This is a genomic window from Azospirillum soli, assembly GCF_017876165.1.
Taxonomy (GTDB): domain Bacteria; phylum Pseudomonadota; class Alphaproteobacteria; order Azospirillales; family Azospirillaceae; genus Azospirillum; species Azospirillum soli.
Window position 1 is genome coordinate 110234 of record NZ_JAGINQ010000009.1, and the last position, 111750, is coordinate 221983.

108 protein-coding genes (2 of these 108 only partly in view) are annotated in these 111750 nt (G+C 68.6%); 42 read left to right on the forward strand and 66 right to left on the reverse strand.

Annotated features, from left to right (window positions below; genetic code table 11):
- From J2852_RS15960 to J2852_RS15970, 3 genes are all read left to right on the forward strand, one after another.
- A protein-coding gene (locus J2852_RS15960; protein WP_209877214.1) for a hypothetical protein crosses the window boundary here: on the forward strand, positions 1 to 27 show its 3' end. 1134 nt of this gene lie to the left of the window's left edge; only the last 27 of its 1161 coding nucleotides appear in the window; the start codon falls outside the window, past its left edge; it ends in the stop codon at positions 25 to 27.
- A gap of 76 nt (positions 28 to 103) precedes the next feature.
- Entirely contained in the window at positions 104 to 1180 is a 1077-nt protein-coding gene (gene aroC / locus J2852_RS15965) for a chorismate synthase (protein ID WP_209877216.1), read from the forward strand.
- A 35-nt stretch (positions 1181 to 1215) separates the two neighbouring features.
- Positions 1216 to 1788, forward strand: coding sequence for an invasion associated locus B family protein (locus J2852_RS15970; protein ID WP_209877218.1), 573 nt, complete (start codon positions 1216 to 1218; stop codon positions 1786 to 1788).
- A gap of 37 nt (positions 1789 to 1825) precedes the next feature.
- Here J2852_RS15970 and J2852_RS15975 read toward each other — a convergent pair whose 3' ends face one another.
- Together J2852_RS15975 and J2852_RS15980 are read right to left on the reverse strand one after the other, a co-directional pair.
- Positions 1826 to 2224 carry a hypothetical protein gene (locus tag J2852_RS15975; protein ID WP_209877220.1) on the reverse strand — a complete coding sequence of 133 codons (399 nt, stop codon included), beginning with the start codon at positions 2222 to 2224 and terminating at the stop codon, positions 1826 to 1828.
- A 120-nt stretch (positions 2225 to 2344) separates the two neighbouring features.
- On the reverse strand, positions 2345 to 3454 hold the full coding sequence (locus J2852_RS15980; protein WP_209877222.1) for a response regulator: 1110 nt from the start codon (positions 3452 to 3454) through the stop codon (positions 2345 to 2347).
- A 167-nt stretch (positions 3455 to 3621) separates the two neighbouring features.
- Between J2852_RS15980 and J2852_RS15985 the strand changes: the two genes are divergently transcribed.
- The 4 genes from J2852_RS15985 to J2852_RS16000 are packed head-to-tail and all read left to right on the forward strand — an operon-like array spanning position 3622 to position 6910.
- Positions 3622 to 4194, forward strand: coding sequence for a peroxidase-related enzyme (locus J2852_RS15985; protein WP_209877224.1), 573 nt, complete (start codon positions 3622 to 3624; stop codon positions 4192 to 4194).
- A 19-nt stretch (positions 4195 to 4213) separates the two neighbouring features.
- Positions 4214 to 5959 carry a signal peptide peptidase SppA gene (gene sppA, locus J2852_RS15990; protein WP_209877225.1) on the forward strand — a complete coding sequence of 582 codons (1746 nt, stop codon included), beginning with the start codon at positions 4214 to 4216 and terminating at the stop codon, positions 5957 to 5959.
- 3 nt (positions 5960 to 5962) lie between these two features.
- Positions 5963 to 6445: a hypothetical protein gene (locus tag J2852_RS15995; protein WP_209877227.1), complete on the forward strand. Its 483-nt coding sequence runs from the start codon at positions 5963 to 5965 to the stop codon at positions 6443 to 6445.
- A gap of 33 nt (positions 6446 to 6478) precedes the next feature.
- Positions 6479 to 6910: an SPOR domain-containing protein gene (locus J2852_RS16000; RefSeq protein WP_209877230.1), complete on the forward strand. Its 432-nt coding sequence runs from the start codon at positions 6479 to 6481 to the stop codon at positions 6908 to 6910.
- A 44-nt stretch (positions 6911 to 6954) separates the two neighbouring features.
- On the opposite strand, the gene J2852_RS16005 is transcribed toward J2852_RS16000, so the two are convergent.
- Together J2852_RS16005 and J2852_RS16010 are read right to left on the reverse strand one after the other, a co-directional pair.
- Positions 6955 to 7614 carry a calcium-binding protein gene (locus J2852_RS16005; protein ID WP_209877232.1) on the reverse strand — a complete coding sequence of 220 codons (660 nt, stop codon included), beginning with the start codon at positions 7612 to 7614 and terminating at the stop codon, positions 6955 to 6957.
- A gap of 63 nt (positions 7615 to 7677) precedes the next feature.
- Complete coding sequence (locus J2852_RS16010; protein ID WP_209877234.1) at positions 7678 to 7923, reverse strand: hypothetical protein; 246 nt, start codon at positions 7921 to 7923, stop codon at positions 7678 to 7680.
- A 700-nt stretch (positions 7924 to 8623) separates the two neighbouring features.
- On the opposite strand from J2852_RS16010, the gene J2852_RS32240 reads away from it, so the two are divergent.
- On the forward strand, positions 8624 to 11659 hold the full coding sequence (locus J2852_RS32240; RefSeq protein ID WP_209877236.1) for a chemotaxis protein CheB: 3036 nt from the start codon (positions 8624 to 8626) through the stop codon (positions 11657 to 11659).
- Positions 11656 to 14184 (forward strand): hybrid sensor histidine kinase/response regulator, encoded by a 2529-nt coding sequence (locus J2852_RS16020; RefSeq protein WP_209877238.1) that lies wholly within the window; start codon positions 11656 to 11658, stop codon positions 14182 to 14184. The genes J2852_RS32240 and J2852_RS16020 overlap by 4 nt, the downstream gene beginning before the upstream one ends.
- 94 nt (positions 14185 to 14278) lie before the next feature.
- On the opposite strand, the gene J2852_RS16025 is transcribed toward J2852_RS16020, so the two are convergent.
- The 9 genes from J2852_RS16025 to J2852_RS16065 all read right to left on the reverse strand — a co-directional run bounded on the left by J2852_RS16025 (position 14279) and on the right by J2852_RS16065 (position 20713).
- On the reverse strand, positions 14279 to 14491 hold the full coding sequence (locus tag J2852_RS16025; RefSeq protein WP_209877240.1) for a hypothetical protein: 213 nt from the start codon (positions 14489 to 14491) through the stop codon (positions 14279 to 14281).
- Positions 14492 to 14503: 12 nt separating this feature from the next.
- Positions 14504 to 15124, reverse strand: a complete 621-nt coding sequence (locus J2852_RS16030; protein ID WP_209877241.1) for a NapC/NirT family cytochrome c — start codon at positions 15122 to 15124, stop codon at positions 14504 to 14506.
- Positions 15125 to 15127: 3 nt separating this feature from the next.
- On the reverse strand, positions 15128 to 15589 hold the full coding sequence (locus J2852_RS16035; protein ID WP_343206759.1) for a nitrate reductase cytochrome c-type subunit: 462 nt from the start codon (positions 15587 to 15589) through the stop codon (positions 15128 to 15130).
- A 2-nt stretch (positions 15590 to 15591) separates the two neighbouring features.
- A complete protein-coding gene (gene napA / locus J2852_RS16040; protein ID WP_209877245.1) occupies positions 15592 to 18111 on the reverse strand; it encodes a periplasmic nitrate reductase subunit alpha in 2520 nt (839 codons plus the stop codon).
- The gene (locus J2852_RS16045) at positions 18092 to 18376 is read right to left on the reverse strand and encodes a chaperone NapD (protein WP_209877247.1); all 285 of its coding nucleotides are present in this window, start codon (positions 18374 to 18376) and stop codon (positions 18092 to 18094) included. The genes napA and J2852_RS16045 overlap by 20 nt, the downstream gene beginning before the upstream one ends.
- Positions 18369 to 18875, reverse strand: a complete 507-nt coding sequence (gene napF / locus J2852_RS16050) for a ferredoxin-type protein NapF (RefSeq protein ID WP_209877249.1) — start codon at positions 18873 to 18875, stop codon at positions 18369 to 18371. The genes J2852_RS16045 and napF overlap by 8 nt, the downstream gene beginning before the upstream one ends.
- 6 nt (positions 18876 to 18881) lie before the next feature.
- Entirely contained in the window at positions 18882 to 19055 is a 174-nt protein-coding gene (locus J2852_RS16055) for a periplasmic nitrate reductase, NapE protein (RefSeq protein WP_209877251.1), read from the reverse strand.
- A gap of 64 nt (positions 19056 to 19119) precedes the next feature.
- A complete protein-coding gene (locus tag J2852_RS16060; protein WP_209877253.1) occupies positions 19120 to 19920 on the reverse strand; it encodes an ABC transporter permease in 801 nt (266 codons plus the stop codon).
- A 202-nt stretch (positions 19921 to 20122) separates the two neighbouring features.
- Entirely contained in the window at positions 20123 to 20713 is a 591-nt protein-coding gene (locus tag J2852_RS16065; protein ID WP_209877255.1) for an ABC transporter ATP-binding protein, read from the reverse strand.
- Between the two features lie 159 nt (positions 20714 to 20872).
- Here J2852_RS16065 and J2852_RS16070 point away from each other — a divergent pair, with 159 nt between their 5' ends.
- Positions 20873 to 22405 carry an MDR family MFS transporter gene (locus J2852_RS16070; protein ID WP_209877257.1) on the forward strand — a complete coding sequence of 511 codons (1533 nt, stop codon included), beginning with the start codon at positions 20873 to 20875 and terminating at the stop codon, positions 22403 to 22405.
- A gap of 1 nt (position 22406) precedes the next feature.
- Here the strand turns inward: J2852_RS16070 and J2852_RS16075 are convergent, their stop codons facing one another.
- The 4 genes from J2852_RS16075 to J2852_RS16090 all read right to left on the reverse strand — a co-directional run bounded on the left by J2852_RS16075 (position 22407) and on the right by J2852_RS16090 (position 28274).
- On the reverse strand, positions 22407 to 23141 hold the full coding sequence (locus J2852_RS16075; RefSeq protein ID WP_209877259.1) for a DUF6065 family protein: 735 nt from the start codon (positions 23139 to 23141) through the stop codon (positions 22407 to 22409).
- 88 nt (positions 23142 to 23229) lie between these two features.
- Positions 23230 to 24330: an NnrS family protein gene (locus J2852_RS16080; RefSeq protein WP_209877261.1), complete on the reverse strand. Its 1101-nt coding sequence runs from the start codon at positions 24328 to 24330 to the stop codon at positions 23230 to 23232.
- A 51-nt stretch (positions 24331 to 24381) separates the two neighbouring features.
- Entirely contained in the window at positions 24382 to 25986 is a 1605-nt protein-coding gene (locus J2852_RS16085) for an AMP-binding protein (RefSeq protein ID WP_343206760.1), read from the reverse strand.
- Complete coding sequence (locus J2852_RS16090) at positions 25983 to 28274, reverse strand: bifunctional acetate--CoA ligase family protein/GNAT family N-acetyltransferase (RefSeq protein ID WP_209877263.1); 2292 nt, start codon at positions 28272 to 28274, stop codon at positions 25983 to 25985. Before J2852_RS16090 ends, J2852_RS16085 begins: the two co-directional genes overlap by 4 nt.
- A 123-nt stretch (positions 28275 to 28397) precedes the next feature.
- Between J2852_RS16090 and J2852_RS16095 the strand changes: the two genes are divergently transcribed.
- Both J2852_RS16095 and J2852_RS16100 read left to right on the forward strand, forming a co-directional pair.
- Positions 28398 to 28637: an acyl carrier protein gene (locus J2852_RS16095; protein WP_209877265.1), complete on the forward strand. Its 240-nt coding sequence runs from the start codon at positions 28398 to 28400 to the stop codon at positions 28635 to 28637.
- Positions 28634 to 29056: a winged helix-turn-helix domain-containing protein gene (locus J2852_RS16100; RefSeq protein ID WP_209877267.1), complete on the forward strand. Its 423-nt coding sequence runs from the start codon at positions 28634 to 28636 to the stop codon at positions 29054 to 29056. Before J2852_RS16095 ends, J2852_RS16100 begins: the two co-directional genes overlap by 4 nt.
- Before the next feature lie 185 nt (positions 29057 to 29241).
- Here the strand turns inward: J2852_RS16100 and modC are convergent, their stop codons facing one another.
- The 3 genes from modC to modA are packed head-to-tail and all read right to left on the reverse strand — an operon-like array spanning position 29242 to position 31863.
- Positions 29242 to 30357: a molybdenum ABC transporter ATP-binding protein gene (gene modC / locus J2852_RS16105; protein WP_209877269.1), complete on the reverse strand. Its 1116-nt coding sequence runs from the start codon at positions 30355 to 30357 to the stop codon at positions 29242 to 29244.
- Positions 30358 to 30360: 3 nt separating this feature from the next.
- The gene (gene modB / locus J2852_RS16110) at positions 30361 to 31056 is read right to left on the reverse strand and encodes a molybdate ABC transporter permease subunit (RefSeq protein WP_209877271.1); all 696 of its coding nucleotides are present in this window, start codon (positions 31054 to 31056) and stop codon (positions 30361 to 30363) included.
- 9 nt (positions 31057 to 31065) lie between these two features.
- The gene (gene modA / locus J2852_RS16115) at positions 31066 to 31863 is read right to left on the reverse strand and encodes a molybdate ABC transporter substrate-binding protein (protein ID WP_343206761.1); all 798 of its coding nucleotides are present in this window, start codon (positions 31861 to 31863) and stop codon (positions 31066 to 31068) included.
- 190 nt (positions 31864 to 32053) lie between these two features.
- Here modA and rpe point away from each other — a divergent pair, with 190 nt between their 5' ends.
- Positions 32054 to 32710: a ribulose-phosphate 3-epimerase gene (gene rpe / locus J2852_RS16120; protein WP_209877273.1), complete on the forward strand. Its 657-nt coding sequence runs from the start codon at positions 32054 to 32056 to the stop codon at positions 32708 to 32710.
- A 4-nt stretch (positions 32711 to 32714) separates the two neighbouring features.
- On the opposite strand, the gene J2852_RS16125 is transcribed toward rpe, so the two are convergent.
- Positions 32715 to 33398 (reverse strand): methyltransferase domain-containing protein, encoded by a 684-nt coding sequence (locus J2852_RS16125; protein WP_209877275.1) that lies wholly within the window; start codon positions 33396 to 33398, stop codon positions 32715 to 32717.
- Positions 33399 to 33505: 107 nt separating this feature from the next.
- Positions 33506 to 34135 carry a DUF4142 domain-containing protein gene (locus tag J2852_RS16130; protein ID WP_209877277.1) on the reverse strand — a complete coding sequence of 210 codons (630 nt, stop codon included), beginning with the start codon at positions 34133 to 34135 and terminating at the stop codon, positions 33506 to 33508.
- A gap of 163 nt (positions 34136 to 34298) precedes the next feature.
- On the opposite strand from J2852_RS16130, the gene J2852_RS16135 reads away from it, so the two are divergent.
- Entirely contained in the window at positions 34299 to 34556 is a 258-nt protein-coding gene (locus J2852_RS16135) for a GlsB/YeaQ/YmgE family stress response membrane protein (protein WP_209877279.1), read from the forward strand.
- 80 nt (positions 34557 to 34636) lie between these two features.
- Here J2852_RS16135 and J2852_RS16140 read toward each other — a convergent pair whose 3' ends face one another.
- The 3 genes from J2852_RS16140 to J2852_RS16150 form a co-directional block, all read right to left on the reverse strand.
- Positions 34637 to 35434, reverse strand: a complete 798-nt coding sequence (locus tag J2852_RS16140; RefSeq protein WP_209877281.1) for a response regulator — start codon at positions 35432 to 35434, stop codon at positions 34637 to 34639.
- A gap of 166 nt (positions 35435 to 35600) precedes the next feature.
- The gene (locus tag J2852_RS31560) at positions 35601 to 36002 is read right to left on the reverse strand and encodes a thermonuclease family protein (RefSeq protein WP_343206762.1); all 402 of its coding nucleotides are present in this window, start codon (positions 36000 to 36002) and stop codon (positions 35601 to 35603) included.
- 127 nt (positions 36003 to 36129) lie between these two features.
- On the reverse strand, positions 36130 to 36813 hold the full coding sequence (locus J2852_RS16150) for an SOS response-associated peptidase (protein ID WP_209877284.1): 684 nt from the start codon (positions 36811 to 36813) through the stop codon (positions 36130 to 36132).
- Positions 36814 to 36981: 168 nt separating this feature from the next.
- On the opposite strand from J2852_RS16150, the gene J2852_RS16155 reads away from it, so the two are divergent.
- Both J2852_RS16155 and J2852_RS16160 read left to right on the forward strand, forming a co-directional pair.
- A complete protein-coding gene (locus J2852_RS16155) occupies positions 36982 to 39306 on the forward strand; it encodes a xanthine dehydrogenase family protein molybdopterin-binding subunit (RefSeq protein WP_209877286.1) in 2325 nt (774 codons plus the stop codon).
- 124 nt (positions 39307 to 39430) lie between these two features.
- Complete coding sequence (locus J2852_RS16160; RefSeq protein ID WP_246499711.1) at positions 39431 to 40207, forward strand: EAL domain-containing protein; 777 nt, start codon at positions 39431 to 39433, stop codon at positions 40205 to 40207.
- A 4-nt stretch (positions 40208 to 40211) separates the two neighbouring features.
- Here the strand turns inward: J2852_RS16160 and J2852_RS16165 are convergent, their stop codons facing one another.
- Entirely contained in the window at positions 40212 to 40910 is a 699-nt protein-coding gene (locus tag J2852_RS16165; protein WP_209877287.1) for a VIT1/CCC1 transporter family protein, read from the reverse strand.
- A 78-nt stretch (positions 40911 to 40988) separates the two neighbouring features.
- Positions 40989 to 41495, reverse strand: a complete 507-nt coding sequence (locus J2852_RS16170) for a GNAT family N-acetyltransferase (protein ID WP_209877288.1) — start codon at positions 41493 to 41495, stop codon at positions 40989 to 40991.
- Positions 41496 to 41592: 97 nt separating this feature from the next.
- Here J2852_RS16170 and cysQ point away from each other — a divergent pair, with 97 nt between their 5' ends.
- Entirely contained in the window at positions 41593 to 42369 is a 777-nt protein-coding gene (gene cysQ / locus J2852_RS16175; RefSeq protein ID WP_209877289.1) for a 3'(2'),5'-bisphosphate nucleotidase CysQ, read from the forward strand.
- A 7-nt stretch (positions 42370 to 42376) separates the two neighbouring features.
- Complete coding sequence (locus J2852_RS16180) at positions 42377 to 43174, forward strand: ferritin-like domain-containing protein (RefSeq protein WP_209877290.1); 798 nt, start codon at positions 42377 to 42379, stop codon at positions 43172 to 43174.
- Between the two features lie 133 nt (positions 43175 to 43307).
- Here the strand turns inward: J2852_RS16180 and J2852_RS16185 are convergent, their stop codons facing one another.
- The 8 genes from J2852_RS16185 to J2852_RS16220 form a co-directional block, all read right to left on the reverse strand.
- Positions 43308 to 43979 (reverse strand): hypothetical protein, encoded by a 672-nt coding sequence (locus J2852_RS16185; RefSeq protein WP_209877291.1) that lies wholly within the window; start codon positions 43977 to 43979, stop codon positions 43308 to 43310.
- Between the two features lie 172 nt (positions 43980 to 44151).
- Positions 44152 to 44865 carry a histidine phosphatase family protein gene (locus tag J2852_RS16190; RefSeq protein WP_343206763.1) on the reverse strand — a complete coding sequence of 238 codons (714 nt, stop codon included), beginning with the start codon at positions 44863 to 44865 and terminating at the stop codon, positions 44152 to 44154.
- Complete coding sequence (locus tag J2852_RS16195) at positions 44862 to 45251, reverse strand: DUF6285 domain-containing protein (protein ID WP_209877292.1); 390 nt, start codon at positions 45249 to 45251, stop codon at positions 44862 to 44864. The genes J2852_RS16190 and J2852_RS16195 overlap by 4 nt, the downstream gene beginning before the upstream one ends.
- A complete protein-coding gene (locus J2852_RS16200) occupies positions 45251 to 46309 on the reverse strand; it encodes a phosphotransferase family protein (protein ID WP_209877293.1) in 1059 nt (352 codons plus the stop codon). Before J2852_RS16200 ends, J2852_RS16195 begins: the two co-directional genes overlap by 1 nt.
- A complete protein-coding gene (locus tag J2852_RS16205; protein WP_209877294.1) occupies positions 46300 to 47496 on the reverse strand; it encodes an acyl-CoA dehydrogenase family protein in 1197 nt (398 codons plus the stop codon). The genes J2852_RS16200 and J2852_RS16205 overlap by 10 nt, the downstream gene beginning before the upstream one ends.
- 14 nt (positions 47497 to 47510) lie before the next feature.
- Positions 47511 to 48272, reverse strand: coding sequence for an SDR family NAD(P)-dependent oxidoreductase (locus J2852_RS16210; protein ID WP_209877295.1), 762 nt, complete (start codon positions 48270 to 48272; stop codon positions 47511 to 47513).
- Positions 48273 to 48404: 132 nt separating this feature from the next.
- Complete coding sequence (locus tag J2852_RS16215; protein ID WP_246499745.1) at positions 48405 to 50012, reverse strand: acyl-CoA synthetase; 1608 nt, start codon at positions 50010 to 50012, stop codon at positions 48405 to 48407.
- Between the two features lie 172 nt (positions 50013 to 50184).
- Positions 50185 to 50838 carry an ATP-dependent Clp protease proteolytic subunit gene (locus J2852_RS16220; protein ID WP_209877297.1) on the reverse strand — a complete coding sequence of 218 codons (654 nt, stop codon included), beginning with the start codon at positions 50836 to 50838 and terminating at the stop codon, positions 50185 to 50187.
- Positions 50839 to 51043: 205 nt separating this feature from the next.
- On the opposite strand from J2852_RS16220, the gene J2852_RS16225 reads away from it, so the two are divergent.
- Positions 51044 to 51754, forward strand: coding sequence for a Crp/Fnr family transcriptional regulator (locus J2852_RS16225; RefSeq protein WP_209877299.1), 711 nt, complete (start codon positions 51044 to 51046; stop codon positions 51752 to 51754).
- Positions 51755 to 51757: 3 nt separating this feature from the next.
- Here the strand turns inward: J2852_RS16225 and J2852_RS16230 are convergent, their stop codons facing one another.
- Positions 51758 to 52660: a LysR substrate-binding domain-containing protein gene (locus J2852_RS16230; protein WP_209877301.1), complete on the reverse strand. Its 903-nt coding sequence runs from the start codon at positions 52658 to 52660 to the stop codon at positions 51758 to 51760.
- Between the two features lie 111 nt (positions 52661 to 52771).
- On the opposite strand from J2852_RS16230, the gene J2852_RS16235 reads away from it, so the two are divergent.
- Positions 52772 to 53851, forward strand: a complete 1080-nt coding sequence (locus tag J2852_RS16235; protein WP_209877303.1) for a tartrate dehydrogenase — start codon at positions 52772 to 52774, stop codon at positions 53849 to 53851.
- Between the two features lie 26 nt (positions 53852 to 53877).
- Here the strand turns inward: J2852_RS16235 and J2852_RS16240 are convergent, their stop codons facing one another.
- The 3 genes from J2852_RS16240 to J2852_RS16250 form a co-directional block, all read right to left on the reverse strand.
- Positions 53878 to 56685 carry an SUMF1/EgtB/PvdO family nonheme iron enzyme gene (locus J2852_RS16240; protein ID WP_209877311.1) on the reverse strand — a complete coding sequence of 936 codons (2808 nt, stop codon included), beginning with the start codon at positions 56683 to 56685 and terminating at the stop codon, positions 53878 to 53880.
- Positions 56686 to 56896: 211 nt separating this feature from the next.
- Positions 56897 to 58711, reverse strand: coding sequence for an adenylate/guanylate cyclase domain-containing protein (locus J2852_RS16245; RefSeq protein ID WP_209877314.1), 1815 nt, complete (start codon positions 58709 to 58711; stop codon positions 56897 to 56899).
- Between the two features lie 24 nt (positions 58712 to 58735).
- Positions 58736 to 59872: a DUF4384 domain-containing protein gene (locus tag J2852_RS16250; RefSeq protein WP_209877316.1), complete on the reverse strand. Its 1137-nt coding sequence runs from the start codon at positions 59870 to 59872 to the stop codon at positions 58736 to 58738.
- 332 nt (positions 59873 to 60204) lie between these two features.
- On the opposite strand from J2852_RS16250, the gene J2852_RS16255 reads away from it, so the two are divergent.
- Complete coding sequence (locus tag J2852_RS16255) at positions 60205 to 60420, forward strand: DUF1150 family protein (protein ID WP_209877318.1); 216 nt, start codon at positions 60205 to 60207, stop codon at positions 60418 to 60420.
- A 49-nt stretch (positions 60421 to 60469) separates the two neighbouring features.
- Here the strand turns inward: J2852_RS16255 and J2852_RS16260 are convergent, their stop codons facing one another.
- The 5 genes from J2852_RS16260 to J2852_RS16280 form a co-directional block, all read right to left on the reverse strand.
- Complete coding sequence (locus J2852_RS16260) at positions 60470 to 60796, reverse strand: hypothetical protein (protein ID WP_209877321.1); 327 nt, start codon at positions 60794 to 60796, stop codon at positions 60470 to 60472.
- A 23-nt stretch (positions 60797 to 60819) separates the two neighbouring features.
- Positions 60820 to 61731: an OmpA family protein gene (locus J2852_RS16265; RefSeq protein ID WP_209877322.1), complete on the reverse strand. Its 912-nt coding sequence runs from the start codon at positions 61729 to 61731 to the stop codon at positions 60820 to 60822.
- A gap of 102 nt (positions 61732 to 61833) precedes the next feature.
- A complete protein-coding gene (locus J2852_RS16270) occupies positions 61834 to 63405 on the reverse strand; it encodes a DUF4384 domain-containing protein (RefSeq protein ID WP_209877324.1) in 1572 nt (523 codons plus the stop codon).
- A gap of 200 nt (positions 63406 to 63605) precedes the next feature.
- A complete protein-coding gene (locus J2852_RS16275; protein ID WP_209877326.1) occupies positions 63606 to 64190 on the reverse strand; it encodes a DUF4399 domain-containing protein in 585 nt (194 codons plus the stop codon).
- A gap of 37 nt (positions 64191 to 64227) precedes the next feature.
- Positions 64228 to 64650, reverse strand: coding sequence for a DUF4399 domain-containing protein (locus J2852_RS16280; RefSeq protein ID WP_209877328.1), 423 nt, complete (start codon positions 64648 to 64650; stop codon positions 64228 to 64230).
- A 232-nt stretch (positions 64651 to 64882) separates the two neighbouring features.
- Between J2852_RS16280 and J2852_RS16285 the strand changes: the two genes are divergently transcribed.
- Positions 64883 to 66379, forward strand: a complete 1497-nt coding sequence (locus J2852_RS16285; RefSeq protein ID WP_246499713.1) for a mechanosensitive ion channel family protein — start codon at positions 64883 to 64885, stop codon at positions 66377 to 66379.
- Between the two features lie 48 nt (positions 66380 to 66427).
- Here J2852_RS16285 and J2852_RS16290 read toward each other — a convergent pair whose 3' ends face one another.
- Together J2852_RS16290 and J2852_RS16295 are read right to left on the reverse strand one after the other, a co-directional pair.
- The gene (locus tag J2852_RS16290) at positions 66428 to 67597 is read right to left on the reverse strand and encodes a DUF2336 domain-containing protein (protein WP_209877330.1); all 1170 of its coding nucleotides are present in this window, start codon (positions 67595 to 67597) and stop codon (positions 66428 to 66430) included.
- 19 nt (positions 67598 to 67616) lie between these two features.
- On the reverse strand, positions 67617 to 68135 hold the full coding sequence (locus J2852_RS16295; RefSeq protein ID WP_209877332.1) for a MarR family transcriptional regulator: 519 nt from the start codon (positions 68133 to 68135) through the stop codon (positions 67617 to 67619).
- 264 nt (positions 68136 to 68399) lie between these two features.
- Here J2852_RS16295 and J2852_RS16300 point away from each other — a divergent pair, with 264 nt between their 5' ends.
- From J2852_RS16300 to J2852_RS16315, 4 genes are all read left to right on the forward strand, one after another.
- Entirely contained in the window at positions 68400 to 69371 is a 972-nt protein-coding gene (locus tag J2852_RS16300; RefSeq protein ID WP_209877334.1) for an alpha/beta fold hydrolase, read from the forward strand.
- Positions 69372 to 69518: 147 nt separating this feature from the next.
- The gene (locus tag J2852_RS16305) at positions 69519 to 69854 is read left to right on the forward strand and encodes a hypothetical protein (protein ID WP_209877336.1); all 336 of its coding nucleotides are present in this window, start codon (positions 69519 to 69521) and stop codon (positions 69852 to 69854) included.
- Between the two features lie 131 nt (positions 69855 to 69985).
- Complete coding sequence (locus J2852_RS16310) at positions 69986 to 70297, forward strand: hypothetical protein (RefSeq protein ID WP_209877337.1); 312 nt, start codon at positions 69986 to 69988, stop codon at positions 70295 to 70297.
- Positions 70294 to 71118 (forward strand): class I SAM-dependent methyltransferase, encoded by an 825-nt coding sequence (locus tag J2852_RS16315; RefSeq protein ID WP_246499714.1) that lies wholly within the window; start codon positions 70294 to 70296, stop codon positions 71116 to 71118. Before J2852_RS16310 ends, J2852_RS16315 begins: the two co-directional genes overlap by 4 nt.
- A gap of 55 nt (positions 71119 to 71173) precedes the next feature.
- Here J2852_RS16315 and J2852_RS16320 read toward each other — a convergent pair whose 3' ends face one another.
- A complete protein-coding gene (locus J2852_RS16320) occupies positions 71174 to 75583 on the reverse strand; it encodes a translocation/assembly module TamB domain-containing protein (protein WP_209877339.1) in 4410 nt (1469 codons plus the stop codon).
- Positions 75584 to 75665: 82 nt separating this feature from the next.
- Positions 75666 to 77582, reverse strand: coding sequence for an autotransporter assembly complex protein TamA (locus J2852_RS16325; RefSeq protein WP_209877341.1), 1917 nt, complete (start codon positions 77580 to 77582; stop codon positions 75666 to 75668).
- 260 nt (positions 77583 to 77842) lie between these two features.
- On the opposite strand from J2852_RS16325, the gene typA reads away from it, so the two are divergent.
- Together typA and J2852_RS16335 are read left to right on the forward strand one after the other, a co-directional pair.
- Complete coding sequence (gene typA, locus J2852_RS16330; RefSeq protein ID WP_209877343.1) at positions 77843 to 79669, forward strand: translational GTPase TypA; 1827 nt, start codon at positions 77843 to 77845, stop codon at positions 79667 to 79669.
- A gap of 110 nt (positions 79670 to 79779) precedes the next feature.
- Positions 79780 to 80256 carry an OsmC family protein gene (locus J2852_RS16335; RefSeq protein ID WP_209877351.1) on the forward strand — a complete coding sequence of 159 codons (477 nt, stop codon included), beginning with the start codon at positions 79780 to 79782 and terminating at the stop codon, positions 80254 to 80256.
- Between the two features lie 35 nt (positions 80257 to 80291).
- Here J2852_RS16335 and J2852_RS16340 read toward each other — a convergent pair whose 3' ends face one another.
- From J2852_RS16340 to J2852_RS16350, 3 genes are all read right to left on the reverse strand, one after another.
- Complete coding sequence (locus tag J2852_RS16340) at positions 80292 to 80474, reverse strand: hypothetical protein (RefSeq protein WP_209877353.1); 183 nt, start codon at positions 80472 to 80474, stop codon at positions 80292 to 80294.
- Positions 80471 to 80650: a CsbD family protein gene (locus J2852_RS16345; protein ID WP_209877354.1), complete on the reverse strand. Its 180-nt coding sequence runs from the start codon at positions 80648 to 80650 to the stop codon at positions 80471 to 80473. Before J2852_RS16345 ends, J2852_RS16340 begins: the two co-directional genes overlap by 4 nt.
- A gap of 90 nt (positions 80651 to 80740) precedes the next feature.
- The gene (locus J2852_RS16350) at positions 80741 to 81148 is read right to left on the reverse strand and encodes an HIT domain-containing protein (RefSeq protein WP_209877356.1); all 408 of its coding nucleotides are present in this window, start codon (positions 81146 to 81148) and stop codon (positions 80741 to 80743) included.
- Positions 81149 to 81530: 382 nt separating this feature from the next.
- Here J2852_RS16350 and J2852_RS16355 point away from each other — a divergent pair, with 382 nt between their 5' ends.
- The 4 genes from J2852_RS16355 (at position 81531) to J2852_RS16370 (ending at position 86719) form a co-directional block, all read left to right on the forward strand.
- Positions 81531 to 84143: a glycosyltransferase family 2 protein gene (locus J2852_RS16355; RefSeq protein ID WP_209877358.1), complete on the forward strand. Its 2613-nt coding sequence runs from the start codon at positions 81531 to 81533 to the stop codon at positions 84141 to 84143.
- 143 nt (positions 84144 to 84286) lie between these two features.
- Positions 84287 to 84835 carry a hypothetical protein gene (locus J2852_RS16360; protein WP_209877360.1) on the forward strand — a complete coding sequence of 183 codons (549 nt, stop codon included), beginning with the start codon at positions 84287 to 84289 and terminating at the stop codon, positions 84833 to 84835.
- A gap of 163 nt (positions 84836 to 84998) precedes the next feature.
- On the forward strand, positions 84999 to 86297 hold the full coding sequence (gene egtB, locus J2852_RS16365; RefSeq protein ID WP_209877362.1) for an ergothioneine biosynthesis protein EgtB: 1299 nt from the start codon (positions 84999 to 85001) through the stop codon (positions 86295 to 86297).
- Positions 86298 to 86386: 89 nt separating this feature from the next.
- Entirely contained in the window at positions 86387 to 86719 is a 333-nt protein-coding gene (locus J2852_RS16370) for a (2Fe-2S) ferredoxin domain-containing protein (protein WP_209877364.1), read from the forward strand.
- A gap of 193 nt (positions 86720 to 86912) precedes the next feature.
- On the opposite strand, the gene J2852_RS16375 is transcribed toward J2852_RS16370, so the two are convergent.
- Complete coding sequence (locus J2852_RS16375; protein ID WP_209877366.1) at positions 86913 to 87713, reverse strand: DUF2076 domain-containing protein; 801 nt, start codon at positions 87711 to 87713, stop codon at positions 86913 to 86915.
- A 255-nt stretch (positions 87714 to 87968) separates the two neighbouring features.
- On the opposite strand from J2852_RS16375, the gene J2852_RS16380 reads away from it, so the two are divergent.
- Positions 87969 to 88304 carry a hypothetical protein gene (locus tag J2852_RS16380; RefSeq protein ID WP_246499716.1) on the forward strand — a complete coding sequence of 112 codons (336 nt, stop codon included), beginning with the start codon at positions 87969 to 87971 and terminating at the stop codon, positions 88302 to 88304.
- Between the two features lie 252 nt (positions 88305 to 88556).
- On the opposite strand, the gene lon is transcribed toward J2852_RS16380, so the two are convergent.
- The 10 genes from lon to J2852_RS16430 form a co-directional block, all read right to left on the reverse strand.
- Complete coding sequence (lon, locus tag J2852_RS16385; protein ID WP_246499718.1) at positions 88557 to 90941, reverse strand: endopeptidase La; 2385 nt, start codon at positions 90939 to 90941, stop codon at positions 88557 to 88559.
- Positions 90942 to 90952: 11 nt separating this feature from the next.
- Positions 90953 to 91360, reverse strand: coding sequence for an Hsp20/alpha crystallin family protein (locus tag J2852_RS16390; RefSeq protein WP_209877368.1), 408 nt, complete (start codon positions 91358 to 91360; stop codon positions 90953 to 90955).
- Between the two features lie 41 nt (positions 91361 to 91401).
- Entirely contained in the window at positions 91402 to 91719 is a 318-nt protein-coding gene (locus J2852_RS31565) for a DUF2934 domain-containing protein (protein ID WP_246499720.1), read from the reverse strand.
- A 176-nt stretch (positions 91720 to 91895) separates the two neighbouring features.
- Positions 91896 to 92141 carry a hypothetical protein gene (locus tag J2852_RS16400; protein WP_209877370.1) on the reverse strand — a complete coding sequence of 82 codons (246 nt, stop codon included), beginning with the start codon at positions 92139 to 92141 and terminating at the stop codon, positions 91896 to 91898.
- Between the two features lie 13 nt (positions 92142 to 92154).
- Positions 92155 to 92523 carry a hypothetical protein gene (locus J2852_RS16405; RefSeq protein WP_209877372.1) on the reverse strand — a complete coding sequence of 123 codons (369 nt, stop codon included), beginning with the start codon at positions 92521 to 92523 and terminating at the stop codon, positions 92155 to 92157.
- 17 nt (positions 92524 to 92540) lie between these two features.
- Positions 92541 to 93719: a type II secretion system F family protein gene (locus J2852_RS16410; RefSeq protein WP_209877375.1), complete on the reverse strand. Its 1179-nt coding sequence runs from the start codon at positions 93717 to 93719 to the stop codon at positions 92541 to 92543.
- A gap of 21 nt (positions 93720 to 93740) precedes the next feature.
- Positions 93741 to 95225, reverse strand: coding sequence for a type II secretion system protein GspD (locus J2852_RS16415; protein WP_246499722.1), 1485 nt, complete (start codon positions 95223 to 95225; stop codon positions 93741 to 93743).
- A complete protein-coding gene (locus tag J2852_RS16420; RefSeq protein ID WP_209877510.1) occupies positions 95213 to 95746 on the reverse strand; it encodes a hypothetical protein in 534 nt (177 codons plus the stop codon). The genes J2852_RS16415 and J2852_RS16420 overlap by 13 nt, the downstream gene beginning before the upstream one ends.
- 130 nt (positions 95747 to 95876) lie before the next feature.
- Entirely contained in the window at positions 95877 to 96701 is an 825-nt protein-coding gene (locus J2852_RS16425) for a universal stress protein (RefSeq protein ID WP_209877377.1), read from the reverse strand.
- A 619-nt stretch (positions 96702 to 97320) separates the two neighbouring features.
- Positions 97321 to 98544 (reverse strand): ABC transporter substrate-binding protein, encoded by a 1224-nt coding sequence (locus J2852_RS16430; RefSeq protein ID WP_209877383.1) that lies wholly within the window; start codon positions 98542 to 98544, stop codon positions 97321 to 97323.
- 559 nt (positions 98545 to 99103) lie between these two features.
- Here J2852_RS16430 and J2852_RS16435 point away from each other — a divergent pair.
- From J2852_RS16435 to J2852_RS16450, 4 genes are all read left to right on the forward strand, one after another.
- Positions 99104 to 99754, forward strand: a complete 651-nt coding sequence (locus tag J2852_RS16435) for a hypothetical protein (protein ID WP_209877385.1) — start codon at positions 99104 to 99106, stop codon at positions 99752 to 99754.
- A 165-nt stretch (positions 99755 to 99919) separates the two neighbouring features.
- Complete coding sequence (locus J2852_RS16440; RefSeq protein ID WP_209877387.1) at positions 99920 to 101416, forward strand: hypothetical protein; 1497 nt, start codon at positions 99920 to 99922, stop codon at positions 101414 to 101416.
- Between the two features lie 17 nt (positions 101417 to 101433).
- Positions 101434 to 102957, forward strand: coding sequence for a GspE/PulE family protein (locus J2852_RS16445; protein WP_209877389.1), 1524 nt, complete (start codon positions 101434 to 101436; stop codon positions 102955 to 102957).
- Positions 102954 to 103406 (forward strand): hypothetical protein, encoded by a 453-nt coding sequence (locus tag J2852_RS16450; RefSeq protein ID WP_209877391.1) that lies wholly within the window; start codon positions 102954 to 102956, stop codon positions 103404 to 103406. The genes J2852_RS16445 and J2852_RS16450 overlap by 4 nt, the downstream gene beginning before the upstream one ends.
- Here J2852_RS16450 and J2852_RS16455 read toward each other — a convergent pair.
- On the reverse strand, positions 103403 to 104365 hold the full coding sequence (locus J2852_RS16455; protein ID WP_209877393.1) for a small ribosomal subunit Rsm22 family protein: 963 nt from the start codon (positions 104363 to 104365) through the stop codon (positions 103403 to 103405). The two genes, J2852_RS16450 and J2852_RS16455, sit on opposite strands and share 4 nt — an antisense overlap.
- Positions 104366 to 104451: 86 nt before the next feature.
- On the opposite strand from J2852_RS16455, the gene J2852_RS16460 reads away from it, so the two are divergent.
- The 5 genes from J2852_RS16460 (at position 104452) to J2852_RS16480 (ending at position 108341) form a co-directional block, all read left to right on the forward strand.
- Positions 104452 to 105036 (forward strand): TetR/AcrR family transcriptional regulator, encoded by a 585-nt coding sequence (locus J2852_RS16460; protein ID WP_246499724.1) that lies wholly within the window; start codon positions 104452 to 104454, stop codon positions 105034 to 105036.
- 85 nt (positions 105037 to 105121) lie between these two features.
- On the forward strand, positions 105122 to 106027 hold the full coding sequence (locus J2852_RS16465) for a DMT family transporter (RefSeq protein ID WP_209877396.1): 906 nt from the start codon (positions 105122 to 105124) through the stop codon (positions 106025 to 106027).
- Between the two features lie 13 nt (positions 106028 to 106040).
- Positions 106041 to 106703, forward strand: coding sequence for a DsbA family protein (locus J2852_RS16470; protein WP_209877398.1), 663 nt, complete (start codon positions 106041 to 106043; stop codon positions 106701 to 106703).
- Between the two features lie 117 nt (positions 106704 to 106820).
- Positions 106821 to 107417: an NADPH-dependent FMN reductase gene (locus J2852_RS16475; protein ID WP_246499726.1), complete on the forward strand. Its 597-nt coding sequence runs from the start codon at positions 106821 to 106823 to the stop codon at positions 107415 to 107417.
- A 12-nt stretch (positions 107418 to 107429) separates the two neighbouring features.
- On the forward strand, positions 107430 to 108341 hold the full coding sequence (locus tag J2852_RS16480) for a cation diffusion facilitator family transporter (protein ID WP_209877400.1): 912 nt from the start codon (positions 107430 to 107432) through the stop codon (positions 108339 to 108341).
- Between the two features lie 17 nt (positions 108342 to 108358).
- Here J2852_RS16480 and J2852_RS16485 read toward each other — a convergent pair whose 3' ends face one another.
- The 3 genes from J2852_RS16485 to J2852_RS16495 all read right to left on the reverse strand — a co-directional run.
- Complete coding sequence (locus J2852_RS16485) at positions 108359 to 108766, reverse strand: PIN domain-containing protein (protein WP_209877402.1); 408 nt, start codon at positions 108764 to 108766, stop codon at positions 108359 to 108361.
- A 9-nt stretch (positions 108767 to 108775) separates the two neighbouring features.
- The gene (locus J2852_RS16490) at positions 108776 to 109597 is read right to left on the reverse strand and encodes a YoaK family protein (RefSeq protein WP_209877404.1); all 822 of its coding nucleotides are present in this window, start codon (positions 109595 to 109597) and stop codon (positions 108776 to 108778) included.
- A 125-nt stretch (positions 109598 to 109722) separates the two neighbouring features.
- Positions 109723 to 111750 carry the 3' portion of a xanthine dehydrogenase family protein molybdopterin-binding subunit gene (locus J2852_RS16495; RefSeq protein ID WP_209877406.1) on the reverse strand. The gene runs 165 nt beyond the window's last position, so only the last 2028 of its 2193 coding nucleotides appear in the window; its start codon lies off the right edge, out of view; it ends in the stop codon at positions 109723 to 109725.

The following is a 111750-nucleotide window of genomic DNA, read 5'->3' on the forward strand; positions in this document are numbered from 1 at the left end:
CGCCGCGAACAGAAGGGCGCGTTCTGACCTTTCCCACTCGGCGCGCTTGACGCGCCGCCGGAAAGGCCGCAAGAAACCGGCTCTGTCTTTTGGCGAGGAAACCATGGCCGGCAACAGCTTCGGAACGCTCTTCCGCTTCACCACCTGGGGCGAGAGCCATGGGCCGGCCATCGGCGTGGTGGTGGACGGCTGCCCGTCGCTGCTGCCGCTGACCGAGGCCGACATCCAGCCCTGGCTGGACAAGCGCCGTCCCGGCCAGTCGAAATACACGACGCAGCGGCAGGAACCGGATCAGGTCAAGATCCTCTCCGGCGTGTTCGAGGGCAAGACCACCGGCACGCCGATCTCGCTGATGATCGAGAACACCGACCAGCGGTCCAAGGACTATGGCGACATCGCCGCCAAGTTCCGGCCGGGTCACGCTGACTACACCTATTGGAAGAAGTACGGCATCCGCGACTATCGCGGCGGCGGCCGGTCCTCCGCGCGCGAGACGGCCTGCCGCGTGGCGGCCGGCGCGGTGGCTCGCAGGATCCTGGGCGACAGCATCACCGTGCGCGGCGCGCTGGTGCAGATGGGACCGCACAAGATTGACCGCAGCCGCTGGGACTGGGCAGAGGTGGACAACAATCCCTTCTTCTGCCCGGACACGGAGACGGCGGCGCAATGGGCCGACTATCTCGACGGCATCCGCAAGAGCGGCTCCTCCATCGGTGCGGTGGTCGAGCTGGTGGCGTCCGGCGTCCCGGTAGGCCTGGGCGATCCGCTTTACGACAAGCTGGACAGCGATTTGGCCTGCGCGATGATGACCATCAACGCGGTCAAGGGCGTGGAGATAGGCAACGGCTTCGAGGCCGCATCGCTGACCGGCGAGGCCAACGCCGACGAGATGCGCGCCGGTCCAAATGGTGAGCCGCTGTTCCTGTCCAATCACGCGGGCGGCATCCTGGGCGGCATCTCCACCGGGCAGGACGTCGTCGTGCGCTTCGCGGTGAAGCCGACCAGTTCCATCCTCACCCCGCGCAAGACCGTGGACATCGAAGGGCACGACGCCGACATCCTGACCAAGGGCCGTCACGACCCCTGCGTCGGTATCCGCGCGGTGCCGGTGGGCGAGGCGATGATGGCCTGCGTCCTGGCCGACCATCTGTTGCGCCATCGGGCCTACACGCGCGGCTGAACATCCTGTAGCTTGCCGACCCGCAGGGGAAACTGATGCGGGGGCGGATTGCGATGTCGCGGGGGTGGCGCGTTGGGCTGTTTCTGGTCGGTGCGGTGATTTTGGCGGGTCCTGTCCAGGCGCAGGCCGGGACAAGGCCGTTCCAGGAATATGCGGAGACGCACAAGGACTGGAAACTCTACTGCCAAATCTGGACCGCGAATCCGCGCGTGGAATGCGAGCTGGCGTCGCGCAACGGCAGTGACAAAAGCTCCCGCGTCGTCTGGCTGCGGTCCAGCGAGCGCTGGCTGGACGGGCTGCGCTTCCGCTTGGACGAGGCTGGAACGGATTCGGCCAAACCCATCCGCGTCTGGGTGGACGGCGCCCTGTTCCGTCCGGAATTCCCCTGCAAGCCCTTCAGCTTCGAACCGAACACCTGCGCGGTGTCCGATCCCGACACGAATCGGAAGTTGGTGGAAAAGATGATGGCCGGCAAACGGGAGGTGTCCGCCGTCGGCTCGTCCCCAACCGGGGCCAAGTCGGAAGTCCGCTTCTCGCTGAACGGCTTCAAGGCGGCGGTGGAACGCATGGAACAGCTGCGCGCCGAGGCCGGCGCGCCCTGGATGTAAGAAGGTTGGGCCGCGCCGGCGCGCGGCCCAACACAGCTTACTCCGTGCCCGCGCTGTTCGGCAGCGAACGGCGGGTCTGCGAACGGCCGAGACCCGGCTCGTCCGGCGACATGGTCTGGTTATTAATCTGCCCCTGGGTCGAGCGCGGGTAGGGCGAGGTGCTGGCGCCGGAGCCGGCCCGGTTTGGGTTGGTCAGGGAATCGCGCGTCGGCGAGGTGCCAAGTCCCGGCTCGTCCGGCGACATGTTCTTATAGTCGCGCCCGCCCTCCTGCAGGGTCGTCCCGCCGCTGGTCCCCGAGACGGGCGGGCTGGTCAGGGTGTGGGTGCCGCTGGAGCTGGTGCCGCTCCATCCGCTGGCTCCGGTGTCGTTTCCCGTGCCGGTGCAGCCCGCGAGCAACAGCATCGCCGCGGACGCCGCGAAAATCATGTGACGCATCGTTTCGCTCCGCTCCCCAATCTTGAGTCTTGAGGTTCGCGACCATGGTCATGGCCGTCTGGAATGTCCTGCTTAACGCAGTCCTTCCCGGAGAGTTCCAATAGGATTGTTCAGCTCTGGTTACGCGGTTTCCGCTTCGCTTTCGCTCTTGGCGTATTTTTTCTTCGCAAGCTCCAGTGACGCCAGCAATTGCTTGCCGGTCACACCGCCGTCACCGCTGATGCGGGCGTTCATCACCGCCTTGATCGCGTCCACATGCGCCTTGAACAGCAACTGCTCGTTGGCGGTCACGGTGGTGAAGCTGCCGCGCGTCGCCTCGTACAGCGACTTGGCGATGTGGGTGATGAGCGGATAGCCGAAGATGCCGCCCTGCCCGCGCATCTCATGCGCGGCGCGGCTGACCTGGGCGATCAGCGCCGGGACGGCCGAGGGCTCCGACCGCAGGCGGTCCACGCGGCGGGCCATCTCTTCGACCTCCGCCGCGATCCAGGTGGCGTAATCGCCGGCGCGGCTCTGGATTTCCTCGTCGGCGGCGGCCAGCAGCTCGGGCGGCAGATTCGGCACGGGGTCCTTCGGCGCGATGCCCATCTTGGCGCCCAGCCGGTTGGGCAGCTCGAAATAGACGACGGGGAAGCGGTCGATGCCCGTCGCCTTGGACTTGCTGTGCACGACCAGGATTTCGCTGGGCGCGGTCATGCGGCAGTCCATCGCCACCGGCCGCTCGGTCCGCCGCCGGTCCGGCCCGAAATAGCCCTTCGCCAGCACGAAGCGGCGGGGCCGCGCGATGGCGAACAGCAGGCGGGCGGCGATGGTCCCGGCCGAGAAGGGCTTGGCGATGAAGTCGGTGGCGCCGAGGTCACGCGCCTGCTCCACATACTGCCGGTCAGCGGCGCCGGACAGCATCAGCACGGGCAGGAAGCGGTCGGGCGACTTCGGGCTGTAGCGCACCCAGCGCAGCAGCATCAGCCCGTCCACCTCCGGCATCACGAGATCGGAGATGATCAGGTCCACCGGCGCCGTGCCGGGCGGCAGCGACGCGCGCCGCTCCTCCAGAAAGCGTATGGCGTCCCCGCCGTTGGATACGCCGTGCACCGTGCCGACCCCGATGGTCCGCAGGGTGGCAGTGAGCACGGTGCGGATGAACGCGCTGTCCTCGACCACCAGAACGGACAACAGGTCGAGCTTCGGCCCGCTCTTCGCCCCGTTCCTGTTGCCGCCCGCATCGCTCATAAGGGAACCATGATATTGAATCGTCTCAAATTATTCGCATGCCCACAAGGGAGTTGGCGAGCGCGATCTTGCACCACGGCGCAACGTGGGGCTTTGCGCGCGGTCAAGGCGCCGCTACCTTTGCTCACAAATCACAACGGACCAAATCAACAGGGAGATCGCCACCAATGCCGCAGCCCGATCACGTCATGGCCCTGCCCGTGCCCGAGAATCCGGACCTCGACGCGGACATGCAGGCGCTGTTCGACAAGTGCGTGGAGAAGCTGGGCTTCGTGCCCAACGTGCTGCGCGCCTACAGCCTGCGCCCGAAGAAGCTGCGCAATTTCGCCATGCTCTACAACGAGCTGATGCTGGGCGAGAGCGGCCTGTCCAAGCTGGAGCGCGAGATGATCGCGGTCGTCGTGTCGTCGGCGAACCACTGCTACTACTGCCTCGTCGCGCATGGGCAGGCGGTGCGCAAGCTGTCCGGCGATCCGGAGCTGGGCGAGATGCTGGTGGCGAACTACCGCGCGGCGAAGCTGGAACCGCGCCAGCGCGCCATGCTTGATTTCGCTTGGAAGCTGACCAAGGAGCCCTGGACGGTGGGCGAGGACGACCGGCAGGCTCTGCGCGACGTGGGCTTCGGCGAGGAGGAGATCTTCGACATCGCCGACACGGCGGGATTCTACAACATGTCGAACCGCGTCGCTTCGGCCGTGGACATGATGCCCAACCGGGAATACCACAAGCTTGACCGCTAACTAGGCCGGAGTTGCCCGGATGCTGAGGTTCATCGTCCGCCTGTTCGCCTTCATCGGCTTTCTCGTCATCGCCGCCGTCGTGGCGGGGGTGGTGCTGGTGACGCGGCACGAGCCGGCCCTGCCCGACGCCATCGTCCTGGAACTCGACCTGAAGCAGCCGCTGGCCGAGGCCAACACCGACAAGCTGGCCCGCTTCTTCGGGCGCGAGACGACGATGCGCGACGTGCTGGACACGCTGGAGCGCGGCCGGCGCGATCCGCGCGTGAAGGGTGTGCTGGCGCATCTGGGCGGCGACAGCATTGGCTTCGCCCAGGCGCAGGAACTGCGCACGGCGATGGACCGCTTCCGGGCCTCCGGCCGCTTCGCCATCGCCTTCGCCGAATCCTACGGCGAGGGCGGGGCGGGCAACCGCTCCTATCTGCTGGCCAGCGCCTTCGACGAGGTGTGGATGCAGCCGCTGGGGATGCTGAGCTTCACCGGCTTGGCCGCGCAGATCCCCTTCGCCCGCGCGGCGCTCGACAAGCTGGACATCCAGCCGCAGATCCTCCAGCGCGAGGAGTACAAGAGCCTCGCCGACACCTTCACCCGGACCGACTTCACCCCCGCCCACCGCGAGATGATGGAATCGCTGCTGGGCGACCTGACGAACCAGCTGGTGGACGGCGTGGCGAAGTCCCGCCGCCTGCCCCCCGCCGCCGTGCGCACGGCCATGGATAAGGCGCCGCTGCTCGACAAGGAGGCGCTGGACGCCAAGCTGATCGACCGGCTGGGCTACGCCGACGAGGCCGAGGACGCGGCCCGCCAGCGCGCCGGGGGCCGGGTCGAACTGGTCGAGGCGCAGGACTATCTGGACGTGGCCGGCCCGGCTCACCGCAGCGGCCCGACCGTCGCGCTGATCCACGCGGTCGGCACCATCACCAGCGGCAAGAGCGAGAAGCCCGGCCTGGGCGAGGTCACCGCCGGGTCAGAAACCATCGCCAAGGCTATCGAGGACGCGGCCGAGGATCCCGACGTGAAGGCCATCCTGTTCCGCATCGACAGCGGCGGCGGCGGCGTTTCGGCGTCGGAGACCATCCGCCGCGCGCTGACCAAGGCGCGCGAGTCGGGCAAACCGGTGGTCGCCAGCATGGGTGACACGGCGGCGTCCGGCGGCTATTGGATCGCGCTAGCCGCCGACAAGATCGTGGCGTCGCCGGCCACGCTCACCGGCTCCATCGGCGTGGTCGCCGGCAAGATGTCGGCCGCCGCCCTGTCGGAGCGGCTGGGCGTCCATTGGGGCACCATCGAGACCGGGCCGAACGCCGGCATGTGGTCGCCGCTGCGCCCCTTCTCCCCCAGCGCGGAGGAGCGGCTGAACGCGATCATCGACAGCAGCTACAACACCTTCCTGACCCGCGTCGCCGAGGCCCGGCGCCTGACGCCCGAACAGGCCCGCGCCGCCGCCAAGGGTCGCGTCTGGTCCGGCGCGCAGGCCCGCGAGCTTGGCCTGGTCGACGAGTTGGGCGGGCAGGAAACCGCGCTGGTCCTGGCAAAGCAGGCCGCCGGGCTGGACGCCGAGGCACCGGTGACGCTGACCCCCTTCCCCCGGCCGAAATCGACGACCGAGGAGATCCTGGACCTCGTATCCGGCAAGGGCGATCTGGTGGAGGCGGCACACGCATTGGCCGCGTTGCGCCCGCTTCTGGCGGAGGTCGGCCCCATCGTCCAGGCGGTCCGGTCGGGCGAGTTGCAGGCCCGCATGCCGCCGGTCGGGCTGGGGCGCTGAGCGGTGCCGGGTCCTCGTCCTTTCGCCGCAGCGCTGCTGGCCGCCCTTATGACGGTGGGCTCAGCCCTGGCCGAGGAGGAGGCAAGCCCGACTCTGATGGCGATCGAACGGTCGGCCCGCTGCCTCGCCACGCTGGACGCCGACCCGACCTTCGCCACGCTGCGCGAGCGCATCCCCACAGGTCCGCTCATGGGAGCGTCGCACATCGGCAATCCCGGCCGTCCGGACGGCGCGGAGCGCGCGGTGCTGCGCCGCTACCGGGACAGCGCGATGCTCTGCGCGCCGGTGTTCGACGGAAAGGCGACCGGCAAGGCGGCGACCCTCATTCGGCTGATCCGTGACGGCTGGATGGAACAGACCCGCGCGCTGAATCAACTGGCCGAGGGCGCCATCGGCTGGAGCGACTACAACCGGATCACGCTGCTGCTCGACCGCCGGGTTTATCTGGCCGTCGACGACCTGATGCAGCAGCCGCAGGATTTCTGATTCAGGCGATTTTTGACCCGGGCGATTCTGACGATGTCCTACAGCTTCCTCTACACGGCGGCGACCCTGCTTGGGCTGTCCAGCCAGCCGCTGCCCACCCCGCCGGTCCTGGCGCCGCCCTCCCCGACTCCGCCCGCTGTTGCCACGGCCAGACCCGCCGAGCGCGGCGGCGTGATGCCGGTCGTCGCCCCCTTGCCCGCGCAGACGCCCAGCGGCGGATTCACCGCGCACGTCGCCTCCTACAAGACTGAAGCCGCCGCGCACACGGGTTGGGCGCAGATACGCGGCCAGGCGCCGGACCTCGGGTCGCTGGACCCGCATTTCCTCCCCGTCGAGGTTCCCGATAAAGGCACCTGGGTCCGCCTGACCGCCGGGCGTTTCGCCACCCGCGCCGATGCCGTCGGATTCTGCGCCTCGCTGAAGGCGGTGGTGCCGTATTGCCGCCCCCTGGAGGTCAAGGAGTGAAAGCACTTCCTCGCTCTGCCCCGCCATGGGAGAGGGCGTTCGGTTCAGCTTAGGTGGATGCCCCAGGCGTCCAGGCCACCGGCGGTCTGCTGCTGCTTGAAGGCGTCGCAGCCGACGCCGGCCAGTTCCACCATCAAAGTGTCCTGGCCGTTGGTGAAGCCGAAGCCCGTGCCGGTGCCGTTCTCGATGGCCCAGGAACGGGTGTAGGACCAGACCTGCGACGTGTTGTAGAGCGAAAAGGTGTCCTTCCCGATCTCGAAATCCTGAATGCGGCCGACTCGGGTTTCCCACACGCCGTCGGCGTTGTTCGCCCAGTGCCCGACGAAGGTGTCGTTGCCGGCTCCGCCGACCAGCAGGTCCCGGCCTTCGTCGATCCGCAGAGTGTCGTTGCCGTCGCCACCGTACAGCGCATCGTTGCCGAGCCCGCCGAACAGCGTGTCGTTGCCGTAGGCGCCGAGCAGCGTGTCTTTGCCGTAGGCGCCGAGCAGCGTGTCGTTGCCCCGGTCACCGTAAATCGAGTTGCTGTAGCTGTTGCCCGTGATGCTGTTGTCCAGATCGTTGCCGGCGCTTGAGGTGGTGCTGTAGCGCTCGTTGAAGGGCATGTCCTGGAGGATCATTGCCTCAACGTTGGCCGGCATGGTGTAGGAACCCTTGACGCGGATAAGGTCATAGCCCTCGCCCGCATAGATACTGTGAAACGGCATCAGACGTGGGCCAAAGCCGCACGCCTGATGCCGGATATCGAGAAGGGCGCCTTTTTCGTCTGGTCAGTGCCGCGTGGAAAGGCTGGCCGAGTAAAGGAAGACCAGAGAATTGCCGCTCAATTTGTTTTCGCTCTCAAGGTAGCTCTGAAATCCGGGAGAGCAAATCAATCGGGCGATCTCGTCCTTGGTAAAAACCGGCAAAAACGGATTGTTCGACAGCTCCTCGAATGCTGCCCTCGCCACCAGCCGCAGATTGGGCGGAAGCGCCGCAATATAGCGGTCGAGAGCACACTCTTCCTCACGCTCCATTTGGCGCACTCCTTCTCCACAATGTCTGAAGCTTAGTGGCTACAGAATAAAGATTGCGCAAACGGTCAAACGCGTAAAGAGACATCAACTGACGAAGTAGCAAATCCCGCACTCTGTTGTTCCTGCGTCACATTATACTTTGTAGGTAAGCGGGTCGATGCACGCCTATGCCTCCAACCGCCCGTCAACGTCTCTGTTCGCGCCCTCCCGTCAGGTGCGCAGCGGCAAAGGGCTTGCCACGCCACCGTGACGGCTAACGCCAACCTCCCGCGCAATATTCCGATGATGGCAAATTTTGGCGGCAGGCGCCCGCGCCTGACCGCCCCGGCTCGGCCAAGTGTCGCATCACCAAAGTTTCTTGCTTCCCGATGCTCCCGCCCCAATATCACCCGAAGCGCCCGCCCCTTATGCAAATCGGATAGCAACATGGCCATTAGTAATAGCTAAGCTTATCAGGCTTCCGTTTTAAGAATACTTGCATAATCAAGGCCCTCTCATTTCCAGATTGCTTCAATAAAACAGCGTTTCAACCACATTGACCATTATGACTTAATCGTATATATGCAAACGACCCTTTTCGGCGCGGGCAAGCCCCGAACGGCGGTGGGGAACCACTCGCCCAAGCGGAATGTTTGATTCCCTCTTGGAAGAGCAATGACCCGCCTAATGAATATTCGACACCACACTTATAGAACGTGCCGTGCAGCCTGAAGATTCCGATACCACAGCACCGACTCACAGTCCGGCGGGTGACCATCCGGACCACGACTCGCCCCCCTCGTCCCACCACAGCGGCGAGGAAGCCGGCTGCTGTATCGTCGGCATAGGGGCGTCGGCCGGCGGGCTGGAGGCACTTCAGCGCTTCTTCGACAACGTGCCGGGCAACAGCAACCTCGCCTACGTGGTCGTTCAGCATCTCTCGCCGGTGCACAAGAGCTTGATGGTCGATCTGCTGTCCAAGCACACCGAGATGGCGGTGGTGCAGGCGGCGGACGGCATGCTGGTGGAGCGCAACACCGTCTATCTGCTGCCCCCCGCCAAGCATATGGCGATCGAGGATGGGCGCCTGCGCCTGACCGCCAAGGATGCCGGCAGCGGGATGAGCCTGCCCATCGACATCTTCTTCACGGCGCTCGCCCAGGACCAGGGATCCTACGCCATGGGCGTGGTGCTGTCGGGCACGGGGTCGGACGGCACGCGCGGCATCCTGGCCATCAAGTCGGCCGGCGGCTTCACCGCCGTGCAGGAGCCGGAAACCGCGCAATTCGACGGCATGCCGCGCAGCGCCATCGCCACCGGGCAGGTGGACGCCACCCTGCCACCGGACGCCCTGCCCGCCCGCCTGATCGAACACGCGCGCAAGGCGCTGAGCCGCGCCCGCCCCGCTCCAAGCCAGCGCAACCGCGACAAGGAAAGCGACCCGCTGGCGCAGATCGTCGCCTCCATCCGGTCGGTCACGGGCGTGGATTTCTCCCACTACAAGCTCGCCACGCTGCTGCGCCGGATCGAACGGCGGATGAACGGGGCCGGGCTGGAGTCCATGGAGGACTACGCGGCCCTGCTGCGCCGGAACAACGCCGAGGCGGTCAGCCTCTACAAGGAGATGCTGATCGGCGTCACCCGCTTCTTCCGGGACGAGGCGGCTTTCAAGGCGCTGGCGGACAAGGTCGTCCCGGCCCTGCTGGGGAACCGGAACCCGCGCGACGCAATCCGCGTCTGGGTGTGCGGCTGCGCGACCGGCGAGGAGGCCTACTCCATCGCCATCCTGTTCGCCGAAGCGCAGGAGCGGCTGGGCCGCACCCTGGACGTCAAGATCTTCGCCACCGACATCGACCAGGACAGCATCGAAACCGCCAGCCTGGGCGAGTATCCGCGCTCCATCGCCGAGGACGTGTCGCAGGAACGGCTGGCCCGCTTCTTCACCGCGCGCGGCGACCGGTATGTGGTGTCCCGCGACATCCGCCGCATGGTGGTGTTCGCCGTCCACAACATCATGCGCGACCCGCCCTTCACGAAGATCGATCTGGTCAGCTGCCGCAACCTGCTGATCTACATGGACACGCCGCTGCAGCGGAAGGTGCTGAGCCTGTTCCAGTACGCGCTGCGCCAGGGCGGTTTCCTGTTCCTCGGCACCAGCGAGACGCTGGGTGAGCTGTCGGCGGAGTTCCATGTCCTCGACGGCCGGAACAAGGTGTTCCAATCCCTGCGCGCCGGCTCCTACCGGCTTTCGCGGCTGCTGGTTCCGACGGTGGCCGCCCCGCTGGTCCGCCACGGCGACGACAGCACCGGCCACGCGCAGGAGGAAGGTGCGGCCATCGACGAGGCCATCGGCGCGTTGATGAAGGCCTATGTGCCGCCGTGCCTGCTGGTCAACGACCAGATGAACATCCTGCATGTGTTCGGGGACGCCTCGACCATCCTGAAGGTGCCGGCGGGCGAAGCGACGCTGAGCGCCCTGAAGCTGCTGCCGTCCTCCGTCGCCATGGTGGCGGGCACGGCGCTGACGCGCGCCTTCCGCTCCGGCGATGAATTCACGCTGTCCAACATCCCGGTGAAGGACCGCGACGGCATTTCGGCAGTCAGCCTGCGCGTGAAGCCCTTCACCGTGCGCAAGACCGGGCGCCGCTTCGCGCTGGTCCTGGTGGATCCGGCGGCGACCAGCTTCCTGCCGGTGCCGGACAGCGACTTCGACCTGAACGCCGACGCCGCCGAGCGCATCCGCGGGCTGGAACAGGAGTTGATGTCGCGCGGCGAGAACCTCCAGGCCACCATCGAGGAGCTGGAGACCGCCAACGAGGAACTCCAGGCGACCAACGAGGAATTGCTGGCCTCCAACGAGGAGCTGCAAAGCACCAACGAGGAGCTTCAGTCGGTCAACGAGGAACTCTACTCCGTCAACGCCGAGTATCAGGCGAAGGTGGAGGAACTGACCGAGATCACCAACGACCTCGACAACCTGCTGCGCTCGACCGAGATCGGCACGGTCTTCCTCGACGGCGACATGGTGATCCGGCGCTTCACCCCGGCGGCGGCGGGCTTCATCAACATCATTCCGCGGGACGTCGGGCGGTCGATCACGCATCTCTCGACCAACATCGACTACCCGGACTTCATCGGCGACATCCGCGGGGTCTTCGCCACGCACCGGCCCATCGAACGGCATGTCCGCGTGGGCGGGGAACGGTGGGTGCTGACCCGCATCCTGCCCTACCTGACCGACAAGAACATGGTCGCGGGCGTGGTCGTCACCTTCGTGGACGTCACCGCCGCCAAGGAGGCGGAGCACCGCCTGCAAACCGTGCTGAACAGCCTGCCGGAACACATCGCGGTCATCGACCGCGATGGCGCCATCACCATGGTCAACGCCGCGTGGCGCAACTTCGGAGAAGGCAACGGAGCGCCCGCGCTGGACCGTTGCGGTCCGGGCACCAATTACATGGAGGTGTGCCGGATCGACGATGAAATCGAGGGCGCCGAGATCGGCCGCGCGGTGCATGAGGGGCTGCGCAAGATCCTGGCCGGGGAAATCGGCCATTTCACCATCGAGTACCCGTGCCATTCGAACACGGAGCAGCGCTGGTTCCTGATGCACGCGTGCCGCTTGAACGACGTGACCGGAGGCGTGGTGGTCAGCCACATCAACATCACCAACCGCAAGCTGATGGAACTGCGACTGAACACCAGCGCCATCACCACCACGGGCATTGCCACGGGCGCTACCGAGGGGGCTGCGTGAGCGAGTCCCTCAACGAGCGCCTGCGCCGCCGGGCCGAACAGGCCCTCACCAATGGCTTCGAGGGCGCCGAGCCTTCGGCCCAGACTCTGAAGGAGGTCGTGCACGAGCTGTACGTCCATCAGGCCGAGCTGGAAATCCAGAACGAGGAGCTTCGCAACGCCCAGCAGGCGCTGGAGGCGTCGCGCATCCAGTATGTCCAGCTGTTCCAGTCGCTGCCGCTGGCCTGCTTCACGGTCAACGCGGCGGGCATCGTCGGGGAGGCCAACGCCGCCGCCGAGCGGCAGTTCGGCCTGCCGAGCCGCCGGCTGAAGGGTCGCCCGCTGACGCTGCTGGTGGAATCGGTCGATCACGGCCGCCTGTTCACCGCGCTGGCGCGGCTGCGCGGGAGCGGCCAGTGGACGCGCCAGGAGTACGTCTACGTCGGTGCCCAAGGCCCCATCGACGGCCTGACCGATGCGCGGGCGGTGTTCCTGGACGACGCCGACAAGGGCGACGTTCTCATCACCGTGACCGACGTGACCGAGCGCAACGCCTGGGTCAGCGAGCTTCAGGTCGCCCGCGACGAGGCCGAACGCGCCCGCGCCGCCTACCACCACATCCTGCAATCGGTCGCCGACGGCATCTTCGGGCTGGACGAGGACGGCACCGTCACCTTCGTGAACGCGGCGGCCCTTTCCATGACCGGCTTCACCTCCGCCGATCTGGTGGGGCGCGGCTTCGCCGACCTTCTCGACGGCGCTTCGGAGGGCCGGCGCGCGGTGACGGAGGCGCTGGGCGACGGGCAGGTCCGCACCATCGCCGGGGAACGGCTGCGCCGCAACGAAGGGGGCGGTGGCGGCGGGGATTTCCTGGCGGAATTGACCATCTCTCCCATCGTCGAGCAGCGACGGATCACCGGCGCCGTCGTCGCCGTTCGCGACGTGACCGCGCGCCGCTCTGCCGAAGAGGCGCTGACCGTCAGCGAGCGGCGGCACCGTACACTGGTGCAGTCCCTGCACGAAGGGCTGGTCATGCGCTCAATCGATGGGACGGTGCAGGTCGCCAACAGCATGGCCGAGCGGCTGATGGCCGGCCCGGCCGCCGTGCTGCTCGACCCGCGCGCCAAGCCGTTCAACACGCGCACGCTGGGCGACCGCGCGACCACGGCCGGGCGGCGCTTCATCGGCGCCGACGGCGCCCGCCTGGCAGGGCTGCCGCCCGCCGCCCAGGCCGCCGAAAGCGGCAAACCGGTCATCGAGCAGATCGTCGGCATCGCCCAGGGCGACGGCGCCGACGCGCCGACGCGCTGGCTGCGCGTGTCCAGCCACCCGGTGCCGCGGGCCGACGGCTCGGTCGAAGCGGTGGTGACCAGCGTCACCGACATTTCCGCCATCAAGTCGATGGAGCGCGAGTTGAACGTCGCGCTGGACGCCAAGGAACGCTTCATGGCGGCGGCCAGCCACGACCTGCGCCAGCCCGTGCAGGCGCTGATGCTGCTGTCCGGCTTGCTGGCCAAGGAAGCCATCCCGGACGAGGCGCGGCGCATCGCCAACCAGCTGCGGGATTCAGTCGGCTCGCTTGGCGGGCTGCTCGACTGCCTGCTGGACATTTCCAAGCTGGAAGCGGGGCTCATCTCCCCCGACCTCGGCACGGTGGACCTGGGCGCGATCATGGAGCGCCTGCATGGAGAATTCTCCACGCTCGCCGCAAACTCCGGCCTGCAGCTGCACACGGTTCCGGCCCGCCTGACCTTGCGGAGCGATGGCGCATTGCTGGAGCGGGTTCTGCGCAACCTGCTCGCCAACGCGGTCCGCTACACCAAGCAGGGGCGCGTCCTTTTCGGCGTGCGGCGGCGCTCCGGCACCCTGCGCATCGAGGTGTGGGACACCGGCATCGGCATCGCCGACAGCCAGCTCGACCGCATCTTCCAGGACTTCTACCAAGTCGGCAACGCCGCCCGCGACCGGCGCGAGGGGCTGGGCATGGGCCTCAGCATCGCCAAGCGGCTCGTCCAGATGCTGGGCGGGACCATCGACGTGACGTCGCGCCTCGGTCGCGGCTCCTGCTTCGCCATTACTCTGCCGAACGCGTTGACCGACGGGGCCACCGGCCGGGCCGACGCCGCGGCCGGGGGTGACGGCGGCGAACTTATGGACGGCAACGATGCACTGATTTTGCTGGTGGAGGACGACGCGGTCATCCGCATGGCCCTCGCCCTGATGCTGGAAGGCTGGGGCTACCGCGTGGTCGAGGCCGGCTCGGTGTCCGAGGCGTTCGAACTGCTCGACGGGGAGCTGGTCCCCGACCTCGTCCTGACCGACTATCGCCTGCCTGACGGCGGAACCGGCCTGATGGTGATGGATACGGTGCGCCGCCGCCTGGGCCGCGACCTGCCGGGCGTTCTGCTGACCGGCGACACCTCCTCCGACCGCCTGCGCGAGGCGGCCGGCGCCCAGTGCGCCCTGCTGCACAAGCCGATCCAGCCGCACGACCTCTTCGGCATCGTGCGCCAGACGTTGCGAAAGGGCGAAGTCGGCACCGCGTAAGTCCGGCGGAAGAGCCCCCACCCTAACCGTTCCCCGTGCGCGGCATGGGGGAAGGCTGGGATGGGGGCCCTTCTCAACCGCTTCTCAGAAAAACCTACGGCCTTTCCAGATCCATCCTGGTCGCCTTCTTCAGGTGGTTCAGCCGTTCCTCCGCCTCGTCGCGCCCGTAGGGACCCTCCACATCCATGCCGAAGCTGACATAGTGCCCGTCCGGGCGGTCGATGTGGGTGCCGATGGGTATGTATTCGTCGGCGGGATCGTCGTTGCCGACGATCGCGCCATTCCGGATCTCCACGATGTGCGCCATGGCGAACGTCCTCTATTGCTGACCGGACGCCTCCGTCGGCTGCCAGTGGGCCACCCCGGTCATGTCGGGAAGGCGGTGCGCAATGCCCTTGTGGCAGTCGATGCAGGTCATCTGACCAGAGAAGAGATAGCGCTCGTGAGCCTGCGCGGCACGGGCACCCTGTTTGGTTATGTCCATGCTCTCCGCGCTGTGGCAGTTGCGGCATTCCAGGGAGTTGTTGGCCTTCAGCCGCGCCCATTCATGCTCCGCCAAGGTCCGGCGCATCTCGACGAACTTCTCGCGCGTGTCGATGGATCCGAAGATGTGCCCCCAGACCTCCTTGGACGCCTGCATCTTGCGGGCGATCTTGTCGGTCCAGTTGTGCGGCACATGGCAGTCCGGGCAGGTCGCCCGCACGCCGGAGCGGTTGGTGAAGTGGATGGTCTGCTTCATCTCCTCATAGGGGTTCGACTGCATCTCGTGGCAGCTGATGCAGAAGGCCTCCTTGTTGGTGGCCTCCAGGATGGTGTTGAAGCCGCCCCAGAACATCACGCCCGCAAGGAAGCCGCCCAGCGTCAGGAAGCCCAGGCTGAAATAGGCCGCCGGGCGCGAGAAGGTCTGCCACGCCGTCCGCAGCGAGTCTTTCAGCGCCATGGCTCACCGCCCCCCGCCGGGCGGCGTGGTGATCGCGTCAAGGTCGCGGAAGGTGTTCTCCACCAGCGGGTTGGCGGTCGTCTGCGGCACATGGCAGGCCGTGCAGAAGTAACGGCGCGGCGCCAGCCCGCCCAGCATGTTGCCGTCGCGGTCCTGGTAGTGGGAAATGCTGATCATGGGCGCCTGCGACTGCTCGGTGTATTTGCGGCTGTGGCAGGACAGGCAGCGATTGAAGTTCTTGTCGATCTGGTAGTCCCGGATGTTGTGCGGGATCACCGGCGGCTGTTCCGGGTAGTTGCGCGTCTTGCGCCGGTCGTCGGTCAAATCGGGCGCGATGGGCGGGGCCGGCGCCTCGGTGTTGAAGGGGTCCGGCCCGACCAGACGCGGGGCGTCCACGGCGAGCGCCCCGGTGACGCCCATGACCACGGCCGGTAAAGCCGCCAGCGCGGCCAGGATCACACGCATTCTCATTTCCCCTCCCCCGCTTGCGCGACCTGGACCGGCACCACCTTGACCGCGCATTTCTTGAAGTCGGTCTGCTTGGAGATCGGGTCGGTGGCGTCCAGCGTGACCTTGTTGATGAGTTGGCTGGCGTCGAAGAACGGCACGAAGACGACGCCGCGCGGCGGCCGGTTGCGCCCGCGCGTCTCCACGCGGGAGCGGATCTCGCCGCGCCGCGACTGGATGCGCACCTCCTGCCCGCGCCGAATGTTCCGCTCCTTGGCGTCGTCCGGGTGCATGAAGGTGACGGCGCCGGGGAAGGCCTTGTAAAGCTCCGGCACGCGCAGGGTCATGGAGCCGGAGTGCCAGTGCTCCAGCACGCGGCCGGTGACCAGCCACAGGTCGTAGTCCTGGTCGGGGCTCTCCGCCGGCGGCTCGTAAGGGGCGCCCATGATGTTCGCCCGCTTGTCCGGGTTGCCGTAGAACTGCAACCCCGCGCCCTTCTCCACATAGGGGTCGAAGCCCTCGCGGTAGCGCCACTTGGTCTCGTTGCCGTCAACCACCGGCCAGCGCAGGCCGCGCACCTTGTGGTAGGTGTCGAACGACGCGTAGTCGTGGCCGTGCCCGTTGCCGAAGCTGGCGAATTCCTCGAACAGGCCCTTCTGGATGTAGAAGCCAAAGTGCTTGGCGTCGTCGTTGTCGTAGTCCGGGTCGATCTGGTCGAGCCCGAACTTGTTCACCTGCCCATTGGTGTACAAAACCTCGTACAGCGTCTTGCCGCGCAGCTCCGGCGCCTTGGCGAGCTGTGCTTCGGGCCAGACCTCCTCGACCTTGAACCGCTTGGAGAATTCCACGAGCTGCCACAGGTCGGACCGCGCGTCCCCCGGCGCCTTGACCAGCTGGTGCCAGAACTGCGTGCGGCGTTCGGCGTTGCCGTAGGCGCCTTCCTTCTCCACCCACATGGCGGCGGGCAGAATCAGGTCGGCGGCCATGGCCGTGACAGTCGGGTAGGCGTCCGACACGACGATGAAGTTGTTTGGGTTCCGGTAGCCCGGATAGGTCTCGTTGTTGGTGTTCGGCGCCGTCTGGAGGTTGTTGTTCACCATGATCCAGTAGCAGTTCAGCTTCCCGTCCTTCAGCATGCGGTCCTGCTGAACGGCGTGGAAACCGACCTTCTCCGGGATGGTGCCCTGCGGAATCTTCCAGGCCGTCTCCACAATCTTGCGGTGCTCGGGGTTGGTCACCTGCATGTCGGCCGGCAGACGGTGGGCAAAGGTGCCGACCTCGCGCGCCGTGCCGCAGGCCGACGGCTGCCCGGTCAGCGAGAAGGGGCTGTTCCCCGGCTCCGAGATCTTGCCGGTCAGCAGGTGCAGGTTGTAGACCATGTGGTTGGCCCAGACGCCGCGCACATGCTGGTTGAAGCCCATGGTCCACAGCGACATGACCTTGACCTTTGGGTCGGCGTACAGCTTAGCCAGCGCCTCCAACCGGTCCTTCGGCACGCCGCTCAGCTCCGACGCCTTTTCGGCGGTGTATTCGCTGACGAGCTTGGCGTATTCCTCGAAGTTGCTGGGCTTGGACACGGCGGCGTCCTGCGCGTGCTGGGCGCGCTGCTCCAGCGTGTGGTCGGGCCGCAGGCCGTAGCCGATGTCGGTGTTCGCCATCCGGAAGTTGGTGTATTTCTCCACGAACTCCCGGTTCACCGCGCCGTTCTGGATGATGTAGTTGGCGATGTAGTTGAGGATCGCCAGATCCGACCCCGGCTTGAAGATGATGTTCAGGTCGGCGAGGTCGGTGGACCGATGCTCGAAGGTGGACAGCACCGCGACCTTGCAGTTCGGGTGCGACAGGCGCCGGTCGGTCAGGCGGGTCCACAGGACGGGGTGCATCTCCGCCATGTTGGAGCCCCACAGGACAAAAGCGTCCGCGTGCTCGAAATCGTCGTAGCAGCCCATCGGCTCGTCGCTGCCGAAGGTGCGGATGAAGGTCACGGCGGCCGAGGCCATGCAGTGCCGCGCGTTCGGGTCCAGGTTGTTCGAGCGGAAACCGGCGCGCATCAGCTTGGTGGCGGCGTAGCCCTCGAACATCGTCCATTGGCCGGAGCCGAACATGCCCACGGCCTCCGGCCCCTTCTCCTTGATGACGCGCTTCCACTGCTTGGCCATCTCGTCGAAGGCCTGATCCCAGGTCACGGGCTGGAACTGCCCGTCCTTGTGGTAGGCGCCGTCGCGCATGCGCATCATGGGCTGGGTCAGCCGATCCTGCCCGTACATGATCTTGGACAGGAAATAGCCCTTCACGCAGTTGATGCCGCGGTTCACCTCCGCCTGCATGTCGCCGTGGGTGGCTACGACGCGGCCCTCCTTCACGCCCACCATCACGCCGCAGCCGGTGCCGCAGAAACGGCAGGGCGCCTTGGACCACGTCATTTCGATGTCTTCGCGCGGGGCGAGGTTGGCGGCCCCGGCCGGCAGGGACATGTTGGCGGCGGCGGCGGCGGTCGCGGCGGCCTGCGCCTTCAGAACGTCACGTCGTGAGAGCTTCATGGGGCGCCTCTTCGGAGTCGGTAAGGTCTTCGACGGAATGGAAGACCAGCGTCGCGGCGTACACGCCGTCGAGCAGGCTGATGGTGTTCAGGTTGGTGACGATGTCGGCCTCGCTCTCGGTCTCCAGCGTGACGATCATCTTGCCGAGCGGGCTGACGGCGTGGACCTCCATCCCCGGCAGGCTCTCGATGGTCGCGCGGATGCCCCCGGCCGCCTCGGGCCGGGCGTGGACGACGATGCTGGAGATGTGTGTTTCCTTAGCCATGGCCCTCCCCGATGCTTGTGGCCCCGATGCTGATGGCGCCGGCCGGGCAGGAGGCGACGCAGCCCCCGCAGCCGGTGCAGGCGGCCGTATCGACGCGCGGGCGCGGCACCGACCGCAGCGCAAGCTCGAACTGGATGGCGCGCGGCGCGCAGCTGTCCCGGCAGGATTCGCAGTAGACACCGGCGCGGGTGAGGCAGCCGTCACCGATCCGCGCCTGGATCGTCCAGGGCGTCCGTTGCGGCGGGGCGAACAGCCCTTCGACCGGACAGACCTCCGCGCAAGCGTGGCAGAAGCTGCACTCACCCAGGCGGAAATCCACCTCCGGGAAGCCGCCGTCGCCGCGCGCGACGATGCCCTCGGGGCAGGCCTCGCGGCACTTGTCGCAGCGGGTGCAGAGTTCGGTGAAACGCGCCAGTCGCGCCCAGGGAGGGCGCACGGGATCGCGCGCGCGGCGCGTGAAGAGACGCCGCCGCGACGGGTTGAAGTCTCCGTCGGCCATGGCCGGTCAGCCCGTCGGCGGCCCGGCGATCAGCTGGTAGATCCACACCACCAGCCCCCAGCCGCCGACGAACGCGATGGCCAGGACCGGCCAGAACACGACGGTTAAAAACAGGAACGCCCAAAGCTCTCGGGACCGGCTTCGCTTCGCCGACGTCCCGTAAACGACGTTGTCCGCCATACCCCCTCCCCCCGGATGGGTCCCATTTGGGGAGAAGTAACAGCAATGCTTAGGTATGGTTCCATCAATCCTTACGGGCCAGGCGGTCAAGCCTCAGCCGGTGCCGCCCGTCGCTGAGCCGCCGCACCGCCCCCAGCGTCGCGATCAGCACGCCAAGGCCCGTCGCCCCGGCGATTAAAAACATGATGAGGATCTGGTACTTGACCGCCTCGGTCGGATCGACACCGGACAAGATTTGCCCCGTCATCATGCCGGGCAGAGCCACCACGCCGGTCGCCGCCATGCCGTTGACGGTCGGCATCAGGCCGGTGCGCAGCGCGTGGCGCAACACCGGCCGCAGCGCCACCCAGCGCGTGCAGCCCAACGCCAGTTGCGCCTCGATCGCCGCCCGCTCGCGCACCGCCGCCGAGGTCAGCGTGTTCAGCGCGAGGCTGACCCCGCTCATCGCGTTGCCCAGCACCATGCCGAGCAGCGGTATGGCGTAGCGTGCATCCCACCACGGGTCCGGCCGGATCGCCGTGGTCAAGGCCAGCAGCATCACAACCGTCGCCGCGAAACCCATCGCCCCGGTGCCCAGCCCATAGGCCCACCAGCCGGTCAACCGCCGCTCCTGCCGGGCCAGCGCCTCCTGTCCGGCGAACAGCAGCATGACCATGACAACGGCCAGCGTCAGCCACGGCGATTGCAAAGCGAACAACTGCTTCAGCACCAGCCCGACCAGCGACAGCTGCACCACCATCCGCACCGCCGCCACGGCCAGAGGCCGCGCAAGCCGCAGCGACATGGCGACCGACAGCCCCCCGTTGACGAGCAGGAGCAACGCGGCGGCGGCAAGGTCGAGGGGGTGAAGGGGGATCAGGGGCATGGGGTTCCCTGGTGAAAAGTGCAGGCGGCGGGCCCCCACCCACCCCTCCCCCACCTTCGGCTCTCAGCGAATGCCAGGGGCATTCGCCTGACGCCGTCAGCGCAAACCTTTGGTTTGCGCGAGAGGCGGAGGAGGGCTTTAGGCCCCTTCCCCCGCGAAGTGGGGGAAGGGTGGGATGGGGGCCCGCATGGGTTGCCTTCCCTCATACCTCCCTCACCTCCCCGCCTTCGACCCGCAACCGCCGATGCGCCAGCCGGTCGGCTTGGTCGCGAGCGTGGGTGACGATCAGCACGCCCACCCCTCGGGCCAGTTCCGCGCGCAGCAGCGTTTCCACCCGCGCCGTGGACTCCCGATCCAGCGCCCCCGTGGGCTCGTCCAGCAGCAGCACGCGCGGGCCTTGCGACAGCGCGCGGACCAGCGCCAGCCTTTGCCGCTCCCCGGTGGACAGGCGGGCGACGGGCCAGTCCAGCGCCTCGGCCGGCAGGCCCAGCGCCTCCATCAGCGGCACGGCGCGGTCGGGAAAGGGAAAATGCGCATCGACGCGGTCCGCCCACCAGCCCGACTCAGCGGGAACATAGGTGACGCGGCGGCGCCAGTCCGGGGCGGTCATGTCCTCCCGACGCATCCCGTCCAGCCGCACGTCACCGACCGACGGGTCGAGGTCGGCCACCGCCCGCAGAAGCACGGATTTTCCCGCGCCGGACGGTCCCTGAACGGCCACGCACTCCCCGGCATCCAGGCGGAAGGAGGCGGGTTTCAGCACGCGCGTGGACAGTCCCTGGACAGTCAGCATGGAGTGAGAAATGGCGGCGGCGGCAATCCGTTGAGAGCATACATCCTCACGGGATTGGCAGCCATTCGCGGCGGAGTCCTTGCACGGAACGCCTTGGGGGTTATGGTGTGCCCGCGCCGCCTCACGGCGAAGCCGACAAACCATGACCGACCACGCCCCATGACCGACCACACCGCCGACCACCCCGTCTTCACCCACCGCGAGATCCTGCGGGTGTTCAGCGGCGTGGCGCTCGCCATGCTGATGGCGGCGATGGACCAGACCATCGTCGCGACGGCCCTGCCGACCATGGCCGCCGACCTCGGCAGCCTGGACGACCTGCCCTGGGTGGTCACCGCCTATCTGCTGGCCTCCACCGCGACGACGCCGATCTACGGTAAGCTCAGCGACCTCTACGGGCGGAAACGGGTGTTGCAGGCCGCGATCTTCCTGTTCCTGATCGGCTCCGTGCTCTGCGTGCTGTCGCAGAGCATGACGCAGCTGATCCTGTTCCGGGCGATTCAAGGGCTGGGCGGCGGCGGGCTGATGGCGCTGGCTTTCACCATCATCGGCGACGTGGTCGCCCCGCGCGAGCGCGGACGCTACCAGGGGCTGATCGGCGGCGTCTTCGCGCTGGCCAGCGTTGCCGGGCCGCTGCTGGGCGGCGTCTTCACGGAGATGCTCAGCTGGCACTGGATTTTCCTCATCAACCTCCCGCTGGGGGCGGCGGCGCTGGTGATGACCAACCGGGCGCTTGGGCGGCTGTCCACCGGGCGCGCGCAGCCGAAGATCGACTTCCTCGGCGCCATCCTGCTGATGGGCGCGGTGACGGCGCTGCTGTTCGTGGTGTCGCGCGGCGGCACCGCCCTGCCCTGGACCTCCCCAATCATCCTCGGCCTGATCGCCGCCGGCCTCGCCATGCTCGCCGGCTTCATCGTGCATGAGCGGCGGGTGGAGGAGCCGATCCTGCCGCTGCACCTGTTCCGCCTGCCGGTGGTCGCCATCGCCAACCCGGTGGTGGCGGTGTCCGCCATGGTGCTGTTCGCCGGCATCGTCTTCCTGCCGATGCACCTGCAGCTGGTGCGCGGGGCGAGCGCCACAGCGTCCGGCCTGCTGCTGCTGCCGCTGGTCTTCGGCATGACGCTGGGCGCGGTCGGCGGCGGTCGCCTGATCGCCCGCACCGGCCGCTACAAGGTGTTTCCGCTGGCCGGGCTGTCGCTGGCGGCGGCGATGTATCTGGCCCTGGGATTGGTGCCGGCGGTGGCGGAAAGCGGGATTTGGTCCACGCTGATCCTGGTGCCGCTGGGCATCGGCTTGGGCCTCGTCATGCCGGTGATGACGGTGGCCGTGCAGAACGCCGTGGACCGCCGCGACCTGGGCGCCGCCACGGCGTCGGTGGGCTTCTTCCGCTCGCTGGGCGGTTCGGTCGGGGTGGCGGTGTTCGGCGCCGTCTTCGCCGCCGACGTCGAATCCCGGCTGAACGCCGCCGGACTGCCGGGCATCAGCGGCCGGGAGGTGATGGAGCATGGCACGGCCACGCTTGCCAGCCTGCCCGAAGCCGCCCGCGCCACCGCGCTGACCGCCTTCGAGCACGGCTTCGCCACCCTGTTCCTGCTGGCGGCCGGCCTTGCCGTCGTGTCACTGGGGCTGACCCTGTTCCTGAAGGAACTGCCCCTGCGTTCGGCGAAAGAGGCGAAGGCCGAGGCTGCGTAACTCAAGACTGCGACGGAAAGGGCTTCGGGCGGACCTTGGTCTGGTGCTCCGGGCAGCCATCGGCGCCGTCGGGGCGCAGGCCACGGTAATAGCCCTTCTGCCAGCGCTCGGTCACGGCGGCGCTGGTGGGGTCCTTCAGGTCGGCGTTGAACTGGCTGCGGGATTCCGCCCAGGCGCGGTACTGCGCGGCCAGTTCCGGGTCGCTGTCGAGGTCGCGCACCTCCGGCTCCAGGCTTTCCACCAAACCGCGCTGGACCGGGATCAGGGTCGCGTAGGGTTCGCCCTTCTCCCACACCACCTCGGTGTCCGGGGCGGTGAATTTCCAGTTCATGGTGAAGGGGTACGGCGACCAGTCGGTTTCGATCACGCCGGACAGGCCGTGGATACCGTGCTTGGGGTGGTTGATCGGGCCGGTCACCATCAGATTGATGCCCGGCGGGGTGCGGAACAGCACGCCGATGTGGAAGGTCAGGATGCCGCTGCCGAAATGGCTGGCGGGCAGAAGGGGATGCGATTCCTCCGCCGTCACGGTGATGGCGTCGATGCCCTTACCCCCGGTCCACACCGCCGACACGCGGCAGGGGGCGCAGACCTCCCACCCGTGCATGCTGGCGATGTTCAGCGGCAGACAGCGGTAGCCGTACTGGTCCGGCAGAGCGTCGATCCAGTCGCGGGTGGCGCGGGCGGGGCGGATGTCGGGCATGGCGCCCGAAAGGGGATGCGCGATCAGCTTCATGGGCGACAATCTGCCAGAATTCCCATTCTTTGGGTATACTGCGGTATTGGATAGGACAAAATGCCGCTTCCTGCTTATGTCCGCCTTGTTACAGCCGCCGGGGCACGCGCAGCAGCACCCACAGCACCAGCAGATGCGCCGCCGCCCAGACCAGGGCCGAGGCGGGCATCAGCCAGTCCGGCGCGGTGCTCGCCGCCGCGACGCGCAGGGCCGCCGCAAGGCTGACCAGCCCCATGGCGACGGTCGCGGTGCGCGGGAAGACGGTCGGCTGGGCTTCCCTCTGGAAGGTCGCGCGCAGCATCATGGACGCGGCGAGCGTGCCCAGCGCCCCCGCCCCCAGCACATGCCACCCCGCCCCGCCGGCCAGCGGGTCCACCCGCTCGATCCCCAGAAACACCCAGCCGAGCCCGAGCCAGCCGTAGCCAAGATGCAGGCTCCACAGATCCGGGCGCCGCAGAACCGCGCCGGTACGCCAGCGCGCCAGCCGCGCCCAGGCTGTGACGCCGGCCACGGCCGCGCCCACCGCCCCAACCCAGGGGACCACGTCCGCCGCCACGGTCACGGCCGCCACCACCGCTCCGGCGATGCCCGCCCATTCCAGGCGTGGCTGCACCCGCTCGACCGGCGCTCCGCCCTGCTCGCGCACCTCCCCGGCGGTGGCGGAGGGGATGATCCGCCCGCCCATCACCAGCATCAGGATGCCGATCAGGTGCAGGGCGAACAGTGCTCCCATCCGGCCGCCGTCGCCGCCCCACCAGGCCAAGGCCTCGGCGAGCGCGAAGGCGCCGATCACCGGTCCGAACAGGACGTTGTGGCTGCTCTTGGCCGCCTTCAGGAAGGGCACCCCGGCCGCCAGGAACAGCACCACCGGATAGACCAAGGAGATCGCCGCCGCGATGGGCAGAGGCAACCCGCCCAACACCGCCGCCCGCCCTGCCAGCCACGCGGCGAAGGCAATCCCGGTCACCAGCTTCGACGGCCGCGTCAACAGGAAGCCGCCGACCACCGCCAGCGCGTAGCCCAGCAGCATCTCATGCGCGTGCAGAGCCGGCGTCCAGCCGAGCCCGAGCCAGCCGAAATACCCCGCCACCCACAAGGGCACGCTGAGCGCCGCGTAGAGCGCGGCGGCCGGGAAGAACAGGCGGTGTCCATAGGGACGGCGGCGCGTGGGTGGGACGAAGAAGGCCATGGGAACTCGTGCCGTGCGGTGGGCTGCCACCATAACCCGGAAGCGGGTGCCTTATCTCCCGCCGCTTTCAAGGGTTGAAAGGTCCCCCTCCGGCAAGCCGAGTTCACGGGCCTTCAGAAGCCGGCGCAGGATCTTGCCGCTGCGGGTGTGCGGCAGGGCGTCGGCGAAGGCCACCTCGCGCGGCGCCAGGGCGGGGCCGAGCCGGCGCCGGGCGTGCGCGATCAGATCGCGGGTCAGATCCTCGGACGGCGCGAAGCCCGGCTTCAACGCAATGAACGCCTTCACCAACTCCCCCGCGACCACGTCGGGCTTGCCGATCACGCCGGCCTCGGCGACCGCAGGGTGTTCCAACAGGACGCTTTCCACCTCGAACGGGCCGACGAGGTGACCCGAGGTCTTGATGATGTCGTCCACCCGCCCAACGAAGCGGAACCGCCCGTCCGGGTCCCGCGTGGCAAGGTCGCCGCTGCGGTACCAGCCGTCCGCGAAACAGGCGCGCGTGCGTTCCGCGTCGTTTAGATAGCCCTGGAACAGAGAGGGCCAGGGCAAGCGCAGGACCAGTTCCCTCACCCCGCCCGGCTCGCCCCACACATCCGCCTCGATCCCCGGAACCGTGAAGCCCAGCGTGCCGGGAATCACCGGCTCCCCCGGCGGGGTGGCGAGCATGATGGCGCCCGTTTCCGTCTGCCACCATGTGTCGTGGAAGGGATGGCCGAACGCCTCCCGCCCCCAGGTCACGGCCTCGGCGTTCAGCGGTTCGCCGACGCTCGCGAGATGGCGAAGACTGGACAGGTCGTAGCGCCGCGCGAGTTCCGTGCCGGAGCGCATCAGCAGGCGGATGGCGGTTGGTGTGGTGTACCAGACGACGACGCGCTCCCGCTCCATCAGCGCGTACCAGCGCGCGGGATCGAAGTCGCCCTCGTCGGCGACCAGCGTCGCGCCCGCCGCCAGCGGTGCGAAAATCCCATAGACCGTCCCTGTCACCCAGCCCGGATCGGCCGTGCACCAGTAGACATCGCCGGCCCGCAGACCGAGCGCCGTCCGCGCCGTTGCGTGCTGCGCGACGATGGCGCCGTGCCCGTGCAGCGCCCCCTTCGGCGCCCCCGTCGTGCCGCTGGTGAAGTGCAGCAGTGCCGGATCGTCCGCCGTCGTGCGGGCGCAAGGCAGAGGCTCCACGGCGGCCAGCCGTTCCCCCCACCCCTCGTCCACCATCAGCGCCGGCACCTCCGCCGTCCCTTTCCGCGCCCACAGGGCCGCCGTGGTCACCACAAGCCGCGCCTTCGCCAAGGACAGGCGCAGGCGCACCGGCTCCGGCCCGAAAGCGGCGAACAGCGGCGCGTAGACGCAGCCCGCCTTCACCGCGCCGAGTGCAGCGACATACAGCGCCGGCAGGCGCGGCAGCAGCGTTGCCACCACCTCCCTCGGCTGCACGCCCATGCCGCGCAGCACGGCGGCGAAACGCCCGCTGGCGTCAGCCAACTCGGCGTAGGTCATCGCCCTCACGGCACCGTCACGGCCGATCCAGCGTAAGGCCACGCGCTCGCCCTGCCCCGCCGCCACATGCCGGTCCACCGCTGCCCAGGCCATGTTGATCCCACCCCAGGGTGCCGTCAGCGAAGCGGCCTCCTCGGCCCAGTAGGCGGCGCGGCCGGTCACAGCGTCAGCACCACATGAGCCACCGCCGGATCGTCCTTCTGCGTGTGGCGGGTGAAGCCGAACGCCTCGCACAGGCGCAGCATGGCTCGGTTCTCGTGCAGCACCTCCCCGAACACCTCCTTCAACCCAGTAGCGCGAGCGTGGTCGATGATTCGGCGCATCAGCACGGGGCCGAGCCCCAGCCCGGCCATGTCGTGCGCCAGCATCACCGCGAACTCGGCCCGATCGCCATCCGGCGTCGAGGCCAGATGCACCACCCCGTGCACCGTCGCCACACCCGGCCGGCCAAGCTCGGCGACCGCAAGCCCCATCTCGCGATCGTAGTCCAGTTGAGTCATGCGGGCGGCGACGCTGTGCGTCAGTTCCTGCTTCTGGGTGAAGAAGCGCAGCCGGATTTCGGCGGGGGTCAGGCGCTTGAACAGGGCCTTCAAGGCCGGTTCGTCCTCCGGGACCAAGGGACGGAGCAACAGCGTGCGGCCGTCCGCCAGGGGCAGCGGGCGCTCCATCTCCTTCGGATAGGGACGGATGGCGAAGGGTGCGCGGCGCTGGCCGGCCTCGACCAGACGCGCCATCGCGCCTCCGGCCCGGACACCGCCGGAGCCGAGCCGCACCGGCACGAGCGTCAACTGCGCCACATCCTCGACGTCGGCGACCAATTGTGCGACCTTCACCAGCAGCAGTGCTGCCGAATCCAGCGTGGCGGCGTCCAGCCCCTCTTCCAGCGCCAGACGCACCGCGGGCACGCGCTCCAGCGCCTCGCGGGCCAGCGCCATGTTCAGCGGCGGCAGGGCCACCGCCGTCTCTCCGGGAAAGCGCGCGGCGAGATGCCCAACCGTCAGCACCGGTCCGAACTGCGCGTCTTCATGCACCGTCACGGCAAGATCGTGGCCGGGAAACGCGTCCACGCCCGCCACCGGAATGCCGTAGGCGGTGAACAGCGCCCGCGCCTCGGCGTCGGTCAGCGCAGCACGGTCGGCGACCAGCGCCCCGTCGATCACCCGCCGCGCCGCCGCCGCATCGGGGACGAAATCCTCGGGCACGGAGGGCGGAGTCTCGGTCAGAAGCTCCTGGTTGCGGCGGAAGGCCAACGCGTGCTGAAAGGCCCGCACCGCCCGGTCCGGCGTGTCGAAGACCGGGACATGGTGGCGCGCCAGCTCCCCCGTCGCGTGCTCCGCGTCACGCTCGCCGAGCCAACTGGTGAGGACCGGCGTACGGCTGGAGGCGTCGATGGCCGCCGCGACGGTGCGCGCCACATCGCCGGCCGCGGCCAAGGCGGTCGGGGCGTGCAGCAACAGCACCGCGTCCACCGCCTTGTCCGCGCGCAAGCGGCCCAAGGCGTTCGCGTAGGCCGCCCCCTCCGCCCCTTCGCCCAAATCCAGCGGATTAGGAAGCTCTGCCGGGACCGCCAGCCGCCCTCCCCCCTCCAGCAGCGCATCGGCGGCTAGGCGCCCGACACCACGGCCATTGGCAACGATGGCCAGCCGGTCGCCCCGGATCGGCGTGGACACGGCCAGCGTTTCCAGCGCGTCGAACAGCTCTTCCAACGCCGCCACCCGCAGCAGACCGGCGCGCCGGATCGCCGCGTCGAACACCCGGTCGTCGCCATCCCGCCTGCCGGTGCGCAGCACGATGACGGGCTTCAGCCGGGACGCCGCCCGCGCCGCCGACACGAACCGCCGCGCGTCGGTCAGCGCGTCGAGCACCAGCAGAACCGCTTGGCACTCCGGCTGCGCCGACAGGTAATCCAGCAGATCGGCCACGCCCACGTCCATCGCGTCGCCCAGCACGGCGATGTGCGAGAACCCCACCTCCCGCCGGTGGGCCCAGTCGATGACCGCCCCGGCCAGGGTGCCGGACTGCGCCACCAACGCCACCCGGCCGGCCGGCGGCGGCCGGTGGAAGGCTCCGGCGTAGAAGCGCCGGCTTGGCACCGCAACGCCCAGACTGGCCGGTCCCAAAAGGCGTACCCCATGTTCCCGCGCCGCCGCGCGCAGGCGAAGGCGCAGATCCGGATCGTCGCCGTGAGCCCCCAGCAGCAGCGCCGCCCTTGCCCCGCCCGCCCCGACCTGCGCCACCAAAGCCGCCAGCCTCTCCGCCGGGGCGGCGATCAGGACCAGTTCGGGTACCGACGCCAGCGAGGCCAGGGCTGACGCCTCCACCCGCTGCACCACACCGCCATAGCCGGCCGCGAGGTTGCGCGCCGCGACGCGGGCCAGCGGCGGGTCGCCTTCGGCCACCACGGCGACGCCCTTGGGACAGAACAGAGCCTCCAGCTCGCGAACCGGCATGATTTCCCCCGCTGCGGCTCTGGTACACCTTGCCTTTTGGCCGGCGTCCGGTCAGGTTTCACCGGGTCATGATGCCCTGTGGGCGCCCCATACGGAAGCGGCAGCGCAAGCGGAGAGGATGCGATGGACCGGATCGAGCAAGCGGTGTTGGAGTGCCTGCGCGCGGTGGCGCCGGACGCCGACCCGGCGGCGCTCGCCCCGGATCGCCCGTTCCGCGACCAGATCGAATTCGATTCGGTGGATTTCCTGAATTACGTGATGAAGCTGGAACGCGTCCTCGACGTTCAGATTCCGGAGTTGGACTATCCCCAGCTGATCACGCTGGACGGCGCCAAGGCCTATCTGGCGAAGGCCACGGCATGACGCGCCTGCGTATCCGTATCGATTTCGAGCCCGGCGGCTCCATCGGCCCCGGCAAGATCAAGCTGCTGGAGCAGATTCGCGAAACCGGATCCATCTCCGCCGCCGCGCGGGCGCTGGAGATGTCCTACCGCCGAGCTTGGCTGCTGGTGGACGACCTGAACCGCATCTTCCGCGAGCCGGTCGTCTCGGCCGCCGTGGGCGGCAAGCACGGCGGCGGCACCGCTCTGACCGCCTTCGGCGAGCAGGTCATCGACCATTACCGCGCCGTCGAACGCGAAGCCCACGTCGCCACCGCCCACCGGCTGGCCGCGCTGCAGGCCACCGTCAACGAGGATTACGGCGCAGAGGGCGAACCGCCGGACGACGGCAGCTTCTCCGGCGATCCGGGGGTGAAGCCGGGGTGCAAGAGCGGCGGGTGACGGCTTTTACGCGAAGCACTCATTCTTCACGGATTTCGCGGATTTGACCACGAATTTCACGGATTTTAAGGCTCGCCGAGCGTTGCTTGTCCGGTCAGCCCGCACGGAGCCAAGATCAAAAAAATCCGTGTAATCCGTGCCGAAATCCGTGCAATCCGTGAAAAATTCGTACTTCCCTCAACACACTACACGTCCACCACGGCCGGCGCCCTCATCGACGCCACCAGTTCCGGGTCGAAGGCCACGCCCTTGACCAGAGCGAACACCTCGCGCCCCGGCGCCAGCCCCAGGTCGCGGAACGCCTGCCGGGTGATGCGCGCGATCAGGAAGGCGCTGCCGACCGCAATGCGCAGATCCACGCTGGCCGGGCCGACCTCGGCGAACTCCACGATGCGGCCCTTCAGCGCGTTGCGGACGCTGATGCCGGCCGGCGGTTCCAGCGCCACGATCACGTCGCGGGCGTGCACACGCAGGCGCACCGCGCGTCCCGGCTCCACGGCCAGATGCGGGACGGCCAGAGTGCCGCCGTCGAAGGCCAGCAGGGTCAGGCCGTCCGCCTCCTCATGCCGGGCGACGGTCAGGTCCAGCACTGCTCCCACGTCCTGCACGCCGGTCGTCGCGGCGATGTCCAGACGCCCCAGCACCTCCCCCACCGGACCGGACGCCACCACGCGCCCCTCCGCGATCAGCACCAGCGTGGTGGCGAGCCGCACCACCTCGTCGATGGCGTGGCTGACCAGCACGATGGGGATGTTCAGTTCGTCCCGCAGCCGCTCGATGTAGGGCATGATCTCGGCCTTGCGCGCCGCGTCCAGCGATGCCATGGGCTCATCCATCAACAGGATGCGCGGCTGCGACAGCAGGGCGCGGCCGAGTGCTACGCGCTGCTTCTCGCCGCCGGACAGGTTGCGCGGCCGGCGGTCCAGCAGGTGCGACAGGCCCAGCAGTTCCACCACGGGGCCGAGCGCGATGCGGCGTTCTGGTTCCGGCACCCGGCGCAGGCCGAATTCCAGGTTGGTCAGCACCTTCATGTGCGGGAACAGCCGCGCGTCCTGGAAGACATAGCCGACGCGGCGCTTCTCCACCGGGATGTCGATCCGCTCGCGGCTGTCGTAATAGGTCACGCCGTCCACGCGGATGTGCCCGGCATCCGGGCGCCGCAGCCCGGAAATCGCATTGATGACCGAGGTCTTGCCGGAGCCCGAGCGGCCGAACAGGGCAATGACGCCCCGGTTCTCCGTCGCGAAGGCGATGTCCAGGTCGAAGCTGCCCAGCATCTGGCGGATGGCGACGTCCAGCATGGCTCAGCGCTGCCCGATCAGAAGGCGCAGCCGGTGCGCCAGGACTTCCGACAGCATCAACGCCACCAGGGAGATTGTGAAGGATATGGTCGCCAGCCGCGCCGCCACGGCCTCGCCGTCCGGCTGCTGCGTCGCCGCGTAGATCGCCAGCGGCAGGGTCTGCGTCTGACCGGGAATGTTGGAGACGAAGGTGATGGTCGCCCCGAACTCACCCAGCGCCGAGGCGAAGGCGACGATGGCGCCCGCCAGCAGCCCCGGAGCCATCAGCGGCAGCATGATGTTGACGAAGCGGTCGATGGGGCCGGCGCCCAGCGTGCGCGCCGCCGCCTCCAGGCCCGTGTCGATCGCCTCCACCGACAGGCGGACCGCCCGCACCATCAGCGGGAAGGAGGTCACGCCCGCTGCCAGCGACGCGCCCTCCGCCGTGAAGATCAGCTTGATCCCGAAGGTCTGGTACAGCCATCCCCCGATCGGCCCGCGCGTCCCCATTGTAACCAGCAGAATATAACCGATCACCACCGGCGGCATGACCAGCGGCAGGTGAATCAGCCCGTCCAGCAGCGTCTTTCCGGGAAAGTTCCAGCGCGCCAGCACCCAGGCCGCCAGCACCGCGAGGGGTAGGCTGACCACGATCGCCCATCCCGCCACGCGCAGGCTGAGCAGGACGGCGGTCACCTCCATGGGGGAAAGGATGTCCATCCCCGCAGCTTACTCGGGCTTGGCCACCGGAACGAAGCCGAATTCGCGGAACACGCCCAGCGCCTCCGACGACTTCAGATAGCTGTAGAACAGCTGCGCGTTGGCGTTCCTGCTCGTCGCGGTCAAAGCCAGCGGATAGGTGATGGGCGGGTGGCTGTCGGCCGGGAAGGTGGCGACGATCTTCACGCCCTTGTCGATGACCGCGTCGGTCCGGTAGACGATGCCCAGTGGCGCCTCGCCCCGGCTGACCAGCGCCAGGGCCGCTCGCACGTTGTCGGCGCGGGCCAGCTTCGGCGCGATGGCCGCCCACATGCCGAGCTTCTCCAGCGCCGCCTGAGCGTACTTGCCGACCGGCACGTTGCTGGGATCGCCCGTCGCCAGACGCCCGTCGCCCAGCACGGCGGCGAGGTCGAAACCCGTCTTCAGATCGACGGCGACGTTGGAATCCTTGGGCGCGATGAGCACCAGATCGTTGCCCAGAAGGTTGATGCGGCTGTCCGCCTTGATGAGGTCGCGCTTCTGCGCATAGTTCATCCAGTCCAGATCGGCCGAGAGGAAGATGTCGGCCGGGGCGCCGTTCTCGATCTGCTTGGCGAGCGCTGAACTGGCGGCGAAGGAGGACGTGACCGTGACGCCACTCTTGTTGTGGAAGTCCTTGGCGATGGTCTCCAGCGCGTTCTTCAGGCTGGCGGCAGCCAGCACCAGAACGTCCTGAGCGTGCGCGGCCGGCGCCGACACCATCACCGCCGCCGTCATAGCTAGAACGACCACAGCCCCCTTCAGCTTCGAACCGCGCATCGACGCCATGCCAACCTCCTTGAAGCGGAACCCTATATCCATACCGATACAGCGGTATCATCAATATAACGAAGGGGTAGGTCGGTAAAGCGGATTCCGCGCCTGCGAAAATGATGAAGGATCGGGCGGAGGGTTGGGATGCGGGCACGACCCATGCTATGGGATGGCGCGTTTCGCCCGTTTTCCAAGGACTCCGCCCATGCGCCCGGTCAAGATCGCCCCGTCCATCCTCTCCGCCGATTTCGCCCGGCTGGGCGAGGAGGTGCGCGCCGTCGATGCGGCGGGCGCCGACTACATCCACATCGACGTGATGGACGGCCATTTCGTACCGAACATCACCATTGGCCCGGCTGTCGTAAAGGCGCTCCGCCCACACACGGCGAAGACGTTCGACGTGCACCTGATGATTTCGCCGGTCGATTCTTACATCGCCGGCTTCGCGGAAGCCGGGGCCGACATCATCACCGTCCATCCGGAGGCCGGCCCGCACGTCCACCGCACGATCCAGCTGATCAAGTCCTACGGCAAGAAGGCCGGCCTGTCGCTGAACCCCGGCACCCCGCTGGAGGCCGTGGATTATCTGCTGGAGGACCTCGACCTCGTGCTGGTGATGACGGTGAACCCCGGCTTCGGCGGGCAGAGCTTCATCCACAGCCAGCTTCCGAAGATCCGCGAGCTGCGCAAGCGCATCGACGCGCTGGGCAAGCCCATCGACCTTCAGGTGGACGGCGGCATCAACGGCGAGACCGCGCGCATCGCCATCGAGGCCGGCGCCGACGTGCTGGTCGCCGGTACCGCCACCTTCACTGGCGGCCCGGACCGCTACGCCGAAAACATCCGCATGCTGCGCTGGTAGCCGACTAACGCCGCACGCCGTCCACGATCAACGCACGGCGGTTCCGCACGCAGTCCAGCGTGAACACGAGGGGGTCCGCCACCCCCTCGTATCCGGCCGTCCGGAAGCCGGGGACTGCGTCCTGGAACGCGCCGTCCCTGGTGCAATAGACCAGCGGCACCGGTTGAAGACCGGCGAGCGTCAACGTCTCCGCCAGCATGTAGACCGACCAGCGCGTGCGGTGCTTGGCCGGGTGGGTAAAGGGCATGCGACGGTCGGGATAGCCGGGCGGCTCCGGCCGCGCGTAGGTGCGCAAGTCGGCGTCCGGCACCGCCACGCGCAGCACGCCGCCAACGCGCAGAACGCGACGGCACTCACGCAGCAGCGCCAGCGTCTCGTCGAAGAACAGGCGTTGCAGGTAATCCTCGGTGACGACGAGGCTGAAGGCCCCGTCCTCGAACGGCAGCCGGTCGCCCTTGCGATAGACCCATGGCTGAAACCGGACGCCGGCGGCGGGGGAGGGACGCCGCAGCAGACCGGCGACACGCCGCCACAGGGGCTCCACCGGTCGGTAAGACGGGTCGCCGAGATGTGTCCAGCTCTCGCCGTCGAAAAGCGGCGGAAGCCCGGCATCCGGACACACCGCCCCCAGCCGCAACCGCTGGAACGGCGGGGCGGTCGGATGCCGATCGGTGCTGGGAGACGGCATAAGCAGCGGCGGCGATCCTCAACGCACGGTGGAACCCGCGCACTGTATCAAGGACCGCCAGCCACCCCCACCCTGACCTTCGGTCGCCCCCCTATTGTTGCCGGACGTTATTGCTGGGCGGTCGGCACGCCCGAGCCGGCCAAAGCCTGCGCCTGCTGCAAATGCTGCTGCAGCATCGGGATTGTCTGCGCCGCAAACTCGCGGAAGGGCTGCATGCCCGGATCGGTGGAGGTGCGGGCCTGCTCGTAAATGCGGATGGTATCCTGGTGCGCGGCCACCTGATTGGTCAGGAACTGGCGGTCGAACTCGTTGCCCGACAAGCCCTGCATCTGCGTCATCATCTGCTGTTGCTGCCCGGCCAGGATCGGCTGCGGTTCGATCCCGTGCGCGCGGGCCAGCGCCATCAGTTGCTGGTTCCCCGTGGTGTGGTGCTGGACCATCTGGCTGCCGAAGGCGCGCACCGGCTCGCGGCTGGACTTGTCCATGGCGAGACGGCCGGATTCGACTTCGAAGATGCCGCTGGCGGCGGCGGCCTGGGCGAAACCGGCGGCGGTGCTCGTCTCGCCCAGCGTGGTGGATTTGCCGGCCTGCGCCGTGGTCGGGTCGGCGATGCCCAGCGCCGGGGCGCCCGGCGGCTGGCCGGGTTTGGTGGACTGCTGCGCCAGCGCCGCCGAACCCAACGCCGGTATCGCCAGCGCCACGGCCAGCGCCGCGGCCTTCGCATTGATGCGTTTCATCCTGACACTCCCTGGGTGGAAGCCCTTGCGTGGGACCTCACATGGCGCCGGGACAACATGGGGTCATCCGCAAAGGTTCCTCGTTCGGGGCAGAACCATTCGGCGTCCCGCGCGTTATGGGTCATTGGGAAGAGGGTCCCGCAACAGCAGGGAGAGTTGGGTTATGGGTATCCTTTGGACGATCATCATCGGCTTCCTGGCCGGCATCGTCGCCAAGTTCCTGATGCCGGGCCGGGATCCGGGCGGCTTCATCATCACGACGCTGCTCGGTATCGCGGGCGCCTTCGTCGCCACCTATCTGGGCGAGGCGGTCGGCTGGTACCGGGCCGGTGAAGGGGCCGGCTTCATCGGCGCCATCGTCGGCGCGATCATCATCCTTGCGATCTATCGCATGGTGGTTGGCCGTCGGACGACGGTCTGATTTCCGGTCATCCTGGCAGAAACTGAAAGAGGGCGGCCCCACCGGCCGCCCTCTCTCCTTGTGCGCGCGTTCTTGAACCGTTACGCCAGCGCGACTGGCGTCGGCATGAAGACGGCGCGGGAAATGGCCGCCTTGATCGCCTCGTTGGTGAAGGGCTTGCGGACGATCTGGCCCAGGTGGCGGGCGTTCGCCTCCTCCAGGTCGCCGTCGAAGGCGGTGACGAAGATGGTGCGCAACGCGCGCTTCTGGCGCAGGCGGCGGGCGATCTCCACCCCGCTGTCGCCGTCGGCCAGCCGCACGTCCAGCAGCGCGAGCGTCGGCTGCTCGGCCTCCAGCAGTTCCAGCGCTTCCTTCTCGTTCACGGCGGTGCCGCAGACCACATGGCCCATGTCGGCGACCAGGGAGCCGATCTCCATCGCCAGGATCGGGTTGTCCTCGACCACCAGCACACGCTGGGTCAGCGCCGCGCGCACCTTTTCGCGCGCGGTGTTCAGCCGCTCCGTCGCCTCGGCCGGGGTGATCTGAAGGACCTGCGCGGCCTCGGTGACCGACAGCCCTTCCAGAGTGATCAGCAAATACATGCGCCGCTCGCCCTCCGGCAGGGTGGCCAGCGCGCGTTCGATGGGATGGGGCGAGGGCGCGGGTTTCCCTTCTCCGTCGCCCCCTTCCTCTCCATTGTCATCGAACAGCAGATGCAGGAGCGCGTAGAGCGGCACCCGCGCCCCGCTTTCCAACCCGAAGCGCGACGGCGCCATCACGGCGACCTCGACGCAGCGGGTCACCAGATCGTCGCCCGCGTCGGTCGATCCGGTCAGCGCGCGCGCGTAGCGGCGCAGATACGGCAGATGATCGTAGAGTTGGCGTGCGTAGACTCGCATGACCCGTTCTTCCGCGCCGTCTGGTTGAGCCATCCGGTCCCCGGCACCGAACGTGCCGCCCGGCTGGGCTTGGTTAATTATCCATTAACTTCCTGAAACACTATCACGCCCCATCCGGGCCGCGAACCGAAAAAAAGCCGAGTGGGCATTCCCCGGTTGGCAGAGGTCAGCGCGCCTTTTCCCGCTGCTGCCGCGACCGCCACTGCCAGGGCTTCTCGACCTTTCCGGCCCACAGCCCCAACGTCCGGCTCTGCGCGAAGGCCTCTCCGGAGGCATAGGTCGGCGACAGGCTGCGGTAGGCGAAGGCCCAGCCGCGCGACACCATCGCCGCGCCCAGATCCACGCCGCGCACGCGGCATTCGCCCATCTTCTGCCCGTTGCGGTCCCTCTCCGCGATGGTGCACGTGACCTCCTCGTCCTTCAGTATGTTCGCCAGCACCGCCGTGGCGATGCGGAAGCAATCAAGCTCGCGACCGTACCGGTTCTTGCACATTTGTCCGGGATCCGGCGCGTCGATGCCCATCAACCGCACCGGAGCGCCGTTGACGGTCAGCAAGTCGCCTTCCACGGCAACCCCTCTGCCTTTTAACGTTTCATTGGGTGTGCTGGCGACCTTTCCTTTGGTCGTGCCACCCTGGGCATAAGCCGTCGAGCCGGCCAGATGAACCAGCACAACCACCACCAGACCGATGGCCTCAGAATAACGTCGGAGTTGCATCGAGCGGGGCCGCGCAGGTCTCGTCGTCATTGCGCACGCTGTTGACGCGCGGGCCGACCGAATAGGCTTCCAGCAGCTCGTCGGGCGCCGGCTTCAGCAGCCCTTCCAGCGCCGGGCGCGGCGCCGCCGGGTCGAGCCACAGGCCCCAATCCCGCTCGTCCAGGATCACCGGCATCCGCTCGTGCAGAAAGGACAGTGTGCCGTTCGCCGTGGTGGTGACGATGGTCAGCGACTCGAGTGGCCGCTCCAGCGCCGGCCCGCCTTTTGGCCCGGCCCAACGCTCCCACAGGCCGGCGAAGGCGAAGGGCGCGCGGTCGCGGCGGTGGATGGCGTAGCCCTGCTTACGCTTGCCTTCCGGTTTCCACTCATAGAATCCGTCCGCCGGCACGAGGCAGCGCCGCTTGCGGAACGCTTCGCGGAAGGCCGGCTTTTCCGCCACCGATTCGGCGCGCGCGTTGATCATCCGCGCCCCGATGGACGGATCATCGGCCCAAAAGGGCACGAGGCCCCAGCGCAAAACGGCCAGATGCCGCCCGTCCTCCTCCCGCCGCACGGCCGGCACATCCTGGGTCGGCGCGACGTTCCAACGAGGCTTGAGGTTCGGCCGTTCCGGGACGCCGAAGACCTTCTGGAGTTCCGAAACCGGCGTGGTGAGAAGCATGCGTCCGCACATGCCTCTGAATATGGCGCGTGGCGGACATCCGCGCCACCCTATCACCATGCCCCCTGGCACCACGCCCCCTATCACCACGCCGGGGTTCCCCTGCGCCAAGCTCGGGCCTATCTTGTCGGGGCGCTCCATGGGACGAGAACGGAAAGAGCCAGCACCATGCAGAAGTTCGGAATCGGCCAGGCAGTCCCCCGCACCGAAGACGCCCGCCTGTTGACCGGCGGCGGCCGCTACACCGACGACGTGTCGATGCCCGGCCAGACCTACGCCGTCTTCGTGCGCTCGCCCTACGCGCACGCCACCATTCGCGGCATCGATCCGGCGGACGCCGCTGGCCAGCCCGGCGTGCTCGGCGTCTTCACCGTGGCGGATCTGGAGGCCGACGGCATCGGCCCCCTGCCCTGCATGGCCGGGCTGAAGCAGCGCGATGGCTCTCCCTACATCGCCCCGCCCCGTCCGGCGCTGGCCAAGGGCCGCGTGCGCCATGTCGGCGACCCGGTCGCCGTGGTAGTCGCCGAAACGCTCGAAGCAGCCCGCGACGCCGCCGAACTGGTCATGGTCGATTACGACGATCTTCCCTCGATCACCGGCACGCGCGAGGCGCTGGAGCCCGGCCGTCCGCTGGTTTGGGACGAGGCGCCGAACAACCTGTGCTTCGACTGGGACCAGGGCGACGAGCCGGTCGTTGAGGAGGCGCTGTCCAAGGCCGCCCGCGTGGTGGAGCTGGAGATCGTCAACAACCGCGTGGTGCCCAACCCGATGGAAGGCCGCGCCTGCCTCGCCGGGGTGGAGGCCGACACCGGGCGTCTGGTCATCTATGTCACCAGCCAGGGCGTGCACGGCCTGCGCAAGCAGTTCTCCACGCTGTTCAATTTGCCGGAAAGCCAATTCCGCGTCGTCACCACCGACGTCGGCGGCGGCTTCGGCATGAAAATCTTCAACTACCCCGAGTACATGGTCTGCCTGTTCGCCGCCCGCCGGCTGAACCGCCCGGTCAAATGGACCGCCGAGCGGACGGAGGGCTTCATCAGCGACGACCACGGCCGCGATCATGTCAGCCGTGCCCGCCTCGCGCTGAACGCCGATGGGCATTTCCTCGGCCTGCGCGTGGACACGGTGGCGAATCTCGGCGCCTATCTGTCGAACTACGGCCCCTTCATCCCGACCGACGCCGGCTCGGCGATGCTGGTCGGGTCCTACAAGACGCCGGCCGTCTATGTGCGCGTGAAGGGCGTCTTCACCAACACCCAGCCGGTGGACGCCTATCGCGGCGCCGGCCGTCCGGAGGCCGCCTATCTGCTGGAACGGCTGATCGACCACGCCGGCCGCGTCACAGGTCTCGGCCCGGCGGAAATCCGGCGGCGCAACTTCATCCCGCCGGAGGCGATGCCCTACGCCACCCCCATGGGGCAGGTCTACGACACCGGCGAGTTCGTCCAGAACCTTGAGGACGGCCTTGCGCTGGCGGCGTTCGACTCGCTGCCCGCCCGCAAGGCGGAGGCCAAGGCGCGCGGCAAGCTGCGCGGCGCTGGCATCTCCACCTACATCGAGGCCTGCGCGGGCGGCGGGCCGGAGCAGGCGACCGTTCAGGTCAACGGCGACGGGCGCATCGTGCTGATGATCGGCACCCAGACCAACGGCCAGGGCCACGAGACTGCGTACAAGCAGATCCTCGCCTCCCGCCTCGGCGTTCCGCCGGAGGATGTGGAGGTCATCCAGGGCGACACCGACCGCGTCAAATGGGGCAGCGGCACCGGCGGTTCCCGCTCCGTCCCCGTGGGCGGCGCGGCGCTGGCGGAAAGCGCGTCCCGCGTCGTCACCAAGGCGACCGACGTGGCCGCCGACCTGCTGGAAACCGCCGCCGTGGACGTGGAGTTCAAGGAGGGCGTCTTCAGCGTCGTCGGCACCGACCGCAGCGTCTCCTTCAAGGAGGTCGCCGCCAAGGCCGCAGCGGATGGTAACGGCGTTGCCTTTTCCGAAATGGCTCGCTGGACCCCGCCGGCCAACACCTTCCCCAACGGCTGCCACATCGCGGAGGTCGAGATCGATCCCGACACCGGCGTGGTGGAGGTGGTGAACTACAGCGTCGTGGACGACTTCGGCACGGTGGTAAACCCCATGCTGGTGATCGGGCAGGTGCACGGCGGCATCGCCCAGGGCATCGGGCAGGCGTTGCAGGAACGCGTGGTGTTCGACCCCGACAGCGGGCAGCTTCTGACCGGCTCCTTCATGGACTACCAGATGCCGCGCGCGCTGGACATTCCGCCGATCCAGGTGAAATTGAACTGCGTGCCCAGCACGACCAACGCGCTCGGCATGAAGGGTGCCGGCGAGGCCGGGGCCATCGGCGCGCCGCCCGCCGTCATCAACGCCATCGTGGACGCGCTGTCCGACTACGGCATCCAGCATGTGGACATGCCCGCCACGCCTCAGGCGGTCTGGCAGGCCATCCAGGCGAACCGGACGAGGCAGGCTGCGGAGTAAGATGTCCCTGCGCCTTTTCCGATGGAAAGACCCTTTGTCACACTCCGAAGAACAGCATTCGCCTTAAATCGCGCCATTCACACGCCCGATCAATAAGGGCGGGAACGAGAGGGGGAGCGGGGAAATGGCGGCAGACGACAACGGCGCCAAGAGGAACGCCAAGGGCTGTGGCGGCCAGTGCGCCAACGGGCTCGGCTTTGACTTCACGATGGCGTTCCAACCGATCGTAAACGTCGAGGCCGGCAACGTCTGGGCGCATGAGGCGCTGGTGCGCGGCAAGGAAGGCCAGGGCGCCGGCTGGATTCTGGGGCAGGTGACGGAAGACAACCGTTACGCCTTCGACCAGTCCTGCCGCATCAAGGCCATAGAATTGGCCGCACGCCTCGGCATGGGCGATGCGCGGCTGTCGATCAACTTCCTGCCCAACGCCGTCTACAAGGCCGAGACCTGCATCCGCGCCACGCTGGAGGCGGCGGCCCGCACCGGCTTCCCACCCGACCGCATCGTCTTCGAGGTGACGGAGAACGAGCGCGTGGTGGATCAGGCTCACCTGAAGAGCATCTTCCGCGAATACAAGCGCCAGGGGTTCCTGACCGCCATCGACGATTTCGGCGCCGGCTATTCCGGCCTGAACCTGCTGGCCGAATTCCAACCGGACGTGATCAAGCTGGATATGGAACTGACGCGCGGAATCGACCAGGACCGTCCCCGCCGCAGCATCGTCAAGGCGATCCTCGGCGTCTGCCAGGACCTCGGCATCACCCCTGTGGCCGAAGGCGTGGAAACCCGGGAGGAGTCGCTCGTCCTGCGCGACCTCGGCATCACCCTGATGCAGGGTTATCTCTACGCCCGCCCGTCCTTGGAATCCCTGGTGACCGAACCGGCGCTGGCGACGGCGTAAAGCGTCATCCCCCGATCCAACTCGCCAGCGCGTAGGCCGCCGCCGCCGCCAGCCCGCCCACGGCCAGCGTCTGCGCCCCGGAGCGCAGCGCGCCCATGCCCGTCAGCCGCCCCTTGATGGCGCCGAAGACCGCCAACGCCACCAGCGTCACCGCGACGGAGATTTGCAGCGCCGGCATCAGGTGGTCCAACAGGATGTAGGGCACCAGCGGGATCAACCCGCCCACCACATAGGCCCCGCCGATGGTCGCGGCGCTGGTCGGGGCACGGCGGGGATTGGGCTCGTCCAGGCCCAGTTCGAACTTCATCATGAAGTCCACCCAGCGCTGCCGGTCGCTGGCGATGGCCGCCACCACGGAATCGAGCTGCGCGCCTTGCAGGCCATAGTCGCGGAAGATGGCCGCCACTTCGCGCCGCTCCTCCTCCGGCAGTTCGTGCGTCTCGCGAACCTCGCGGGCGTATTCCGACCGGTAATGCTCCGCGTCCGTGCGCGCCGCCAGATAGCCGCCCAGCCCCATGGCGATGGCCCCCGCCACGATCTCGGCAAGGCCGGCGGTCACCACCAGCCCGGTGTCGTCCACCGCCCCCGCCAAACCGGCGGCCAGCGCGAAGGGCACCGTCAGGCCGTCAGCCATGCCGATCACCACGTCGCGGACGGTTTCGGATGCGGTGAAGTGGCGCTCGGTGTGCGGAACGGCAGGCATGGACGCTCGCCTTCTCAAGAGGTTGGCTCCCTGATACCGCAAACAGGAGCGTCAGAGCACCCCGCAAGCCGCGACCGATCACCGCGCCCGAACGGCCAAGGTCATATAGGTCATGCCACCGCCATAGGAGGCCAGCTTGGCCGCCAGCGCCCCCTCGCCCGACAATGGCGTGAAGCCCTGGCGGTCCCAATAGGCGCGCGCCTTGGGCGTGGAGGTCAGCGCCAGTCGCGCGTATCCCCGCTCCGCCGCCAGCGCGCGTGCGCGCTCCAGCGCCGAGGCCCCCAGCCCCAGCCCGCGCGCCCGGTCCAGCAGCGCCACGTCGTGCAGGTAGAGGCAGTCGGCGTCGGCCGGCAGGCTCCCCAACGGCGAATCGAGCGGCGGCGGCGCGCCGATCCGGCCCGGATGCATCACCGCGTAACCGACCGGCATTCCGTCGGCCACCGCCATCCAGCATCCCGCCGGGAACAGGGCGAGGCGTTCGGCGAAGACGCCGCGCTCCTCCGGGTAATCGGGGTGCACGACGTCCGCGATATCCATCACCGTGTCGAGGTCGGAGGGCTCCATGGCCCGCCAGATCGCGTTCATCCGCATGCTCCTATGCCCATTGCACTTTCCGGGGCTTCCAGCCGGGCCATTCGGCGCGCTATGGTCGATGTTCGACTGTTGTCCCCTGGAGGAAACCATGACCGACGCCGCCGCCGTGGCGAGCCTTTTGCCCAAAGTGCGGACCATCGCGCACGAAGCCGGTCAGGTGATCCTGCGCTTCTACAACGGCGGCATCGACGCCGCCACCAAGGTCGACGGCAGCCCGGTCACCCAGGCCGACATCGCGGCCGAGCACGTCATCATCCCCGCCCTGCACCACGTCGCCCCCGGCATCCCCGTGGTGTCGGAGGAAGCGGCGGCGGCCGGGCACAGGCCGGACATTTCCGGCGGGCGCTTCTGGCTGGTCGATCCGCTGGACGGCACCAAGGAATTCATCAGCCGCAACGGCGAGTTCACCGTGAACATCGCCCTGATCGAGGCCGGCCGCCCGGTGCTGGGCGTCGTCTACGCGCCGGCCACCGGCGACCTTTACGCCGCCGCGGGGCCGGGCACCGCCGTGCATTGGGTAGAGGGTCGCCACGATTATCCTATCAAGGTCCGCACGCCGCCCGCCGATGGCCTGACCGTGGTGGCCAGCCGTTCCCACGGCTCCGGCGGCGAGCTGGAGAATTTCCTGGCCCAATACACGGTCAAGGACCGGGTCAGCTGCGGCAGCTCGCTGAAGTTTTGCACGGTGGCGGCGGGCAAGGCCGACCTCTACCCGCGCTTCGGCCTGACCAGCGAGTGGGACACCGCCGCCGGCCACGCCGTCCTCGCCGCCGCCGGCGGCCGGGTGGAGCAGCCGGACGGCTCGCCCCTCGTCTACGGCAAGGACGACATCCTCAACCCCTTCTTCATCGCCTACGGGTGGTGACGGACGAATGGTGAAAACCCTGTGTGAGGCGGCCGTCGCGGTGCTGACCGCCGCGGCGCCGCTCGACAAGGTGCGGCTGACGCAAGAGTACGCCGCCGCGTGGCGCGAGGGCCGCATCGCCGACTTCGGCACCCTGCCCCCGCCCGAGCGTCCCACACGCCCCGAGCGTCCCGAACTGAAGCTGCCCCGCGACATGCCCAAGCGCGGGCGCGGCGGCAGCGCGCAGAACCGCGTCGCCTTGCTGCACGCGCTGGCGCACATCGAGCTGAACGCCATCGACCTCGCCTGGGACATCGTCTGCCGCTTCGTGGGCGAGGGCATGCCCAAGGGCTTCACCGACGATTGGGTCCAGGTCGCCGACGACGAGGCCAAGCACTTCCTGATGCTGGAAGAGCGGCTGAACCAGCTGGGCGCGAGCTACGGCGACCTGCCGGCCCATGACGGGCTGTGGCAGGCCGCGACCACCACCGCCCACGACCTCGCCGCCCGGCTGGCCGTGGTGCCGATGGTGCTGGAGGCGCGCGGCCTGGACGTCACCCCCGACACCGTCCGCCGCCTGCGCGAGTTCGGCGACGAAGAAAGCGCCGGCCTGCTCCAGATCATCCACGACGAGGAAATCACCCACGTCGCCGCCGGCCGACGCTGGTTCGGCCACCTCTGCGCCAAGCGCGGCGAGGATCCGGTCGAGGCGTGGCAGGGACTCGTGAAGCAGTATTTCCGGGGCAGTTTGAAGAAGCCCTTCAACGTGGACAGCCGGCAGGCCGCCGATTTCGGGCCGGAGTTCTACGAGCCGATCGCGGAGTGATACCGAAGGCGTTTGATGGCTTCCATCAAACGCCTTCGGTTCAAACCCGGCAGCACATGGCCAGCCATGTGCGAGAGGGTCATACGGCCGGCCGAAACATGAAGCCTTCATGCGCCGGCCGTATGAGGAGCCGTCAGCGCCGCGAAATCTGGCCGATTTCACCGGATCGCAGCTTTTCGATCAGCCGCTGCTCGAACTCCGGATCGTCGGCCACGTTGACGCCATTGTCCTTCAGCCGTTGATTTTCGATCAGATCGAGACTGCTGACGAAGTGAAGGCCAGGATGATTCGGCGGGATCGGCAGACCGGGCCGGGCCGGATCCACCGTCACGCCCATGCGGATCTCCCATTGACGCCGCATCAGCGCCATCGGATCCGGGTTGCCGATACGCCGCAGGGCCGCCTCGACCTCGTCGAGTTCCTTCCGCTCTTCGGGCGTCAGGCGCGACGGCAGGATCTCGTTTTCCCAACGCTCGGAACGCACCGATGCGAGACACAGGTGCATCGCGCTGCTGACCGTGCTCGCGGTGATCTTGCCCTCTTTGGCCAGCGCGATGATCCTGTCCTGGTTGTCCTTGCCAAGAGCGGAAAACGCCGCCGCATGATCGCTGTTGAGATCAAGCAGCATCGTATCGACGGAGATGCTGTCCGGCGCGCGGGCCGCGGTCTTGGGCGCGGCCGGAGCCCCGCCACGGGCGGCAGCGTACTTGGCGGCGCGCTCGGCCGCCTCCACCGCGCTCAAGGGCTTGGCCGTCCGCGTTGCGAAATCCAACTGAACCAGTTGAAAGTTGGCGAAGGTGAGCATTGGTCCTCCCGGTGCGGTGCGGCGCAAGGCAGCCATGCAACCCACGGACCAAAACCGCGCACCTCCACAACCCAGATGAAGCGCCGGCTGAGGAACGTGCGGGCATTTCCTTCTCATTATGGGCGGCAGTCTGTGCCGTCCTGAAACGGTAGTTTTTGCCGGGATGTCCTGCTCAGTCCAACACCAGCAACGGGCGAAACACCTCCTCCAAACTGGTTTGGTGACACCCCGCCTTCACCAGATTCCACGGCGTGACGTTCGTCGCACGGATCAGTTTCCGCACCACGCGCCCATCCTCCGCGTCGAAATCCAGCACGTTCAGCGCCGCGAAGTCCTGCTCGAACACGCCAAGCGCGCCAAGCCCGGCCCCGCAGGCCCAGGACAGCAGCAGCCGGTTCACCCCGTCATGCGCGACCAGCAGCAGTTGCGTCCAGCCGGGCTCCGCCAACAGCGCCTCGAAGGCCGCGACGACGCGCGCCTGCACCTCTTCGAAAGCATCCCCCCCGGCGAACCGCGCCCCCGGAGCCGTCGCCGCCTCGAACCCGTAGACGTAGGCGGCCTCGCGCTCCTCGCGCGGGATCAGGCGAAAGCGGCCGGCGCGGATCTCCAGAAAGCCCGGCGCCTCCTCCACGTCCAAGCTACGCCCAGCGACCGCCAGGTCGGCCGTCTCGCGCGTGCGCGGCAGCCCGGAGCAGATCACCCGGTCGAGCGGCACCGCCGCCAGGGCCTCCCCGGCCGCGCGGGCCTGCGCCCGCCCCTCCTCCGTCAGCCCGGCGAGCTTCGGATTCAGCGGCTGCCCGGCCTCGTCGTAATAGGCCACCTGCCCATGCCGCATCAGATAGACGCGGCGGCGGCTGCGCGTGCCGTCCAGTGGCGTGAAGCTCACGACTTCAGCGCCTTGGGGTTGGAGATGCCGAGCCGCGCGCGGACGATTTCCTCCAGGCAGTCCATCAGCATGCCCTGCCCGTCCTGGTCGAAATCGCCGGCCGCGATCTCAATGCACAGACGGTGCTGAAGGCCCTCCACGCGCTTGCGCAATTCATCTCCGGACAAGGACCCGTCCGCGTCCTCCCCATACAGCGGCGCCAGCGCCGCCAGCATGGCGTGCCCGGCGTCGTCCAGACCATTTAGTTCGCGTTGGGCGATGGACAGGGCGTTGGCGATCATCAGCGCGGTGTAGCGCTGGGCCGGCGGGATGTTGGGCAGCAGGTCGTAGCGGAAGGTCTCCAGCGCGATGTTCAGCAGCCCCTTCGCATCAGGATTGGCGCGCATCAGTCGGCCCTCGCTTCGGTGGCGCTCGTCTCTTCAACCGTCCGGCCGACGGCCTTCAGGTGCCGCAGCAGGTCCATTTCGATCTCCGGCAGCATGCGTCCGGTCAGCGCCAGTTCCAGTGACGGTTCCTCGCCGGAGGTGTGGCGCCGCCCCTGCAACAGCGCGATGGCGGCCCAGCGCACATAGGCCGCCGCTTCCCAATAGGCCACGGCCTGCGGATCGACCTTGCGCCCCGACGTTTCCTCGTAGCCCGCGTAGAAATCCTCGCGGCCGGCCAGCCCGCCCGCCTGGCGGTCGTTGCGGCCGAACCGCCAGGACCGCGCGCAGAACCAGCCCAAATCCTCCATAGGGTCGCCGAAGCCCGCGAACTCCCAATCCAGAATCGCGGTCAGTTTGCCGTCCTTGACCAGATAGTTGCCGGTGCGGAAATCACGGTGGCACAGCACCAGATCGCCCGGCGGGGGTGCGTTCACCTCCAGCCAGCGCAGGCCCCAGGCCAGCACGGGGTCACGCGCCGCCACCTCCCCCATCCAGTCGCGGTAGCTGTGGATGCACGCCAGCGCCGGGGCGGCGTCGGACAGCGGCAGCGCCTCCAGGCCGGCCGTGTCCGGCCCGGCCTTGTGCAGCAGCCCGAGTTGCCGCCCCAGCTCGCGCGCCAGCCCGCGCTGCGGCTCGTCGGACTTCACCACCTTGTGCCCGGCCCCGACGCCGTCCGCCCGGCGCATGATGTAGAAGTCGGTGCCCAGCACGGCCGGGTCGGCGCAGGCGGCGATGGGCTCCGGCGCCGCGACGCCCGCGTCGAAGGCGGCCCGCAGCACGGCGAATTCCTGCATCTTGGAGATGCTGGCCTTCATGCCCGCCGACGACTGGGCGCGCAGCACGCAGGCGTGCCGCCCGGCGAGCGGCCCGCCCTCCACGTCCAGCGTCACCGCGAGGTTGAGCGAAATCGCGCCGCCACCCAGGCGCCCCTCGTCGGCCACGGACACGCGCGTCGCACCCGTGGCTTCGGCCAGCCACGCCTCCAGGCGCGGGCGGCTGTCGTCGTTGATCAGGACCATGACCAGAATCCGTCGCTCTCGTCCATGTAGAAGCGCGACAGAACCATCTTGTGCACCTCCGACGCGCCGTCAACCAGACGCGCCTGCCGCGCATAGCGGTACATCCATTCCAGTGGCGTATCCTTCGAATAGCCCCTTGCACCGCACAGCTGAATGGCCGTGTCCACCGCCTTGTGCAGCGTGTCGGCGACGTGCACCTTGGCCATCGACACCTCCTTGCGGGCGAAGTTGCCGCGGTCGAGCTGCCACGCCGCCTTCATGGTCAGCAGGCGGGCGATCTCTATCTGCATGGCGACGTCGCCCAACATCCACTGCACGCCCTCATGCTCGGCCAGCTTGGAGCCGAAGCTCTCGCGCTCGCGCACATAGGCCGCCGCGATCTCCATGGCGCGCTTGGACATTCCCGTCCAGCGCATGCAATGGGTCAGGCGCGCCGGCCCAAGGCGGATCTGCGTCACCTTCAGCCCGTCGCCGACATTCATCAGCACGTTCTCGTCCGGCACTTCCAGCCCGTCGAAGCGGAGTTCGCAGTGACCGCCGTGCTCCTCCGGCCCCATGATCGGCACGCGGCGCACGATCTCCCAGCCTGGCTGGTCCTTGTCGAACAGGAAGGCGGTCAGCCCCTTGCGCTTGTCGTCCGAGGTGCGCGCCATCAGGATGAAGTGCTGCGCCTCGCCGGCCCCGGTGATGAACCACTTGTGGCCGGAAATCACCCAGCAGTCGCCCTTGCGCTCCGCCTTGGTGCGGATCATCGACGGGTCGGAGCCGCCGCCGGGGTGCGGTTCGGTCATGGCGAAGGCGGAGCGCACTTTGCCGTCGATGATCGGCTGCAACCAGCGCTCCTTCTGTGCCTCGGTCCCGACCTTGTTCAGCAGCATCATGTTGCCGTCGTCGGGAGCCGCGCAGTTGAAGACCACCGGCCCGAAGATGGAGCGGTTCATCTCCTCGTAGCTGGCGGCCATGCCGACGATGCCGATCCCCTGCCCGCCGCGCTCCTTCGGCATCTGCGGCGCCCACAGGCCGGCGGCCTTCGCCTCCCCACGCAGGCGCTCCAGCACGGCCGGCGCGATGTTCTCATGCTCGTCATAGGCGGCCGGGTCGGCTTCCTCGGGCAGGATGCGGTCCTCGACGAAGGCCCGCACCTTGCGGCGGTACTCCTCGATGTGCGGCGGCAGGGTGAAGTCCATGAAAGGCCCGTCCTTCAAAGCGTGTTCACAAGGTGCCCACCGTCCACCGGGACGATGGCGCCGGTCATGTAGGCCGCCGCGTCGGAGCACAGCAGCAGCAACGGCCCGTCGAGGTCCGGCAGCTTCCCCAGCCGACGCTGCGGCACGCGTTTGATCAGCGCCTGCCCCGCATCGGTCGCCAGGAAATCGCGGTTCAAATCCGTTTCCATGTAGCCGGGGGCGAGCGCGTTCACCCGGATCCCGAACCGCGCCCATTCCAGGGCCAGCGCCTGCGTCAGCTGCACCAGCCCCGCCTTCGACGCGGCGTAGGCGGCGACGTGCCCGGCGACGCGCAGGCCGAGGATGGAAGCGATGTTGACGATGGAACCGCCCTTTCCGCCGTCCTTCATAACGCGGGCGGCCTCCTGCGCGACCAGGAAGGCGCCCTTCAGGTTGGTGTCGACGACCCCGTCCCAGTCGGCTTCCGTATGCTCCAGCGCGGCCTTGGAGACGGTCGTCCCGGCGTTGTTGACGAGGATGTCCAGGCCATTGAGCACGCCGGCCGCCTCCCGCACGCCGTCGCGGACGGAGGCCACGTCGGTGACGTCCATGGGAACGGCGACGGCCTGTCCGCCGGACGCGGCGATCTCCGCGACGACGCCGTCCAGACTGTCCCGCCGCCGCGCCGCCAGCGCCACCCGCGCCCCGGCCCCGGCGAGCACCGTGGCGAAGTGCCGGCCAAGCCCGGAGGAGGCCCCGGTGACCAGGGCGGTTCGGCCGGAAAGATCAACGATCATCGTTTGCCCCTAAGCGTCAACTCTGCGCCCCCATCCCAACCTTCCCCCACTTCGCGGGGGAAGGAGCTTGATCCCCTCCCCCGCCGACAGGTGGGGGAGGGTTAGGGTGGGGGCTCGCGGCAACCACGCCCCTCACAACCCCTTCGCCTGATCCCTCAGCACGAATTTCTGGATCTTCCCCGTGGAGGTCTTGGGCAACCCGCCGAACACCACCGTCCTCGGCGCCTTGTAGTGGGCGAGGTTCTCGCGGCAGAAGGCGATGATGTCCGCCTCGGTCACCTGCCCTTCCGACCCCGGTTTCAGGGTGACAAAGGCGCAGGGCGTCTCGCCCCACTTGGCGTCGGGCCGGGCGACGACGGCGGCTTCCATGACGTGGGGGTGCTTGTAGAGGACCTCCTCCACCTCCAGGGACGCGATGTTCTCGCCGCCGGAGATGATGATGTCCTTGGCGCGGTCCTTGATCTCCACATAGCGGTCGGGGTGCATCACCGCGAGGTCGCCGGTGTGCAGCCAGCCGTCGCGCAAAGCCTCCTCCGTTGCTTTGGGGTTCTTCAGGTAGCCCTTCATCACCGTGTTGCCGCGCAGGACCAGTTCGCCCAGCGTCTGCCCGTCGGCGGGAACCGGCTCGCCCGTCTCGGGGCTGAGCACCGAATGCTCCGACATGGTGACGTGCGGCACACCCTGGCGGGCCATCTTCACCGCGCGGTCGTCGAGCGACAACGCCTCCCAGTCCTCCTGCCATTCGCACAGGGTGGCGGGGCCGTAGCATTCGGTCATGCCGTAAAGGTGCGTCAGGCTGAAGCCCATGCGCTCCATGCCGGCGATCACCGCGCTGGGCGGTGCCGCCCCGCCGGTCGCCACCTGCACGGGGCCGTGCTCGAACTTACGTTTCACGGCGTCCGGCGCGTGGATCAGCATGGTCAGCACGATCGGTGCGCCGCAGAGATGGGTGACCTTCTCCTCCGCGATCAGCCGGAAAATCTCCGCCGGGTCCACAGTGCGCAGGCAGACGTGCGTCGCCCCCACCGACGTGACGGCCCACGGATAGGTCCAGCCGTTGCAGTGGAACATGGGCAGCGTCCACAGATAGACGCTGTCCGGCCGCAGCCCGAAGGCGATGACGTTGGCCAGCGCGTTCAGGTGCGCGCCCCGGTGGTGATAGACGACGCCCTTGGGATTGCCCGTGGTGCCGGAGGTGTAGTTCAGGGAAATCGACTCCCACTCGTCCTCCGGCAGGCGCCAGGGGCGGTCGGGATCGCCGGTGCGCAGGAAATCCTCGTATTCCTGGTCGCCCACCGGCTCGACCGTCTGCGCGGCGGGATCGTCGATCCACACGACGCGCGGTGGTTTCGCCATCCGTTCCAAGGCGGTACGGGCCACGTTGGCGAGGCCCCGGTCCACCAGGAACAGCCGGCTCTCCGCGTGTTCCAGGATCAAGGCGACGCTGGCCGCGTCCAGGCGCGTGTTGATGGCGTTCAGCGTCGCGCCCGCGCCGGGCACGCCGAAATGGGCCTCCAGCATCGCGGGCGTGTTGTAGGCCAGGACCGACACCACCTCCCCCGTCCGCACCCCGGCGTTGACAATGGCCGATGCCAGGGCGCGGGACCGCTGCTCCACCTCCGCCCAGGTCAGGCGGCGGTCACCGTAGACCACACCCACCTTGTTCGGGTGGATCATCGCCGAGCGGCGCAGGAAGTCGAGCGGGGTCAGAGGAACGTAATTGGCCGCGCGCTTGCCCAGGTCGCCAGAAGTGGTCCCTGGGGCGGCCCCTAAAGCGGTGTTGGCGGACGGAGTGGTGGCGCCCACGGTCGTGCCCTCCCTGTCGTTCTCGCGGCGCCTCGACGCGGGCGCCTTGACGGGGATGGTAGGCATGAACACGGCCAACCGACAAGGGCGACCTTCGGCAGGATCATCAGCGGGCAGCGGCGACCAGCTCCGTCACCACGTTGGCGTTTGCGGCGGCCAGAGCCTCGGCGCGGGTGCCGTAGTCCAAGCTGCCGGAAAAGCCGCCACGCTCCACCACCGTGCGTATCCAGGCCGGCGAGGTGCCCAGGCCGACCAGCCGCTCGATCATCTGCTTGGTGGTCTTCAGCGTCATGGTGCCGGACCGGTCATCGCGCGGGGCGTGAACCATGAACCAGGCCCCCGGCTCCGCGCTACGCTTGGCGCCGGCCATGAACACGCCGAAGCACATGCTTTCGCAGGTCGCGGTGCCGCGCACCAGCGTGTTGACGGCGCGGCCCTCGGCGCGGTGGCGCAGCATGGCGTCGATCATGGCGTAGCCGGCCTTCACGAAACCGCCGGGGCTGTCCAGCTCGACCAGCACGGCCCGGCCGGCGGGGGCGGCGTCCAGCGCGCCGATGAAGGCGGCGGCCACGTCCGGGGTGATGACGCCGGTGACGGCGACGCGCACCCGGTTCACCTCCAGTCGCACCGCGACGGAACCAACAAGCGCGGCGTCCACCGCCGGCGGCTGCGCGATGCTGGTGGTCTCGGCCGCGCAGGGCAGCGCCATGACCAGCGGCGCCGCGACCAGCAGGGCCAGGACCGTCAACAGGGTGCGCATCGCGGGGCTCCATCGGTGAGAACGGGCCGACGATACGCGAGAGACGGGAACCGGGCTGTGCAGGCGCTCACAGAGGACGCGCGTTTCCCCTACCCCGCGCGAAAGCGGTGCACGCGGGCTAGCGCGTTAACGCCTCTGGCTTCGCCGGAAGGGCGGGCAAGGCTTGTAAGATAAAGCGCCATCAATCCCAACGCGGGAGCCCAGCATGACGGCGGTGCGGATCGCGTTCGACAAGGAACTCGTCCTCTCCGGACACTTCCTCCTGAAGCATCTGGAAAAGCCGGAGCTGCAACGGCTGGCGTCGAGCGCCCGGCTCGCCTATTACCGCCCCGGCGCGATCATCTTCCAGAAAGGCGACCCCGGCGACAGCATGATGGCGGTGATCCGCGGCCGGGTGAAGATCTGCTCCCACTCCGCCGACGGGAAGGAGCTGGTGCTGAACATCATCAACAAGGGCGGCCTGTTCGGCGAGATCGCGCTGCTCGACGGTGAACCGCGCACCGCCGACGCCGTGGCGCTGGAGGAAACCGACCTGCTGGTGCTCGACCGCGCCAAGTTCATCCCCCTGCTGAACGAGCGCCCGGCGGTGGCGCTGCAACTGATCACCGTGCTGTGCAAGCGCCTGCGCCAGACCAGCGAGCATCTGGAGGACACGCTCTTCCTGGAGGCCTCGTCCCGCTTCGCCCGCGCCCTGATGCGTCTGTCGGAGGTGTTCGGCAAGCCCGTCCCGAACGGCCTGAAGCTGGACATCAAGCTGTCACAGCAGCAGCTCGGCTGCCTCGTCGGCGTCTCGCGCGAGAGCATCAACAAGCTGCTTGGCGAATGGCAGCGCAACGGCGTCATCGCTGTGGAATCCGGCCGGATCACCCTGCTGGACCGCGAGGCGCTGGAGGAGATCGCGGAGGCGAACGGGTAGCCCTCAGACACCATCGCGGCGGAAGTGCCGTTCGAAGAATTCGACGCAGACTCGAAGCTTGGCCGAGGTGGTCAGCCGGGCGGGATAGACGGCCCAGATGTCCGCCGGCTGGCTGTAGCCGGGGAGGACCTGGACGAGCTTTCCGGCTTCCAGCGCGGCGCGGACATCCCACACCGACCGCAGCATGATGCCCCGCCCGGCCACCGCCCATTGGTGGACGATCTCGCCGTGGTTGGAGGCGAGCGGCCCGGTGACGCGGACGGAGGTTTCGCCGTCCGGTCCGGCCAGCTTCCAGACGCCGAAGGGGTGGTCGCGCTCCTTGATGACCAGACAGTCGTGACCGGACAGATCGTCGAGATGCCTCGGCGTCCCGCGCCGCTCCAGATAGGCCGGTGCGGCGCACAGGATGCGCCGGTTGGCGGCCAGCCGACGCGCCATGAGCTGCGGCGCGATCTCATTGCCGACGCGGATGTCCAGGTCGATGCCCTCGCTCGCCAGATCGACCAGTCGGTCCGACACGTCGAAGCGGACCTCAAGCTCGGGATAGCGCTCCGCAAGGGCGTCGATGGCCGGCGCGACATGGACCCGCCCGAAGCCGAGGCTGCTGCTGATGCGGATCAGCCCGCGAGGGGTGAGCCTGGCCGCCGACACCTCCTCCACCATGTGATCGACGTCGTCGAGGATCGACTGCGCCCAGCGGTAGACGCGCTCGCCCGCCTCCGTCACCGCGACCCTCCGCGTGCTGCGGTGGAGCAGCTTCACGCCGAGGCTACTTTCCAGCAGCTGTATCCGCTTGCTGACGTAGGCCGGCGAGGCACCGAGCGCGTCCGCGGCCGCAGCGAAGCCCGATTTGCGGGCGACTAGACAGAAGACGCGCAGATCCTGAAGTTGCGGGGGATTCTTCACGATTCGTGTTTCATGCATCCATGACCGGGACGATTATGAACGATCCCGGTTCCGCTATGCTAGCTGCGTTGAACCCGTTCACCCGCCGCGCGGCTGCCCGAGGAAACCACTATGAGCAAGACATACAAAGTCGCCGCCATCGCTGGCGACGGCATCGGCAAGGAAGTGCTGCCGGAAGGCATCCGCGTGATCGAAGCCGCCGCCGCCAAGTTCGGCCTGACCATCGAATTCACCAGCTTCGATTGGGCAAGCTGCGACTATTACCTCGAACACGGCCGGATGATGCCGGACACCTGGTTCGAGACATTGAAGGGCTTCGACGCGATCTACTTCGGCGCGGTCGGCTGGCCGGACAAGGTGCCGGACCACATCTCGCTGTGGGGCTCCCTCATCAAGTTCCGGCGGGAATTCGACCAGTATGTGAACCTGCGCCCGGTGCGGCTGCTGCCGGGTGTGCCCTGCCCGCTCGCCAACCGGAAGCCCGGCGACATCGACTTTTTCGTGGTGCGCGAGAACACCGAGGGCGAATATTCCTCCGTCGGCGGCCGCATGTTCGAGGGCACCGAGCGCGAGTTCGTCCTTCAGGAGGCCGTGTTCACCCGCCACGGCGTCGACCGCATCCTGAAATACGCGTTCGAGCTGGCCAACAGCCGCCCGCGCAAGACGCTGACCGCCGCAACCAAGTCGAACGGCATCTCGATCAGCATGCCCTATTGGGACGAGCGCGTCGCGGAGATGGGCAAGGCCTACCCCGGCGTCGCCTGGGACAAGCAGCACATCGACATCCTGTCCGCGCGCTTCGTGATGCAGCCCGACCGCTTCGACGTGGTCGTCGCCTCCAACCTGTTCGGCGACATCCTGTCCGACCTGGGCCCGGCCTGCACCGGCACCATGGGCTTGGCGCCCTCGGCCAACCTGAACCCGGAACGCCGCTTCCCCTCGCTGTTCGAGCCCGTTCACGGCTCGGCGCCCGACATCTACGGCAAGGGCATCGCGAACCCCATCGCGATGATCTGGTCCGGCGCCATGATGCTCGACTTCCTCGGCAACGGGGACGCCGCCTGCAAGGCCGCCCACGACGCGATCATCGCGGCGATCGAAACCGTGCTGGCCGAAGGTCCGCGCACGCCGGACGTCGGCGGGACGGCGAACACGACCGACGTCGGCAAGGCGATCGCCTCGGTGGTTTGATCCGAACCGGCGGCTCATTCAGGAGGCTAATTCAACTCCCGAACCACCCGGACGCCGTTGTTCAGGTAGCGAACGTCCACGTCGTAGAACAGCCGCGCGGTGGAGCTGATGTCGGTCATGCTCGCCCGCCACGATCCACCGCGCAGCACCCGCTCCCGACAGTTACCCGAGGTCCAGGCACTGCCGTCACCCGGCGCGCCGGTGTAGCTGGCGTTCCAGCAATCGGCCACCCACTCGGCCACGCCGCCGTTCATGTCGTGCAGGCCGAAGGGGTTCGGCTTGTAGCTGCCGACCGCTGGCGGGGTCAGCCGCTCTTGCGGGCCGCCGCAGTCCTGGCAGTTGGCGAAGGTGCCCGTCTGCCCGGCCCACCAGTAACGTCCCTCGGTCCCGCCGCGCGCCGCGTATTCCCATTCGGCCTCGGTCGGCAGGCGGTAGCGCTGCCCGGTCTTCTGGCTCAGCCACTTCACGTAGGCCTGCGCCTCCTCCCACGAGATGTTGTGGATGGGGGTGTTGTCGTTGGCGTTGGTCATGCGCGGCATGCCGGCGGTGCAGCCGCCACCGTCCACGCAGGCGCGCCATTCGGCCACCGTCACCTCATAGGCGCCGATGGCGAAGGGTTTGGCGATGTTGACCCGGTGCGCGGGCCGTTCCGTGCGGTCCCCCTGCTCGCTGCCCATGGTGAAGCTTCCCGCCTGGAGGCGGACCATCACCGGGCATTCCCGGCAATCCTGAAAGCTGTTGGACCGGCTGTGGTTGCGCACGGTGCCATTGCTCGCGTCATTCGGCGGCTGCGGCGCCGGCATGGCCGCGACCTGCTGCGGTTCCCCAGCCGGCGCCGGAGCAGGCGCGGGTGGAGGCAGCGGCGCAGCCTGTGGCGCTTGAGGCTGTGTCGGAGGCGTGGCGCCTTCGGTGCGCTGCTCCGGCGGTGTCATGCGGATCAGCGGGGCGAAGACATAGCCCTGCGACCCGTCGTTCAGCGCGACGCGGTACCAGCTGCCGCCCGGCACGCGCCCCAGAACCTTGACCTGCGTGTTGCGCGGCACGTTGGCGACGCGGGCGGCGTTGTTGGCCGGGGACGCCCGCAGGTTGGCGTCGGAAACGGTGACGTAGGTCCCATCCTCCACCGGATCGAGCTTGGGCGCCGCCATCGCCACCTCCGTGCCGGTGGACGGGCGCGCCGCCTCCGACGTGCCCGAGAGCATTGCCGGCTGGCTGCCGCTGACGGTCGTCTCGCTCTTGCGCGCCACGGTGGTCAAGGAGTTGAGCTTCTGCTTGGCCTGCGCCGCGTGGGCGCCGTTGCCGAACAGCCGCAGGTATGCTTCCAGATCGGCGGGCTCGCTGCTTTCCTTCACCATCCGCCACAGCCCATCCTCAAGGTCCGGCGCCGAGGGGGCGGAGCCCGGCGGGGCGACCTCCAGCGTGATGGTCGAGGTCGCGCGCCCGCCCTTCCCGTCCTCCACCAGGAAGGCAAAGGCGCCGGCTGGGCCGGGGGCGGACTGTTCGGGGTCGAAGGTCAGCCGGGTCAGCACATCGGCGGTCAAACGGTCGCTCGGGCGGATGAAGGTGGCGCCGTCCTTGACCTTGCCGCGCTCAGGCACGGCGGTCACGGTGATGGTCATCGGATCGCCGTCCGGATCGGTCGGTGCTTCGATGCCCAGCGGGTTGGGCACGGCGCGGAACGCGCGCTCCGCCACCGTGACCGGCGGGCGGTTGCTGGGCTTGATGGCGATCTTCACCCCGCCCCGCACGGTGCCGCCCCGCCCGTCCATCACCGCGAAGTCGAAGCTGCCGGCCTCGCCCAGGGCCGTCGCGTCGGGCTTGAAGCTGGTCGCAGCCAGCTGCTCCACCGTCAGGTAATCGCCGATCAGCACCATGCGGTCGCCGATCAGCACCCGGCCGCCGCGCGGCAGGCCGGTGACCTGCGCGAACAGCTGGTCGTCGTCCGGGTCGGTCGGCCGGCCGATGCGCATCGGCTCGGCGTCGGCCCGGTCGAACACCTCCAGCGGCTTGATCTCGCTCAGCACCGGCTCCCGGTTCGGCGGGCGCGGGTTGAAGTAGAAGGGCGTCGCGCCCAGCGAACCGAAGATGTACGGCTCCTGCCGGCCGTTGGTGGCCTGCTTCACGCTGTCGCGCACGTTGCGGAAGAACAGGCTGAGTTCCAGCCCCGGGGTTTGCAGATGTTGCAGCAGCGCGGACGTGTAGGGGCTGTGATCGCCCTGCCCGTCCTCGGCCAGCTGGTCGGCGCGGGTAGCCATGGCGACCAACGTGTCGCTGGGCGTGTCGTCGATGCGGGCGAAACCGTAATTCACCTGCAACCGGTTCTGCCCGGCCCGCTTCAGCCGGTCCACGAAGGGGTTGTTGCGGCAGGCGTCCAGCATGAGGATGCCGAGCTTACGGGCCTGCGACAGCTCGCCCAGCATCAGGTTCAGCGGCATGGCCTCGTAGACGAGGTCGCGCTCCCGCTCCAGCCGCGCGTCGGCCGGCACGATGTAGTTGTTGCCGCCGACCTGGATGCCGTGCCCGGCGTAGAAGATCACCGCCACATCCGCCTGCGACGCCCTGATGCCGAAGTCGCGCAGAGCGCGCTCGAAGGCGCGGTTGTCGAGATCGAACTTTTCGTCCACCTCGAACTGGAGCTTGCGCAGAGCCTCCCCGATGGCCTTGGCGTCGTTCGGCGGGTTGGGAAGTTCGGGGGCGGATTCGTACTTCCCGATGCCGACGACCAGCGCGATGCGCTTCTCCTGGGCGCCGGCCTCCGCCGCGCCGAACAGGGCCAGGACAACCAGCCACATGAGAAGGCCGAAGCAGCGTCGCGCCAATCGTCCTTTCACCATCGCGCTGTCTCCCCGCCGGGTGAGCCACCAACACAGACCGTGACAGCAGACGGTGACCGCGGCAGACGGGGCCGCGATCCGGTGATCTATTGTTGCTGGAAATGCCAGCCTATTCTTCCGGATCGTTCACGCCAAGCGTTCAATCAGCCTAATCCCGAAAACAGGATCGCGCCTTCGCCAGCGGAATTACCTCATCTTTGTCGAGGCGCCTTCACTCGCCCGCCTCGGCGGGACGAAGCGCCTGCGGCCCCGCATCGTCGAGGACGAGCCAGATGCGCACGGCCTTGCGCTTGCCCTTCAGCGCCACTTCTCCCACCGGCAGGCCCCGCACCTTGCCGTCCACCGCCGTCCAGGTCGGCTCCCCGATCACGATCCGGCAGTGGGGGGAGGAGCGCATGTCCACCGTCTTCCCCAACGCCTCCAGCCGCGCCGCCGTGTTCGCCGTGTCGCCGAGGAGGGAGTATTCCATATGACGCAGACCGCCCAGACTGCCGGCGACCAGCGGCCCGGTGTGAATGCCGACGCGGATGCCCACGGGGGGCAGCCCCTCCGTCTGCCATCGCCGGTTCAACTCGGTCAATTCCCGCCCCATTTGGAGCGCGCAACGCACCGCGCGTTCGGCATCGGCGTCGATCTCCGCTTGCGTCGTGCGGGCGATGGGGGCGCCAAACACGGCCAGGATGGCGTCGCCGATGAAACGCAGCACGATCCCGTCATGCGCCGCCACCACCCGCACCATCACCTCCAGATAGCCTTCCAGCCAGCGGATCAGCGGCTCCGGCTCCAGCGCCTCGCAGACGGTGGTGAAGCCCTCGACGTCCGAGAACAGGACGGTGGCGGTCAGTTGCTGCGGCTTCGGCCGCCCGCCGGCCAGAAAGGTCGCCCGCTCCTGCCAGATTTGCTCGGCGACGGGCTGCGAAACGTGGTTGGCGAACAGCCGCATCAGGTTGCGCCGGTCCGCGCGCTCGCGCAGCGACAGGTGCGCGGTCATCGCCGCAATGCCGCCCAGCCACGCGGCGGACGGCGCCATCATCGGCACCAGCGGCCCACCCTGCGCGAACAGCGCCACTCCCGCCGCCCACAGCCCGAACAGGACGCTCAGGCCGGCGAGCGCCAGGGCCCAAGTCGGCAGCCCGGCCACCGCCAGTGCCACGCCCGCGGCACTCAGCAGAACGACCAGCGCCGCCTCCCACCCCAGCGGGATGGTCCGGCTGGTCCGCCCGTCCAGCAGTTGCGCCAGCACATGCGCCTGGATCTCCACCCCCGGCGTGGACAGCCCGGCGACCGCCAGCGGCGTGCGGTGCTGGTCCACCCCGACCAGCACGGTCCCGACCACGGCGATCCGCCCGGCCAGCCACTCGCGCGGCAGCATCGGCACCATGTCGGCCGGGTAGACCGGGAAGGGCTTCGCCTCCGGCGACGGACCGGCGCGCCAATCGATGCGGAAGGGCTCGTCGGGGATCGGCGTCCCGGCCAACTGGGCCAGCCGCGCCGGGAAGCTCGGCGTGCCGTCCGGCCCGCGCGGCACATGCCAGCGCACGGTGCCGTCCAGCCGGTCCTTGGCGAGGTTGGCGTGCCCGTGCGGGATGCCGTCCAGAAACCGGCCGAGATAGCGGCGCTGTTCCTCGGTCAGGGGCGTGTCCTGCAAGGCGGTGATCCCGACCACCGGCACGGTCGCCCGCCGCAGCGTCTGCCGCAGCCGCTCATCCAGCGCCGGCAGGGTCGGCTGGTCGAACAGGATGTCGAGCCCGATGGCCCGCACCCCCGCCCGCTCCAGATTCCCGACCAGATCGGCCAGGAATCCCCGGTCCACCGGAGAGCGGCAGGCCAGCGACGCGAACAGATCCTCGCCCAGCGTCACCAGAACCACGCCCTTGTGCTGGGGTTCCGGTTTCGCGAAATAGGCGATGGTCACGTCGCGGAAGCTCTCGTCGGCCGAGCGCAACGGCGGCACCAGCCGCGTCAGGCCCAGCGCCGCCGCCGACACGCCGGCCACCACGGCCAGCACCAGCCAGGGCGTGGTCAAAGTCCCTCTCTCATGAATGGGTCCTCAATCCACGCGCAGGATGACCTGGGCCATGACCAGATCGGTCTGCCGAAGGGAGTTCAGCGTCTGCTCCAGCCGCGCCGCCGCCTCGTCGCTCAAGGGGCGAAAAGCGTCGCGCCGCCCCGGCAGGTCGTTGCCGAGGTCGCGTCCGGCCGCGAAGCAGCGCACCTCCTGATCGCCGGTCGGCTCGCCCGCGCGCAACGGCATCGGCATGCGGTCGCCCGGCATCGACAGGGTCTGGTGCCCCTCCACCAGCGAACTGGCCGACGGCCCCGGCGGGAAGATCGGCGTCAGCTGGCCGCGCACGTTGCGCAGGTAGCAGTAGACATGCGCGTCCCGGTTCGTCTGAAGCACCAGCTTCACCGGATCGCCCGCCTTGTACGTCGGGTACAGCCCGCGATCGGTGGAGAGGTACAGGTTCAGCGGCGCCATGGCGTCACGCACCGGGGTCAGCAGGGCGGCGGCCTGCGCGGCACAGCCCGCCCCCGCCAGCCGCACGGCCAGCGCCGCCCCCTCGCCGCCACCGTCCACCACGCGCAGGTGCAGGGCGTGGCGCGGCTTGCCGTCCGCCCCGGCGACGGACAGTTCCGTGCCGTCCTTCACCGAAAGCTCCTTGGGCCAGGGCACGGAGGGCGCCTTGTCCCAGCTGACCTTCGCCGCCGTCCCGCGCGCGGTGTCGCGCAGGGTCGCCGGGATCAGCGCCGGGTCCTGTGGCTTTTGCAGCATCGGCGTGCTGCCGGCCTTCACGCACTGCGTGCCGGGCTGGCCGGGGTCGATGGCGAAGGCCTGCTCCGCTCCCTTCTGCAAGGGACTGCTCAGCGCCCGCGCCGCGCCCAGGTCGGTCTGGAAGAAGCGCTCACCGCCGACGAGGCTGCCGACGCCGTTCCACGACGAGGACTCCGGCATCTTGTCCAGCGCGCCCTCGAACGGGCCCTTCACCCGCACCATGCGGCCGTTGGCGAACAGGAACAGCGCGTTGGCGCCGTCCGGCACGGTCACGGATGAACCGTCCGGCACGACCTGTCCCTGGGCATAGCCGGGCGCGGTCGAGGCGACGACCACCGCCTCCGCCGCCTGGACGGGCACGCTTGCAAGGCTTCCGAACAGAAGAGCCAGGGCCGCGCATGTCGCTTTCCGCATGCTCACCTCCACCGGCGGGGATCGCGAGATCATTGGGGTTTCCCGGACCCCTGTCCAGGAAACGGAGGGGGAAGGCCGGGCCTTCGAACCCGGCCCAAAGAAGGTGTGGGAACGCGCGCGAATGGGCATGACAGATCCTCCAAAGGGATTGGCCGGAGCCTTCGCGCCCAGCCTAAGCCATCGCGAACGCCAGTGCTGTGAGCCGGCCCACAACACGCCGCTGGCCTCCCGCTTTCACGCCCCTGCTGTGGCCCCCGTCACAGCGCACCGCATTCCGTCGTCCTAGACTGCACCGCAGCACCACCATTCTCGTACCCCAGAGGAGACGCCCCATGTCCGCTTCGCGCGTGTCGCCCATCCCCTCGCGCGGCACCTTCGCCCGCTATGGAATCCATGACGTCGCCTACATGCGAACGGTGCTCGTGGAAGGCCGCGTCGCCTACGCGGTCCACGCCGCCGACGGCACCTGTCTGTGGCTCGACGCCGACCGCGAACAGGCCGGCGCCGCCCTGAAGGAGCACCGCATGCAACTGGTCAGCGTGCATTGACGAACCCCCCTTTCCCCAAACGGGAAAAGGGGGTTCGCATGGCTTCTTCCTACTCCGTCGGCCCGAGCAGACATGAGGTCCGGTTCTGGCTGACGATGGACAGGGTCGTCTCCGGTCCGCCCCCCCGGCGGAAGCGCAGGGCGTTCATCTGGCTGGCGAGGCTCAGCGAGATGACGTTCAGGTCGGTCTCGTCGATGATCTTTTCGCCGTCCTGCCAGCACTGGACGCGCACGCGCCCCTTGGCGACGCCGATGTCGATGCCGCCGGTTTGCGGACCGACATCGTGGCCGTTCTTCTTGACCAGCGTGGCCCCGGCGGTCCCGACACAGAGCGGGACCGCCGCGACGGCCATGATGAGAAGCAGGTTCCGAACCATGGCGCGTCTCCTTCCAAACCCCGTCAGCGGACGGGCTTGAACTCGACGCGCCGGTTGCGGCTGTCGTTGGGATCGGGGGTCAGCGGCTGAGCCTCGCCCATGCCGGCGATGGCGATGCGCTGCGGCTCCACATGGTGCATGCGCACCAGATACTCGCCGACCGACACGGCGCGGCGCTCCGACAGGACGAGGTTGTACTGGTCGCCGCCGATGGCGTCGGTGTGCCCCTCGATGACGAGGCGAAGCGAGGGATCCTGCGACATCAGCCCGCCGACCGCGTCGATGTAGGCGTAGAAGTCGCGCGGAATTTCGGCGGAGTTGAAGGGGAAGTTGATGCGGAAGCCGAAGGCGTTCGGCTGCTGCTGTTGCCCCTGCATCGCGGATTCCGCCGCCGGGCCGGTCTGCATGGTGGCGGGCTGCGCGGCGGACTGCCGCTGCGTCGGACGCGGCGTCGCCGTGGGCAGAGGGGCTGCCGGCGGGGCCGCCGCTTCCTGGATGGGCTGGCGCTTCGGCCGGGGCTGGGGCGCCGGTTCAGGCTGCGCCTGCGGAGGCTGGGTGTAAGCGGGCTGGGAATAGTTCGGCTGGGAATAGTTCGGCTGGGAATAACTCGGCTGGGCCATGGCGGGCGGCGCCGGGGTCGGCGCGCCGCCGTAGTTGGCCGGCTCGGTCGGGCGCGGGCGCTGGGCACTGCCGACGCCGCTGCCGATGATCTCGATGCTGCGGGTGCGGATCTTCGGCTGCTCCTGCCCTGCGGTAGGGGCTTGCGGCGTCCCGACCACGTCGCGCAGTTCGTCCACGGTCGGCGGGCGCTCGAACATCATGACCTTGGAATTGCCCAAGCCCTCCACGGTCTGCGCCAGCGCCGGCCCGGCGCAGGCGACGGCCAGTACGGGCAGCGCCACGCGGCTCAGGAGACGAAGACTGGTCTTGGACATCGGAGCCCTCCTAAGGAAAGGTCGTTGGATGGTCATGCCCCCTGTCTACCCCTGTCCACCGGTGCCCCGCTGTGAGCCGGCCAACACCTCGCCGTCGATTCTTCACCGCATGGCCGACACCGCCGGCATCACCTGCACCCTCATCTGCTTGGACTTGACGCTCGTCCCCTGGATGCTGCCGTAGGCGCCCAGCACGTCGGCCAGAGAGGCGCCGGGGATCGGCTGAAGATCTTCCGTCTTGTACCGCTCGGGGATGCGCGTGCCGATCTCGTCGCGGGCGACGACGCAGGCGATGGTCTCGGCCGCACCGGGGCGGTCCATGCGCAGGTTGAAGGGCTTCTGCGCACCCGGCGGCACCTCGGCCTGCTGGTTGGCTTGGAGGAAGGCGTCGGGCTGGAAGCGGTTCGGGAAGATGCGCGCGACCGACCCGCCGGCGTCCTGGTAGTAGCAATAGACGAAGCCGTCCGCCGTCGGCTGCACGCGCACCACCAGCGCCTCGCCCACGCGGTATCGGGGCTGCGGCCCCCGTTCGGAGGTCAGGACGATGTCAGGCGAGGCTGCCGCGCCCGTCGGGGGAGCAGCGCGCGGCAGCCCCTCCCCACCCGCGTTGGAGACCGACTGGATGCGTGCGGTCTGCCCGGCGCGGCCGGAGGGCTGGGCCAGCATGCGCTGGTACAGGTCGAAGTCGATGCGGCCGGTGGCGATCAGATCGTGGTCAGCCTGATAACGGGACACCGCATCGCGCGTGCTCTCGTCGAGTTGCCCGGTGTCCGATCCCTGATAGTAGCCTTCCGCCGCCAGCACGCGCTGAACGTAGGCCACGCGCTGCGACGGCGCCATGCCGTCGAACCAGTCCCGCGCCTGGGCGGTGAAGGTCGGGTTGGTCTGGTCGATACCCAGGCATTGCCAGTAGGGGGTTCGGGTCATCTTGCCCAGCACCTCGATGGTGCTGAGTTCGACCAGCGTCCGCACCGCCTGGTGCAGCCCTTCGGACTTGTTGAGCGAGACGTTGAAGGACAGGCCGGCCTTGCCGACCACCGCGCCCGCGTCGGCGCCCTTGCCCGATGAGACGACGGCGAGCGAGTTGCTCGCCGACAGGCCGGGGATGATCTGGCGGGTCGCCAGTTCGCCGATGTTCAGGTCGACCGAGATGACCGACATCACCTGATCGGCGGAGATGCCGAGATCGACGGTCGGCAGGGAGATGCCGGCACTCGCCGCCTCGCTCACCACATTGTCGTCCAGCTGCGTGATGGCGCCGCGGATGTAGTAGGACGGCGCGCGGAAGTTCGGCTGCACGCCGATCATCCAGTACAACGCGTTCACGTCGTCCAGCGTCGGTTCGAAATCCACGAAGCGGAAGGCGCTCGACCGCTCCGACATGCGGGACACGGCGGTGATCAGCATTTCCTTGGTGCCGCCGGCCACCTTGCCGGTGGCGTCGGGGATGCCGTTCGACGTGATGAAGATGTCGCGCTTGCCATGGTTCCACATCAGCGTGTCCATGCAGCGCAACGCCTCGGTGAAGCTGGAGACGGTGCGCACCGCCGGGGTCTTGGGCTGCTGCACCACCGTCGCCTTTTCGCCCGACGTCACGCAGGCCCCCAGCAGCAGGACCGACGCGGCGGCCAGCGCCTTCGGGATCAACCCACTCGGGTTCAGCCGATGCGGCATGATCCGCCGCCGAGCGCACACCATGGCGAACTCCCTGCATGCATGATTGTCGTTTGTGCGATTATTGGACCGGAACGGCTGTTCCCGAACGGAACTTCCGCGCGGCCTGCATGGCTCCGGAGGAGAGGCGTTACCCCCGAAGAGGAGAAGGCCGCCCCACCCCCGGTCAGTGGATCGAAAATCTCAGCGGATCGAAAACCTCACCGGACCGAAACCTTGGTGCTGTCCCCACCGGGTCGCACCGTGATCGTGATCTTCTTCGACATGATCGGCGGGTCGTGCGGGATATGGTCCTGATCGCCCATGAGCAGTTGCAGCGTGTGCTTGCCGGGCGGCAGTTCCAGGTACGTTTCCGTCTGGCCCTTGCCGAAATGCAGGTAGTTCTTGTTGTTCGGGATCGGCTCGTCCATCGGCGGCAGGTCGGCGTCCACGATCAGGTGATGGTGGCCGGTGTTGTCCTTCTTCACCCCGGCCGGCGCCACGCCGAAATTGCGCAGCCCGAACCAGACCTTGAAGCGGCCCTGCACCGTCTCGCCGTTGTTGGGCCAGCCGATGTAGAGGTAGACGTTGGCCGGCGCCTTCACGCGCCCGGTCGGGACGACGCCCGGTTCCGGCGTGCTCTCGTGCTCGTGCGTCGGCGACGACGGTTGGGGCGTGTTCTGGCTGTTGGGCAGCGGCGTGTTGACCGGGTCGGCTTCCGGCGACGACTGCGCCGACGCCGGTCCGGCGACCAGCAGAAGACCGAGGCCGACGGTGCCCAGCAGCGTCGCGGCTATGCGTGTCATGACGTCCTCCCCCCTCGGGCTTCAAGGAACGGTGGCTTCAAGGAACGGTGATGGTGACCTTGTTCGACATGATCGGCGGGTCGTGCGGCACGTGGTCGGCGTCGCCGACGACCATCTGGATCGTGTGCTTGCCGGGCGGCAGCTCCAGCCGGACCTCCGTCTGTCCACCGCCGAAATGAAGGGATTGCTTGGTGTTGGGGATCGGCTCGTCGAGGTTCACCAGCTCGCTGTCCACCAGCAGGTGATGGTGGCCGGTCTGTTCCTTGCGGATGCCGGCGGGGGCGACGCCCATGTTCTGAAGGCCCATGCGGACCCAAAGCTTGCCGCCGGGGATCACCGCGCCGTTGGGCGGCCACATGATGTAGGCACGCGCCCCGTCCGGGGCCTTTTCCCGCTCGGCCAGTGCTGCTCCGGGCAACAGGAGAAGCGCGGCCGCCACAATCATGGCGACACGTTGCATAATCCCCCCCATTGATTTTGAAGGACCGATTTTATGCCCTGTCGAGGCGCAGGGATCGGGGTTTTTCGCACCTCATCCTTTCTCCCCCGCACCGCCGATTATTTGAGTTGGCGCGGAGGGACTCTCCCCCCTCACTTTGCGGCAAATGACACAGTTCCTACCCTATTCCTTTGCGGGCTTGACCGGGCCGTCGCCGGTGCGATGGTCGGAGGTGGGAGGTTCCGCCCACGCAATGCCCGACTCGTCCCGTTTCGCGCACCGCACCCTTGGCACGACCAACGCCGGCACGGCCAACATTGGCACAATGGGGGTGGCGCCACGCCCGGTCCTGCGCCATCTGCTGGCGCCGGCCGCGCTGACGCTTGCGGCGCTTGCCGGGGTCGCGCACCGCCCCTGGCTGACCGACCACATCGCGCCGTTCGCCGGTAGGATGACGGCCGAGGGCGTGGTGGCCGTGCTGGCGGCCACGGCGTGGCTGGGCGCCGCCTGGGCGGGATCGCGGGTCATCGACGTGGTCATGGCGCGGAGCGTGCGCGCCGTGCCGATCCCCCGGCTGCTGACCGACCTGCTGCGCGCCTTCCTCTACGGGCTGGCGGTGCTGGGGATCCTGGCCTTCGTGCTGGGCCAGCCAGTGACTGGGCTGCTCGCAACCTCCGGTGTGCTCATCGCGGTACTGGGCTTCGCGTTGCGCAACATGATCGCCGACATCTTCTCCGGCATCGCGCTGAACATCGAGCATCCCTACCGCATCGGCGACTGGATCGAGCTTGCCCCCGGCCTCACCGGACGGGTGGACGAGATCAACTGGCGCGCCACCCGCCTGATCACGCTCGAAGGCACGGCGCTGGTGGTCCCCAACGGGCTGGCGGCCGGAAGCCGCATCGTGAACTTCAGCCAGCCGGGCACCGGCTTCCGCGCCACCCTCACCGTGACTCTCGACCCGGAGGTGCCGGTGGCGCGGGCCAAGCGCATCCTTCTGTCGGCCATCGTCTGCTGCGACAGCATCCCGGCCGAGCCGCGCCCCGACGTGGTCGTGGAGTCCGTCACCCTGAACGGCGTCACCTATCAGGCGCGCTTCTGGGTGCCCGACTACGCGCATCTGGCCTCCGGCCGCGACGCCGTGGCCTCCGCGATCCTGGAGCACCTCACCCGCGCCGGCCTGGAGCCCGCCCGCCCCAAGCAGGAACTGCGCCGCCCCCGCCCCGCCCAACCCCTCCAAGCGTCGGAGGAGTTGGGTCAAGCCCTGTTGTCCAAGGTGGACCTGTTCGCCGCCTTCCGGGAGGATGAGGTCGTCGAACTCGCCGCCGGCATGCACGTCCGCCACGTCCCGGCCGGCGAGGCCGTGGTCCGCCAGGACGAACTCGGCACCTCCCTCTTCCTGGTCGCGGAGGGGGCGCTGGACGTGCGCGGCGCCTTCGGCGGGCGGACGATCCTGCTCGACCACATGGGGCCGGGCGACGTGTTCGGGGAGATGTCCCTGCTGACCGGCCAGCCGCGCAGCGCCTCGGTCATCGCCAACACCGATGCCGTGGTCTACGAGCTGGACAAGGAAGCGCTCGACCCCGTGCTGCGCCGCCGTCCGGAGCTGGCGGCGCGTCTGGCCGACCTGATGGGCCTGCGCCAGCGCCGCAACGACGCCCACCGCCGCGCCAGCACGCCCGCCACCGCCACGCCGGCCGCCACAGACCACGACCTGCTGGCACGGTTGCGGGCGTTTTTTAAATTGTGAGAACCCGAATCCCCTCTCCCGCCCCCGGCGGGAGAGGGGAAAATTTGCTCACGTCCCCACCGGCAGGAACGGCACGCCGGCCTGTTCCATGGCGCGCTCGATCACCTCGGCCGAGGTCTGGTCGAACAGTTGCAGCAACAGGTCGTCGATCTCCCGCTCCTCGCTGCCGGCGCAGGCATCGAACAGGGTGGCGATCACCTCGGCCTGATACCGCTCGCGTCCACTGTCGCCGCCAGCGTAGCCCATGGCCTTTGCCACCGCGATGGCGACGCGGAAGGGTTTCATCAGATTGTTGGACAGGCCGGCCTTGGCGAACAGCGCCTTCAGCCCGCGCGGGCCGCCGTCCCAGGCCAGCTTGCGGGCGTTCTCCACCGGCAGCCCCGCCCGCACCGCAATCCCCGCCGTGAACAGCGCGATCTCCCCCGCGCACAGTGCCCGGAACAGCAGCGCCGAGGTCAGCCGGCCCCGGATCAGCAGATGCCGGGCCAGCAATTCCACATCGGCCTCGCCCCGCGTCAGCGGCTTCAGCAGCAGCAGAGTCGCCGCCTCGCGCGCCCGCTCCACCAGCTGCCCGATCAACCGGGGGCTTAGCCGGTGAGTGCGGATCAGCCGCGCCCGGATTTCCTCCGACACGAAGAGGATCAGCTTTTCGACCACGGCGGCGGACAGGTCGGGCCGCGCGGCCATCGCCTCGTTCACCGGGGCGACCGCGCCGAAGCGGTCCAGCACCTCGGTCAGCGCTGGTTCCGGAATAACGGCACCCCGGTTGCGCAACAACTCTGTGATGACGATGACGTTGCCCGTCTGCACCAGGGCGGTGGACAGGGCGGGCGACAGGCGCTTGCGCCCGGCGATGGCCAGCTGCTTGGCCGCCCGCTGCTCGGTCAGGATTTCCAGCAGCAGCCCTTCGCTCAGCCGGTCTGCGTGGCGCAGGATCGGGAAAGCCACCCGGTCCACGTCGCGGGCCAGCCGTTCGGCCAGATCCTCGGTCAGCAGGGTGGAATTGTGGATCTGCCACGCCACCGCCTCGCGCACGGCGGTCACCGCGTCGGCGGCGAAGCGTTGCAGGATCTCCAGCGCGAGCCTACGCTCGGCCTCGCCCAGCTCGCCGGATTCCAGGTCGCGCACCAGATGGGTCATGGTGTCGATGCGCGCCTGGGCGTCGGGTGCGGTCAGCAGACGCTGCACGTCCTGCTGGGTGAGAGAGCGCGTGGCCATGGACGAGCCGCTTTTCGGATCAGAACTCCGGAGTATCGTAGCGGATAAGATCGCTCCACGCCCGTTCCATCCGGCGCAGCGTCCGGTAGGTCGTCTCGAAATCCGCGGCTTCCGTGTCGTTGCGCACCAGAGTCTCGGCCCGCACGGCCTCCAGCGATTTCAGCGCCTCGCACAGCTTCAGCCCGCGCTCCGACAGGCGCAGCCGCGCCGTGCGCCGGTCGCGCTGCGAGGCCGAGCGATCCACGTAGCCCGCCTCGACAAGGTGCTTCAGGTTGTAGGACGCGTTGGAGCCCAGATAGTAGCCGCGCTCCAGCAGGTCGCGCACCGACAGTTCCTCGTTGCCGATGTTGACCAGCATCAAGGCTTGGCTGGGGCTGAGGTCATCGACGCCGATGCGCGCCAATTCCATGCGCAGCACGTCGAGGAAGCGGCGGGTCATGCTCTCGATGATGCGGCCAAGGTCGGTGTAGACCGCCGGCACGGCGGCGCGGTTGATCCGCTCGGGCTCGCTCGGGGATTGTTTCATGGCGGCGCTCATGGGGCTGCTCCCGCTTTTCGAATGCACTTCAACGAATGGGTTCCGAACCGAAGGGGGTATCCCTCCCTCCGAACCGAGAATGAAAATATTTTATTCGAATTTGTCGAAACAATGTTGAGACATGCCGTCCGCGCTGTGGGGAACCGGTTTCGCTCCCTGGCGTTTGCAACGGGGTACCTGTTTTGCACCGCCGAAGGAGCTGCCCATGCCAGCCGCCATCCGCCCGTCCCGCCCCGAAAACGTTATGGAACGGAGGGCTCGCTGATGCGCAACGGATTGGCTCTCGCCGCCGGCCTGCTGGCCGGCCTGTGGCTCGACACCACCCGCCGCACCGCGCGGGTCGAACGCGACCACCCGCCCCGCGGCCGGTTCGTGGACGCCGACGGCGTGCGGCTGCACTATCTCGACCGTGGCCCCGCGAACAAGGCCGATGGCCGTCCCGTCGTGTTCCTGCACGGAAACGGCATCCTGGCCGAGGACTGGTCGCTCAGCATCCTCGACCAGGCCGCGCGCCACCGGCGCTGCATCGCCTTCGACCGCCCGGGCCACGGCTACAGCGAGCAGCCGCCCGGCGCTTATGGCGCGGCGGAGCAGGCGGCCATTCTGCGCGCCGGCGTCCGCGCGCTGGGTTTGGAGCGTCCGATCATCCTCGGCCACTCGCTGGGCGGGATCGTCGCCTTGGCTTGGGCGCTGAACTACCCGGACGAGGTCGGCGGGGTGGTGTTCGTGTCCGGCTACGCCTACCCGACGCCGCGCGCCGACTTCATCCCCTTCATGGGGCCGGCCATTCCGGTTGCCGGCCAAGTGATGAGCCGCACGATCCTCCAGCCGGTGGACCGCCTGCTTCTGCCGCCGCTGATGCGCCGCATTTTTGAGCCGAACCCGGTGCCGCCTTACTACGCGGACATTCCGCCCGACCTGCTGCTGCGCCCGACGCAGTTGGAGGCCGCCGCCGCGCAGCTCGCGGCGCTGATCCCCAGCGCGGTCGAGCTGTCCCCGCGTTATCCGGAAATCCGCTGCCCCGTCGCCATCGTCGCCGGGCAGGAGGACCGCATCGTCAACCCGCAGGACCACGCCGTGCGCCTGCACCACGACATCCAGGGATCGACGCTGCACCGGCTGGCCGGAACGGGCCATATGCCGCACCACGCGCGGCCCGACGCGGTGCTTGCCGCCATCGATCGGGTGGAACGGGCCTTGACCGTGGAGACCCCCACGGCCGTCCCGGTAGGCTAAATCGGGGGGTGTCGGGGACTGGAGGTTGCGACTCGAAAAAAACGACTCGATGCGACTCGGATGAGCGATGGTTAACAGTTTGGTTACGAACCCAGGGCTAACGTTCGGTCAGAACGCACACCTTCAGCGCCTCAAGGATTCTGACCGATGTCCATGGCCGCCGACGTTGATACCATCGAACGCACCTCCATCGTCGCTTACACCCTCCTCAACGAGCTGCACGACGTGCTGGCTCTGCCCAAGGCTCCCGACGATGTGACGCTCGGCATCCTCATGGGCCTGTCCATGTTCATGGATGACAAGGTCGGCCCGATGCGCGCCAAGCGCCTGATGTCGGAGGCCCCGACCATCGTCCTGAAGACGGACGCCCACGTGACCGGCGAGCAGATGCAGCGCATCATGCCGGTCCTGCGCGCCTTCGGCGACCACCTGAAGGACATGCGCGCCAAGGCCGCCCGTCCGGTGGACGACACGGTCCTGTAAAAGCGGCCCGCAAGGTCTTTTTCGGGAAGAGGCTCGGCCCCACGGCCGGGCCTCTTCCTTTTTGCCGCTTGCAGCTCTGGGTTTCCGGCCATGCTTGACCAGCCCGCCGTTTCGGCGGATGCTCGGCCTCCATGGACTGGCTCACCGCGCTTTCCATCGTCACCATCGCGGCCGGCGTGACCATCAGCATCGTGGTGCTGGCGGCCGTCGGATCGATCCGCCACAGCCTGAACGAAGGCTCGGCCCGGCAGGCGCAGCAGATCCGCAAGCTCGCGGAGACGGTTGCGTCCCTGAACGCCCAGCAGCAGGCGGCGCAGGCGCGCATCGAGCTGCTGACCGACGCCAACCGCAAGCTGGCCGGGCAGTTGACCGCTTTGGGTGAACGATTGGGCGACGCGGACGCCTCCCCCCGCCCCTCCGGAACCGCGAAGCTCCTGCATTGACGACCGCCACCACGATTGACGAACGGGCGCGCTGGACCGCCAGCGCCGACGCCTGGGACCGCTGGGCCGACCCCATGGCCGATCTGGCCGACAAGCTGAACCAGCCCTTGCTGGACGCGGCGGGCGTGACGGCCGGCACGCGCATCCTCGACCTCGCGTCGGGTGCCGGGGAACCGGCCCTGAGCGCGGCGCGGCGCGTCGGGTCTTCCGGTCTGGTGGTCGGCAGCGACCTCGTCCCCGGCATGATGGCCGGCGCCGTGCGTCGCGCCGCCGAGTTGCCGGACGGGCGCCCCGCCTTCACCGCCGCCGACATGACCGCCCTGCCCTTCCCGGACGGCTGCTTCGACGGGATCACCTGCCGCTTCGGCATCATGTTCGTGCCCGACGTGGTCGGAGCCCTGGCCGAGGTGCGCCGCGTCCTGCGCCCCGGCGGCAAGGCGGCCTTCATGGTCTGGGGTCCGCGCAACGGCAACGCGCTGTTCGAGGTGGTGAACGCGGCGGTCGCGGCGACGCTCGGCGAGGACGGCAGCCTCGCTCCGCTGTTCCGCTTCGCCGAACCGGGCGGGCTTGCCGAGGCCATGCGCGCCGCCGGCTTCCGCGAGGCGACCGAAACGGACATCACCCCGGTCCGCAAGGCTCCCAAGGGCCAGCCCTTCTGGCGCGCCACCCTGGACATGAGCTTCGGCCACCGCCTGCACGGCCTCGACGCCGCCCGGCGCGGCGCGCTGGAAGCCGACATCGTCAGCCGTTTCGAGGAACGCGCGTCCGGCGACGTGATCCCGCTGCCCGCCCACGTACGGATCGTGGTCGGAACGGCCTGAACTCCCTACTCCATTCCCTCTCCCACCGGGGTTAGGAGAGGGAATGGAGAGCGCGTCAGTAGTTCATCTCCCACTTCACACCCAGCCGGGTTTCCGCGTCGGCGCCGACGTCAGCTTCCGCCTTGATGTTCTTGGTGATGTCCACCTCCACGGTGGCGCGGCTCTGGTTCGCGCCGATGCCTTGCTCCACGCCGACATAAACGCGGTCGCTGACGTAGCGCCCGGCCTCGACCGCTCCACCGCGGCCGTTCTCGCCGGTGGTGAAGTCCAGCCGGTCCACGCCCAGCCCGCGCCGCACACGGTCGAGCAATCCACCGCCCCCACCGCCGAAGCCCGCCAGCGTCGCCGCCGACTGGGCAAGCTGCACCGCCTCCGCCGCGCCCAGGTTGGCGACGGATTTGCCGAACAGCACGCCGGCCAGCACCTCGTCCTGCGGCAGTCCCTGGGGCGAGGTCAGCTCCAGCTTCGGCTGGCGGGCGGTGCCGGTGATCACGACCTGCGCCGTGATGTTGTTGGCGGTCGCCTCCGCCAGCAGATCCAGGCGCGGGTCGATCTCCGGCCCGCCGTCGAACTCGATAATGCCGCGCTTGAAGACGAAGGATTTGGCGAGCAGGTCGAGCTTGCCCTTGATCATGGTCAGCCGCCCGGCCACCACGGGCTGGTTTGCCGTGCCGGTGACGGCCAGTTGGCCGCTGAACTCCGCCTCCAGCCCGCGCCCGCGCACGAAAATCTGGTTCTGCGCGCCCACCGTCAGGTTCAGCCCCAGCGCGAAGGGCGGGGGTTCGGGCGGCGGAGCGTCCGGCGTGGCGACGGCGTTGCTGACGCTCGCGTTGCGGACGGTCTTCGTGTTGCCCTTCCGCCCATTCGCCTTCTGAGTCGGCTTCTGGGCTGCCGGCTTTTGGGCCACCACCGACTTCGGCGCGGTTTGGGAGGCGGTCTGAACGGCGGGGCGCCCGCCGCCGACTTCGACCACCTTCAGATCGACCACGTTGGGCGGCGTCTGGTTGGGGATCTGCACGTCCACCCGCTCCAACCGCACCGGCCCGGCCAGCACGGGGTTGGTGAAGGTGCCGGTGAGGGTCAGCGACGCGCCGAGCGTCGCCGTCGCCAGATCGTTCTGCACCAGCCGCGCGTTGTCCGCCTGGATCTGGATGTCGAGCTGCCGCGCGTCCGTCGCCGCCGGCCGGATGACGCCGCGCGCACCCACCGCGCCGCCGTTCGCCGTTCGCGCGGTGAAGGACTGGATGGTGAAGACGTCGCCTTCGCCGACGATGCGCGCGTCGATGTTGCTGATGATCGCGCCCGACGCGCGGTTCTCGTACCGCGCGTTGTTCAGCGCCACAGTGCCGCCCAATTGCGGCGCGCCGACCGTCCCGCCCACGTTCATGTCCAGCCGCAGGGTCCCCTGCGCCCGATCGCCGGACGCCGCCAGCAGGTCGTTCGCCAGAGAGGCGTCGATGGTGCCGTTGACCGCCGCCTCCAGCCGTCCCTTCTCCGGCACCGACACGGCGAAGGTCTCGGCGTTCATGACCAGCGGCGCCCCGGCCGTCAGGTTCAGCCGCCCGCCGCCCCCGTTCCGCGTGGCCGCGTTGCCGTTGACCGACACCCGCTCGTCCCGCCACTGCGCGTTGAGGGTGGCGTCGATGCCCGGAACGCCGGCCTGCGTGGTCTGCTGCGCCCTGAGGTTGGCGACGCGCACCGTGGCGTCGGCGCGCGGCTTCCGCACGGTGCCGCCCAGCGTCGCCTGCGCGTTCAGCGTGCCGTCCAGCCGCAGCGTCGGATCGGCCAGCCGGGCCAGCGCCATCGGCACCTGATCCAGCCGCAACTCACCGGACAGCGCGTCGCCCTTCAAGCCGAGGTCGGCGACCAGCCGCGCCGTCCCGCTGACCAGCTGCAACCCCGATACCTCGTAGCGCCGGTCGCCCAGCGCGATGGTCGCCGGCCCCGCCAGACGGAAGGATTCGCCGGAATAGCGCCCCTGCATCCGCTCCAGCCGGACGCGGTTGAGGTCCCCTTCCTGCGCGAAGGTCCCGGCCAGTTCCAGCGCCAGCGGGTCGCGTCCGGCGCCCGCCGCGTCGGCCCGGAAGGAGGCTTTGGCAAGGTTGCCGTCCACGCTCGCCGTGACGCGCGACAGGTCGTTGCCCGCCGCCGCCCCGTCCTGAAGCTCCACCCGCGCCTTGCCGCTGGCGCTGCCCAGCGCGTCGGCCACGTCCGCCGTCGCGGTCAGGCGGCGGGCGGCCAGCAGCGGCGCCCCGTCCCCCTCGACCCGCAGGTTACTGGCGTCGGCCTTCAGCACCGCCGCCTGCTTCCCGTTCGGAGCGTCGAGCGCCACCGTGAAGCCCGCCGCCCCGTCCAGCGGCACCCCGGCCAGTTCCGAGAAGGTCTTCAGCTGCGGCAGGTTGCCCTCAAGCCGCCCGGTCGCGGTCATCGCGTCCAGCGCCACCCGCACCGCCCCGGTGACCCGGTTCGGCCCGCTCGCCACGGCCAGTTCATTCAGTTGCAGGACCTGCCCGGTCAGCGCATAGCCGCCGTCCACCGACAGGCCGGCGCCGGCCAGATGGGTGCGCGCCGTCACCCGCCCCTTCGGCTCGGCCGGCAGGCCCGCCGCCGTCGCGGTCAGTTCCGTCGCGCCGAAGCGCCGGCCCTGCACCACCAGATCGCGGGCGTTCAGCCGGGCTTCCGCCTCCAGCGCGTCCAGCGGCCCCTTTGCCGTGGCGTCCAGCGCCAGCCCGCCTTGCATCGGCGTGCCGGCCGCCGCGCCGACCGGGGCAAGGTCGGCGACCTCCAGTCGCGTGTTCGCCTCGACCCGGCCATCGACCAGGGCGGCGGCGCCGACCAGCCGGCCGTTGCCGCCGTCCACCGCCAAATCCTGAAGCCGCATCGCCCCGCCCGGCTCCATCACCAGCCGGGCGCCCAGCGTCGCCGCGTCGCCCAACACCGCGTCCGCCGGGGTGCCGGTGTCCAGCCCCCGAAGCGCGCCGCTCAGTTCCGCCGTCAGGGTGCCGTCCTGCGTCCGGCGCACCGGCCCGCCCAGCGTCGCCGCCCCGCCGAGCGGCCGTCCGGCGAGCCCCGACAGCCGCGACAGGTCGTCCGCCGTCAGCGTCACCGCCATGTCGGCCGTCTGCCCCCAGTCGGCGGCCGTGCCCTGCGCGGTGGCCCGCGCCGCCGCCGTGGTCAGGGTCAGCCCGTCCAGTTGCACGCGCCCCTCGCCCACGGCGACCTGCGCCTTGCCGTCCAGCCGCACCTCCGGCCCGGTCACGGCGGCCAGCGCCGGATCGTTCGCCGCGAGGTCGCGGACGACGCCTTCCAGCGCGACGGTCAGCGCGTCCAGCGTGCCTTCCGCGCTGCCGGTCACCACGCCTTCCCGCCACGCGATGTCCGGGGCGAGGCCATGCAGGGCCGATTCCGGTCCCGCCGCCACCTCCCAGCGCAGGGCGAGGCTGCGCCGGTCCGCCCCCACCGTGCCGGTCAGCGTCGCCGTCCCGGCGGCGGCCTCGACCGTCACCGGGCGCAGCGTCAGGGCACCGCCCGGCGCGACCAGCACCGTGCCTTTCAGCACCGGCTGCGGCCCGACCAGCGGCGCCACCGGATCACCCAGCAGGGCCGCGACATCGCCCCCGGCGGTCAGCGTCACCGCGTGCCCCTCCGGCACCGCCCGCACGGCGGCTTCGGCGTCGAGGCGCGCGGCGTTCTCGGCGACCGCCGTCAGCGTGCCGTTCCAGTCGTCCAGAGACCCCTTGCCGTCCAGAGCCACGTTAACCGGCGGCAGTCCGGGGATTGCCAGCGCGCGGGCGATGACGCCGCCCGCCGGCTCCGACGCCTTCAGAGTGAGGTCCAGCCGCTTGTCGTCGGGGTTGAAGGTCGCGTCGAGCGCCACCTGCCCCGGCTGCTCGTCGATGCGGTTCACGGTCAGGTGCGCGTCCAGCGACGACCCGCCCGACGCGAGGTCCAGCGACCCTTCGACCTTCAGAACCGCCGCCTGCCCCAGCAGAGGCTCGGCCAGCCGCAGTTCGTCCAGCGCCAGCCGTCCCACCGCCACGCCCACCGGCAGGTCCGGCAGCAGGGAGGTCGGCCCCTGCTGCGGTTCCGGCGGGGTCTCGGACGGCGCCGGTGCCCGCTCCACGATCACGCGCGCCGCCTCCACCACGTCGGCCTTGGCCTGCCCCCGCAGCAGCGCGGTCGGAGCCAGGTTCATGTGCACCCGCTCCAGGCGCAGCCAGATGCCCTCGCGGTCGGCGACGGTGATGTCGGACACGGTGAAGTCGAACGGCACCGCCCCGCTCAGCGTGCCGATCTTCACCTGAAGGTCAGGGCCGGAGACGGATTTCTCGATGGTATCGGCGATCCAGCGGCGCACCGCGTTCGCCGGCCCCCAACCACCGCCCTCGGTGTCGGCGGCAAAAGCCGCGCCCGTCAGGACGATCAGGCCGAACAACACCAGGACCAGACGACGAAGCCCCTTCACCACTCACCCCGTTGCGGTACTCCACCCCTGGCATAACGGGAAATAGAGAGAGGGGTCCCGCGCCAAGTGCCAAATAAGAGCCTCAAAACGCCTGCCCCAAACTCAGATACAGCTGCCAACGCGCGTCCCCGCTCTCGGGGTTGAGCGGAAAGCCCACGTCCACCCGCAGCGGACCGAAGTCGGTGTAGTAGCGCGCGCCGATGCCGGCGCCCACCCGCAAGGGCTGGCTGAAGTCCGGAAAGGTGCTGTCGTACACCGTGCCCGCGTCCACGAACGGCACCACCCCGATGGTGTCCGTCACCTTGATGCGCAGCTCCAGCCCCGCCTCGAACAGCGACCGCCCGCCGGTTGGATCGCCGAACACGTCGCGCGGCCCCGCCTTCTGGAAGCCGAAGCCCCGCACCGACCCGCCGCCGCCTGCGTAGAATCGGCGGTCCGGCGGGATCTGGTCCAGCGTGGCGCCCAGCGTGCTGCCCACCCCGATCCGCCCCGCCGCCACATACCGCCCGTCGCCCGACAGGTCGCGGTAGGCCGACCCGTTGACCTGCACCGACGTGAACTGAGTGTCCGTGTCGCCGCCGATGGGGAACCACGGCGTGACCTGAAGGGAGGCGCGGTAGCCCTTGGTCGGGTTCAGCAGATTGTCCGACCCGTCCCACGCGGCGCCCAGCGGCACGCCGATCAGCGCGGTCTGATAGTCGCGCAGGTTGGTGCGCACCCGCCCGCGCTGCCCGGTGACGCCGTAGGAAATCTTCAACTGGTCGGTCACCTGCCGCTCCAGCGTCGCCGTCAGCTCCGTCGCGACGCGGTCGTAGGCCGGCGGCTGGTCGGACACCACCTCGAAATTCAGCAGCAGCGACTGCCGCACCGCCAGGAAGTCCGGCTTGCGGAAGTTCACCGAAAAGCGCAGGTCCGGCAAATCCAGACTGTCGCGGTTGGAGGAACTCCCGGTGTCGCCGCCGATGCGCCCGACCTCCACCCCCAGCCGCAGCCGCTCCGCCCCGCCGAACAGGTTGCGGTGGCCCCAGTAGGCCGAACCGCCCAGCCCGTCTTCCGACGAATAGAAGGTACTCGCCCCGATGAAGCGCGGCAGCCGCTCCGCAAGGCTGACGGTCACCGGCGTGACGCCGCCCGGCCCCGGCTGCTCGGCCAACCGGACGCGCACCGTGTCGAACACATCCAGTTGGGCGATCTGCTGGCGCGCCCGCTCCAGCAGCGCCGGGTCGTAGACCTGCCCCTCGCGCCACGGCAGGCGGCCACGGATCAGGGCCTCGTCCACGTCCTTCAAGCCCTCGATGCGGGTTTCCCCGAACTCCACCAAGGGTCCCGGATCGACCGTGAAGGTCACGTCCATGCCGCGGTCGGTGTGGTCCACCACGACGCGTCGCTCCGCCACCTTGGCGAAGGGGTGCCCGCGCTCCCCCATCCGCCGCAGCAGGCCGCCCTGCGCATCGACCACCTGCGGCGCCCGCGCGCGGTCCCCGGCCTTCAGCCCCAATTCGTCGGCGGTGATCGGCGCACCCGGCAGCGGCACGCCGTTCTCCGTGCGGATGGTCACCGTCCTGAACCGGTATTCCGGCCCCGGCTGCACCGCCACGGTCACCTTGGCCGGCTGCCGCTCCGCATCGATTCGGACATCGAGCGTGGCGTCGTAGTAGCCCGCCGACCGCAGCGCCGTCTGCAACCGCTCCCGGTCATCGTCGGCCCGCCGCTCCAGCCCCAGCAGCGAAGGCGGCGGGTCGTCCTTCAGGCTCACCAGCGTCGAGGTGTCCCGCAGCAGGTCCCGCAGCGTGGAATCCTCAACCCCGGTGATCTCCACCTCGTAGGGAAGCCGGCTCTCGGCCGGAGCGGCCTCGGGCGGCGTTGTTTCGGGCGGCGTTGTTTCGGGGGGCGCGATCTCCGGCGGCTCCTGCGCGCGGACGGCGCCCAGGGGCACCGGGGCGAGCGCTACGGCCAGCAGCAGGACGGCGATGCGGGAAGCGGAGGCGTGGCAGATCATCGTCCGTCCATGTGGGGTGTGCGAAAAAAGAAACCACTGGCGCGGCTGTCGCACCCCCACCGACACCGCCCCTGAAACTCGTTATAGGCCGAACGTCGTCTCGCCACTTGCGTTTGCCCGCTGAATCATTATATTGCGCTGCACCAGTTCCCCCGGCAGAGCCCTCCGAAGTCACTCTCGGCGGGCGTTTTTTGTTGCGCGCGGCAGATGCGCCGCGGTGTCGGGGCGGCACAGCGAGACGAAAGCCCCGAGCACCACACATGAATCTTCGTAACGTCGCCATCATCGCGCACGTTGACCACGGGAAGACCACCCTGGTCGATCAGCTCCTGAAGCAGGCTGGTTCCTTCCGCGAGAACCAGCAGGTCGCCGAACGCGCCATGGACTCCAACGATCTGGAGCGCGAGCGCGGCATCACCATCCTGGCCAAGTGCACCTCGGTCCTGTGGAACGACCTGCGCATCAACATCGTGGACACGCCGGGCCACGCCGACTTCGGCGGCGAGGTCGAGCGCATCCTGACCATGGTGGACGGCGTCGTCCTGCTCTGCGACGCGGCGGAAGGCCCGCTGCCGCAGACCAAGTTCGTGCTCGGCAAGGCGCTGAAGCTCGGCCTGCGCCCCATCGTCGTCATCAACAAGGTGGACCGCCCCGACGGCCGTCCGCACGAGGTGCACGACGAGGTGTTCGACCTGTTCGCCTCGCTGGACGCCAGCAACGAGCAGCTCGATTTCCCGACCCTGTTCGCCTCGGGCCGCAACGGCTGGGCGACCACGGACCTGGACAACGGCCCCCGCGAGACGCTGACCCCGCTGTTCGAGCTGATCCGCGACCACGTCCCGGCCCCGAAGGTCGAGGAGGACGCGCCCTTCCGCATGCTGGCCACCACGCTGGAAGCGAACCCGTACCTGGGCCGCATCCTGACCGGCCGCATCCAGACCGGCAGCGTCAAGGTCAACATGGCCGTCAAGTCGCTGAGCCGCGACGGCAAGCTGATCGAGAACGCCCGCATCAGCAAGGTGCTGGCCTTCCGCGGCCTGGAGCGCGTTCCGGTTGACGAGGCGCACGCCGGCGACATCGTCGCGCTGGCCGGCCTGACCACCACCACCGTCGCCGACACCATCTGCGCGACGGACGTCGCCGAGCCGCTGGCCGCCCAGCCGATCGATCCGCCGACCCTGGCGATGACCTTCTCGGTCAACGACAGCCCGCTGGCCGGCCGCGAGGGCGACAAGGTCACCAGCCGCATGATCCGCGACCGCCTGATGCGCGAGGCGGAAGGCAACGTGGCGCTGCGCGTCAGCGACACCGAGGGCGGCGACGCCTTCGAGGTGGCGGGCCGTGGCGAACTCCAGCTCGGCATCCTGATCGAGACCATGCGCCGCGAGGGCTACGAGCTGGCCATCAGCCGTCCCCGCGTGCTGTTCAAGACCGACCCGCTGAACGGCCAGCGCCTGGAGCCGATCGAGGAAGTCGTCGTCGACGTGGACGAGGAGTTCTCCGGCACCGTCGTGCAGAAGATGGCCGAGCGCAAGGCCGATCTCGTCGAGATGCGCCCGTCGGGCGGCGGCAAGACCCGCATCGTCTTCCACGCCCCGTCGCGCGGCCTGATCGGTTACCAGGGCGAGTTCCTGACCGACACGCGCGGCACCGGCATCATGAACCGGCTGTTCCACGGCTATGCCCCCTACAAGGGCACCATCGCCGGCCGGCGCACCGGCGTCCTGATCTCCAACAGCGACGGCACCGCCGTGGCCTACGCGCTGTGGAACCTGGAGGATCGCGGCCCGATGCTGATCGATCCGGGCGTTCCGGTCTATCAGGGCATGATCATCGGCGAGCACACCCGCGGCAACGACCTTGAGGTCAACGTCATCAAGGGCAAGCAGCTGACCAACATCCGCACCACCAGCAAGGATGAGGCGGTCCGCCTGACCCCGCCGATCCAGATGACGCTGGAGCGCGCCCTGTCCTACATCGGCGACGACGAGCTGGTGGAGGTGACGCCCAAGTCCATCCGCCTGCGCAAGCGCTACCTCGACCCGAACGAGCGCAAGCGCCACGCCCGCGCCGCCGAGGCGAGCTAAGACGGAAAAGCGAGGGGCCTTCCCGGCCCCTCGCGCTCCCCGGCCACGGGCCGGAAGGCCCTTGGAACCCTGAGCTTGGCCGGCTATCCTTTTCCAAAAGGGAGGGAGCCATGGCGGGGCGTGAACACCACTACAGCACGACCGTGACCTGGACCGGCAACCAGGGCACCGGAACATCAGGCTACAAGGCCTACAGCCGCGACCACGACATCACAGGGCCCGGCAAGCCGACCATTCCCGGCACCTCCGACCCGGCCTTTCGCGGCGATCCCTCCCGCTACAATCCCGAAGACATGCTCGTGGCCTCGCTCTCCGCGTGCCACATGCTGTGGTATCTGCACCTGTGCGGCACCGGCGGCATCGTCGTGACCGCCTACACCGACTCCGCCGCCGGCACCATGGCCGAGGACTCCAGCGGTGGCGGCCGCTTCACCGAAGTGATCCTGCGCCCGCAGGTAACCCTCGCCCCCGGCAGCGACCTTGCCAAGGCCGAAGCCCTGCACCACGACGCCCACGAGAAGTGCTTCATCGCCAATTCCGTGAACTTCCCGGTGCGGGTCGAAGCGCGGATCGCGGTGGAGGCGTAGAAAACCCCTCCCCCGAAGCGGGAGAGGGGCTGTTTCTACTCTCTCAAGCTCTTCTTCTTGATCTCGGGCTTCTCGCCCAGCTCATCGAACTTCTCCTGCACCGGCTTGTCCGGGTTGCCGGACGCTTCACCGGTCTCCTCGACGAGCTTGTCCTCGATCCGCTGGGCGCTCTCGGACGGAGCGTCGCCCTTGCGGCCTCCGTCGTTTTGCGGCGTCATCGCCGGTCGCCCCGGATGAAATCCTTCACCTTGCCGACGAACTTGTCGATTTTGCCTTCCGCCTTGTCGGCGCGGCCTTCGGCTTCCAGGTTCGGATCGTTGGTCAGATCGCCGGCCTGCTTCTTGATCTCGCCCTTCACTTCCTTCCCGGAACCCACGATGCGGTCGGTGTTCATGGCGGCATCTCCGTGCTTGTTTTACTCCTCGCCCCACACAACAGGGATGGAACGCAAAACTCACGGAGCAGCCTGCCCCTATTTCCCGCCCTATTTTTGGTTCAGTGCCGCGCGGACCCGCGCGACCAGCACATCCCGCTCCGCCGCCCCATACCGTTCCGCGAAGCCCGATCCCCACACCGGCCCCGGCCAGGCGGGGTCCCCCTTGGTCCGCGCGATGACGTGAACGTGCAGCTGCGGCACCATGTTGCCGAGCGCCCCAACGTTGATCTTGTCCGGCCGGAACAGCCTCTCAAACACCTGGGACGCCAGCGAAATCTCGTCCATCAGCCGGTGCTGGTCGGCCTGCGGCAGCTGGTGAATCTCGGTCAGGGCGGGCCGCGCCGGCACCAGGATCAGCCAGGGCCAGACCCGATTGTCCATCAGCAGCACGCGGCATAGCCCAAGCTCGGCCACCGGCGCCGTATCGGCCTCCAGACGCTCGTGCAGATGGAACACGGTCACCCCCTGATGTGTCTTTTGCCTTCGGGAATAAACGCAGGGCTCATGTGTTTCCCGAAGCGCTGGTTGCGGGACGAAGAAAAATGTATAAAGTGCGCTGCGATCTTTATTCGATCGGGCGGAGTTTTACAAAGAAGTCCGCCGCTGTCGGAAGGATCGTTGCGCTCGCCGCTCGTCGTGAGCCAACAAAGGCCGGCGCGAGCGGTTTTGCGACGGGACACACACGTCCAGCTGTCAGGGTGGTGCAAGGGTTTCGGTCCGAAGATGGTGTCGGGGCGGCGTTGCCGCCTGTGCGCCGTCGAAGGAAGTCAGAGGCAAGGCAACCGGGGCGGATACGGCCGTTCCGGCGGCACGAAGTGCGGGAAAAAGAAAGACTGTCATGCGCAAGTCGGCGATTGCGGTTCTTCTTCTGGTGATCCTCGGCAACATCGGGGTGTGGGCGCTGTGGAACCGTCCGGTCGCGGAGCGGTCGTGGGGCGGCGCCGTCAGCGGCGTCGGCTACACCCCCTTCCACCCGGACAAGAGCCCGTCCAAGGGCGACCGCGCCTCGCCCGAGGACATCGAGAAGGATCTCGCCGCCATCGAGAAGGCGGTGAAGGGCGTGCGCATCTACTCCACCACCGACGGCTCCGAGCAGACGGTGCCCATCGCGCGCAAGTACGGCCTGCCCGTCACCGCCGGCGCCTGGATCATGGGCAAGCCGGAGGTGGACGAGCCGGAGATCAATGGCCTCATCAAGCTGGCCCGCGACAACAACAACGTGCGCCGCGTGCTGGTCGGCAACGAAGCGATCCTGCGCGCCGACGTCACCGTCCCGCAGGCCATCGACTACATCAAGCGCGTGAAGAAGAAGGTCAACGTCCCGGTCTCCACCGCCGAGCCGTGGCACGTCTGGCTTGAGCATCCGGAACTGGTGGACGCCGTGGACTTCATGGCCGTGCATCTGCTGCCCTACTGGGAAGGCCTGCCGGTCGACCAGGCGGTCGACTACGCCATGTTCCGCTACAACGAGCTGAAAACCAAATACCCGAACAAGCACATCCTGATCTCGGAAATCGGCTGGCCGGCGGACGGCCCGTGGCGTCGCGGCGCCGAGGCGTCCCAGGTCAACCAGGCGAAGTTCATCCGCAATTTCCTGAACGTCGCGGCGCAGAACAAGCTCGACTACTTCATCATGGAGGCCTTCGACCAGCCCTGGAAGCGGGAGATCGAAGGCACCGCCGGCACCAGCTGGGGCCTGTGGGACGCGTGGCGCAACCCAAAGTTCCCGATGATCGGCGGCGTGACCGAGGTACGGAACTGGCCGACCATGTGCGCCATCTCCGTGGGCGTGGGCTTCCTGCCGCTGGTGTTCTTCCTGTGGCGGCGCGGCGGCGACCTAAAGTTCGGCGGCCAGCTGTTCTACGGCGCCCTGATCCAGGCCGTGGCCTCCGTCCTGGTCTTCTCGTTCACGGCGGCTAGCGCGGCCGGCCTCGCCACCACCACGGAAATCGCCTGGGGCCTGCTGCTGTTCTGCCAGCTCGTCCTGCTCGCCGTCATGCTGATCGACGGGCTTGAGCTGACCGAGGTCGTCTGGCAGGAGCGGTTCCGGCGCAAGTTCCAGCCCTGCTCGGCCGCCCCGCTGCCGACCGCGCCCAAGGTCTCCATCCATGTGCCCTGCTACAACGAGCCGCCGCACATGGTCATCCAGACGCTGGACGCGCTGGCCCGCCTCGACTACCCGAACTACGAGGTGCTGCTGCTCGACAACAACACCAAGGACCCGGCCGTCTGGCGTCCGGTGGAGCAGTACTGCAAGCAGCTCGGGCCCAAGTTCCGCTTCTTCCACCTGGACAACTGGCCGGGCTTCAAGGCCGGCGCGCTGAACTTCGGCCTCGCCCAGACGGCGCCGGACGCGGAGCACATCGCAGTCATCGACAGCGACTATCAGGTCCACCCCGACTGGCTGAAGGCGACGATCCCGCACTTCGACCGGCCGGAGGTCGGCTTCGTGCAGTCGCCGCAGGACTATCGCGACTGGGACCAGGACCTGTTCCAGCGCATGATCAACTGGGAATACGCCGGCTTCTTCCACATCGGCATGATCCAGCGGAACGAGCGCAACGCGATCATCCAGCACGGCACGATGACCATCATCCGCAAGTCGGCGCTGGAAGGCGTCGGCCGCTGGGGCGAGTGGTGCATCACCGAGGACGCCGACCTGGGCCTGCGCCTGTTCGAGCACGGCTACGAGGCCGTCTACATGCCGGAAAGCTATGGCAAGGGCCTCGTCCCCGACAGCTTCTCGGCCTACAAGACGCAGCGTTTCCGCTGGGCCTATGGTGCTGTGCAGATCCTGAAGCACCACTGGCGCGACCTGCTGCCGGGCGGCAAGCGCCTGACCGGCGGGCAGAAGTATCACTTCATCACCGGCTGGCTGCCCTGGTTCGCCGACGCCGCCCACATGATCTTCGGCATCGCCGGCATCGTCTGGTCGATCGGCCTGCTGGCCTTCCCGAAATATTTCGAGTTCCCGCCCAGCGTCTTCATGATCCCGACGCTCAGCGTCTTTGCCTTCAAGGTCGGCGCCTCGCTCTGGCTCTACGAGGCGCGCGTGAAGTGCGGCTTCTGGGACAAGGTGGGGGCGGCGGTCGCCGGCATGGCGCTGACTCACACGGTCGGCCGCGCCATGTGGCTGGGCATCTTCACCTCCGGCCGCCCCTTCGTCCGCACGCCGAAGTGCGAGAACCAGCCGGCGCTGATGCAGGCCTTCCTGATGGCGCGGGAGGAGATCGCCCTGCTGCTCGGCCTGTGGGGCGCGGCGCTGGCCATCGTGATGGTGTTCGGCCACGAGAACCGCGACGCCTTCATGTGGTCGGGCCTGCTGGTCGTGCAGTCGCTGCCCTATCTGGCCGCGCTGATCACCGCCCTGATCAACGCCTTCCCCAACATCAACTTCGGCAAGCGCCGCCCGCAGCCGGTCGAAGTCGCGGGGGCCGGCGCCGCCGACTGAGCAAGTTCCGCACCGAACCGCGAAAAGGCCCCGCTCCGGCGGGGCCTTTTTCGTTGGCTATCCCGGCGGGCGAACCGTCACCTTGACATTCGCCATTTAATCCGTACACTTGACAATCCACACTCCCACAGTGGAGGCGCGTCATGACGGACGGACTCATCGGCCGGTCGGAACCCCTGATCCGCTCGCCCTCCGCCGTGGAGCGCATGGGAAGCGCGACGGACCGGCAGCAGCGCCGCCAGCCGCAGCAGGAACGCCGCAGCCAGGAAGAGCCGAACAAGAAGCGCCGGCGCATCTACGACCTCCTGTTCGACGAAATCGACCAGATCGACACGCTGGACGGCGGACAGAAGGCGCGCATCAAGCAGAACATCCGCGCGCAGCTCTCTTCCCGCGCGCCGCCCTCCGCCGCCGGCCCTCCGCCGGTGCAGGACGAGGCGCGCGTCGCCGCGGCGCTTCTCGACGAGTCGGCCACCCCCGATCCGGCGGACCACGACCGCATCGTCCACATGGCGGCCCCGACGCACCCGCATCTTCCTCCGCAGGAGGTGGCGGAGAACGCGATCCTGGCCATGCAACTGCGCAACTGCCTCGCCCACCGAACGACGACCGCCCGCCGCGTGGCGGTGTACCTCCACCTTCTCCTCACGCTGGACGGCGCGCTGCGCCCCCACATGGTCGTGGACGTCTGAAAGCAAGGTCCGAAGCGGCGCCCGTTCCCGCGTCGCGATTAAGGTCTACCGCTCCCTCCGATGCGCCGCCCCGGTCGACCGGGCGTTGCGGCAAAATGGCTTTGTTCATCCTCTGGCGTCACGTTTCGCCGCGGATGGTCCCGCCCCCGCGAGGAGGTCCCCTGTGCCCGACTCCCATCTCGCCACGCCAGCCCCGCTTTCCGGCGACGCCCTGCGCCAGTCGCTGTCCACACGCTTTCAGAAGGCGCGCGGCCGCACCGCCGAGCTGGCCGCGCCCCTGTCGCCCGAAGATCTGATGGTGCAATCGGTCGCCGACGGCGCGCCGGCCAAATGGCACCTTGCCCACACGACCTGGCTGTTCGAAACGACCGTCCTGGTGCCCTGCAACCCCGGCTACCGCCCCTTCGACCCAGCCTTCCTCCATCTGTTCGCCGCCCGCGAAGACCGCTTCGGCAGCCATCAGATGCCCTCCCCCGCCCTGCGCCTGCTGTCCCGGCCGAGCGCGTCGGAGGTCATGCGCTACCGCGACCACGTCAACGGCGCCGTGCTGCACCTGCTCGGCCGGGCCGATGAACAGCACCTCGATGACATTGCTGAGCGCGTCGAAGTCGGCATCGCCCACGAGCGGCGCCACCAGGAACGCCTGCTGACCCACATCAAGCATGCTTTCTGGAGCAACCCGCTGCGCCCGGCTTACGAACAGCCGCCGCAGGACTATTCCACAACCCCACAGCCGCAGAGCTGGATCGAGCATGACGGCGGTCTGGTGGAGGTCGGCCGTTCCAACGCTCCCCCCGGCTTCGACCATGAGGGGCCGCGTCACAAGGTTTACCTGAACCCCTTCCGCCTCGCCTCCCAAACGGTGTCCTGCGGCGAGTATCTGGCCTTCATCGAGGAGGGCGGCTACACCACCCGTTCCCTTTGGCTGGCCGACGGGTGGGAAACGGTGCGCGCCGGGAACTGGCAGGCGCCGCTCTATTGGGAATGGCGCGACGGCGCGTGGCAGATCTTCACCCTTTACGGCATGCGCCCGCTCGATCCGGCCGAGCCCGTCTGCCATCTCAGCTGGTACGAGGCCGACGCCTTCGCCCGCTGGGCCGGCAAGCGCCTGCCCGACGAGGCCGAATGGGAGGCCATCGCGTCCGGCTGCGACAGCATGGGCAACCTGCTGGGCACTGGACACCGCCACCCACGCCCCAGCCCCTGCCATGGCGAAGGCCCCTGGCAAATGTTCGGCGACGTGTGGGAATGGACGCGCAGCGCCTTCACCCCCTATCCCGGCTACCGCCAGCCGGACGGCGTGGACGAGGCGGTGCACGGCCGCTTCATGACCAACCGCATGGTGCTGCGCGGCGGCAGCTGCGTGACGCCCTTCGACTACGCCTGCCCGACCACCCGCCACTATCTGCGTCCGGACGCCCGCCTGTCCTTCACGGGAATACGGCTGGCCGAGGACCGGTAGGGGTGAATTAGAACCATTGTAAAATCGTGGCATCGAGGGACGCCGTCGGGTATATCCATAATTAAATTATGGATATATGGAGCCCACCCGTGTCCCTCGACCTTCCCCAACCGTTCCGCCACCATGTCTTCTGCTGCGCCCAGCAGCGCCCGCCCGGCCACCCGCGCGGCAGCTGCGCGGCCAAGAACGCGCACCCGCTGTGGGAACGGCTCAGCCAGCGCATTCAGGCCAAGGGCCTGATGGATGTGGGCATGGCATGGACCGGCTGCCTCGGCTTCTGCTCGGCCGGCCCGCTGATGGTGGTCTATCCCGAGGGCATCTGGTACCGCCCCGAAGCGCCCGAAGACATAGACGAGATCGTCGAATCCCACCTCGTCAACAACACGCCGGTCGAACGGCTCGTGATGGTGCCGACGCGCTGACGTTCCCGGTGAGGGTCCCGGAGCGGAAGAGGACGTTTCCGGGCCCAACCTATGCCGTGTCCAAGGAGCCTGGAACTTTCCGTTTCCGTCATGCCCGCACTTGAAACGGGCATGACGATCAGAAGACGTGCTTGACCACAGAGGGCCACAGGGCGATGAGCAAAAAGCCCCGCCGGCTCTTCATGCCCCAAGCTCAAATCCAGCTCTCATCGTCGCCACCGCTGTCGAAGCCGGGATCATCGGCCTGATAGTCCGCGTCCTGCACGTTCGGGGCATCCTGCTCACCCCCCTGATCGTGCGCGGCCTCGCCATAGTAGTTGTTGATGGTCGTCTCGCCGCCGCCGGCCGCCGTCTGGCTCGCCCCCGCCTCGCCGAACGGCCCCGGCGAGTGGCTGAGCATCGAGGAAATGGCGCTCGCCGCCAGCATGCCACCGGCCACACCGGCCGCCGTCTGCGCGGCTCCGCTCAGGAAACCGCCGCCGCGCGGCGCATAGCCCTGAGGCCCAAAGCCGGCTTGCGGATAACCGGGCTGCCCATAGCCCGGCGGCTGCGCGTAGCCGGCCCGCGGCGCCGCCCCCCACGGACCACGCCCGCCACCGGCGGGAGGAGGCACGGGGTTGTAGGCCGGCCCCTGCGGGGCGACGGGCGCCGCCGGGCGCGGCTCCTCCGGACGGCTGCCCCACGGGCTGCGGCCACCGAGGCCGAGCGCGTTGGACAGGAAGCTGCCGCCCCCACCGGTCGTGGACTGCTGTTGCTGCTGCGCGCGGGACTGCGCCTCCTTCAACTGGCGCTCCAACTCCTCGATGCGCTGCTGGGCGCCGGTCAGCGCCTGCTGCTGCACCAGCACGGACTGGGCCAGATAATAGGGCGCGGTCGGTTGGCTCTGCACCAGCTGCTGGATGAAGCGTTCGGCCTCCGCGTCGCGCGGCTGGGCCTCGGCCTCGCGCAGGTGCTGGAACAGGTCGGAAAGAAGGTTGCGTTCCTCGGGCGTCATACCGTTGTCTCCTGTGCGCGTTTTGTGGGGCGCGCTCATGATGTGGCGTGCCAGTCCCCCTTGAAACAAGGGAGGTGATGTCGCGGCCTATGCCCTTTCTCGCCGATTCGACCACCGGCCTAGCCGATCCCGCCTCGGCCTTTCGTTCCGTTGCGGAAACTTTTTGGCGCTTGTTACGATATTATCAATCAACGAAGCAGCCACCCGTGTACGGCGAAAGCGCTGCCGAATCCATCATCGCGAGGGAGAACGCCTATGCCGACGATGCCGTTCCTGGAGGAGAGCCCGACGACGGACAACCTTCTGGCCGCCGATGAGATCGCCGTCATTGCCCTGCATGAACATCTGACGCTGAAGGAAGCGGCCATTCGCGGCAACGACCTGATGCGGGAGCCCTGGGGCCACGCTGCCCTGCGCCAGATGGTCTGGGACACGCTCAACGACGCCCGCCGCCGCAACAACGAGAAGATGGTCGCGGAGATGACGGCGCTCTACCGCCGCACCTGCCTGCGCTATCCCAGCCTGCACGACCGCCGCACCTCCCCGACCCGCGAGACGCACCCCTTCCCGCCGGTTCGAGAGGTGAGATAAAATTCCTCGCAGGCAACGGGAGACTTGCGCCGGAGCGATGCCGAAACCGCATAGCTCGCGCACGTCATTCGTATACACATCGTTGTGCAGCCACTGCACAACGACCGTCCACGAACAAACACGCGCAACCCGCTGCCACATCAGCGTGAATCGCTCTGTTTGCCCATTGTGCAGATTTGCGAATCTTCGAAATCTGCACAATGGTGCACAACAGGGCACAGGCAAAACCCATGCATTAACCGCATAGCTCCGCTAGCCGGCCTTCCGCTGCTCGTCCGGTTCGGCGGCAGCATCGCCGCTCAGCGCCGTCCGAACCGCGTCGTCCACGCGATCCAGCCAGACGAAGGTCAGCTGTTCCCGCACCGCCTGCGGAATGTCGTCGAAGTCCTTGCGGTTGCGCGCCGGCAGCATGACCGTCTTCAGGCCGGCGCGCTGCGCCGCCACGACCTTCTCCTTGATCCCGCCCACGGGCAGAACCAGACCCCGCAGGCTGATCTCCCCGGTCGTCGCCGTGTCGGACCGGATGCAGCGCCCGGACAGCAGCGAGACCAGCGCCGTGAACATGGCGACGCCGGCCGACGGCCCGTCCTTCGGGATGGCGCCCGCCGGGACGTGGATGTGGATGTCGAACTTGTCCAACCCCTCGGGGTCGAGGCCAAGCTCCCGCACCCGCGACTTGACGAGGGTGAGCGCGGCCTGCGCGCTCTCCTTCATCACCTCGCCCAGCTGACCGGTCAGGATCAGCCGGCCGGAACCGGCGAAGCGGCTGGCCTCGATGAACAGGATGTCGCCGCCGACCGGCGTCCAGGCGAGCCCCGTCGCGACGCCGGGAACGCTGGTCCGCATCGCCACGTCGTTCTCGAAGCGCGGCGGCCCCAGGATCTCGGTCAGGTTTTCCGGGGTGATGGTCATGCGCTCCGCCCGCCCCTCGGCGATGCGGACGGCGACGTGGCGGCAAACGGCGCCGATCAGGCGCTCCAGGTTGCGGTTGCCGGCCTCCCGCGTGTAGTCGCGGGCGATGGCCCGCAGCGTCTCGTCGGGCAGTTCCAGCTGCTCTGCCGTCAGCCCGTTCGCCACCAGCTGGCGCTTGACCAGATACCGCTTGGCGATCTCCAGTTTCTCGTCCTCGGTGTAGCCGCTGAGTTCGATGACCTCCATGCGGTCGCGCAGCGGGCCGGGAATGGTGTCCAGCACGTTGGCCGTGGCGATGAACATGACCTTGGACAGGTCGAACGGCACGCCGAGGTAATGGTCGCGGAAGGTGGCGTTCTGCTCCGGGTCCAGCACCTCCAGCAGGGCCGCCGACGGGTCGCCGTGGAAGCCCTGGCCGAGCTTGTCCATCTCGTCCAGCATCAGGACGCAATCCCGCGTGCCGGCCTTGCGGATCGCCTGGACGATGTTGCCCGGCAGCGCGCCGACGTAGGTCCGGCGGTGGCCCCGGATCTCGCTCTCGTCGTGGACGCCGCCCAACGAGACCCGCGCGAAGGCCCGCCCGGTGGCCCGGGCGATGCTCTGGCCGAGCGAGGTCTTGCCGACGCCCGGCGGGCCGACGAAGCACAGGATCGGGCTGCGCCCCTCCGGGTTCAGCTTGCGCACGGCGAGGAATTCGAGGATGCGGCGCTTGATCTTCTCAAGCCCGTAATGGTCCTCGTCCAGGATGCGGCGCGCCTCGGCGATGTCGATGCTGCTCTCGGACAGGCGGCTCCACGGCATCTCGATTAGCCAGTCGAGATAGCTGCGGACCATGGAATGTTCGGCCGCCGCCTCCGGCATCCGCTCCAGCCGCCGCAACTCCTTCTCGGCGTGCTCGCGCACGTCGGGGGGCATGCCGGCCTTGGCGATTGCGTCCTGAAGCTCGCCGATCTCGGCCTGCCGGCCCTCGTCGGCCTCACCCAGCTCCTTCTGGATGGCGCGGAGCTGTTCGCGCAGCAGGAATTCCCGCTGCCGCTCGTCCATGGACTCGCGCGTGCGTTCGCGGATGTCGCGGGAGATGCGCAGGACCTCGATGCGCTGGGCCAGCAGGTTGCCGACCTTGTCCAGCCGGGCCGGCAGGTCGAAGGTCTCCAGCACCTCCTGCTTTTCGAACGGCTTCAGATCCATGTAGCTGGCGGTCATGTCGGCCAGCTGGCCGGGGCTGTCGATAGCCTGGACCGCGCCCAGCAGTTCCTGCGGCGCCTGCGGCAGCAGTTGCAGCGCCTCCACGGCCTCGTTGCGCAGGTTCAGGAAGCGGGCCTTGACCTCGGGCGTGTTGGCGTCGGCCTCCTCGACCATCTCGACGCGGGCGGCCATGAAGGGGTGGCCGGACACCCACTCAGTGACCCGGAACCGCTGCTGCCCCTGGCAGACCAGATGGTGGGAGCCGTCGGGCGTGGTGACGTAGCGCAGAATGCCCGCCGTGGCCCCGACCCGATGCATGTCCACCCCGGTCGGTTCCTCCACCGCCTCCTCCCGCTGGAGGACGATGCCGACCGGGCGTTCGGTCCGCGCCGCCTCCTGGGCGGCGGCGACCGAACGGGCGCGCCCCACCGTGACCGGCAGCACCACGCCCGGAAACAGGACGAGGTTGCGGACGGGAATGATCGGGATCACGTCGTCGGGAAGACCGAAGGCCTTGGCGGGGCCATGCTCATCGCTCATGCGCTTGTCCTTCAACCCATCTTGTCCAGCGCCAGCACGAGGCAGCCGGCGACCAGATCCCGCCGGCCCATGCGGTAGGCGCCGGGCGGCAGCTCGATGCGCCGCTCGAAGCGGCCGTGGGGAATCTCCAGCCGGTGGATGATGCCGTCCCGCCCCAGCGGCAGCGTCCGCTCGCCGGCCACGACGAGGACGCCGTCCTCAATGGCGACCTCCAGCTGGTCGGCGGCGACGCCCGGCAGGGCAACCGCGATGACCACCGCGTCCTCCGTCTCGTAGACGTCGATGGGCGGGGTCCAGCAGGCCCGGCGCGGGCCGGGCGTGGCCGGGCGGAAGAATTGGCGGTGCAGCCGCTCGGCCCGATCGAGCAGTTCGACGGCCTCGGACCACATCCAGGTGCCGGGATCGCGACGGGATGGCATGGACCCTCCTTGGGGGCTCTCGGATCAGGGGCAAGGAGGCGTCAGGCGCCGCCGCCGGCTTCCTCGCGGGCGCCGGGTGCCCGTTCCTCGGCCCCCCGGCGCTCACCGGATTCGGCTCCGGACTCGGCCCCGGACTCGATGGCGCCCATGCCGGCGGCGGCCCGGCCGAGGTTGCCGGCGTCGCCTTGCTTGGGAACGGTGTTGGCGTCCATGGCCTCGGGCGCACGGATATCCGGATTTGGGTTCGGCTGCCCGCAGTCGCGGCAGGCCCGCTCCCAATGCTCCGCATGCCGGCCTTCGGGACGACCTTCCTGTTCCCATATCTCGTAAGCCCGCTCGCGGATGCGGTTCTCGTCCATCGCGTCTCCCCCTCGACCAGCGGCCCGTCAACAGGCGACTCTGGGCTCCCGGCGTGCATGCCAAGGCCCGTCATTGGCTACGAGAACGGCGCGGAATCATGGGCGTTCCCCTGTCCGTGCGGACATCAGACGGAAGAGAGGGGAATGGCCGTTCGAGTCGCGGTCAGGCGTGTCCTTCAAGCATGGCCGTCCGGCGGGTCGGGGCGACCGACGTCGTCGTCATGGCCGCTGCGGTTGCTGAGGAAGACCAGGGCCATCAGCCCGATGGCCACGGCGCTGGTCAGCACCGCCCCCAGGATCATGGCCAGCAGCCCGTGCAGGCTGAGGCCGAACGTGTCGAAGCCCAGCGCCGCCCAGGTTCCCAACAAGGCGGCCACGACCAGAACCGGGCAGACGATGAGGAAGAGGCGAAGCCAGTTCATGCACGGGGGTCCCTCAGTCGGGCGGGGAGAGGTCCACCACCATGGCGACCTTGCCGTCCGGGGCGCAGCGCTGCCCCATGCAAAAATAGGCCATCGACCAGCCGGGACAGGCCCCCAGCAACGCGGACGCGTCCGACAGCCGGCCGCGCGGGTCTTCCACGGTGGGGACGATCAGGCGCACGCCCCCCGTCTCCGTCCGGGTGACCGCCCCCAAACCGCTCAGCCGGGCCAGGCAGGCGGCCTCGGCCTGCTGGTTCTGCTCCTCGACCGTGCCGGCAAGGCGGGAAGCGCGGAAATACAGCCCGCCGCCCATGCCGGCGAAGGCAGCCCCGGCCACGATCAGGAGGATGGACAGAACGCGCGTGGTCTTGGCTTCGAACATTGGCGGCTCGACTGGGGTCAGAAGGACTGCTTGGCGAGCTGTTCGGAGACTTGCAGGATGGGCAGGATGGTCAGGCCGAACAGCACGAGGCCCGACATGCCCAGGAAGATGACGGCGGTCCCGCGCAACACCGGCAGGGCCATGCGGACGTTCAGCAGGTAGAGGTCGCGGTGCTGAAGCGCCAGGGCGTGCAGGGTCCGCGCCACCTCCACCCGGCTCTCCGCCGCGGCCAGCGAGGCGCGGTCGGTGGCGTGGACGGAGCGCAGGGCCTCCGCCCAGTTCCGGCCCAGCACCACGGCGCGGGCGGCGCGGCGCAACTCCTCCGCCAGCATGCCCCGGTCGGCGGAATCGGCGGCGAGGTTCAGCGCCTTGTCCATCCCGACGCCGGAGCCGATGAGCAGCGACAGTTTGTGGAAGGTGATGTAGTGGCTGAGGCCCAGCGCGATGTGGCGGTAGACCGGCAGGGCGAACAGGATGCGGTCCGCCGCCGCCGGCGCCAGTTGCCGGCCCACCGTGCCCACCGTGCCCAGCACCGCCACCAGAAGAAGGAAGGCAAACACCAGCCCGCTGGTGACGTTGGAGGCCAGCTCGACCCAGGCCACGTCCACCTCGGTCTGGGCGTTGCGGATCAGGTCCGTCTGCATCAGCCAGGGGTTCAGCACATGGGCGGTCAGGATCATAGTGACCGCCCCCAGCAGGGCGTGCCCGACGGAGATCCACAGGCCCACGCGGAAGTCCCGCGCCGAGGACAGCATGTCGGTCTCGAAGGTGGCGGCGTTGCGCAGGGCGTCCGGCGTGCCGGCGCCGTAGCCGCCCGCCCGCACCAGCGCCACCACCGTGGCCGGAAAGTCGCCGGGCAGCCGTTCCATGGCGCCGGGCAGGTCGTCGCCGGTCTCCACCGCGTCAGCCATCCGCTCGGCCACGCGGCGGATGCGCCCCTCGAAGGAAGACGCGATGCGCCGCAGCGCCTCGGCGAGGCCGACCTTGGACTCCAGCATGGCGGCCAGTCGGATGAAGAGGATGTGCCGCTCGTTGTGGTCCAGCGTCCGGGCGAAGGTGAAGGAGGAGCGGCGGCGGACGGACAGGATGCGGCCCCGGCCGCTGAGCGCGGCGCGGGCGGCGTCGGCGTCGGCGGCGTCCACCGTCAGGCTGCGGGCCTTGCCGGCGGCGATCAGGCGGACTTCGAAGCGCGCCATGGCCCCTCCCTCTTCCGCCGCTCAGCGGTCCTGCTCGACGAAGACCGTGACCGTCGGGCGGATGATGATGAAGAGGGCTTCGCGGGACAGTTGCTGCGCCCGGTGGGTGATGGGCGAGGTCGCCTGCTGGTTGTCGCCCTCGCGGCGGGTGGCGACGGGTTCGTTGTTGTCAAAGGTGTTGCTGTCCACCTGAAGGCCACCCAGCACCACCGTGTTGCCGGCCAGGACGCGGACGATGTCGTTCAGCGCCTGCTCCTGCGTCTGCGGCTGGGTGATGGTGCCGACCTGATTGCCGGCGGACAGCTGGACGAACCGGATCAGGCTGTTGACCAGCACGTTCAGGTCGGCGGTCACGATGCGGGTGTCGGCGTCGTAGAAGGGGGTCAGCTTGATGGTCAGGCCGGTCTTGACCGTGGAGGTCTGGGCCGACCCCAGCAGGCCGGGGCTGAGCGTGCCGGCCGCGCCGATGGTGTTGACGCCGACGCCGCTGACGTAGGGGACCTCCTGCCCGCTGCGCAGGGTCACCTGGGCGCCGGACAGGGTGTGGACCTCGACGTTCTGCTTGGTGTCGGTATTGCCGAAGCGGGACAGGAAGTCGATGGCGCCAGCCACGTTGAAGACGCCGTTGATGCCCAGAATTTGGCCGGTCGGCGACACCGCGAAGGACACCGGGTCGGTCGCGGTGGACAGCCCCGTCTGGACGCCGTTGGTGGTCGTCGTTCCGGTCGTCCCGGTCGTGGTCGTCGTCGTGCTGCTGTTCCGGCTGTTGAACTGGAGGACCAGCTTGGACCAGTCGAAGCCGCTCGCCGACTGGTCGGTCAGGCCCAGCGTCACCACGGCCAACTGGACCTTCACCATCGCCATGTTGCGGTGGATGCGGTCGATGTAGGGCCGGATCACCTCGGTGTAGAGGCTGGGCGGGGCGGAGAAGACGATCTGCCCGCCGCGCAGGGACGGGGTGATGTCGCCGGCCCCCATGCTCTTCAGGTCGGCGGAGACCGACTGGATCACATCGGCGATCTGCGGAACCGTGAAGGCGTAGCGGTCGCGGTCGGTCAGGAACAGGGTGCCGTCCTGCCACCAGGAGACGATGCCCATGCCGCCCTGAAGCACGCTGGTCAGTTCGCTGAGCGTGCCGGTGAAGGAGCGAAAGGGCAGCGCGCGGGCCAGCATTTCCGAATCGCTCGACTGCTCGAACCGGGTCGCGACGCGGACGCCGGTGAAGCTCAGCATCGTGACGAGGCGGTCGAGGGTGTTCTCCCCCGCCGGGTAGCTGACCGAGATGCGCCGGGCGGCAACGGACGGCGGCAGCGCCTCGCGCACCGAATGCACCACCAGCATGCCGCGCCCGACCGGAACGTGGGTGACGGCCGGCGCCCCCTCCAGTTCCATGCGGTTCTGCGAGTCGCGGACCACATCGTCGCGCGGCGGCAGGTTGCCGGCGGGCGGCAGGCTGCAGGCGGCAAGGAGCGTGGTCAGCAGAAGGGTGGAAACTAACGACCGCAAGCGCCGGCTCCTCCGGACGAGGACGGGAAGGCGCGCGGATCGACCAGGAAGGGGGAGCCGGCGCGATCCTGGAAAAAGGCCTTGCCGTCCAGGCAGCCGATGAACACCGCGCCGGCCGGAACCACGTCGGAACCGCCGCCGGCCGATGCCACGTTGGGCAACGGCGGCAGGCCCGGCAGACCCGGCGGCAGGCTGGTGTTGGCGGACGCGGCGGGAGCCGCGCCCTTGCGGGCGACGGCATCCTGGATGGGTTTCGGGATTCCGGCGCCGTCCCTGCCGTTCAGTGCGTCCACCACGGCCTTGATCAGCCGATCCTCGGCGGCCGAGACGGCCTTTTCGATGCGCTTTTGCAGGCGGAATTCGATGTCGTCGGCGCGCTCGGACGGGGCGAGGAAGGGGTTCGGTTCGATGGCCAATGCCGGGAGAGGGACAAAGGCGGACGCGGGCGCGAGAAGGAAGGCCGCAAACGCGATGCCGCGCCACGCCCCCTGCCCCATCAGCCTTGTCCTGGAATGGATCATTCCCGCCGCCGTACGAACCCGTCTCGCGTTCAGCTACACCCCAAATGGGTTAACCAATCGTAGCTATACGCCGCAGAACGCCGCTCCGCCAGCATGAGGTGACGGGAATGACCCAGCCACAAGCCTCTGATCAGTGCGAGAGCAGCAGCGGCACCGGGCAGGTGCGCAGCACGTGGCGGGTACCGCCGCCCCGGTGCAGGAACGGGAAGCCGTAATGGCCGTGCGCCCCCATCACCAGCAGGTCGGCGCCGGCGTCCATGGTGCGGGCGAGCAGCGCGTCCATGGCGCCGATGTCGGACACCGTGAAGTGCGTCTGTTCGGCCTTCACGCCATGCAGCGCCAGATGCTCCTGCACGCCGACACGGGGAGGTTCGGTCGGAGCGCCGGACGATGCCTGGGTCAGGACGGTGATGACCGTCACCTCGCTGGCGGCCTGGAGCAGCGGCATGGCATCGGCCAGCGCGCGGGCGGCCTCGCGCTCGGCGTTCCAGGCGACGGCGACGCGCTTGCCGATCACCGGGAACTGGCCGGCGTAGGGAAGCACCAGCACCGGGCGCCCGGAATTGAGGACGACCTGCTCGTTCATTTCCTCAGGGGCCACGCCGTCGCCGCTGCTGCGGTCGTACTGGCCGAGGACCGTAAGGTCGGCGAATCGGGACCAGATGATGGTCTCACGGATGACGTGGTTGTACTCGCCATGCGCCAGCGCGTGCCACTGGCCCTGGAGGCCGGCGGCCTGGAGCTTGCCCTGGAACAGCGCCTCGCTGCGCGCCGAGGCTTCCGCGAGGTGGTCGCTGGAGCGGCGGGCAATGACGCTGGTGGCGTTGCGGTCAGGCTGCGCGAAAAGGCCGCGCACGAAAGCCCCGTGCTGCTTGGCGAGCGCCAGCGCCGCATCCAGCCGCGTTTCCACATGGGGGCTGGAGTCGAGGTGCACGAGGATGTGCTTGAGAGACATGGAAAAGCTCCTCCCGTTCTTTTTGTTCCCTGCGGCGATTGTCCAACGATGCCGTCCCGGATTCCAGCGGGAAAACCGCCGCGAGCGTCCGGTTCGGCCGTTATGCGCAGAGCACATAACGGCCGTTGTGCATCATTGTGCAGTTTTTGAGGGGGCTGGACTCTGCACAATGGGCGAAATCGGCACTTCTCTGTGTTGCTGCAACGCTTTACGAGCCATTGTTCGTAGGCTTTCGTTGTGCAGCGGCGCACAACGATTCGCGTACAGACTAATGACGAGCCATGCGTATCGGGTATTAACCAGCGCAACATGTCATTGGCCAATGCTGCATTGGCTGACAGGCGCACCTCGCCCAATTGTGTTAGGAATTGTAGCCCACGCGAAAAGATTGAGCAACGATGAAGGGGCTCACCACAAAGGCACAAAGGACACAAAGAAGATCACAAAGGGCTTCCGGCGTTCCGCAGGGCGCGTCCGCCGAAAGGCGCTTCTTTGTGAAAATCTTTGTGTCTTCGTGTCTTTGTGGTGAATCCTCGTCACCACCACGATTTGCCGGCCTTCGGCCGTCCCCTCACCCCACCCCCTCTCCCACAGGGGGAGAGGGGCTAAAGAGAAAAAATTACTTCTTGACCAGCGGGCACTGGCTTTCGGCGATGGGGAGGAAGGCCTCCTCGGCCGGGATGGTGCGGACGATCTTGTAATAGTCCCACGGACCCTTCGATTCCTGCGGGGTCTTCACCTGGGCCAGATACATATCGTGCACCATGCGGCCATCCTCGCGGATGCGGCCGTTGCGGGCAAAGAAGTCCTCGACCTTCGTCTCCTTCATCTTGGCGACCACCTTGTCGGTGTCGTCGGTGCCCGTGGCATCGACCGCCTTGAAGTAGTGCATCAGCGAGGAATAGACGCCGGCCTGGACCATGCTGGGCATCTTGCCGGTCTTGGCGTGGAAGCGCTTCGACCACTCGCGGGTCTTCTCGTCCATGTCCCAATAGAAGCCGGTGGTCAGGTTCAGGCCCTTGGCCGTCTCAAGACCCAGCGAGTGAATGTCGGTGATGAAGACCAGCAGGCCGGCGAGCTTCTGGCCACCCTGGACGATGCCGAACTCGTTGGCGGCCTTGATGGCGTTGATGGTGTCGGCGCCAGCGTTGGCGAGGCCGATCACCTCCGCCTTCGAGGACTGGGCCTGGAGCAGGAAGGACGAGAAATCGCTGGCCGGGAACGGGTGCTTGACCGCACCCAGGACCTTGCCGCCCGACGACTTCACGACCTTGCTGACGTCGTCCTGGAGGTTCTGGCCGAAGGCGTAGTCGGCGGTCAGGAAGTACCAGCTCTTGCCGCCCTCCTCCACCATGGCGCGGCCGGTGCCGATGGCCATGGCGTAGGTGTCGTAGGTCCAGTGGATGCCGCCCTTGAAGCAATCCTGGTTGGTGATTCGCGACGAGGCGGTGCCGGAGATCAGGGTAATCTTGTTGTTGGCCTTGGCGATCTCGTTCACAGCCAGCGCCACGGAGGTCGTGACCAGTTCCGCAAAGACGTCCACCTTTTCGACGTCCACCCATTCGCGCGCCTTGTTGGCGGAGATGTCGGCCTTGTTTTGGTGGTCGGCGGTCAGCAGCACGATGGGCTTGCCGGCGGCCTTGCCACCGAAATCCTCAATCGCCATCTGCGCGGCGGCGACCGCGCCGGCACCGGCGAGATCGGAATAGGTGCCGGACATGTCGGTCAGCAGGCCGATCTTCACCGCGTCGTTGGAAACCTGGGCCTGCGCGGTCCCAGCAGCCATGCCGGCGGCCAGAGTGCAGGCGGCGACGCCGCAGGCGAGCGACTTCAGAAGACGCATCGGATCGTTTCCTCTTTGATTTATAATGGTTTTTTGTGCCGATTTGGGGGTCGGTCAATCAGCATTGCAAAATACTCGTCCATAGGACAGCCAAATGCAACAGCGGCTATTTGTCGCGCAGGACAGCGCCAACAAGCGCTTGCCTTTCCATTGCATTGCATTTGCGTGCAGGGCGATCAAGACACCGCCACCTATCGGGGCCTGGAGCGGCACCGTCACGCGCCGCTTCGTCGGCCTCCCCTTCCCAACGATCCATCTTTGATTGCGCTCGCCGCGACCGGTTCGCCCCACCAGGGGCCGCTTTTAACGGGCTGAGGCGCACTGCGACAAACCGTCACGCTGTGATGGGCGGCACAGCCCAACCCAAAGACGTGAATTCATACTCCGTTAAAGATTTTACGGATTCATCGATACTCAAGCATAGCCGAATTTTGACATCTCGTATGTGAACAGTTCCAGAAAAGAGACAATTCCGAAAACCAGATACAGCTTTGTCAATTTTCGAGTGACTGCGCCCTCACCGCGCCAGCCCGACGGAAAGAAGTAGAAAGGGAAAACGATGTACAATCTTATCGTTGTTATTATTGCCGTCGCGCTAACGGCGGTGATGGGTGCGGCCGGCGTGTTCTATGGCGGCTCCGCCTTCACCAGCGCCGGCCCGAAGGCCGCGGCCATCGGCGTGATCCAGAACATGGCGCAGATGCAGGGCGCCTGGATGCTGTACACCAGCAACGGCAACACGACCAGCACCACGGTCCCGACCATGACGGCGACCGGTCTCTCGACGGACTTGATCTCGGGTGGCTACCTCGCCGCGGTGCCCACGGCACCGACCATCGCCACCACCTTCGGCGCCACCGGTACGGCCGCTTATCAGCTGGATCTGACGTCCTCCCCCGGCCCGGGCATCTTCATCGTGCTGAACTCGACCTCCGGTTCCCAATGCCTGGAAATCGCCAAGGCGGGCGGCATGGTTTCCCCCACCGGCAACCTGGCCGCGCCGGGCGTGACCGGCGTGCCCAACCTGTCCACGTCGGTCATTTCGAACGCGACGCTCAACACCGCTCTGACCGGCTTCAAGTTCGGCTGCGTCGGCCTCGGCACGAACCCGACCGGCCTGTCCCTGGGCAGCGGCGCGGGCATCGCTTTCCTCGCCGGTGACGGCCTGGCGGGTGGCGTGCAGAAGTACTTGGTCTATTACAAGCAGTAACGATCTGAGTGGGTGGGCGCCAAGCTTCGGCGGTCCGCCCACCTCGTGGAATGCCCCCGTGGAATACCAAGGACCGGCTGATTTCGGCCGGTCCTTTCTTTTTTCCGGCACGGCGGGTTTGATCCCGGATAGACTGGACGACGCGCGCAGCCTCCGCAACGCATCATGGTCTCGTTTCTTCTCATCACCATCATGGCCATCTCGCTCGTCGCGACGACGGGCTACACGGCGTTCACGCTCGTCCAGTCGTCCGACAAGGTGGCGCAGGCGCAGCGCAGCGCTGGGCAGATGCACAAGCTCGCGGCGCTGGTGGAGGCGAACCTGCGCACGCTGAAGAACGACGGCGTGCTCTACCCGCCAGCGCCAAAGGAAAACGCCGACGGCAGCATGGAACTGCCGGCCTGGCTGGTGCCGGGGATGCGGACGCCGTGGGGGGCTGCCTACGGTTACTGCGTGTTCGCCCCGGCCGAGGATGCGGTGGCCGAACGGATCGTCACCGCCGCCTGGCCGCAGGAAGGAGCGGCCGGAGCGCGGGCCTACGCCATTGCGGCCCCGGCCGCGCCGCCAGAGGTCGCCAGGGCCGGGGTGCTGGCCGCCGTGCTGGCCCCGTCCATCGGATCGGACAAGCTGCCGTCCTGCGCGTCCCTGACCATGAAAGACGGATTGCTGTCGGTGCCCGGCGGATCGGTCGTTGCGGTGACGCGCGGCGCGTCCGCCGACCTCGCCGCCATCGCGGCGGCGGCCACGGTGCGCCGCCACGTCGCGCCGGAAGCCATGGGCGACGGCAGCGGGACGACACCGGCCAACGCCATGACCCTGACGGCGGCGCTGGGGCTGTGGCAGGCGACCCAGCCGGCGACGATGGTGCTGCGCATGGTTCCGGGACGGCACGAGGTGCCGGCTGCGCTGCTCGACCAGTTGGCCGCCGGAATGGGCGCCGGGCGGGCGGCGCGGGTGGTGTTGCAGGGCGAAGGGCCGGGTGTCGTCGTCGGGTCGAACGCGGCGGGGGCGAGCTTCCGCCTGCCGAACGATGTGCGGGTGGAGAATGTCGGGTTCGAGACGGCGGTCGAGGCCATGCCGGGAACGCGGGTCACCTTCGTCGGCAGCAACGCCATCGCGGTGAACGGCGGGCCGGCGCTGAAGGTCTCCCACGCGCATCTGGACGTGACGGGCAGCCTGACCCTGGCGTCCGGGTCGGGGGACGGCGTGCAGGTGGCCGGGGGCGAGGCGCTGTTCCGGGATGCGGACGTGGTCGCCTCGGTCGGGACGGGGCGCGCGGCGCTGGTCTCCTCTCTCGGGGCGGCGGTAACCTTCGCGGCAGAGAAGAAGCGCCCAAGGCTGCATGTGCGTGGGCGCGGCGGCGTGCCGCTGGCGGCGATCCGGTCGGGCGGCGGGCAGACAATCCTCGACCGGACCGACGTGGCGACGGACGGCGACACCCAGTTCGCCGTGGTGCTGGAAAACGGCGCCCTGGAGCTGAGCGCCACGGCGCTGGGCACCCCGGCGGCGCGGCCGAAGGCGGCGGGCGTGCTGGACCTCGGCGGCGCGCGGGTGGCGGCGGACGCCAACACGCAGGTGACGGTGGCGCCGGGTGCCAAGTGCGGCCATGGCGAGCTGTTCACCCAGCGGATCGTCCGCGCGAACTGGGGCTGCCGGCAATGAGGACGCCCTTCGAACCGATGGGACCTCCCACCGCCGTCCGCGAGGAGCTGGCCGCCTATCTGCTGGACCGGGGGCTGGTGTCGCGGCCGATCCTGAACGCGGCGCTGGCCGAGCAGCGGGTGACGGGGGAGCCGCTGGGCTCTATCCTCGTGCGCAATGGCTTCGTCGCGCGCGCCGACCTGACGGAGGCGCAGACCAGCCACGAAGCCGCCGCCCACATGCCGGAGCCGGTGGCGGCCACACCGGTGCCGCTGCGGCTGCTGGAAAAGCACGCCATCATCGTGACGGGGGAGACGAAGGACGCCGTCTACATCTCCACCCTGCATGAGGAGATGATCGCGGCGCGGGTGGTGGCGAAATACTACCCCGGCAAGCGGGTGCGCTTCGTCGCCTTCGTGCCCGACCATTTCGACGACTTCCTGGACCGCGTCCGGCGCGGCGAGAGCGCCGCGGGCGACCCGGAAGGGCTGGACACGCTGCTGTCCCAGGCGGTGGAGGCCGGCGCGTCGGACATCCACATCGCGCCCCGGCGCAAGTCCTACAGCGTCTTCTTCCGCGTCAACGGCGTGCGCCAGCTGGTGCATGAAGGCACGCTGGACCAGTACGCGACCATCGCCGCGCAGATCAAGGACCGCGCCGCCATGGACTTGGCCGAGCGGCGGGTGCCGCAGGAAGGCCGCTTCGACGTGGAGCTGCGGGGGCGCGCGGTGGACCTGCGCGTGGCGACGGTGCCCTCGGTGGACGGCGAGATCCTGGTGCTGCGCATCCTCGACGCCGAGCGGATCCAGCCGATCCTCGACAGGCTGGGCATCACGCGGGTGGCCGAGTGGCGGCGCAGCGTCGACCAGCGGCACGGCCTGTGCCTCGTCTGCGGGCCGACCGGGTCGGGCAAGACGACGACCCTGACCGCCACGGTGCGCGAGATGGACCGGCTGGGCAAGGCGGTCTACAGCATCGAGGATCCGGTCGAATACCGCGTCGCCTACGCCGGGCAGGTCAGCGTCAACCCGGCGGTGTCGCTGGACTTCGCGCAGGTCGTCCGCTCCTTCATGCGGGCCGATCCGGACGTGATCGTGCTGGGCGAGGTGCGCGACGAGGAAACCGCGAAGATCGCCGTACGCGCGGCCGATACCGGGCACATGGTGCTGACCACGCTGCACACCGGGTCGGTGCAGGGCGCCATCGACCGGATGCGCCATCTGGGCGTGGCGCCGCACGACCTGAAGAACCTGCTGCGCTGCGTGCTGGTGCAGTCGCTGATCCGGACCACCTGCACGGCCTGCCGGGGGGCGGGGTGCGAGGCTTGCCAGGACACCGGCTATGGCGGGCGCACCGTCGTCAGCGAATGCGCGCCCTTCGAGAATGGGGCCGCCGTGGTCGCCGCCGCCAAGGGGCAGCGGAGCTGGACGACGATGATGCAGGACGCCGTCGCCAAGTTCCACGCCGGCCTGACCACCGGCGCCGAGGTCCGCCGCGTCTTCGGCAGCGAGGCGCAAGGGCTGGGCGGCACCGTCCCGGCCGTGCGGGAGGGCAAGCGGTGAGCATCGTCCATGTCGTCATGGCCGTCGCCCTGTTCGCCACCATCACTTTGGGCGGCGTGCAATACATCAGCGCGGACGCCCAGACCCGCATCCGCATCGGCGGCGCAGCGGAGGCCGGCTTCCAGACGCTGGAATCCGCCTTCCGCGCGCGGCAGGCGGCGGGGCTGCCGGCCCCGACCGTGGAGGGGTGGGAAGCGACGCTGTTCCCGGCCTACGGCACCAAGCCGACCCCGCCGAAGGATCTGGCCTGGAGCTATGGGATGGATACGACGGGGACGTGGTTCTGCCTGTCCGGCACGACGCAGGACCGGCCGACTCGCGAGGCGCTCGACCGGCTGAAGGCGCGGTTCGCCGAGGGGCTCTACACGGTGGGCGAAGGCTGCGGCGGCGGCGCGGGCACGCCGGGTGCCGTGGCCGGGACCTATTGGGTGGCGAAGGCCGCTTCCTAAAGCGAATCGCCCCAGTCGAGTCTACGGGCGGTCTTGAAGGCGGCGCCGTCGCGCTTGCTGAGCGCCCGTTCGCCGACGCTGCCGTCCGCGTTGCAGGTCCTGAGGGCGATGCGGCCGCCGCCCGACCGGGGCGGGACGAGGATGCGCGCCTCCGGGGACGGGCCGGGTTGGCGCGAGACGGCGACGTAGGCGTATTTCTCGTCTTCCCACGGCACCTCCGCCCCTTTCGCTTGGCGGTGCAGGCGCGAGCGGGCGACCCGGCGGGAGAAATGGCACCAATCCGGCGCGGCCAGCGGGCAGGCGCCGCCGTGGACGCAGGGCGCAATCATGTGCGCGCCCATGATGAGCAGCCGGTCGCGGGCGCGAAGAATGCGCTGCCAGCCGGCGGGGGTGCCGGGCTCCACGATCAGCAGCGTGTCGGCGGTCAGCGACCAGAGACGGTCCACGAGGCGGTCGCGCGCGTCCGAGGACAGTTCGTCCAGCACATAGGCGAGCGTCACGAGGTCACGCGGGGCGAGATCGGGGAGACCGTTGATGATGTCGGCCGAGCGCCACTCGATTCGGGACGGCGATGCGGCTTGCGAGAGGGCTTCGCCGCAGGCGCGGATGGCCGGGCTGCCTTCGATCAGCAGGGCGTCGTCGAGACTCGGCCAGCAGTCGGAGGCCGCCCAGAAGGCGGTGCCGGGACCGGCCCCGACGTCCAGCGCGGTGACCGGGGCGAAGTCCGGGCGCCGGTCGGCGACGAATTCCATGCCGGCGCGGACGGCGGCGTAGGTGGCGGGCAGTCGCGTGGCGAGGTAGGCGCGCGCGGCCATGTCGTCGGACAGGTGCATGCGGCCGTCGCGCACCTCCGCCCGGTAGCGTTGCGACAGGATGTCGGCGGAGCGCTTCAGGTCGGCGAGGCTGATGCCTTCAAGCGCGCGGTCAACCGCGCCACGGAGCGAGGGAGGCAGTTCCATGGCGCGCACCATGGGACGCAAGCCCTTAAGGAATCGGAAAATGCGGCAGGCTTGCTGTCCAAGCGGCGGGGGCGTACTGTCCGGCCATGGCCCAGAGCACTCAGGCCCCAAAGACCCAAGAACGCATTCTCAGCCGCGCGAAGGAAATCGCGCAGGTGCATGGAATCGCGGGCGTCAGCTTTCGCGACATCGCCGCGCACATCGGCATCAAATCGGCCAGCGTTCACCACCACTTTCCGTCCAAGGGCGACCTGACCGTCGCGCTGGTCCGGATGCAGCGCGCGGAGACCGAATCGGCGCTGGCGCGCATTGAGGGCGAGGCCGATTTCCGGGAGCGGATGCGGAGCTTCGTGAACCTGTTCCGCACGCATCTGGTCACGGGAAACCGATTCTGCCTGTGCGGCATGATGGGGGCGGAGGTCGCCGGCTTGCCGGAGCAGGCGCAACACGAACTGGCCGATTTCTTCGACGCGTGCGCCGGCTGGCTGGAGGCGCAGATTGCCGCTGAAGGCACCCGCCTGCGCTGGAGCCCGTACGCCTCGCCCGCGCAGGTCGCGCGGTTGTTCGTCGCCAGCCTGGAAGGGGCGATGCTGATCGCCCGCGTGCATCAGGACGTGGCCCATTTCGACGCGGCCATCGGCGTGCTGCTCGACGGACTGTCCCAAGACTGAACGGTCATACCGCATGGGAGAGGTTTGACAGTTTGGCGTCCGTCGTGCCTACCTATCACCAGATAGGCAAGAGGGAGGCGGGGGCATGACGACGCTGGACCGGCAGACATCCGCGGCAGGTGCAGTAGCGGACGCCGCCCCGCCCGTGGCTGCGAAGGTGGCGATGCTCACCGCTGTCGCCATGCTGGCCTTTGCCGCCAACTCCGTCCTGTGCCGGTTGGCGCTGGCCCACACGGCCATCGACCCGGCGACCTTCACGCTGGTGCGCATCCTGTCCGGCGCGGCGACTCTCTGCCTGCTGGCGATGACCGCGAGCAAGGAGCGGCGCATCGGCGGGGACTGGAGCGCGGCGGTGGCGCTGCTGGCCTACGCGGCGGCCTTTTCCTTCGCCTATGTCTCGCTGGCGGCAGGAACCGGGGCGCTGTTGCTGTTCGGTGCGGTGCAGGCCACGATGATCGTCACAGGGCTCATAAGGGGCGAGCGGCTGGCGCCCGCACAGTGGGCCGGGCTGGCCATGGCCTCGGCCGGGCTGGTGGTGCTGGTGGCGCCGGGGGTGTCCGCGCCGCCGCCCTTCAGCAGCGCGCTGATGCTGGTGGCCGGTGCCGCCTGGGGCGCCTATTCCCTGCTGGGGCGGCGCAGCAGCACGCCCCCGCTCGCGGCGACCGCCGGGAACTTTCTGCGGGCGTCGCCATTGGCCCTGCTGCTGGCCTTGCCCATGGTCGGCAGCCTCACTCCGGATCCGATGGGGCTGCTGTACGCGGTGCTGTCGGGCGCGCTGGCGTCGGGGGTGGGTTACGCGATCTGGTACGCCGCCCTGCCCGGCCTGAGCGCCGCCCGCGCGGCGTCGGTGCAGTTGAGCGTTCCAGCGATCACCGCCGTCGGCGGCGCGCTGATGCTGGGGGAGACGATCACGATGCGGTTGGCCCTGGCTTCGGCGGCGATTCTCGGTGGCATCGCGCTGGTCATCGTGGGCAAGATTCGGCGGGCTTGAGGAGAGGGTGACTATGGCCGGACCGCATCTCGTTTATGTCGCCGATCCCATGTGCTCCTGGTGCTGGGGCTTCGCGCCGGTGATCGAGGCAATCCGCCATAAGTTTAGCAACCGGCTGCCGATCCGGCTGGTCATGGGTGGACTGCGCCCCCAGACAACGAAGCCGATGGACGACAAGGCCAAGCATTCCACCCGCACCCATTGGGAGCACGTGCACGCGGCGTCCAACCAGCCGTTCGACCTGAGCTTCTTCGACCGCGAGGGCTTCGTCTACGACACCGATCCGGCCGCCCGCGCCGTGGTGGTGGTGCGGCGCGGCGGGATGACGAAGGCGCTCGATTACCTGCACCTCGTGCAGGCGTTCTTCTACGCGGCGAACCAGGACGTGACGGACGAGCGGGTTCTGGCCGACCTTGCCGAAAGGGTTGGGGAGGACCGCGACGGCTTCCTCGCGCTGTTCCGCGGCGAGGACGCGAAGCAGGAAACCTGGGGCGACTATGGGATCGCTCAACGGGCCGGCATCACCGGATTCCCCACATTGCTGGCGGGGGAAGGCGACGGCAGTCCTTACGTCGCCGTGACGCGGGGCTATCAGCCGCCGGACCAAATCCTGGCGCTGCTCGACCATTGGCTGGCCGGGCTGGGGCTGGGACTGGGCAACCGCCAAACGACATAAAGAGTCCGCGCCGCGTGCCTTCGCCGCCGCTCACCGGTTGCAGAGCCGGAGAGTATGCCGGCTGACGCCGCTGCCGCGCGCCGGCTGGCCCCCATTCCAGCCCCAGGACATTCGATCATGAACGCCAATCAGCCGTTTCGCCTGCTCGGCCTGTCGGGCAGCATCCGCCGCAACTCCCACTGCACGACCGTGCTGGAGACCCTGAAGGAAAAGCTGGCCGGCAAGGCGGAGCTGACGATCTTTCCGCTGAACGACATCCCGCCCTACGACCCGGACCTGGATGCCGAGAACACCCCGCCGGCCCCGGTGGCGATGCGCGAGGCGATCGGGGCCAGCGACGGGCTGGTGGTCATTTCGCCGGAGTACAATTACGGTATGTCCGGCGTGCTGAAGAACGCGCTGGACTGGGCATCCCGCCCCGCCATGCGGTCGCCGGTCAAGGGCAAGCCGATCCTGATCATGACGGCCTCCCCCGCCTTCACCGGCGGCGTGCGCGCCCAGCACGAGATGCGGGAGACGCTGGCCGGCATGATGGGGCGCGTCATCGCCCGGCCGCAGGTGGTAATCGCCTCCGTCCACGAGAAGATCAAGGACGGCCGGTTGGTGGACGAAGCGTCGGTGACTTTTGCGCTGGCCGCCGTGGACGACCTGCTGGCCGAAATCCGGCTGCTGCACATGGCGGAGGGGGCCGGGGCGGAGGGAGCCGGGGCGTAGAGCGCCGGCCCCATGTCCTCCACCGCCTCCCGCAAGGTCATCTACGCGGCGCTGGCCGGCAACCTGATGATCGCGGTGACGAAGTTCGTCGCGGCGGCGATGACCGGCAGTTCCGCCATGCTGAGCGAGGGCGTCCATTCGGTGGTGGACACCGCGAACGAGGTTCTGCTGCTCCACGGCCTGCGGCAGGCCGCGCGGCCGGCCGATGCGGCGCACCCGCTCGGCTATGGGCGGGAGCTGTATTTCTGGAGCTTCATCGTCTCGCTGCTGATCTTCGCGCTGGGCGCCGGGGTGTCGGCCTATGAGGGTGTCGCCCGCGTGCTGGACCCGCATCCCATCGCCAACCCGATGGTCAGCTACGTCGTCCTGGTGCTGTCCATGCTGTTCGAATTCCTGTCCTGGCGCGTCGCCGTGCGGGAGTTCCGCGCCTCCAAGGGGAGCCTCGGCTATGTGGAGGCGGTGCGGAAAAGCAAGGATCCGACGACCTTCGTGGTGCTGTTCGAGGACAGCGCCGCGCTGATCGGGCTGTTCATCGCCCTGGTGGCGACGCTGGCGGCGGAGCGGCTGGACCTGCCCGTGCTGGACGGTGTCGCCTCGCTGGCCATCGCCGCGCTGCTGGCGGGCACGGCAATGTTCCTGGCGCGGGAAAGCAAGGGCTTGCTGATCGGCGAGGCGGCGCGGCCCGAACTGATCGCGTCCATCAAGGCGCTGGCCTTGGACATGCCCGGCGTGGAGCGGGCGGAACCCGTTCTGTCGGTCCATCTCGCCCCGCGTCAGGTGGTGATCGCCATGGATGTGGATTTCACCGACAGCATGACGGCGGGCGCGGTGGAAAACGCCGTCGCGACCATCGAACGGCAGGTCAAGGACACGCACCGGGAGGTCGCGGCGATCTTCATCAAGCCGCGCAGCATCGCGCGATGAGCATCAGCCGATAAGCGTCAGCCTTCGAACCCCTCGCGGTCCACGAAGGACGCGGGCGTCAGGACGGCGAAGGGGAAGGTTTCCCGATGGGCCAGCAGGTGGTCGTCGCTGGTGACCACCGGGCAGCCGGTGGCGGCGCCCAGGGCGGCGAATTTCCGGTCGTTCGGGTCGGCGACCTGCGGGAAGTCGTCGGGGAAGACCGGACCGGCAAATTCCCCCGCCTGGGTGAAGAGGGCGGACGCGTCCTCCCATCGCAGACGCGGAATGCGGCCGAGGACGGACTTGGCCTCCGACCGCGTCGCCTCGTTCCAGACCAGCAGGCACCGCCCCTCCCGGATCGCCGCGACGATGCGGGCGGACGCGCTCTGCGGCTTGAAGCCGGCCGCGACAAAGACGTTGGTGTCGAGGATGACGCGCGTCGTCACGGCGCCCCGTCACGACGTCTGGGAATGGTCGATGGACGGGGGCTTGTGGGCGCGGCGATGGTGGGCGCGATGGCGCAGAAGCAGCCGCGTCCGCATCCGCGCGTCGTCCACCAGCGGAACGATCGCCAGGAAGATGAGGAAGATCGCGAGCGGAATGGTGGTCACGTAGCCCGCGTGCTTGAACCCCACGGCCCCGGCCGCACCACCGAGGAAGAAGGAGGTCAGCAGCGACAGCAGCAGGAAAAGCCTCGGCCAGTTGGGGCGCACGGGCTTATAGCGTGCGGATTCCTTCTGCGAGTTGATGTAGCAGAGCTTGCCCAGCTCGATCCCGATGTCCGTCACGATGCCGGTCATGTGGGTCGTGCGGATTTCGGAGTTGGAAATCTTGGTGATGATCGCGTTCTGCAACCCCATGATGAAGCACAGCAGCAGGACGGTGATGGGCACGGCCAGGGCCTGATGCTGTTCCAGGGCTTGGCCCATGATCCCGAAGCACAGAAGCAGCAGCGCCTCCCAGAACAGCGGGTAGGCATATTCGCTGCGCATCCGGTGATGGCGGCCCCAGTTGATGAGAATGGTCGAATAGGCGGCGCCCGCGATGAAGGCGGCCAAAGACGCCAAGCCGGTCGCGACGGCGGCCAGGTTGCTCAGGACCAGATTGTCGGCCATGGACGACACGATGCCGGTCATGTGCGAGGTGTATTGCAGCACCGCCAGAAAGCCGCCGGCGTTGATGGCGCCGGCGACGAAGGCGAGCGACAGCCCGAGATGGATGTTGGCGCGTCTCGTCCGCTTGCTCCCCGACAGGGTGCGGAGGTAGGAGACCGGCATGCTGCACCGCAAGGACAGAGGGCGTATGGGACAGCATAGCGGACGGACGCCGCCAAGGACAACGCGCCCGCGTCAGGGCATCGCTGACGTTTTCGTATGAGGCCGGTGGTTGCGGATCCCTATCGTCAGGTCTGCGCTCCGCGGCTCAGGGGAAGGATGCGGGCCGTCCGCCCGGCGGCGGCGAGCGCGTTGGCGACCGCCGGGCCGATGGGCGGAACGCCGGGCTCACCCACGCCGGTCGGCGGTTCCGCCGAGGGAACCACGTGCACCTCGACGCGCGGCATCTCGGTGAAGCGCAGCACCTCGTAGCCGTCGAAGTTGCTCTGGTCCACCTCGCCGCCGGTCAGGGTGATCCGCGAATGGAGGATGGCCCCCAGGCCGAAGCCGATGCCGCCTTCCATCTGGGCGCGGATCTGGTCGGGGTTGACGGCCACGCCGCAGTCCACGGCGCAGACGACGCGCTCGACCCGGAAGCCGCCACGGTCGTCCATGGCGATCTCCGCGACTTCCGCCACCACGGTCGCGAAGGATTCATGCACGGCGACGCCACGGAAGCGCCCGGCCGCCAGGGGTTGCCCCCAGCCCGCCTTCTCCGCCGCGAGGTCAAGCACCCGGCGGTGGCGGGGATGATCGGTCAGCAGGGCGCGGCGGAACTCCACGGGGTCGCGCCCGGCCGCCGTCGCCAACTGGTCGATCATGGTCTCCATGGCGTAGGCCGTGTGCGTGTGCCCAACCGAGCGCCACCACAGGACCGGAACCCCGGCCGCCACCGTCGTCAGTTCCGCCGTGAGGTTGGGAACGGCGTAGGGGCTGTCCGACACGCCCTCGACAGAGGTCGGGTCGATGCCGTCCTTGACCATGGCCGCGAAGGGGGAGTTCGCCAGGATCGACTGGCCGACGATGCGGTGCTTCCAGGCGACCGGGTTGCCGGCGGCGTCCAGACCGGCCTTCACGGTGTGGAGGTACATGGGACGGTAGCGGCCGCCCTGCATGTCGTCCTCGCGGGTCCACAGCACCTTGACCGGCGCCCGCCAACCGATGGCCTTGGCGCACTCCACCGCCTCGACGATCACGTCGGCGTCGGGCGTGGCGCGCCGGCCGAAACTGCCGCCCGTCATCATGACGTGGAGGCGCACCTTGTCGGGCGAAACGCCGGCGATCGCGGCGGCCTTCGCCTGATAGAGGTCGGGCATCTGGTGGCCGCCCCAGACCTCCAGCACGTCGCCGTCCTTGCGGGCGACCGCGTCCATTGGCTCCAGCGCAGCGTGGGCGAGGTAGGGGAACTCGTAGGTCGCCTCCACCACCTTGGCGGCGCCGGCCAGCGCCTTGTCGGCGTCGCCACGCCGCGCGGCAACGGCGGTCGGCGGCTGGGCCGCGAGGCGCTTGAACTCCTCCATCAACTCGGCCGTTCCGCGCGCCTCGGCGGTGTCGAGGTTCCATTCCACCTTCAAGGCTTCGCGGCCCTTGATCGCGGCCCAGGTGTGTTCGGCAATGACCGCCACGCCGCGCGAGATTTGCACCACCTCGACAACGCCCTTGACGGCCTTCGCCGCCGTGGCGTCGAAGGAGCGCACGGAGCCGCCGAAGCGCGGCGGGTGCGCCACCACGGCCGTCAGCAGACCCGGCAGCTTGACGTCGATGGTGTAGGTCTGCCGGCCGGTCGATTTGTCGGCACTGTCCACGCGGCGGACGGATTCGGAACCGATGAGGGTCCAGTCCTTCGGATCCCTGAGCGGCACGTCGGCCGGCACCGGCAGCGCAGCGGCGCGTTCCGCCAACTCTCCGAAAGTGGCCCGGCGACCGGAGCGATGGGTCAGCACGCCCCGCTCGACAGTGATCTCGGACGCAGGGACCTTCCACTCGTTGGCGGCGGCCTGGACGAGCATGGCGCGCGCGGTGGCGCCGGCCCGCCGGTAGCGCTCGAAGGAGGAGGCGATGGCCGTCGAGCCGCCGGTGCCCTGTACGGCCCCGCCCCAGGCGAGGTTGCCGTACAGCTTCGGATTGCCGGCGGCGCCCTCCACGCGGAGCTGGGCCGGGTCGGCGCCGAGTTCCTCGGCCACCAGGGTCGCCAGACCGGAGTAGATGCCCTGCCCCATGTCCATGTGCGCGGACAGGACGGTCACGCTGTTGTCCGGCGCCACCCGCAGATAGGC

What these genes read in the sequence shown, in the direction of transcription:
- aroC (WP_209877216.1), top strand. Translation starts at nt 104, where the DNA reads ATGGCCGGCAACAGCTTCGGAACGCTCTTCCGCTTCACCACCTGGGGC.
- J2852_RS15970 (WP_209877218.1), top strand. Translation starts at nt 1,216, where the DNA reads ATGCGGGGGCGGATTGCGATGTCGCGGGGGTGGCGCGTTGGGCTGTTT.
- J2852_RS15975 (WP_209877220.1), bottom strand. Translation starts at nt 2,224, where the DNA reads ATGCGTCACATGATTTTCGCGGCGTCCGCGGCGATGCTGTTGCTCGCG.
- J2852_RS15980 (WP_209877222.1), bottom strand. Translation starts at nt 3,454, where the DNA reads ATGAGCGATGCGGGCGGCAACAGGAACGGGGCGAAGAGCGGGCCGAAG.
- J2852_RS15985 (WP_209877224.1), top strand. Translation starts at nt 3,622, where the DNA reads ATGCCGCAGCCCGATCACGTCATGGCCCTGCCCGTGCCCGAGAATCCG.
- sppA (WP_209877225.1), top strand. Translation starts at nt 4,214, where the DNA reads ATGCTGAGGTTCATCGTCCGCCTGTTCGCCTTCATCGGCTTTCTCGTC.
- J2852_RS16000 (WP_209877230.1), top strand. Translation starts at nt 6,479, where the DNA reads ATGTCCTACAGCTTCCTCTACACGGCGGCGACCCTGCTTGGGCTGTCC.
- J2852_RS16005 (WP_209877232.1), bottom strand. Translation starts at nt 7,614, where the DNA reads ATGCCGTTTCACAGTATCTATGCGGGCGAGGGCTATGACCTTATCCGC.
- J2852_RS16010 (WP_209877234.1), bottom strand. Translation starts at nt 7,923, where the DNA reads ATGGAGCGTGAGGAAGAGTGTGCTCTCGACCGCTATATTGCGGCGCTT.
- J2852_RS16025 (WP_209877240.1), bottom strand. Translation starts at nt 14,491, where the DNA reads ATGGCGCACATCGTGGAGATCCGGAATGGCGCGATCGTCGGCAACGAC.
- J2852_RS16030 (WP_209877241.1), bottom strand. Translation starts at nt 15,124, where the DNA reads ATGGCGCTGAAAGACTCGCTGCGGACGGCGTGGCAGACCTTCTCGCGC.
- J2852_RS16035 (WP_343206759.1), bottom strand. Translation starts at nt 15,589, where the DNA reads ATGCGTGTGATCCTGGCCGCGCTGGCGGCTTTACCGGCCGTGGTCATG.
- napA (WP_209877245.1), bottom strand. Translation starts at nt 18,111, where the DNA reads ATGAAGCTCTCACGACGTGACGTTCTGAAGGCGCAGGCCGCCGCGACC.
- J2852_RS16045 (WP_209877247.1), bottom strand. Translation starts at nt 18,376, where the DNA reads ATGGCTAAGGAAACACACATCTCCAGCATCGTCGTCCACGCCCGGCCC.
- napF (WP_209877249.1), bottom strand. Translation starts at nt 18,875, where the DNA reads ATGGCCGACGGAGACTTCAACCCGTCGCGGCGGCGTCTCTTCACGCGC.
- J2852_RS16055 (WP_209877251.1), bottom strand. Translation starts at nt 19,055, where the DNA reads ATGGCGGACAACGTCGTTTACGGGACGTCGGCGAAGCGAAGCCGGTCC.
- J2852_RS16060 (WP_209877253.1), bottom strand. Translation starts at nt 19,920, where the DNA reads ATGCCCCTGATCCCCCTTCACCCCCTCGACCTTGCCGCCGCCGCGTTG.
- J2852_RS16065 (WP_209877255.1), bottom strand. Translation starts at nt 20,713, where the DNA reads ATGCTGACTGTCCAGGGACTGTCCACGCGCGTGCTGAAACCCGCCTCC.
- J2852_RS16070 (WP_209877257.1), top strand. Translation starts at nt 20,873, where the DNA reads ATGACCGACCACACCGCCGACCACCCCGTCTTCACCCACCGCGAGATC.
- J2852_RS16075 (WP_209877259.1), bottom strand. Translation starts at nt 23,141, where the DNA reads ATGAAGCTGATCGCGCATCCCCTTTCGGGCGCCATGCCCGACATCCGC.
- J2852_RS16080 (WP_209877261.1), bottom strand. Translation starts at nt 24,330, where the DNA reads ATGGCCTTCTTCGTCCCACCCACGCGCCGCCGTCCCTATGGACACCGC.
- J2852_RS16090 (WP_209877263.1), bottom strand. Translation starts at nt 28,274, where the DNA reads ATGCCGGTTCGCGAGCTGGAGGCTCTGTTCTGTCCCAAGGGCGTCGCC.
- J2852_RS16095 (WP_209877265.1), top strand. Translation starts at nt 28,398, where the DNA reads ATGGACCGGATCGAGCAAGCGGTGTTGGAGTGCCTGCGCGCGGTGGCG.
- J2852_RS16100 (WP_209877267.1), top strand. Translation starts at nt 28,634, where the DNA reads ATGACGCGCCTGCGTATCCGTATCGATTTCGAGCCCGGCGGCTCCATC.
- modC (WP_209877269.1), bottom strand. Translation starts at nt 30,357, where the DNA reads ATGCTGGACGTCGCCATCCGCCAGATGCTGGGCAGCTTCGACCTGGAC.
- modB (WP_209877271.1), bottom strand. Translation starts at nt 31,056, where the DNA reads ATGGACATCCTTTCCCCCATGGAGGTGACCGCCGTCCTGCTCAGCCTG.
- modA (WP_343206761.1), bottom strand. Translation starts at nt 31,863, where the DNA reads ATGGCGTCGATGCGCGGTTCGAAGCTGAAGGGGGCTGTGGTCGTTCTA.
- rpe (WP_209877273.1), top strand. Translation starts at nt 32,054, where the DNA reads ATGCGCCCGGTCAAGATCGCCCCGTCCATCCTCTCCGCCGATTTCGCC.
- J2852_RS16125 (WP_209877275.1), bottom strand. Translation starts at nt 33,398, where the DNA reads ATGCCGTCTCCCAGCACCGATCGGCATCCGACCGCCCCGCCGTTCCAG.
- J2852_RS16130 (WP_209877277.1), bottom strand. Translation starts at nt 34,135, where the DNA reads ATGAAACGCATCAATGCGAAGGCCGCGGCGCTGGCCGTGGCGCTGGCG.
- J2852_RS16135 (WP_209877279.1), top strand. Translation starts at nt 34,299, where the DNA reads ATGGGTATCCTTTGGACGATCATCATCGGCTTCCTGGCCGGCATCGTC.
- J2852_RS16140 (WP_209877281.1), bottom strand. Translation starts at nt 35,434, where the DNA reads ATGCGAGTCTACGCACGCCAACTCTACGATCATCTGCCGTATCTGCGC.
- J2852_RS16150 (WP_209877284.1), bottom strand. Translation starts at nt 36,813, where the DNA reads ATGCTTCTCACCACGCCGGTTTCGGAACTCCAGAAGGTCTTCGGCGTC.
- J2852_RS16155 (WP_209877286.1), top strand. Translation starts at nt 36,982, where the DNA reads ATGCAGAAGTTCGGAATCGGCCAGGCAGTCCCCCGCACCGAAGACGCC.
- J2852_RS16160 (WP_246499711.1), top strand. Translation starts at nt 39,431, where the DNA reads ATGGCGGCAGACGACAACGGCGCCAAGAGGAACGCCAAGGGCTGTGGC.
- J2852_RS16165 (WP_209877287.1), bottom strand. Translation starts at nt 40,910, where the DNA reads ATGCCTGCCGTTCCGCACACCGAGCGCCACTTCACCGCATCCGAAACC.
- J2852_RS16170 (WP_209877288.1), bottom strand. Translation starts at nt 41,495, where the DNA reads ATGAACGCGATCTGGCGGGCCATGGAGCCCTCCGACCTCGACACGGTG.
- cysQ (WP_209877289.1), top strand. Translation starts at nt 41,593, where the DNA reads ATGACCGACGCCGCCGCCGTGGCGAGCCTTTTGCCCAAAGTGCGGACC.
- J2852_RS16180 (WP_209877290.1), top strand. Translation starts at nt 42,377, where the DNA reads ATGGTGAAAACCCTGTGTGAGGCGGCCGTCGCGGTGCTGACCGCCGCG.
- J2852_RS16185 (WP_209877291.1), bottom strand. Translation starts at nt 43,979, where the DNA reads ATGCTCACCTTCGCCAACTTTCAACTGGTTCAGTTGGATTTCGCAACG.
- J2852_RS16195 (WP_209877292.1), bottom strand. Translation starts at nt 45,251, where the DNA reads ATGCGCGCCAATCCTGATGCGAAGGGGCTGCTGAACATCGCGCTGGAG.
- J2852_RS16200 (WP_209877293.1), bottom strand. Translation starts at nt 46,309, where the DNA reads ATGGTCCTGATCAACGACGACAGCCGCCCGCGCCTGGAGGCGTGGCTG.
- J2852_RS16205 (WP_209877294.1), bottom strand. Translation starts at nt 47,496, where the DNA reads ATGGACTTCACCCTGCCGCCGCACATCGAGGAGTACCGCCGCAAGGTG.
- J2852_RS16210 (WP_209877295.1), bottom strand. Translation starts at nt 48,272, where the DNA reads ATGATCGTTGATCTTTCCGGCCGAACCGCCCTGGTCACCGGGGCCTCC.
- J2852_RS16220 (WP_209877297.1), bottom strand. Translation starts at nt 50,838, where the DNA reads ATGCGCACCCTGTTGACGGTCCTGGCCCTGCTGGTCGCGGCGCCGCTG.
- J2852_RS16225 (WP_209877299.1), top strand. Translation starts at nt 51,044, where the DNA reads ATGACGGCGGTGCGGATCGCGTTCGACAAGGAACTCGTCCTCTCCGGA.
- J2852_RS16235 (WP_209877303.1), top strand. Translation starts at nt 52,772, where the DNA reads ATGAGCAAGACATACAAAGTCGCCGCCATCGCTGGCGACGGCATCGGC.
- J2852_RS16240 (WP_209877311.1), bottom strand. Translation starts at nt 56,685, where the DNA reads ATGGTGAAAGGACGATTGGCGCGACGCTGCTTCGGCCTTCTCATGTGG.
- J2852_RS16250 (WP_209877316.1), bottom strand. Translation starts at nt 59,872, where the DNA reads ATGCGGAAAGCGACATGCGCGGCCCTGGCTCTTCTGTTCGGAAGCCTT.
- J2852_RS16255 (WP_209877318.1), top strand. Translation starts at nt 60,205, where the DNA reads ATGTCCGCTTCGCGCGTGTCGCCCATCCCCTCGCGCGGCACCTTCGCC.
- J2852_RS16260 (WP_209877321.1), bottom strand. Translation starts at nt 60,796, where the DNA reads ATGGTTCGGAACCTGCTTCTCATCATGGCCGTCGCGGCGGTCCCGCTC.
- J2852_RS16265 (WP_209877322.1), bottom strand. Translation starts at nt 61,731, where the DNA reads ATGTCCAAGACCAGTCTTCGTCTCCTGAGCCGCGTGGCGCTGCCCGTA.
- J2852_RS16270 (WP_209877324.1), bottom strand. Translation starts at nt 63,405, where the DNA reads ATGCCGCATCGGCTGAACCCGAGTGGGTTGATCCCGAAGGCGCTGGCC.
- J2852_RS16275 (WP_209877326.1), bottom strand. Translation starts at nt 64,190, where the DNA reads ATGACACGCATAGCCGCGACGCTGCTGGGCACCGTCGGCCTCGGTCTT.
- J2852_RS16280 (WP_209877328.1), bottom strand. Translation starts at nt 64,650, where the DNA reads ATGCAACGTGTCGCCATGATTGTGGCGGCCGCGCTTCTCCTGTTGCCC.
- J2852_RS16285 (WP_246499713.1), top strand. Translation starts at nt 64,883, where the DNA reads ATGCCCGACTCGTCCCGTTTCGCGCACCGCACCCTTGGCACGACCAAC.
- J2852_RS16290 (WP_209877330.1), bottom strand. Translation starts at nt 67,597, where the DNA reads ATGGCCACGCGCTCTCTCACCCAGCAGGACGTGCAGCGTCTGCTGACC.
- J2852_RS16295 (WP_209877332.1), bottom strand. Translation starts at nt 68,135, where the DNA reads ATGAGCGCCGCCATGAAACAATCCCCGAGCGAGCCCGAGCGGATCAAC.
- J2852_RS16300 (WP_209877334.1), top strand. Translation starts at nt 68,400, where the DNA reads ATGCGCAACGGATTGGCTCTCGCCGCCGGCCTGCTGGCCGGCCTGTGG.
- J2852_RS16305 (WP_209877336.1), top strand. Translation starts at nt 69,519, where the DNA reads ATGTCCATGGCCGCCGACGTTGATACCATCGAACGCACCTCCATCGTC.
- J2852_RS16310 (WP_209877337.1), top strand. Translation starts at nt 69,986, where the DNA reads ATGGACTGGCTCACCGCGCTTTCCATCGTCACCATCGCGGCCGGCGTG.
- J2852_RS16325 (WP_209877341.1), bottom strand. Translation starts at nt 77,582, where the DNA reads ATGATCTGCCACGCCTCCGCTTCCCGCATCGCCGTCCTGCTGCTGGCC.
- typA (WP_209877343.1), top strand. Translation starts at nt 77,843, where the DNA reads ATGAATCTTCGTAACGTCGCCATCATCGCGCACGTTGACCACGGGAAG.
- J2852_RS16335 (WP_209877351.1), top strand. Translation starts at nt 79,780, where the DNA reads ATGGCGGGGCGTGAACACCACTACAGCACGACCGTGACCTGGACCGGC.
- J2852_RS16340 (WP_209877353.1), bottom strand. Translation starts at nt 80,474, where the DNA reads ATGACGCCGCAAAACGACGGAGGCCGCAAGGGCGACGCTCCGTCCGAG.
- J2852_RS16345 (WP_209877354.1), bottom strand. Translation starts at nt 80,650, where the DNA reads ATGAACACCGACCGCATCGTGGGTTCCGGGAAGGAAGTGAAGGGCGAG.
- J2852_RS16355 (WP_209877358.1), top strand. Translation starts at nt 81,531, where the DNA reads ATGCGCAAGTCGGCGATTGCGGTTCTTCTTCTGGTGATCCTCGGCAAC.
- J2852_RS16360 (WP_209877360.1), top strand. Translation starts at nt 84,287, where the DNA reads ATGACGGACGGACTCATCGGCCGGTCGGAACCCCTGATCCGCTCGCCC.
- J2852_RS16375 (WP_209877366.1), bottom strand. Translation starts at nt 87,713, where the DNA reads ATGACGCCCGAGGAACGCAACCTTCTTTCCGACCTGTTCCAGCACCTG.
- J2852_RS16380 (WP_246499716.1), top strand. Translation starts at nt 87,969, where the DNA reads ATGCCGACGATGCCGTTCCTGGAGGAGAGCCCGACGACGGACAACCTT.
- lon (WP_246499718.1), bottom strand. Translation starts at nt 90,941, where the DNA reads ATGAGCGATGAGCATGGCCCCGCCAAGGCCTTCGGTCTTCCCGACGAC.
- J2852_RS16390 (WP_209877368.1), bottom strand. Translation starts at nt 91,360, where the DNA reads ATGCCATCCCGTCGCGATCCCGGCACCTGGATGTGGTCCGAGGCCGTC.
- J2852_RS31565 (WP_246499720.1), bottom strand. Translation starts at nt 91,719, where the DNA reads ATGGACGAGAACCGCATCCGCGAGCGGGCTTACGAGATATGGGAACAG.
- J2852_RS16400 (WP_209877370.1), bottom strand. Translation starts at nt 92,141, where the DNA reads ATGAACTGGCTTCGCCTCTTCCTCATCGTCTGCCCGGTTCTGGTCGTG.
- J2852_RS16405 (WP_209877372.1), bottom strand. Translation starts at nt 92,523, where the DNA reads ATGTTCGAAGCCAAGACCACGCGCGTTCTGTCCATCCTCCTGATCGTG.
- J2852_RS16410 (WP_209877375.1), bottom strand. Translation starts at nt 93,719, where the DNA reads ATGGCGCGCTTCGAAGTCCGCCTGATCGCCGCCGGCAAGGCCCGCAGC.
- J2852_RS16420 (WP_209877510.1), bottom strand. Translation starts at nt 95,746, where the DNA reads ATGATCCATTCCAGGACAAGGCTGATGGGGCAGGGGGCGTGGCGCGGC.
- J2852_RS16425 (WP_209877377.1), bottom strand. Translation starts at nt 96,701, where the DNA reads ATGTCTCTCAAGCACATCCTCGTGCACCTCGACTCCAGCCCCCATGTG.
- J2852_RS16430 (WP_209877383.1), bottom strand. Translation starts at nt 98,544, where the DNA reads ATGCGTCTTCTGAAGTCGCTCGCCTGCGGCGTCGCCGCCTGCACTCTG.
- J2852_RS16435 (WP_209877385.1), top strand. Translation starts at nt 99,104, where the DNA reads ATGTACAATCTTATCGTTGTTATTATTGCCGTCGCGCTAACGGCGGTG.
- J2852_RS16440 (WP_209877387.1), top strand. Translation starts at nt 99,920, where the DNA reads ATGGTCTCGTTTCTTCTCATCACCATCATGGCCATCTCGCTCGTCGCG.
- J2852_RS16445 (WP_209877389.1), top strand. Translation starts at nt 101,434, where the DNA reads ATGGGACCTCCCACCGCCGTCCGCGAGGAGCTGGCCGCCTATCTGCTG.
- J2852_RS16455 (WP_209877393.1), bottom strand. Translation starts at nt 104,365, where the DNA reads ATGGAACTGCCTCCCTCGCTCCGTGGCGCGGTTGACCGCGCGCTTGAA.
- J2852_RS16460 (WP_246499724.1), top strand. Translation starts at nt 104,452, where the DNA reads ATGGCCCAGAGCACTCAGGCCCCAAAGACCCAAGAACGCATTCTCAGC.
- J2852_RS16465 (WP_209877396.1), top strand. Translation starts at nt 105,122, where the DNA reads ATGACGACGCTGGACCGGCAGACATCCGCGGCAGGTGCAGTAGCGGAC.
- J2852_RS16470 (WP_209877398.1), top strand. Translation starts at nt 106,041, where the DNA reads ATGGCCGGACCGCATCTCGTTTATGTCGCCGATCCCATGTGCTCCTGG.
- J2852_RS16475 (WP_246499726.1), top strand. Translation starts at nt 106,821, where the DNA reads ATGAACGCCAATCAGCCGTTTCGCCTGCTCGGCCTGTCGGGCAGCATC.
- J2852_RS16480 (WP_209877400.1), top strand. Translation starts at nt 107,430, where the DNA reads ATGTCCTCCACCGCCTCCCGCAAGGTCATCTACGCGGCGCTGGCCGGC.
- J2852_RS16490 (WP_209877404.1), bottom strand. Translation starts at nt 109,597, where the DNA reads ATGCCGGTCTCCTACCTCCGCACCCTGTCGGGGAGCAAGCGGACGAGA.